Origin of the sequence: Shimia haliotis (assembly GCF_900114415.1) — a bacterium.
Lineage (GTDB): Bacteria > Pseudomonadota > Alphaproteobacteria > Rhodobacterales > Rhodobacteraceae > Shimia > Shimia haliotis.
Genome location: NZ_FOSZ01000001.1, coordinates 56,571 through 169,399 on the forward strand (window position 1 = coordinate 56,571; position 112,829 = coordinate 169,399).

Sequence of the window (112,829 nt, forward strand, 5' to 3'; positions counted from 1 at the left end):
GTCGCCCTGCATGGCGCAGACAAGAACCATAAGCCCTTGACCACATTGGCCAATCACCTCGCCATCAACTTTGACCGAGGCTTCGGACACCCGTTGCAAAAGCGCACGCATCAGCTTGCCTTGCGGATGCCCATCACACGCGCCCGCGCGCGCGGATCGCTGTCAAACAAGGCCGCCAACTGTTCGGTCATCGCGCCCGCGAGCTGTTCGACATCGGTGATCGTGACGGCGCGGTCATAATACCGCGTCACGTCGTGGCCGATGCCAATCGCTAGAAGCTCAACCTGCTTGCGTTTCTCCACCATGGCAATCACATCGCGCAGGTGCTTTTCCAGATAGTTCGCGGGGTTCACCGACAAGGTGCTGTCGTCCACTGGCGCACCGTCGGAAATCACCATCAGGATTTTGCGCTGCTCGGGCCGTGCCACCATCCGACGGTGGGCCCATTCCAGAGCCTCCCCATCGATGTTTTCCTTAAGCAGGCCCTCTTTCATCATCAGCCCAAGATTGGGGCGCACACGCCGCCAAGGTGCGTCGGCTTTCTTATAGATGATGTGGCGCAAATCATTCAGGCGGCCGGGCTGTTGCGGACGGCCTTCGTTCAGCCATTTCTCCCGCGCGAGGCCACCTTTCCACGCTTTGGTGGTGAAGCCGAGGATTTCGACCTTCACGTTGCAGCGCTCCAGCGTGCGGGCCAGAACGTCGGCGCAAATCGCAGCGATAGAAATCGGACGGCCCCGCATGGAGCCGGAGTTGTCGAGCAAGAGCGTCACAACCGTGTCGCGGAATTCGGTGTCTTTCTCGATCTTGAAAGACAACGGCGTGGTCGGGTTCGCCACAACCCGCGCCAGACGGCCCGCGTCCAGAATGCCCTCTTCAAGGTCAAATTCCCAGCTGCGGTTCTGCTGTGCTTGCAGGCGACGTTGCAGCTTGTTGGCCAGACGGCTCACCGCGCCTTTAAGCGGCTCAAGCTGCTGATCAAGATAGGCCCGCAGACGCTCCAGCTCCGCTGGTTCCGCCAGCTCTTCGGCGGCAATTTCTTCGTCGTGCTCGCCGTCATAGACCAGATAGTCTGGGTCGGCATCGGACACAGGCGGTGGGGGCGGGGGATCAAGCGGAGCCTCGCCGTCAGGCATCTCCGCCTCGTCCGACATCTCGTCTTCGGCCATGTCATCCATCGTGACTTGGGCCTCGGACATGTCCTGCTGTTCTTCCTGCGCGCTTTCGGGGCTGGCTTCTGCGTCTTCTTCGTCGCTGTCGTCCTGACCCTGGCTATCGGGGTCTTCCTGCTCTTCGGCGCTTTCGTCGCTGTCGTCTTCCTGATCGTCGATCTCGTCGGGATCATCGCCAAGCTGGTCGCCATAACCCAGATCGTCGATGATCTGACGGGCGAATTTTGCAAAGCTCTGCTGATCGCTCAGAAGCTCCTGAATGTCATCCAGATGTTCGCCGGCGTGTTGCTCGATATAGTCACGCCAGAGGTTCATCACATTGGCCGCAGAGCGCGGCAGGTCGCGGCCCGTCGCCAGATGGCGGATCAGGTATCCGGCGGCCACCGCAAGCGGTGCCTCTTCGGTTGAGGTCATCTCGCCATAGCCACGCCCGTTGGCTTCGTGGCTGATCTTGACTTCGATGTTGGAGGCGGTGCCAGGCATGTCGCGCGCGCCCATGGCTTCGCAGCGGGCGGTTTCCATCGCCTCATAAAGGTCGCGGGCAATGCCCTGTCCGGGGGCATAGCGCATGTGGGTGTTGATGTCGTGATATTTGCGCTGCATTGCCAGTGCATCGGCGGTACCACGGGCCAGCAGAACCTCATCGCGGCTCATGCGGCGGGTGACTTGTGGCAGACGCATCGCATCACCCGACACGCCCGAAGGATCGACCGTGTAGGTGATCGAAAGTTCGGGATCGTCCGCCATGACTTTGGTGGCCTCAGCCAGCGCCTTTTTGAACGGATCTGCGGGGTTGTCGGACTTCGTGCTCATGGCACGATTAATCACGGGAGAGCCCCGATGCGCAAGTCGTGATCCGCTGCGTCATGTGCGATTTGCAGCCCTTCAGGGCCGGCTGCTTGGTGTCGTAAGGGCGGGTAAAGCCGCTGTCCTTGAACGTTGGGTTTCCGGCAGGCTTGAAACGCGATTTGCCACGGCGTCGTGACCAAAACAGCTGTGGTCCGGATTGATCAGCTGAATTGGCGCGCATTTGCTGCATTTTGTCGGGTATTAAGCTAAAAGTTGCTGGCCTGGGTCTCTACCTGCAAAACACCCCAATAACGCGTTTCCAATTCGGAGCAGTGGCGTTATCGAGGTAAGGCGCGTCGGAATTAGTGGGCGCAGGGGTTGGAATTTTTGCTGTTTCGAAAGGAATGGACTGTGAGTGGATTGGATATTTTTGCCTGGATTGTGTTGATCGTGCTGATTGTCACGGCTCTGGTGATTTTTGTGACCCTGGCCATGTTGCCAGGAAAAATAGCAGCGGATAGGGGCCACCCGTATCAAGAGGCCATCAACGTGGCTGGGTGGCTCGGCGCGGTGCTGGGTGCCGTTTTTTGGCCGTTGGCGTTGATTTGGGCATTTACCCATGTCCCCGAAGAGGCCGAACTGTCTGAAACTGAAGAAGATCGGGAGGCCGCAATCCAATGATTGTTTTTCTCACGCTAATTTATGTCGCCGCTCTCTTCGTGCTGATCAAACTCAAGGTCCTGCCGAATTCGAAAGGCACCTGGCTATCGACCATTGTTTGGGTCGTGGTCCTGTTCATCTTCTTGTTTATCCCCATGCAATGGGGAGCGCCTTCGGGACCGGTGAGCATCAAGACGCGGGTCGTCCAGATCGTGCCAAATGTGAACGGGCAAGTGACGAAAGTGCATGCGGAGGCCAATGTCCCGCTCAAGCAAGGAGACTTGCTGTTTGAGATCGATGCCGAGCCTTTCGAGATCGCAGTAGAGCTGGCCGAGGCAAGCAAAGCGCGCGTGGAGGCGCAAGCCAAACAGGATATTGATAACCTCAAGGCAACAACGGCGCAGTTGGCTCAGGCGCAAGCCAAACAGGTGCTTGCACAAAGCCGGTTTGAAGACGACGCCAAGTTGGTCGATTCTGGCACAGTCTCTGAAAGCCGGTTGGAGCTGCGTCAGGCCGATCTTGACGCCGCCAACGGAGCCGTTGCAGCGGCGAGGGCGGCCGTGTCGAAAGCGGAAATCGAACTGGGTGCCGTGACCAATGACGGCAGAATCGCAAAGGTGGCTGAAGCCGAAGCGAAACTTGCTCAAGCCGAGTGGAATCTTGAGCAAACCAAAATCTATGCACCATCTGAGGGCTATGTGACCAACTTGGCCCTAGCGGCGGGGCAACGCGTCACAAGTTTGCCGTTTGCGCCTGCAATGGCGTTTGTAGATACTGGAGAGAAAGTCTTTCTCGCTCAGATTCATCAAATCTATAAACGCTATGTCGAGCCGGGCCAAACGGTCGAAATTGCGATGAAGACGGCCCCTGGCCAACTGTTTACTGGAACAGTTGAGCAGATGTTGCCGGTCTCATCACAAGGTCAGGCGGTAGGATCCGGTAACCTCGCACCCACACAAAACATTGTGGCTGAGCCGTTTTTGGTTCGCATCAAGCTTGATGATCCAACCCTGATGGACAAAATGGCGCCTGGCTCTGCAGGGGTTGTCGCAATCTACACCGACAGGGTCGGGGCAACCCATGTGATCCGCAAAGTTATGATCCGAATGACATCGATCATGAACTATTTGCGGATAGGGCTATAAGCGTCAGTAGCACGTCCTACAAAAAAAGGCCGCCCCACTGGGGCGGCCTTTTTCTTTAGAATAAGGTCGTTCAGCCAATCGCGGCGTTTGCAGCGCTTTCGGGGAGTTCTTCGTCAAAGCAACGCTGATAGAACTCGGCAACAGTCTGGCGTTCCAGCTCGTCACATTTATTCAGGAACGACAGACGGAAGGCGTAGCCCACATCGCGGAAAATCTCGGCGTTGGCGGCCCAGTTGATCACCGTCCGCGGGCTCATCACGGTGGACAGGTCGCCGTTCATAAACGCGGTGCGGGTCAGGTCTGCGACAGTCACCATCTGGTTCACGGTCTTGCGGCCTTCGGCAGAGTTGTAGTGCGGCGCTTTGGAAAGCACGATCGCGGCTTCGGCATCGTGGCTGAGATAGTTCAGTGTCGAGACCAGAGACCAGCGGTCCATCTGGGCTTGGTTGATCTGCTGCGTGCCGTGATACAGGCCGGTGGTATCACCAAGGCCTACGGTGTTGGCGGTCGCGAACAGACGGAAAAAGGGGTTCGGCGTGATGACTTCGTTCTGATCCAGCAGGGTCAGTTTGCCGTCATGCTCCAGAACACGCTGGATCACGAACATCACGTCCGCGCGGCCCGCGTCGTATTCGTCAAACACAATCGCCGTTGGATTGCGCAGCGCCCAAGGCAGGATACCTTCGTGGAATTCTGTGACCTGTTTGCCGTCGCGCAGTTTGATCGCGTCTTTGCCGATCAGGTCGATACGGGAAATGTGGCTATCAAGGTTCACACGCACGGTTGGCCAGTTCAGGCGCGCGGCAACCTGTTCAATGTGGGTTGATTTACCGGTGCCGTGATAGCCCTGAATCATCACGCGGCGGTTGTAGCCAAAACCGGCAAGGATCGCCATCGTGGTTTCAGGATCAAACTTGTAGGTCGGGTCCACCTCGGGCACGCGGTCTGTCCGCTCGGCAAAGCCCTTGATCTTCATATCTGAATCGATGCCAAAGACGTCACGAACGTCAACATCTTCGGTGGGTTTTGCGTTTGCTTCAATCATGCCGTCGGCCATTTGCATCGTCCTTCTACAGGCCCGCGCGCTGGCAGGCCGAAATCCACCGGGCATTGGTGCAACAAACGCAGACCAACCGCAAGAGAAACCGCGCAAAGAAACGTTGGGTCTTTTGGACGCGGATTTCCAGCAAGACACACCTTGAATGATGGCGGTATTAAACTAGGCAAAACCCGATTGAGTCACGTTAAAGCGATAAAGGTTGATTTGAGCTATTAAAATCGACAAAATGGAGGGCACGGGAGGACAATATGGAAAATTTGAAGAGAATAGCACTTGGATTCGCGTGCGCATTTGGCGTTGCAGGGGGGGCAAATACTGCATCCGCTGCATCGTGCCTTGAGGTCGTGCTGACGGGGGTGCAGGGTGGCCCGCCAGTCTTTCAGGGACAAGCTGGCGCCGGCACGTTGGTAAAGTATGGCACCGAAGAAAACGGATGCTCCGAGGTTTTGTTGCAATTTGATGCGGGCCGAGGAACGACACAGCAGTTGTCCAAGATCGGTGTTCCTGTCGGGAAACTAAGCGCGGTGTTTTTCACTCACATACACTCGGATCACAGCGAAGGGCTCATGGACATGATGCAACTTCGTTGGCACTTCAACTCCGCCGGACCCAAAATCGATATGGTGTGTTCGGAGGACGTCACGGCCCCCAAAGGGCACACCATGAGTTGTCGCGAGTATGGGCAAAACCTCGGAGCAGCCCTGATCGCGTCAGGAGAAATGGCACAACGCCTGTCGGAAAACCCCAAACGCCTGCCAGGCGGACCGTCTGATCTGATCAACACGATGACGTTCTTAGGTAAAGATTCGGCGCAAACGGTCTGGGAATCCGGGGATGTCAAAGTTTCTGCCATTCAGTCTCGTCATGTGGCTGGCCATGCGTCCTACCGCGTGGACACTCCGGCTGGCAGCGTGGTAATTGGCGGAGATGCGGGCAATGACACACCAGCCCCACCGCGAGAAACATCAACTTCCGCACAGGTCGAAGCCTTGTCAAACGGTGCCGATATTGTGGTGCATTCGGTCATTCATCCGATCATGGGGCCCGACGGAGACTCTGGATTTCCGCCGCCGATCTACTATCGCCAGTCGACCGCAACCGATCTGGGCGCGTTGTCCAAGCGGGCAGGGGTGAAGCACTTGATGCTCACGCACCACATTCCGCCATTGGGCGCGCCAAAGCAGGGTCCGTATCCAGTGAAAAAAGGCGGACTCTCTGCGGATGACTACATCGAAGCCGTGCGTGCAAGCGGCTATGAGGGCGATGTCGTCATTGGGCCTGACCTGACCAAACTCAGGCTCGTTGCGCAGTAATCTGCGACATGCAAAGGCCGCATGCTTCCGTGAGACTTGCAGCAATTCTCACGCAGGCGTGCGGCTCTTTGATTTGAGAACATAGGGCCTTAGCGGCATATTCCTCTAAAAGGAGTTTGCAATGAATCGTAGACATGTCCTTCTGGGGATCACCGCACTGGCGTCACTGCCTAAATCCGTTCTGGCCGCGAGTTTTGAGGTCACACGCTCTGATGCAGAGTGGCGGGCAATGCTGACTGATTTGCAGTATAAAGTGATGCGCAAGGAAGGCACCGAACGGGCAGGGTCTTCGCCGCTCGACAAAAACTATGAGAAAGGCGTCTATCACTGCCGCGGCTGTGATCTGAAGCTTTATAGTTCAAAACACAAATACGACAGCGGCACGGGATGGCCGAGCTTTTACAAGTCGCTCAACAACGCAATCGGCACCAAAGATGACCGCAAGCTGTTGCGGGTGCGGACCGAATGTCATTGCCGCCGCTGTGGCAGCCATTTGGGGCACATTTTTGATGATGGCCCCAAGCCGACAGGTAAACGGCATTGCCTGAATGGTGTGTCGCTGGTGTTTAAGCCGGCCTAGGCGGCGGCCTGCGACGTGCTGCGTTCGATGAACCTGTAACCAAGGCCATAGAGCGTTTCGATGGCGTCAAAGTTCGGATCAACCCGACGCAACTTCATGCGCAACCGTTTGATCTGGCTGTCGATGCAGCGGTCTGTAACACCCAGATCGGTGCCATAGGCCGTTTCCAGTATTTTGGCGCGTTCCAGCACCATGCCCGGTCGTTTGGCCAAAGCCCATAGCACGTTAAACTCGGTTGCGGTCAGCTCAAGCAGACGGCCGTGCCACGTGACTTCATGGCTTTCTTTGTCCATGACCAACGGGCCTTTCACCAGCTTGGAGACACCCTCATGAGCAGGCGTCGCGATGCGCCCACGCCGCAACAATGCGCGCACGCGCTCCAGCATCACCCGCGGGGCGTAAGGTTTTCTCACATAGTCGTCGGCCCCCATGTGCAGGCCAAAAGCCTCCTCTGCATCCGATCGTGCATCGCTAAGCAGCATGACCGGAAGGTCAAACCGCGACCGGATTCGGCGCAGGAGATCCATGCCATCTATGCCGCGCGGGCGCGTGTTCATGATCAACAGCGCGGTTTTCGGATCGCCAATGTCACGCATCGCCAGTGCGCCGCCGACATAGGGCAAAATGCGATGTCCGTCGCTTTCAAGCAGCCGTGTTAGGTCGTTCAGTGTGGGACGGTTGTCGTCCAGAATTATGATCTGAGCCATCAGTACCCCCGCATGCGCTGTGGTGGTACGTGTCCAATCGTGGCCTGTGCAAAGACCTCGGATCTGCTGCGATCATAAAAACTCTCGATGTGGGGCGTGTCGCCATTGTGGCGCATAAAAAACGTCCCGATCCGTTGCAGTGGCGTCAAAAGCCATGCGGGCACGTGTGTGTTGGCAGTATGAATTGTGTGCGACGATGCCGCGTTGGAAATGGTACTCATGGCGAACCCTCCGCGTTCAAATAGGCGCCAAATGGCGGCGCCGGTCCGTGGCGGGGATAGGCAAAATGTTTGCGCTCTCCCACCACTGCGGATTTAAGGCTGGCTTGGAGTTTGTCCTTTGGTGTTCAGGACAGAGTTTTGGGCAATCGTGCCAAAGTTATCGGCTGGCCATGGTTTTGGCGCAATTGACGGGATCAGGTCATGCGTCGCTTTTCGCCGGGGGAGTGGCCGGTCCAGCGTTTGAACGCAGCGGCAAAGCTGCTGACATCGGAATAGCCCAGCAAAAAGGCAATTTCTGCCTGCGTCATGGCACCATCTTTGAGATAGCGTTCCGCAAGCGCCTGGCGGAGGTTGGACAGAACCTTTTGATAGGTGGTGTCCAATTCGCCAAGCCGCCGCGCAAGGGTGCGGCTGCTCATGCCAAGATCACGGGCCACGGTTTCGATATTGGCCTGACCGGTGGATAGGCGATCGGCGATTTTCCCTTCGACCTGTACACGAATATCTGTCCGCGAATTTGGCGTCTGCGCGAGCACCAGGTCGCAATGCCGTCGCAGGATGTGGTAAAGAGCCGTGTCCGACGTGGTCAGCGGAGTGTCCAGGTCACTCAGGTGAAAGTCGATTTCGTTGTCGTGCGCGTCAAACGTAACGGGGCAGCCGAAGGTTTTGGCAAATGCCTCTTTGTTTTTTGCGCGATGATGCGCGAACGACAATCGCACAGGCGTAAATTGTCGCGGCATGATGAAGCGCAGACCCGACAACAGTTGCGCGACTTGGGCTTCAACAAAAAAGGAACAATCGACTGTGGCGGGAACTATGTTGCTCCAGCGGTAAAACCCCTTGGAACGCAGCTCACTCAGATCCACCTCAATCGCTTCGGAGATGGTTCTTTGATAACGTTGCATGTTTTCCAGCATATCAAGCAGAGTGGGCGAGGTACGGCCCAAGTAGCCAATCAATCCCAGTCGCTTGAGGCGACGTTCTTGTGCCCATTTGAGGTGTACCAGATCATCGCCAGTCAGTGCCACGCCGCGGTTGAAAATTTCGGCCGTCGCCACAAACGGCGCCATCGCTTCTGGTGGTGTGATTTGTTCCAGAGTGATGCCGGTGCCGCCCAACACCTGCTGCTCTGTGAAACCCAGAGAAATCAGGTGTTGTGAAAAGTCGCGCGTGATCGCCGCGAGGTGAAGAAATTGCTGTTCGCTCATGACCGTAGTTCACCGCAATTTCCCGCGGTTTTCAAGGCTTTCGCTCCGGTTGGGCGTCAGTTTGCTGGCGGTGGGGTTTATGTCTTGGCCAAAGCACGCTCAATCGCCCTCGTGATGGCGTCGCGTGTGTCCGCATCCACCCCTTCCAGATCGACAACCAACATGTCGCCGTCTTTGTGGTTGGAAATCGCCGCACGGGTTTTGGGGTTCCGAACCACCCGATACGGGGTGATTTCCCGCGAAATCCCTTTGAACCTTTGCGGGGCCAAGGGCTCTGCCTCGACAAGATCGCGGGCGTGGGCATAGGTCTCATAACTCATCACAATGCCGCCGGGTTCGGCGATGCTTTCAAGGCGGGCAGCCAGATTGGCCTCGGCGCCGATGATGGTGTAATCCATACGCGTTTCCGATCCGAAATTGCCAACGTTGCAATATCCCGTGTTCAGCCCCATGCGGGCACGGAACGGATGTTCAAATCCATTCTGCCGCCAAACGTCTTCCAACTCGTCAAGCCGATCTTGCATCGCCAGCGCCATACGCACGCAGGCCCGCGCATCTTCGGTCGGGCCATGGGACGAGGGGTCGCCAAAAAACGCCACGATCGCATCGCCGATGAACTTGTCGATAGTCGCGCCGTGTTCTTTGGCAATGCGGCTCATCTCTGAGAAGTACTCGTTCAGCAGCTTGGTGAGTTCTTCGGGTTGCATGCGCTCTGTGGTGGCGGTGAAATCTTTGATGTCCGAAAAGAACACGGTGAGCTTTTTGCGTTCCGTTGAAATCGCCACATCGCGCTCCCCTTCAAAGATCGAGCGGTAAACCTGGGGCTCCAGATACTTGGAAATCTTGAGAGACACGTCCGCGAGGAAGGAATTGTTTTCCGCAAGCTCCGCGTTGGCCGCACGGAACTGCCGCGCCAGCCGCAACTGGTGCCACGCAAACGTCAGCCCAAAGGCGCCCGCCACCAGAAGGTAGCCGAGAAGAAACTTGAACGAGGAGAGGTTGAGAGACAGGGGCTGTTGAACGTTCACCACCTGCAAGCCGCGCACATCACCGACTTCCCAGTCGGTTTTGGGACTATCGGGATGGGCATTGTGACATGCGACACAGGCCTCCTGCATGCGTACGGGGGTGGCAAGGATCAGGCGGTGGTCAAGCAAGTCTCCGCTGTCCTGCATGATACGTGTGCGTGTGTTTTGCGGGTCGCGAAACATGTCCAGCGCGGATTGTTCAAAATCGCTGATGTCATCGGTGGGCCTGCCGCGAAATGGATGATCGGAAACAAACCTGTATTCAACGCCGCGTAATGCTTTGGAAAAACGGTCACTTAGTTCAATGGCCACGGTTGCAGGAATCGGATAGGCGCCGTTGATCTCGTGATAATCGTGGCGGGCTTGCGGGCGGCCCTCGGCATTTTGCACCCGTGCAACGACATTGCTGGCATAATAGTCGCGCACATTGTCCATCAAACTGTTCAGGCTGGTCGCCTGACGGTGCAGGTTGTGGTGGGACAGGCTGTTGAGATCAAGCCAGACCGCAACCGGCAGCATCAGGACGCCAAGCGCCACCACCGCAAAAAGAAGCCGCGGGCGGTTGGTCAGGTGGTCACTTAGGCGTTCAATCATTCATCCATCCCCATGGTCGCCCATTGTGTCACGCTCGGCGGCTCTTCGCACAGGATTTTTCAGGGTTTGCAAAGAAAAGAGCCGCGCCTTTGTGGCGCGGCCCTGTTCAGATTGCCCTGTGCAACCAATCACTTGAAGTTGCGGCTGTCCTTGATTTGGTCCCAGGCCCAGACAACTTCCTGAAGCTGGTCTTCCTGGCTGCGGTCTCCGCCGTTCATATCCGGATGCAGCACTTTGATGAGTTTTTTGTACGCCTTGCGGACCTCGGCCTTGGTCCAGCCATCCTTGGCTTCCAGAATTTCGATCGCGCGGCGCTCTGTGGGCGGCAGGCGTTTGGATGCGCCGCCGTTTTTGCCGGGGTTTTGCGTGGCATTGCCCCCCAGAACCTGATGCGGATCTTCGATGCCAAGCCGCGCCCATGCGCGGGCCTCGGGATCGGTGAATTTTTTGGTCTCGCGCTCCCAGACCTTATCCTTGGAGTTCTGTGCGTTCAGTTCGGCTTCGGTTTTGCCGTCAAAGAAGCTCCACTTGAGGTTATATTCACGCACGTGGTCCTTGCAGAACCATTTGAACTCGTCCAGCACATCCGGCGCGCGTGGAGCGCGGTACTTGCCAGCCTCCTGACATCCCTCATGTTCACACACGCGGGTCGAGGTTTCGGACGCGCCCGACATGCCACGCCGACCGCGTGGATTTTTCTTTTTTGCCGATTTCACCGACATATCGAAACCAAAGGGATCTGATTTGGTCATCTGTGCACCTTTTCGACTCGGAGCAGAGATTTTAGCGAAACGGACAGAAGATTGAAGGGGCAGATCGCAAAAATCGGGGAGAATTTCGAGATCACACGAGAAATTCACTCAGCGGGATTTCCAGCGAAATTCTTGCGTGAATTGCCAGACATTTGCGCAAGAATCCGTCTTTTCAACACCGATCAGCTTGGTTCGGAGGTGTCTGTGCGTTTTTTGCCGGCTTCGGAGATGTCGGTGACATCGGCGTGATCTTTGCCGTCGCCCTCTGCACTCAGAGAAACTACAGCGCGATCAGGGGTGATTTCATCAACTTCGGACGTCAGGGGCGGTTCGTTACTTGCAGCCGCCGCGGCTCCGGCGGCGGGGGCCGGCAGCTCCGCGGCCTTTGGGTGCTCAAGCTCTTTGGGCTGAAAAGCGCTGGCATCATCCGCGCGGGGACGACGGAACACCATGACTGACCGATATTTGGTTGCCGTTGACGTCAATCCGCTGCGTTCCTCGCTCGGCAGGGTTTCGGTGCGCAAAAATTCCCACCGGTCCGCAGCAAGCGTGTTCATTTTGGCTTCCAGAGCGTTGGCAAACCGCCCGTCGGCACCTTTGATGCCGCGTGCCTTCTGGCCTTTGGTCGGGGCGGGAACAACTTTGTACTCGTAGATCATTGTCTCAATCACTTTAACTCTGGTGCCTTATGTGGCACCGGACATGTGTACCCTTTTGAGCTTGCGTGCCTCAAGCCTTTTTCGGGATACCCATCACGCGGCCAACCCGATCGGGTTTGGGCAGAACCGAATGCGCTTTGTGCAAGGCAGAGACATTGTCGTAGATGTCATTTGGCATTGGCGCCACACGAGGGCCACTTTGGTCGATGTGCAATCCGATGCCTTCGCCGGTGGCGGACAGCCAACCGTCCTCGTGCCAAAGTTCCTGATAGAAATGCAGGCGTTTCTCGTCGAAATCCAGCAGGTGAAAGGTTGCACGCACTTTGTCGCCCAGATGCAGCTCGCGCAGGTAGCAAAGGTGGAACTCGGCCGAAAAGGTCGTGTTGCCGGTACGCTCGCGGTAGTCGGGGCCAAATCCCATCTCCAGCCAAATCTGATCGACCCCGCGGTCAAACAGAACGTTGTAAAACGCCATGTTCAGGTGGCCGTTGTAATCCAGCCATTGTTTGTCGATGTCCATCCATGTGGATGTGAACGGGGCGTCAAGGTTCATGCGGGCCTCCACTTTTCTTTGTCAGGTCCGGTTATGGCTGCGGGAACAGATTGGAGCAATCCGGAAGTGAGACGGTGACGCGGCGGCTTTTTGGGGGGCGAAATGAAAACGTCGGCGCCATTTCTGGCACCGACGCAATACCTACGTTTTACCGACGTGATACCGACAGGGAAAATTAGCCCTGAAGCTTCTTGGCGACCAGTTCGTTCACCGCCTTCGGGTTGGCCTTGCCACCCGTGGCTTTCATCACCTGACCGACAAACCAGCCCGCCAGTTTCGGGTTGATCTGTGCCTTTTCAACCTGTGCAGGGTTGGCCGCGATGATCTCGTCCAGAGCGGCCTCAATGGCGCCGGTGTCCGTGACCTGTTTCATGCCGCGCTCTTCGACGATCTTCGCCGGATCACCGCCCTCAGTATAGACGATCTCAAACAGGTCTTTGGCGATCTTGCCTGAGATGGCGTCACTCGCGATCAGGTCCAAAATACCGCCCAGTTGGGTGGGCGAAATCGGGCTTTCGGTGATGTCGTGCTCTTCTTTTTTCAGACGGCCAAACAGCTCGTTGATGACCCAGTTCGCGGCCAGTTTGCCATTGCGCCCATCTGCGACAGCCTCAAAGTAGTCCGCGTTTTCTTTCTCGGCGGTCAGAACCGATGCGTCATATTCTGACAGGCCGAAGTCGCTGATAAAGCGGTTCTTTTTCTGGTCGGGCAGTTCCGGCAAGTTCTTGGCAATGTCATCCACCCAGCCCTGTTCGATCTCCAGCGGCAGCAGGTCGGGGTCAGGGAAATAGCGGTAGTCGTGCGCTTCTTCCTTGGAGCGCATCGAGCGGGTCTCGTTGCGGTCCGGATCATAAAGGCGGGTTTCCTGATCCACAGTGCCGCCAGCCTCGACGATTTTGATTTGGCGCTCGGCTTCCACCATGATCGCCATCTGGATAAAGCGCATGGAGTTCATGTTCTTGATCTCGCAGCGGGTGCCAAGATGCGAGAAGTCTTGTGTTTCCATATACTTCTCGTATTGACCCGGACGGCAGATCGACACGTTCACGTCAGCCCGCAGGTTGCCGTTCTGCATGTTGCCGTCGCATGTGCCGAGATAGCGCAGGATCTGGCGCAGTTTCAGAACATAGGCCGCTGCCTCTTCAGGGCCGCGAATGTCGGGGCGGCTGACGATTTCCATCAGCGCCACACCAGTCCGGTTCAGGTCTACAAACGACAGGTTCGGGTCCATGTCGTGTACCGATTTGCCGGCGTCTTGCTCAAGGTGGATACGCTCCACACGCACGTTGCGCGCAACACCCGGTTCCATGTCCACAAGGATTTCGCCTTCGCCTACGATGGGTTCATAAAGCTGGCTGATTTGATAGCCCTGCGGCAGGTCAGGATAGAAATAGTTCTTGCGGTCAAATGCCGATTTCAGATGGATTTCCGCGTTCAGGCCAAGTCCGGTGCGGACAGCCTGTTCAACGCAGAACTCATTGATAACAGGCAGCATTCCAGGCATGGCGCTGTCAACAAATGCCACGTTGGAGTTGGGTTCGTTGCCAAATTTTGTGGAGGCACCCGAAAACAGTTTCGCATTGGAAGAAACCTGTGCGTGTACCTCCATCCCGATGACCAGTTCCCAGTCATGTTTGGCGCCCGCGACGATTTTGGGCTTGGGGGTCTCATATGTCAGGTCGAGCATCGCTCAGGCTCCTTGAATCTATGGCTGGACTGCGTTCTAGGCCAGCCAAGGATCGGGAGCAAGAGGGCAGGTGGTTTCCAGCCTGCTTAGGGGTTGATCTGGGTGATACCGTCAGGCGTGAAATAAACGGTTTGCCCGTTTTGCAGGCCCGACATAAACGGCATGGCCACTGCTTGCAGAGCGATGTCCCGCCCCTTCGCCGCAAGGCGCTCACGCGAAATGATACGCGATGTGTTTTCAAAGCCGATTTCGGCATGCCCCCAAATCAGCGGGTGAATCTCGCGCAAATAATCATGCACTACCATGTCAAAACCGTCGCGAAGGGCCGGCGGCAGGTCCGGTCGGAAGCCGTTTTCGCTGTATTGTTCGCGTGCAGACTGCCAACTGCGGAACAGATGCGCCGCCATCAGATTGGCCGAGTGTTGGTCTCCACAGCGGCTTAGGGCATCGTCGACGCCGTCGAGAAAGTATTCGATTTCAACCATTTCGAGGCCGCGCGGGTCCACCAACAGCGCATCAAACCACACCCATGCATAGGCACCTGCGCCCCAAAGGTCATAGGTGCGCGCGGCGATGCGACGGGCCTGAAGGTCAAGCTGTTCGAAATCTCCGTACCAACGTGGCAGCAGATAGTTTCCAAGCGCCCGCATGTGCCGCGGGTTGGCCGGATCAAGGGCAATCAACGCCTCAAACTCGGTGCAGAGCTTTTCGGTCGGGTTTTGCATGCCCGGCAGCAACGCACAGCGCGCGGCGGACAGGGCAGGAGAATGGTGTTTGGTCGGGCAGAAGCGGCTTAGAATGGATTCTGCGCGTTCAAAATGGGCCTGAAAAGCCTCGCGATTGAGTTCACGCACGTCCTCCTTGGCCGCGGCCCCGCGCCATGCCCAGCCAATGTCGATGTGCATATGGGCCACGATCAGAGCCAGCGGGTAGCTGTCGGGATAGTCTTCGAGCATATATTCCAAGGCTTCGATGCCGGCAAAGAAGTCCGCACCCCGCGCCGGATGACCGTGCAACAAAGCGTGCTCTGCCGCGCGCACAACATCGGCCCGCGCGCCAAACAACATCAATTCCGCCAACGGGGTTCCAGCGGATGTGGTGGTGCGGTTCTGATCATAAGTGCGGATCTGATCCTCGAGATCTTCCCACCGCTCCTGACGGGCCAGAAACAGACCACGGTCACGTGTCTGATCGCTTTCCAGCTGATCCGGTGTGTCGGTGTTCACAGGGATTTGCAAACGGTGCAGCAAGTCCTTGACGGAGTGCCCTTCTTCTTCGTGCTGGTCAGAGTCGGAGACCGCATGACTGCCGTAAAATGTCTGCGACAGTTTCTTCAACGCGGGCTCAGCCGCAGAAGACACATCGGTCTTATCCAACGAGAAGAATTTCATTTTTGACTGCTCCTATCCTTGCGAACAAGATGCAGGTCCACTTAGGCCAAAGTTGGGCACCAAGTTGAAATCATACGGTCAGGCGGTCCTGACTCTGCCCGAATTGCTGCGCGTCACATGACGCGGAAATGATGCCGTTCTACGGGGATGTCATAGGCCTCCAAAGTGGCCTGCAATCGGTCCGGAGATGGCAAAACATCGTTTGGAATGCGCACCTTAGAGCCATCGACCATCGTCAGCGTCGCCCGCACCGAGATGTCCAGACGCGTGTCAAAACGCGCCGACCGGATTTGATCCGTGCGCATTTCTGCCTCTTGCGTTGCACTTTTCCACCGCAGCACACCCTCGGCGAGCGAAAAAGTCGATACGGGATTGAGCAGCACGTCGATCAGCGCGGGTACCGCGAAAATGCCGAGAATGGCGAGAATCCAAGTCGTGGTGCCAATGGCTTTGAGACCACCGAGGATCACAACTGCAATCGCCAGCGCCATAAAGGTACGGGGATTGCGGCCGTGATGGGTAAAGGTCAGTGGATCCGGCATCAGGCCCCCCGAATGCGCGAGATCATTTCGGCGGTGTCGCGGCTCAGGTTGGGTTGGGCCGCGATGCGCTCCAGCTGGGTCGCGATCTTTGCCTGACGATCCGCGTCATAGCGTTTCCAGGTCTGGAAGGCGCTGCACATGCGGGCGGTGGTTTGCGGGTTCACGGGATCCAGTTTGATCAGCCACTCCGCCAAAAGCGTGTAAGCTGCGCCGCTTTCGTGGTGAAAGCCGGCGTGATGCGCGGCCAGCATACCCATCACAGCGCGGAAGCGGTTGGGGTTCTTCCAGTCAAAGTCGATGTGGTTGGTCAGGCGCGCTGTGGTGTCGGCCAAGGTTTCGGGCTTGGCGTGCATCACCTGAAGCGAGAACCACTTGTCGATCACCAGCCTGTCGTCACGCCATTGGTCATAGAAAGCCTGCAAAGCGTCATCGCCTGCATCGGCGTCCAGAAGCGCGCTCAGGGACGCGAGTTGCAGGGTCATATTGTCGGCCTTGGCGTATTGCTTGGCCGCGGTTGCGCCTCCGTCCAGCTTTGTGATCAGGCCCAAGGCAGAGTTGGCCAGCGCCCGTTTGCCTGCAGCCACCGCATCCGGCGAGAAGGGGCCGTCGACCTGATTGGCGGCATAGAGATCAGGCAGGATGTCGGCAAATGCGTCGGCTTTGGCCTGTCGCATGGCCTCGCTTGCGGTATGGATGGTGGCGGGATCGGGGGTGTCGCCATCTTGATGAAGCACACCCGCCAGTTCCGATTGCGTCGGTTGTGCCAACATCAGAGCCCGATAGGCCGGATCGAGGCTGTCATCCCGAAGAAGCGCTTTGAGGCCGTCCAGATAGTCGGCATTGGGCGCCGCCCCTGTGCGGATCGCGCTTAACAGGCTGTCACGCGCCAGCATGCGGCCCGCTTCCCAGCGGTTGAAGGCATCGGTGTCATGCGCCAACAGAAAGGCGCGTCGCGCATTGTCGATGTCTTGTGTGAGTGTCACCGGAGCAGAGAAGCCGCGCAGCACAGAAGGAATCGGGCGTGTGGCGTGGCCGTTGAAAGAGATGCTTTGTTCGGCTTGGGTCAATTCGACAATCTGTGTGGGCAGCACTTCGTCACCATTGTCGTTCAGCAAGCCCACAGCAACAGGGATCACTTGCGGCAGTTTTTCATCCTGTCCGGGTGTTGGCGCGCTGGATTGGCTGAAGTGCAGGGTAAAGGTGTCGTCCTTATACTCTTCGCGCACACTCACGGTCGGCGTGCCGGACTGTGAATACCACAGCTTGAACTGGCTTAGATCGCGCCCCGTGCTGTCCTCAAATACGGTGATCCAGTCCTCGATCGTGCAGGCTTGCCCGTCGTGGCGATCAAAATAGAGATCAAGCGCCTTGGCATAAGCCTCATCACCAACCAGCGTCTTGAGCATGCCGATGACCTCGGCGCCCTTTTCATAAACGGTGGCAGTGTAGAAGTTGTTGATCTCCTGAAAGCTCTCGGGCCGGACCGGATGGCTCAACGGGCCTTGATCTTCGGGGAATTGGCGCGCGCGCAGGGCAATCACGTCATCAATGCGTTTCACCGGCTCGGAGCGCATGTCGGCGGTGAACTGGGCGTCGCGGAAAACCGTCAGGCCTTCCTTGAGGCAGAGTTGGAACCAGTCGCGGCAGGTGATGCGGTTGCCGGTCCAATTGTGGAAATATTCATGCGCGATGATGGCTTCGATGCGCTCAAAGTTGCCATCGGTCGACGTTTCAGGGCTCGCGAGAACGCAGGAACTGTTGAAAATATTCAGCCCTTTGTTTTCCATCGCGCCCATGTTGAAATCATCCACAGCGACAATGTTGAACTCGTCCAGATCGTATTCACGGCCATAGACGTCTTCGTCCCATTTCATCGACTTCTTCAGGGCCTCCATACCGAAGGCGCATTTGTGCTCATCGCCGGGGCGCACATAGATTGCCAGATCGACCTCACGGCCCGACATGGTGGTGAACTTGTCCTCATGCGCGACCAGATCACCGGCGACCAAAGCGAAAAGATAGGCCGGCTTGGGCCACGGATCCTGATAGATCGAGACATTGGGGGCAGGGGACTGCGTGTTATCCTGAGCGTAGTAAAGCCCGTTGCCATTAGAAAGCATGACCGGCGTGTGGTCCGCGTCGCTTTCAATGCGCACGGTGAATTGCGCCATCACGTCGGGGCGGTCCGGATACCATGTGATCTTGCGAAATCCTTCGGCCTCACACTGGGTGCAGTACATGCCGTTTGACATATAGAGCCCCTCCAGCGCGGTGTTGGCCTCGGGGTTGATCTCGACCTCGGCCTCCCAGTTGAACGGTGCGTGTGGCACGTCGACCTCGATGCCGCCGTCGACTTCGGTGATCACGGCGTCGTGTCCGTCGACCTTGGCCGAGATATGCGTGAGCCCTTCACCGTGCAGCATGAAAGGGCGGCTCGGGACGTCATAGTCAGGCCGGACCCGGATACGGGAAATCACGCGTGTCGCCGTTGGGTGCAGCCGAAAGGTCAGGTGCACATCATCAATGATCCAGCCAAAAGGTGCGTAGTCCTTGAGATAGATCGTTTTGGGGGCTGCGTTGGTCATCACTGGCTCCGTGAATTGGGTTTGGGCAAGATGTATCTTATCCGGCCCCGCCCGCAAGAGGATGTCTTGGATTGTCTGGTTGCTCAAGAAAACGACGAGGCTGTTTTCGTGTTTTTCAAGAAATTGTTTTTGGTAAAGAAAAAAGACCAGTTTTGTTGCCTATCGGAAACTCATGTTCTAATTGGAAAGGTAGGTGAGAAAAATTAGGGAGCGGCGCGATGGTGGAGCGTATCGAAAAACAAGGGTTGCAGGTTGCGACGGAGCTTGTTGCCTTTGTGGAGGAACGCGCATTGCCCGGCACCGGCATCAGCGCCGACACTTTTTGGCAGGGCCTGAGCACACTGGCGCATGAGTTCGGACCACGCAACCGCGCGCTGCTGGACAAGCGCGAAAGCATCCAGCAACAAGTGGACGCGTGGCACCTTGCTCAAAAAGGTCAGGTCCATGATCCGGCGGCCTACAAGGCGTTTTTGGAAGAGATCGGGTATCTCGTTCCGGAAGGTCCGGATTTTTCGGTGGAAACCGCGAATGTTGATCCAGAAATCGCTGCTATCCCCGGCCCGCAGTTGGTGGTGCCAATCACCAATGCGCGTTTTGCTTTGAATGCAGCCAATGCCCGGTGGGGCAACCTTTATGATGCGCTTTATGGTACGGATGTGCTGGGCGATTTGCCCACTGGCAGTGGTTATGACGAGGCGCGCGGAGCGCGAGTGATCGACTGGGCCAAAGGCTTTCTGGACAAGGCTGCGCCGCTTGATGGGGCTAAATGGGCCGATGTCACGTCGATCGCTGTCGGAGAGAAACTCGCACTGGCCACGGCGGACGGCGAAGTGTCTCTGATAGATCCGAGCAAATACCTCGGTCACATGACACAGGGCGACTGGACCGGTGTTCTTCTGGAAAACAACCACCTGAAGATTGAAGTTCTTATGAACCGCGGCGTTGGGCCGGGTGTGACAGATCCTGCGGGCATTGCGGCTGTGAATCTTGAAAGCGCCATGTCGACCATCATGGATTGCGAGGATTCCGTGGCCTGTGTGGATGCGGAAGACAAAGTTGTGGCCTATGGCAACTGGCTTGGCCTGATGAAACGCGATCTGGCGGAAGAGGTTACGAAGGGCGGAAAAAGCTTCACTCGTAAGCTGCATGACGACGCAACCTATACCGCGCCGGATGGCAGCACCTTCACAGTGAAATGCCGCGCTCTGATGCTGGTGCGCAATGTCGGCCACCTGATGACCAATCCTGCGGTTCTGGATCGGGACGGCAACGAGATTGGTGAAGGTCTGATGGATGCGCTGGTCACGGTGATGATCGCGATGCACGACCTGCAATCTGAGGGCGGCAATTCGGAACATGGCTCGGTCTATGTTGTGAAGCCGAAAATGCACGGACCCGAAGAGGTTGCTTTCTCCGATGAGATCTTTGCCAAGGTTGAGGATATCCTCGGCCTTCCGCGCAACACGGTAAAGATGGGCATTATGGATGAGGAACGCCGCACCTCGGTGAACCTCAAAGAATGCATTCGCGCCGCCAAGGGGCGTGTGGCCTTCATCAACACGGGCTTCCTTGACCGTACAGGTGATGAAATCCACACCTCGATGGAAGCGGGCGCCTTCCTGCGTAAAGGTGAAATGAAAACAACACCTTGGATTTTGTCCTACGAAGATCGCAACGTTGACATCGGACTGGCCTGTGGCCTTCAGGGCAAGGCGCAGATCGGTAAGGGCATGTGGGCCATGCCCGATCTGATGGGTGCGATGCTCGAGCAGAAAATTGGTCATCCAAAGTCTGGCGCGAACTGCGCTTGGGTGCCGTCGCCAACCGCCGCAACACTGCACGCGACGCACTACCACGAAGTTGATGTTCTGGCGCGTCAGGAAGAGATCAAGGCTGGCGGGGCCCGTGGAACGCTGGACGACTTGCTCACGGTGCCGGTGATGGACGGGCAGAACCTGTCTGATGAAGAAATTGCTGCTGAGGTGGAAAACAACGCGCAAGGCATTCTGGGCTATGTGGTGCGCTGGATTGATCAGGGTGTTGGATGCTCCAAGGTGCCGGACATCAATGATGTGGGCCTGATGGAAGACCGCGCGACCTGCCGGATCTCGTCGCAAGGATTGGCGAATTGGCTGCATCATGGCGTTGTCAGCGAGGCGCAAGTGATGGCTGCAATGCAGAAAATGGCGGCCGTGGTAGACCGTCAGAACGCTGGTGACGCGAGCTATCGCCCGATGGCGCCTGACTTCTCCGGCGTGGCATTCCAAGCGGCCTGTGATCTGGTCTTTAAGGGACGGGTGCAGCCGTCGGGTTACACCGAACCAGTGCTGCATGCGCGGCGACTGGAGCTGAAAGCACAGGGTTGATTTGAAGGGGCGGTGGAACACACTGCCCCTTTCTATTCGTCGGGAGAAAGAGATGACTATTTCACTGCGCAAGGCGCGCACGATTATCCGCAAGGCCCTGGAAAAAGGCCGGGAAATGGAGCTTAAGCCGCTGTCCGTCGTGGTGCTGGATGCCGGTGGTCATGTGCAGGCGTTTGAGCGTGAAGACGGCGCCGCACCAGGGCGGTTTGCAATTGCCCATGGCAAGGCCTATGGCAGCGTGATGCTGGGCATGGCCGGCACAGCGCAGATGGCGCGTGCAGAACAGCAGGCCTATTTCATGGCAGCCGTGAACGGGGCTTATGGCGGGGCGGTGATCCCTGTGCCTGGGGGCGTTCTGTTGCGCGGCAAAAAGGGCGAGGTCATTGGCGCTGTCGGCGTGACTGGCGACACGTCTGACAATGATGCAATCGCCGCAATGGCGGGCATTGAGGCGGCGGGTCTGACCGGCGAAATCTGACGTCGCGGGCAAGGGGTTTCGTTTGGCTCAGGTGCCGCCTATGGTGGGCGGCACAGCAAATCACGAGGCTTTTCATGGCGCGCCCTGTCGTCGGTATCATCGGCAACCAATATCTGATCAACGACCAATATCCTGCGCATGCGGGCGGAGAAATGAACTCTGAGGCGGTGGCCAGCGTGTCGGAATGTATGCCGTTGCTGATCCCCGCAGACCCCAGATTTGTTTCAATTGACGAATTGATGGAGACCTGTGACGGCTTTCTTCTGACCGGTGGCCGACCCAACGTACACCCAGAGGAATACGGCGAAGCGGCAACCGAGGCGCATGGCGCATTTGACCGTGCGCGAGATGCAATCGTTTTGCCTTTGGTTCGGGCCTGTGTGGAAAATGGTCAGCCGTTTTTTGGAATTTGCAGGGGATTTCAGGAGGTTAACGTTGCCATGGGTGGCAGCCTTTACCCCGAAATTCGTGACCTTCCGGGACGGGACAACCACCGTATGCCGCCCGATGGTACACTGGAAGAGAAGTTTGCCCTGCGCCACACCGTGCGCTTTGAAGAGAACGGAGTGTTCCACCGTTTGTTCGGAGCACAAGAGGTGATGACCAACACCCTGCATGGCCAAGGCATCAAGCGTGCTGGTCGCCGTGTTGTGATCGATGGCCATGCGCCGGATGGAACGCCCGAGGCGATCTATATCGACGGCGCGCCGGGGTTCACGTTGTCTGTACAATGGCATCCGGAGTGGGACGCGGCGAACGATCCGGTGAGCCGTCCGCTTTTCGAATCCTTCGGACAGGCGGTGCATGCCTGGGCCGAAGGAAAACGGCCTGTGTCGGTGCTCAAATCCGCATAAAAATCACGGTCTGTTTTGTGTCGGTATGACGTCGGTACGCAAAACAGCATCTTCGAACAGGTAAAGCGATGGCAGGCCGTGTTGGCCGGGAAAAAGGCTTTTGTTTTAAAAGCCCCTCTCAGGTAAAACTATCCCGCCCGGTCTTGGATTTGCACGACATCGCCAGTATCGCCGCGCGCTTTTCCATCTTCCAGTGCTTCAACTGTGACGACGCCTGGTTTCTGGTTTTTGGTCCAAATCGTGGAGGCTGCCACCCGTTCACGGTTAATCCGATCCGCATATTTTTGCGCCACCTGATAGGTGTCGTTCATCAGGCCCTCGGCCAATGTGGTCGGGTGAAGGCCAAGCTTGAGGAAGCTGGCATTTGATACACGCAGATCATTTTCCGCGGCCTCTTTGCGTGGGTTGTCCACCATGGCCACCTTCGCACCGGTTAGACGCGCCACCAACTCCGCGAGTTCACGTACACGGTGCGTCTCGGTCATTTGGTTGCGGATGACAGGGCGGTCCCCTTTCGCCGGCGGGTTGGAGATGGCCAATTCGACGCAACGCACAGTATCGCTGATATGGATGAAAGCACGGGTTTGACCGCCAGTGCCGTGTACCGTGAGGGGGTAGCCAATGGCAGCTTGCATCAGGAAGCGGTTGAGCACGGTGCCATAGTCACCGTCGTAGGCAAAACGGTTGATCAGCCGCTCGTCGCGGCGGGTCTGGTCGGTTTGAGTGCCCCAGACAATGCCTTGATGAAGGTCGGTGATGCGGATGTCGTCGTTCTTTGCGTAGAACTGGAACATCAGCTGATCCATGGTTTTTGTCATGTGATAGATGCTGCCCGGATTGGATGGATACAGAATCTCGCGGTTGTGGATGACGTTTTCTTCGCCCCGCACCATGATCTGCTGGTAGCCCTCCGGAATCTCCAAGCCCGCGCCGTCATAGCCGTATACGCCCATGGTACCGAGGTGAACGACGTGCGCGTCGAGATCCAGCAGCACCAAAGCTGCGAGAAGATTGTGGGTCGCGTTGATGTTGTTGTCGACAGTGTATCGTTTGGGGCAGGCGCCCCGCATGGAATAGGGGGCAGAGCGTTGCTCTCCAAAATGTACAACTGCGTCAGGTTTCAATTCACCAAGCAAAATGGCCAGATCATCGAACTCTTGCGCCACGTCCAGTTCGACGAACTTGATGGATTTGCCGCTGACTTCTTTCCACGCCTCGATACGCTCTTGCGTAGATTTGATGGGTGTCAGACTTACCACGCCCAGGCGATTGTCGATTTTTCGGCGTGAAAGGTTGTCGACGATTGTCACGTCGTAGCCCTTTTCGCTGAGATAAAGAGAGGTCGGCCAACCGCAAAAACCATCTCCGCCAATTACCATAACTTTTTTCACGCGCGTTCTCCTTATGCCAGCACGAAGCGCTGGGTTTTCGTTCCTGCCTCCCTTGGGAAAGGGTGAGTGATACAGGCAACTTCATGTCGGTAGTGCAATTCAGGGCAAAGTGTGTGGTGAGTAATTTGGCTCTGAGCGCACTGTGTTGTGAAAGTAGACTATTGGCGCGGCGGGGGCGCGTAAAGAAAATTGAGAGATCGGTTTTGATGGCGTTGTCGGGTTCATTCAAGCGCAACACGCCAGTTGGTGTGGTGGCGGTCGCGAAGTGTTTTGTGCCCTCATCATGAATTGCGATGAGGGCACGGGCACGGGCTACATCTCGCCGCCTGCGACCTGCAAAGTCTGACCGCGTACAGAGTCCGCGAGGTCGGAACAGAGATACAGCGCTGTGTTGGCAACCTCCTCGGGCTTGATCAGGCGGCCGTGCGGGTTCACACCCACCATCATGTGGCGTGCTTCTTCTTCGGAACAGCCGGTACGCGCCATGATGCTTTCAATGTTCTGATCAATGATCGCGGTTTCCACGTAGGCAGGGCAGATCGAATTGAAGGTGATCGGCTTGAGCGCATAATCCGCGGCCAGAGATTTGATCATGCCGTTGACCGCGTGTTTTGAGGTCGAATAGGCCGGTGCGCCCTTCAGGCCGCGCAAACCGGCGATGGAGGAAATCACCATGACGCGCCCCCAATCGGTCTGGTTCATCGACTTCAGGCTTTCGCGGATGGTAAGGAATACGCCGTCGATATTGATCGACATCATCTTGCGCCAGAATGCCATGTCGGTTTTGTGCAGGGCACGACCCTCGGCAATCCCTGCGTTGGCGACGCAAATCTGGATTGGGCCACGCGCGGCCACTGCAGCGGCGACACCGTCAACCATCGACTCTTCGTCTGCCACATCCATGGCAAGCGGGTGGATGTTGTCTGTGGCGGCGTCTTGAAGCACCTCAAGACGGCGGCCTGTGATGGTGACGTTTGCGCCTTCGGCCGCGAGGGCCTGAGCGATGGCGAGGCCGATGCCGGTGCCGCCGCCAGTGACCAATGCGTGTTTGCCTTGCAATGACATGATGTTCTCCCTTGTCTCGTTGTTGGCAGGATGGGCGGCTTGGCGGGCGCAGGCAAGCGGACACAGGCCAAACGCCGCGCCGTCACTTTGAGGGACATTTTGGGGGCTTGCAGGCGGATCATTGCGTGAAAGGTGTCCCGTTTGGCGCAAAAGTGCAGGCTTTCTGTCCTTTTTGCTTGTTGGGGCATTTTGTGCCGTTGCGTCACGGCAAAACATCGCTAAACCGAATGGAACGCCGCACGGCGGACCAGGTGCACGAAGCGCCGCAAGCCAGTAGAGGAGCCTGTGCATGACCGAGACCCGGAGTCGGTGGTTTGACCTACCGCCAGTCTGGCTTGTTGTCGCACTGGTGTTGGCATGGGTCCAAGCGCGGTATTTTTCGATGGGATTGAGCTTTGGCCCTGTGTGGGCAGATCTTCTTGGCGGGCTGTTGGTCGGCGGAGGGATTCTGCTGATGGCGCTGGCGATCTATGAGATGCGCCGGCAGAAAACCACCATTCATCCTCATCATGACAGTGCGCGACTGGTGCAATCGGGCATCTTTAGCCGCACGCGCAATCCGATCTATCTGGGCGATGTGATGGTGCTTGCAGGGCTGATCCTTTACTGGGACGCGGTCCTCGCACTGCCGCTTGTACCTTTGTTTCTATGGCTTCTGGAACGGCGTTTTGTCATTCCGGAAGAAAATCGTCTTCGTCGTATCTTTCGCATGGATTTCGCAAAGTACTGCGAAAAAGTCAGGCGGTGGATGTGATGCCGTTGCGTCGCAGAAATACGGGAGGGCCTCTGTTTGCTTGTGCAGCATCACAGGTGGCGTTAAAACTTTCTGCAAGTGCAGCATTGTCTGCGTGAAATATTATTGCTCCACGACCAAAGGGGGATAAGAAAGGTGAAAATCGGAACACCCAAAGAGGTGTTTGACGGGGAAAACCGGGTCGCGATGACTCCGGACTCTGCCAAACAGCTCATGAAACTGGGCTACGAGTGCGCGATCGAAGCGGGCGCTGGTGCCAATGCAGGTTTCACGGATGCGTCTTATGAAGATGCAGGCGTTGAGGTCATCAAGACCGCGGCGGGCCTCTGGAAGGCTTGCGATATCGTGGCCAAGGTGCGCCAGCCGGATGCGACAGAGCTGAAACGCCTGACCAGTGACAAGACGCTGATCTCTTTCTTCAACCCAGCGGGCAACGAAGAAGGCATGGAAGCCGCCAAAGCCAAAGGGGCGAACGTGATCGCCATGGAAATGGTGCCGCGTATCTCGCGGGCGCAGAAAATGGACGCTCTGTCCTCGATGGCGAACATTGCGGGGTATCGCGCAGTTATTGAGGCGGGCAACAACTTTGGTCGCTTCTTCACCGGTCAGGTGACTGCGGCGGGTAAGGTTCCCCCAGCGAAAGTTCTGGTTGTGGGCGCCGGCGTTGCCGGTCTGGCCGCGATTGGCACCTCGACCTCGCTGGGCGCGATCACGCTGGCGTTTGACGTGCGTCCCGAAGTGGCCGAACAGGTTGAATCGATGGGCGCCGAGTTCGTCTATCTCGACTTTGAGGAAGAGCAGCAGGATGGCGCGGCCACCGGCGGCTATGCCTCTGTTCAGTCTGAAGAATTCCGCAACGCGCAGCTGGCGAAGTTCCGCGAACTGGCGCCCGAAGTGGACATCGTGATCACCACCGCGTTGATCCCGAACCGCGAAGCGCCGGAACTCTGGACCGAAGACATGGTTGCCATGATGAAGCCGGGTTCCGTGATCGTCGATCTGGCGGCGGAAAAGGGCGGCAACTGTAAGCTGACCGTGATGGACGAGAAGATCGTGACCGAGAATGGCGTGACCATTGTTGGCTATACCGACTTCCCGAGCCGTATGGCCGCTCAGGCTTCGACCCTTTATGCGACCAACATCCGTCACATGATGACCGACCTGACGCCCGAGAAAGACGGTCAGGTCAATCACGACATGGAAGATGACGTGATCCGCGGCGCGACCGTGACGTTTGAAGGTGACATCACCTTCCCGCCACCCCCGCCGAAAGTGCAGGCGATTGCGGCCAAACCGAAAGAGGTTGTTCCGGAACTGACACCGGAAGAAAAGCGCGCAGCCGAAGTGGCAGCGTTCAAAGCGCAGACCAAACAGCAGGTGATGCTGCTCGGTGGCGGTGGTGCCTTGATCCTTCTGCTGGGTCTGGTGGCGCCGGCCAGCTTCATGCAGCACTTTATCGTGTTCGTGCTGGCCTGCTTTGTCGGCTTCCAGGTGATCTGGGGCGTTGCGCACTCGCTGCACACCCCGCTGATGGCTGTGACCAACGCGATTTCGTCGATCATCATTCTGGGCGCCCTGATGCAGATCGGGTCCGGGTCGTTCCTTGTGATCCTGCTTGCCGCTGCTTCGGTCTTTATGGCCGGGATCAATATCTTCGGCGGCTTCCTCGTGACACGGCGCATGCTCGCCATGTTCCAGAAATCCTAAGGAGGTTGAGCAATGGAATTTGGTTTTACGACCGCCGCTTACGTTGTTGCGGCAGTGCTCTTCATCCTCTCGTTGGGTGGTCTGAGCAATCAGGAAAGCGCGAAACGCGCAGTGTGGTACGGGATCACCGGCATGGCGCTGGCGGTTTTTGCCACGCTCATCGGCCCGGGTTCTGGCCTGTGGTGGCTGTCCGTTCCGCTGATCGCGGCGGGTGGCTGGATCGGCTATCAACTGGCGTCCAAGGTCGAAATGACCCAGATGCCGGAACTGGTGGCCGGCATGCACGCGCTGGTTGGTCTGGCGGCTGTTTTTGTTGGCTTCAACGCACATTTCGAGATCGGCAACGCGGCAGCGGCCAACGCGTCTGGCATGGATGCGGTGAAAGACCTCGGTGCATTCGGTCAACTGATCGCCAAGAAATCCGCGGTTGAGATCAGCATCTTGTTCGTCGAGTTGTCGCTTGGCGTCTGGATTGGTGCTGTGACCTTCACCGGCTCTGTGATCGCTTACGGCAAGCTCTCGGGCAAAGTGTCCTCCAACGCGGAAAAGCTGCCTGGTGGTCACCTGCTGAACGCGGGCGCGGCGGCTTTGTCTCTGCTTTGCCTGATCTGGTATCTGAACACCGGTGGCATTCTACCTCTGCTGATCCTGACTCTGGCGGCACTATTTATCGGGTATCACCTGATCATGGGCATCGGTGGTGCGGACATGCCGGTGGTTGTCTCGATGCTGAACTCCTACTCCGGTTGGGCAGCAGCGGCGATTGGCTTCTCGCTCGGCAACGACCTTCTGATCGTTGTGGGTGCGCTGGTGGGCTCGTCTGGTGCGATCCTCAGCTACATCATGTGTAAGGCGATGAACCGCTCGTTTGTCTCTGTGATCCTCGGCGGCTTTGGTGGGACCACGGGTCCTGCGATGGAAGTCGAAGGCGAACAGGTTGCCATCGAAGCAGACGGCGTTGCCGCCGCTCTGGACGATGCCGACAGCGTAGTGATCATCCCGGGCTACGGCATGGCCGTGGCTCAGGCTCAGCAGAACGTTGCGGAACTGACCCGTCGTCTGCGCGCCAAGGGCAAGAATGTGCGTTTCGCAATCCATCCGGTTGCGGGCCGTCTGCCCGGTCACATGAACGTGCTGCTGGCGGAAGCCAAAGTGCCTTATGACATCGTGCTGGAAATGGACGAGATCAATGACGACTTCCCGGAAACGGATGTGGCCATCGTGATCGGCTCCAACGACATCGTGAACCCTGCAGCGCAGGAAGACCCCAACAGCCCCATCGCCGGCATGCCGGTTTTGGAATGCTGGAAGGCGAAGCAGGTGTTTGTTTCCAAGCGTGGCCAAGGTACCGGTTATTCCGGCATCGAGAACCCGCTGTTCTTCAAAGAGAACACGCGCATGTTCTATGGTGATGCGAAAGCCAGCCTTGATAAGCTGCTGACCATGATCGACTGATCCGAGGTCACATGAAACATTGAGAGGCGCTCCTTCGGGGGCGCCTTTTTTGGTCTCCAATTTCCTCGGGGTCAGGGGCAGCGCCCCGGGTCTTGTGGCCTGGAGGGCTTGTTTCAAAAAGGAAAATCGGCTGATGTATACCGCGGTATTCAGCTAAGTCATTGAAAACTATAAATTCTTTACAGGTTTCCCTAGGGTCGCTATCTTGCCGTGAAACCGGAGATTTTAGATGCCGCCTATTGATGACCATCCTTTACGCTACAAACTGGCCAATGAATTGCATGCGCGCCCCTTTCCAACGCTGACGGCACCGGCGACAGCGGTGTTTCTGGCATTGCGCACATCCATTGATGTGATCGGCGGGGCGAGAGATGCTGAAATGGCGCATCTGCATGACCTGCTGGACCGGTTTGGCGCGCATCACCCGCAGCCCGGCGCGACGCATTTTTCCTGTGCCATCGGGCGTCATCGCCTCAAGTGGGAGATGCACGCGGAGTTTGTGACCTTCACCGTGTTCATCGACCGGCTCAGTGTGCGGCCATTTGATCCGGCGGACTTTGAGGTCTTCCCCGAAGACTGGCTTGCGCGCGCTCCGGGCAAGCGCATCACATCGGCATTGATCCGCATCGACGCGATGCCGCTGGCCGAGCAGGCCCATGAGGAACTGTCGAATTGGTTTGTGCCGGAGAGCATTGCGGTGAGCAACGTGTTGGACAAATCCTGTCTGGTGGCCACGGATTTCCGCATAGACGCGGCAGGGCATCAGCGCATGGCTTTGTTTGTGAACGAAGGCACCGGACAGCGCCGGATCGGGCGCGTTGTGCAAAGGCTGTGTGAGATTGAAACCTACAAGTCGATGTCGATGCTGGGTTATTTCCGCGTGAAGGCGATCGCGCCTCAGTTGGGGCAACTGGAGGCGGAAGTGGCCGACTTGATGGGGCATCTGCGCAGCAGCGACGAAAACCCGGATCAGACACTTGGCCGTTTGTTGGACCTGTCCGGCGATCTGGAGAAGCTGATTGCCGACACCTCGTTCCGATTTGGTGCCACAGAGGCCTATGAAGCGATTGTGCATCAGCGCATCACTGTGCTGCGCGAGGAGCGGTTCATGGGGCGGCAGACCATGGGAGAGTTCATGTCGCGCCGATACGATCCTGCGATGCGGACGGTGGCCTCGACCAAGTCGCGGATGCAGTCATTGGCGGATCGCGCCGGGCGGGCAGGGCAGTTATTGCGCACCAAGGTTGAGGTCTCGCGCTCGGCGCAGAACCAAGCTTTGCTGGAGAGCATGGACCGGCGTGCGGATTTGGCGCTTCGTTTGCAGGAGACAGTCGAGGGGCTGTCTGTGGTGGCGATCAGCTACTATGCGGTTTCTCTGCTGGGCTATCTTGTCTATCCGCTGGCAGGGCCTTTGGGCGTGTCCAAGGGCGTGCTGACCGCGGCGGTGACGGTGCCTGTGGTGCTGGCGGTCTGGTGGATGGTGCGACGGATCAAGGCGCGGATATAAGGCGCGACGCCAGGGGCAGGGGCAAAGAAAAAGGCCGGAGCAATCTGCTCCGGCCTTTTCTGTGTGATCTCGCTTTGCCTTAGCGTCCGCGGATGCGCGGGTCGAGCGCGTCGCGCAGGCCGTCGCCAAGGTAGTTCACCGACAGAACCGTCAGCGAGATCGCCAGACCGGGCCAGAACACGCGTTCCGGATAGTCTTGCAGATACTGCACCGCATCGTTCAGCAGGCGGCCCCAAGTCGGGAAGTCCGGCGGGAAGCCGAGCCCGAGGAAGGACAGCGCGCTTTCGGTGATGATCGCATTGGCGATCCCCAAGGTTGCCGACACCATAATCGGGCTCAGCACGTTGGGCAGGATGTGGCGTGTGATCATGTTTTTGTTGGACGTCCCGATAGAGCGGGCAGCCAGAACAAATTCACGTTCCTTGATCGCCAGAACATCGCCGCGCACGATCCGTGCGGTGGGCATCCACGAGGTGATGCCGATAGCAACCACGATCAGGATAAAAATCCCACGCTCAGGGCCAACAGCTGCGGACAGCGGTTCGCGGAAGAGCATCATCATCACCAGCAGAAGCGGCAGGATCGGCAGGGCCAGAAACAGGTCGGTCAGACGCATCAGCGGGCCGTCCAGTTTCTTGAAGTAGCCCGCGGTGATCCCGACAAGGCTGCCAAGACCCAGCGCCAGCGCCATGGCTGTCAGGCCGACGGCGATGGAGGTCTGCCCCCCCGCCATCATACGCGCCAGAAGGTCACGACCAAGCTGGTCGGTGCCAAAGGGATGCGCCAGGCTTGGCCCCTGATTGCGGGAGCGGATGTCAATGAAGGTCGCGTCATAGGGCCAGAGCCACGGGCCGATGAAGACCCCGAGCACGATCACGATGAAGACGATACCACCAATCAAAGCCCCTTTGTGGGCCTTGAACTGGTGCCACACGTCGTACCATTGGCTGTGCGGCGGGGTGGTGGGTTCCGTGTTGGACATATCAGTCATAGCGGATCCTCGGATCAAGAATACCGTAGAGCACGTCTGCGATAAGGTTGAAGAACACGATCAGGATGGCGAACATGAAGGTCAGCGTCTGCACGGTGGGCAGGTCGTTGGCCTGAATGGCGCCGATCAATTGACCGCCGATGCCGTTCACCGAGAACACTTGCTCGGTGATGATTGCGCCGCCGAAGACCGCTGGGAGACCCAGAGCGATCACGGTCACAACCGGGATCATCGAGTTGCGCAGTACGTGCACCAGCACCACCACGCGCTCGCTCAGGCCTTTGGCACGCGCGGTGCGCACATAGTCCTGATTGAGGTTGTCCAGCATCGAGGCGCGCATGTAGCGGCTGATCTGGGCAGTGGTCTGCATGGCAAGCACCATCACGGGCATGATCATCTGGCGCAGCTGATAGACAAAGCTGTCCCAATCCGTCACCTGATGCGTCGTGTCATAGATGAACGGGAACCAGCCAAGCTGAACCGAGAAGATCACGATCACCAGCGGACCGGTGAAGAACGGCGGGATCGAGTAGCCGATCATAGTGATGAACGTACCGGCCTGATCGAACATCGAATACTGCTTGTAGGCAGAATAGATGCCGATGGGCAGCGCGATCAGGATGCCCACGATGTAGGAGAAACCCACAACCCAGAGAGTCTGCGGCAGGCGCTCGACAACCACGTCCATGACGGGGCCGCGGTGCTGCCATGAGATCACGCGCAGCTTGTCTTCGGAATAGGTGGTGCCGAACATGTGGTCAAACATCACCTGCGGCTCGATCCAGAAGAACTGAACCAGCCATTTCCAATATCGCACGTGCATTGGCTCCCCAAGGCCAAGAGCTTCGCGCATTTTTTCTTTGACTTCGGGTGGCACGGTCAGGGGGACCTGCGCCATGGGATCGCCCGGTGCCAGTTCAAGCAGCAGGAAGATCACGAGTGAGATGAATAAGAGCGTCGGGATCGCAAGGATCAACCGGCGAATTGTAAAGGTCAGCATGAGTGGCGCCTTTGTTTATGCGTCTGTTGTTTTTGAGCCATGAGCGCAGCGACCTGCCTGCGCGGGGCCGAAAGAAAGGGGCGGACCCGAAAGTCCGCCCCCCAAAGTGCGATTACTTCATGCGGTACCAGTCAGCAACGTTCCACAGCTCGGAGTCCCAAACGTTCAGGACCACGCCGCCAAGAGAGTTGGCGTGTGCGGAGACGCGACCACGGTGCACCAGCGGCACGATGGTGTAGCTGTCTTTGGTCAGCATGTTGTTCATCTGCTTGGCGATCTCGCCGCGCTTCTCGATGTCACCGGTGCGTGCCAGTTCGTCGATCAGAGCGTCATATGCGGGATCACAGAAGCGGTTGATGTTCTCACCCTGCCACTGGCTGTCAGGCTTCGGCTCGTTGCCGCAGCGATAGGCCGCCAGATACTGCTGAGGGTCGGTGCCGTTGAAGGTGTTGGCATACATCTCAACGTCAGCATAGAACTTCTGGAAGGTGTCGGGCGAACCGGGGTCACCACCGAAGAACACGGACGCAGACAGGTTGCGCAGCTCGGTTTCAACACCGATCTCGCTCCACCACTGTTTGATCAGGGCCTGGAAGTCCTGACGCACGGCGTTTGTGGATGTCTGGTAAAGGATCGACAGTTTCACGCCGTCTTTGGCGCGGATGCCGTCGCCGCCTTTAACCCAGCCGGCTTCGTCCAGCAGAGCGTTGGCGCCAGCGATGTCCTGAGTGGCACAGTAGTCGTTGCCAGCAGCATAGTTCGCGGGAACCGGAACCAGATCACAGGTCACTTTACCTGCTTTGCCGTAGCCGATCTCAACCAGCAGTTCGCGGTCGATCGCCATGGACAGCGCTTTACGCACGTTCATGTCGGACAGGAACGGGTGAGGGGCTGCAACGGTGGAGCGAACACCTTCTTCCAGCGAGGAAGACGGGTCGGTCAGGTTCATTTCCAGACGCTCAACCAGCGGGCCGAAGCCTGCGATGGCTTTGCCTTTGCCGCCTTCTTCCATCTTGGCAATCACATCGGGTGCCAGCTGGAGGTTCCAAGCGTAGTCGAATTCGCCGGTTTCCAGAACCGCGCGGCCTGCGCCGGTTGCGTCGCCGCCACCTTTGAAGGTCACAGTCGCGAAGGCCGGTTTTGCCGGATCACGGTAGTTCGGGTTGGCTTCGTACTGGATCACGTCGTTAGTGCGGAAGTCGGTCACAACGAACGGGCCGGTGCCGATCGGGCCAAAGTTCTCAGCGGTACACTCAGGAGCTTTCGCGCCCATGCAGTTTTCGAACTGAGCTTTCTGGATGATCGGGGACTGACCACCTACGAACGGGCCGTAGGGGTTCGGCTTCGCGTCGGCGAAGGTCACTTTTACGGTCAGGTCGTCCAGCGCTTCAACGCTTTCAACGCCGTCAAAGAAAGACAGCTGCGCGCAACCGCCTTCGGGGTGCATGCAGTATTCCGCGGTGAATTTCACGTCTGCGGAGGTCAAAGCGGAGCCGTCAGACCAAACGAGGCCCTCTTTCAGCTTCCAGGTGATCGACTTCAGGTCTTCGGACACGCCACCGTTTGCAACCGTCGGGATATCTTCGGCCAGGAACGCAACCATTTTGCCGGTCTCGTCATAACGGGCCAGCGGCTCAACGGTCAGAGATGCCGATTCGACGTCCTTGGTGCCTGACGACAGGTACGGGTTCAGGATCGACGGCGCCTGCCAATAGATGATGTTTACGTGGCCGTCCGAGCCGCGCTCCGCCATGGCCGCGGGGGCCATTGCGAATGCTGCTGCAGCGCCAAGCATCAAAGTTTTAACTTTCATGTCTCACTCCATGTTGCGCGCGGTTGCCCGCGCATTTTAGGCAAATTTGAATTGCCTAGTTTTTGTTTGTCAGGAAAGGCCGTGCTCCGAATCGCTCGGCAGCAACGCTGAATGTTTGTTCATATCCCCTCTCGACTGGCAGCATCTCAGACCAGTGAGGTGGAAAATGCAAGGGCTCGTTTCGGAACTATCTTGGGGTCAGGTGGCAAAATGTTGTGCCGAGTTTGGCGGAAAGGCGGGTGTTTGACGTTTGCAATCCTTGGCAGTAGCGTCGCGTCAAACGACAAAAAACAAAAAACTGGGGAGTTCTGGGGATGCTGGACAACGCCATCGCCTCGATCGAAAACCTTCGGGTCGAGTTCCAAACCAAAGACGGACCTGTGGTTGGCGTGGAGGATGTTTCCTTCAAGGTCAATCCGGGGGAAACTGTTTGTATCGTTGGGGAATCTGGCTCGGGCAAATCCGTTTCCAGCCTCTCGTTGATGCGTCTGGTGGAGTTCGGTGGCGGTTCGATCGCCGGCGGCAAACTTCTTTTTGATCGCAAGGAAGGCGGCCAAGCGGATCTGCGGACAACCGATCAGAACCTGATGCGCACGATTCGTGGCAACGAGATCGGAATGATCTTTCAGGAGCCGATGACAGCGCTCAATCCGGTGTTCACTGTTGGCCGGCAGCTGACCGAAGGTTTGCGGTTGCACAAAAAACTGTCAAAGGCAGACGCTGAGGCGCGGGCAGTGGAATTGCTGCGCGAGGTGCGCATTCCGGAACCCGAGCGGCGTTTGAAACAATACCCTCACGAGCTTTCGGGTGGGATGCGCCAGAGGGTTGTGATCGCAATGGCAATGGCCTGCGAGCCGCGCCTTTTGATCGCGGACGAACCTACAACTGCGCTTGATGTCACCATTCAGGCCGAAATTCTGGCCTTGATGGATCGTCTGAAGCGGGAAACCGGCACGGCGGTTATGTTCATTACACATGACATGGCCGTGGTTGCGCAAATGGCAGACCGTGTGGTTGTCATGTTCCGCGGCAACAAAGTGGAAGAGGGCACTGTCGAAGAAATCTTCGAGAACCCGCAGCACGACTACACCAAAGCACTGCTGGCAGCGGTTCCCAAGCTTGGCGAGATGAAAGGCACCGATGTGCCGTCACCGATGAAGCTTTTCAATGATAACACTCACAGCACCGACCCCATTCCCGGCACCAACGAGCCGATCCTGACGGTGAAAAAACTGGTGACGCGCTTTCCGGTCAAGGGCGGCCTGATGCGCAAAACCGTGGCCAATGTGCACGCGGTCGAAGACATTTCCTTTACGGTGAACAAAGGCCAGACCCTTAGTTTGGTCGGCGAGTCGGGCTGTGGCAAATCCACCGCCGGTCGGTCTTTGCTGCGCCTTGTCGAACCAACGTCGGGCCATGTGGAATTCGACGGGTCGGACATCATGTCCCTGAACCCCAAAGAGATGCACAAGGCGCGTCAGGACATGCAGATGATCTTTCAGGATCCCTTTGCATCGCTGAACCCGCAGATGCAGTTGATGGATCAGGTCAGCGAACCGATGCGCAACTATGGCACCCATGCCGGCAGCGAGTTACAGGATCGAGTGGCGATGTTGTTTGACCGGGTGGAACTGCCGCGCAGCTTTATGCGCCGTTACCCGCACGAGCTTTCGGGCGGTCAGCGTCAGCGGATCGCGATTGCCCGCGCGCTCGCACTGAACCCGAAACTGATCGTGTCGGACGAGGCCGTATCGGCGCTGGACGTGTCGGTGCAGGCGCAGGTTTTGAACCTGATGATGGAACTTCAGGCCGAGTTGGGGATTTCCTATGTCTTCATCAGTCACGACATGGCCGTGGTCGAGCGCGTCAGCCATTATGTGGGCGTGATGTATCTGGGACGCATTGTGGAAATCGGTCCGCGTCGTGCGGTGTTTGAAAACCCGCAACACCCCTATACGCAGGCTCTGATGAAGGCCGTACCGATTGCCGACCCGCGTCAGCGCAAGTCGGAAAAGGACCTGAACTTCAAACCGATCCCGTCGCCGATTCACCCCGTCGGGTATGACGCGGCTCCGTCGGAATACCGAGAAGTCGGGCCTGAGCATCATGTTCTGACCACAGATTCGGGATACTAAACCCATGACAGAGCGCCTCAGCCCTCGCGCGATTTTGGACAAGCTGGTGTCGTTTCCCACAGTGAGCCACGACACCAACCTGCCACTGATTGACTGGGTTGAGGGCTATCTCTCAAGCCATGGAATCGAGAGTTTCCGGCATCCGCATGAAACTGACCCCGCCAAGGCAGCGCTTTTTGCCCATGCGGGCCCCAAGGTGGAGGGCGCCGTTGTGTTGTCCGGTCACACGGATGTTGTGCCGGTTGAGGGTCAGCCTTGGTCCACGGATCCATATGAGGTCGTGGAAAAAGACGGCAAGCTTTATGGGCGCGGCACCTGCGACATGAAAGGATTTGACGCTCTGGCGATTTGGGCCTTGGTCGAGGGCCACTATGGGGATCTGAAGCGGCCTTTGCAGATTGCGCTGAGCTATGACGAGGAAATCGGCTGTACCGGCGCGGCGCCACTGATTGAGAGTATGGACAAGGTTTTGCCCAAGGGCAGCGCCACCATTGTTGGCGAGCCGTCGATGATGGGCGCTGTGACTGGCCACAAGGGCGGGCAGGGGTTTGACGTGCATGTGCGCGGCTTTGAAGTGCATTCTTCGCTGATGCATACCGGTGTGAACGCGATCATGTATGGTGCAAAGCTCATTGAGTGGGCCAATGAGATGAACGCCGAAAATCAGGCCAAAACGCCCAGCGACATTGCGGGAACCTTTGAGCCGCCTTGGACCACAGTCCATGTGGGCATGATTGAGGGTGGCACCGCACACAATATCACCGCACTGGATTGCCGGTTTGGGCTCGATTTCCGCATTGTACCCGATGAAACCCGCGAGGCGTGGAGCGCACGGTTCAAGGCCAAGGTGGCAGAGGTCGAGGCGGAAATGCAGGCGGTTGTGCCGGAAAGCCATATCGCGCTGAACGAGCAGTTCTATGTGCCTGGACTGCTGCCGGAAGATGCAGGTGAGGCAGAGGCCTTGGTGCGTCGCCTGACCGGCGACAACGCGCCGCGTGTCGTGAGCTATGGCACGGAGGGCGGGCACTTTCAGGGTGGCGGCTATTCCACTGTGATCTGTGGTCCGGGTGACATTGCTCAGGCCCATCAGCCCGATGAATTCCTCACCGTGGCACAGTTTGAGGCCGGCACACAGTTCATGCGGGATTTGCTGGCGGAGCTGGCGGGATGAACGCCTTTCCTTTGGGGATGGATCAGCCGGTAGAACACGGCGGAACGCTTCCCGAAGACGCGGATGTGGTCATTGTCGGCGGCGGCATTATCGGGGTCATGACCGCCTATTTCCTAGCTAAAAAAGGTCTGAGGCCTGTGGTTCTGGAAAAGGGCCGCGTGGCCGCAGAGCAGAGTTCGCGCAATTGGGGGTGGATCCGCCAACAAGGGCGCGATTTGGCCGAGTTGCCGATCATGCTCGAGGCCAACCGGATCTGGAAAACTCTGGCTGCAGAGGGGGGCGAAGACCTCGGGTTAAAGACGGTTGGCGTTTGCTACCTTGCTGAAAATGAACGGGATTTATCCGAATACGAAGGTTGGCTGAGGGACGCCAAACCCTATGGAGTTGACAGTCGGATGTTGTCTTCGGGCGAAGTGGCCGAGGCGCTTCCCTCAATCACGCGCAGCTTTGGTGGCGCGCTGATCACACCTTCGGACATGAAAGCCGAACCGTGGATTGCAGTGCCGGCGCTGGCGCGGGCGGCGGTGCGGGCCGGAGCAGTGATCATAGAGAATTGCGCGGTGCGCGGGTTGGACATCGCGGCGGGGCGCGTGGCGGGTGTCGTGACCGAAAAGGGACAGGTCAAAGCCCCCGAAGTGGTGGTCGCAGGCGGTGCTTGGTCGTCGTTGTTTTTGCGACGTCATGGTGTGTCTATCCCGCAGCTGTCGGTGCAGGCCCTTGTCATGGCAACGCAACCTGCCCCTGATCTGGATGTGCCGGCGACGGCTATGTCTGGGTTGGCGTGGCGGCGGCGGTCTGATGGCGGGTTCACCATCGCGCCGGGCGGTTGGCATCGGCTGCACATCGGGCCGGACGCGTTTCGCGCCTTGCCCAAGTTTATCCCGCAGTTGCGTGCGGATTGGGCGGGCACTCATTTTTCGCCTGCTGGCCCTAGTGGGTTTCCCGATGCGTGGTCAACCAAACGCGCGTGGCAGATGGATGCCGAAAGCCCGTTTGAGCGTATGCGGGTTCTCAACCCCAAACCCCACATGCCGCCCCTGCAAAAGGCGCTGGATACCTTTGGTGATCTTTTTCCGGCGCTTGGCCGTCCCAAGATGAAACAGGCGTGGGCGGGTATGATCGATACAATGCCGGACATCGTGCCTGTGGTGGACCGTGCCGCCGCCATTCCGGGTCTGAGCATTTGCACCGGCATGTGCGGGCATGGCTTTGGCATCGGGCCGGCCTTTGGTCGCGTAATGGCGGATTTGGTCACGGGGGGTGACGTGGGGCATGACCTGAGCCGGTTCCGGCTGGAAAGATTTTCGGACGGCTCCAAAATTGAGCTTGGCCCGATCATCTGAGCGCCAACCGCATAGCAGGGTTTTGGTTAATTTGTGAACGACCACCCCTTGCATCGAGGTGAATGATCATTCAGTCTGGCGACAAAATGAACTGATGGAGATGAGTCATGCCGATCAAAAACCGTTTGGGCGAGATGCATTCCGAAATCACCGGATGGCGGCGGCATTTGCACCAGCATCCCGAGCTGATGTTTGATGTGCATGAAACCGCAGCCTTTGTAGAGGCGCGCCTCAAGGATTTTGGTGTGGATGAAATCACGCCAGGCATCGGCCGCACCGGCGTTGTCGCCGTGATCAAGGGCAAGACCGACACGCAGGGCCGTGTCATCGGCTTGCGCGCAGATATGGATGCTTTGCCAATCCATGAGGCGACCGGACTGGAATATGCCTCGACCGTGGATGGCAAAATGCACGCTTGCGGTCATGACGGGCATACCTCGATCCTGTTGGGTGCGGCGCAATATCTGGCAGAGACCCGCAATTTTGACGGCACGGCGGTGCTGATTTTCCAGCCGGCCGAAGAAGGTGGCGGCGGCGGACGCGAGATGTGCCGTGACGGGATGATGGACCGGTGGGGGGTGCAAGAGGTGTACGGCCTGCACAATGCACCTGGCATTCCGGTGGGCCATTTTGCCATTCGCTCGGGCGCTTTGCTGGCGTCCTCTGATGAGTTCGAAATCAAGGTGACGGGCAAGGGCGGTCATGCGGCGGCGCCGCATGATGCCGTGGACACAACACTGGTCGCGAGCCAGATTGTTGTGTCTTTGCAGTCTATTGTCGCGCGCACGGTGGACCCGATCCATCGGGTTGTGGTGACGGTTGGTACCTTTGAAACCGACAGCGTGGCGTCAAACGTCATTGCCCATACTGCGACGCTCAAAGGCACTGTACGCACGCTTGATCCTGCCAATCGTGCGCTTGCGGAAGAGCGCATTCGCGCCATCGCGGAACACACTGCGCTGGCCTATGGCGCGACCGCCGAAGTGATCTGGGAAGAGGGGTATCCGGCGACGATCAACCACGAGGCTGAGACCGGCCATGCGATTGCGGCGGCACAAGCCGTGGTCGGTGAGGCGGCGGTGGATGCCAATGTTGATCCGATCCTGCCGGCTGAGGATTTTGCCTATATGCTGGAGGAGCGTCCGGGGGCCTATATCTTCCTTGGCAATGGCGACACCTTTCAGTGCCACCATCCGCAATACCGTTTCGACGATGAGGCGATCCCGGTGGGATGCAGCTGGTTTGTGGAACTGGTCGAGCGGCGCATGCCTGCGCAGGCGTAAGGGGGAAACGACATGCCGGTTAAGAACAGATTTGCAGAGTTGCACAGCGAGATCACCGCGTGGCGGCGTGACATTCACGCTCATCCCGAGGTTTTGTATGACACCCATCGCACCAGCGCTTTGGTGGCTGAAAAGCTGCGCGAATTTGGCTGTGATGAGGTGGTCACAGGTATCGGACGCACGGGCGTTGTCGGGATCATCAAAGGCAAGAGCGACACCAAAGGCAATGTAGTCGGACTGCGCGCCGACATGGACGCGTTGCCAATGGCCGAACAGACCGGCCTAGACTATGCGAGCCGGAACGAAGGCGCGATGCATGCTTGCGGGCATGACGGGCACACGGCGATGCTGCTGGGCGCCGCGAAGTACCTGAGCGAGACGCGAAATTTCGACGGCTCTGTGGCGCTGATCTTTCAGCCGGCCGAAGAAGGCGGCAATGGTGCGCTGGCGATGGTCGAAGACGGCATGATGGACCGCTTCAACATCAAGGAAGTTTACGGCATGCACAACGAGCCGGGCCTGCCAGTTGGGGAGTTTTCCCTGCGCAGCGGGCCTTTATTGGCGGCGGTGGATTTCTTCACCATCGAGATCGAGGGCAAAGGCGGTCACGCCGCGATGCCACAGCAAACCGTTGATCCGACCATCATCGGCACCAACATTCACGCGGCGCTACAGTCGATTGTCAGCCGTAATGTTGACCCCGTAGACCGAGCGGTACTGTCTGTCACCAGCTTTCAGACCGGATCGGATGTGTTCAACGTGATCCCGCACACCGCGACGCTCAAAGGCACCGTGCGCACGTTTAACCCCGAAACACAGGACATGGTCGAGGCGCGCATGAGCGAAGTGGCCGCTGGCATCGCCGCGACTTATGGCGGCACAGCCAAGGTGATTTATGACCGCATCACGCCTGCCACCATCAATGCCGATGAGCAGGCGATGTTTGCCGAGGAGGTCGCCACGGCGATTTCCGGCGGCTGCAACGAAGCGCCGCTTGTGATGGGCGGCGAGGACTTTTCCTATATGTTGCAGGCCCGTCCCGGGGCTTTCATCATGGTGGGCAACGGCGACAGCGCCGCTTTGCACCATCCGGAGTATAATTTTAACGACGATGCTATTCCCTTCGGGAGCAGCTTTCTGTCAGAAGTGATCGAGCGCCGTATGCCGGCGGCCTGAGCCAACACGAAGCGAGGAAAAACCATGCCCACCAAGAACCGTTTTGCAGAACTGCACGATGAAATCACCGCCTGGCGGCGTGACATTCACGAAAACCCCGAAATCCTGTTTGAAACCCACCGCACCTCGGCGCTGGTGGCGGAAAAACTCAAGGACTTTGGCTGTGACGAGATCGTCACCGGCATTGGCCGGACCGGTGTTGTTGGCGTGATCAAAGGCAAATCTACCGCCTCAGGCAAGGTCATCGGCCTGCGTGCTGACATGGACGCGCTGCCGATCCTTGAGGCAACTGGGGTTGAGTATGCCTCCAAAACACCTGGCGCGATGCACGCCTGTGGGCACGACGGCCACACAGCGATGCTTTTGGGCGCGGCAAAGTATCTGTCGGAAACCCGCAACTTTGACGGCACGGTTGTTGTGATCTTCCAACCCGCCGAAGAAGGCGGCGGCGGCGGCAAAGAAATGTGTGATGACGGCATGATGGAGCGCTGGGGCATTCAGGAAGTCTATGGCATGCACAACTGGCCCGGACAGCCGGTCGGCAACTTTGCGATCCGCTCGGGCGCGTTCTTTGCCGCGACCGATCAGTTTGACATCCACTTTGACGGCAAGGGAGGCCATGCGGCGAAACCGCAGGAGACCGTGGACACCACGGTGATGGCAGCCCAAGCCGTGACCGCACTTCAGACCATCGCCAGCCGCAATGCCGATCCCGTGGATCGTGTGGTGGTTTCCGTGACGTCGTTTGAGACGTCCTCCAACGCCTATAACGTGATCCCGCAGTCGGTGCAGATCAAAGGCACCGTGCGCACCATGTCCGCAGAAATGCGGGATCTGGCCGAAGAGCGCATCAAGGCGATCTGCGCCGGTATGGCCGCGACTTATGGCGGTACGGTTGAGGTGAAATACCACCGTGGCTACCCGGTCATGGTCAACACAGAGACCCAAACCGAGTTTGCCGCCGATGTGGCGAAATCGATCTCAGGTCAGTGTGACGAGGCGCCGCTTGTAATGGGGGGCGAGGACTTCGCCTATATGCTCGAAGAGCGCCCCGGTGCCTATATTCTCGTCGGCAACGGGGTCGAGGGCGCATCGGTGCACCACCCTGAGTACAACTTCAACGATGACGCCATTCCGGCGGGTTGTAGCTGGTGGGCAGAGATTGCCGAGAAGCGGATGCCTGCGGCGTAACGCATCCCAAAGGTTCAGAAAAACAAACCCCGCGTCGAGAGGCGCGGGGTTTATTGATTGTCGAAAAGGCCTTTGGATCAACCGCCCGTATGGCTCATGTGGCGGGTCATCTGCCCGGCCACTTCCTGACGGGAGTAATCGAAATCGTGGCCTTTGGGCTTGAGCGCAATCGCATCGCGGATGGCATTTTCCAGCGGGACGTCGCTTTCGCTGCCACGTAGCGGCGCGCGCAGGTCGGACATACCTTCCTGACCCAGACAGGTATAGATTTCGCCGGTGCAGGTGATGCGCACGCGATTGCAGCTTTCGCAGAAGTTATGCGTCAGCGGCGTGATAAATCCGATTTTCTGACCGGTTTCCTCAAGGCGTACGTAACGGGCTGGGCCGCCGGTGCTTTCTGCAAGGTCGCTCAGTGTGTAGCGTTCTGCCAAACGGGCGCGCAGATCATCCAGTGACCAATATTGATCAAGGCGATCCTCGTTGCCCAGATCGCCCATCGGCATGACTTCGATCCAAGTCATATCCATGTCACGCGCAGCGCAGAATTCGGCCAAGGTGAAGAGTTCATCCTCGTTAAACCCTTTGAGCGCAACAGCGTTCAGTTTGATCTTCAACCCAACCTCAAGCGCCTTTTCGATACCGCGCATAACCTGTGGCAGGCGGCCCCAGCGTGTGATGTCGGCGAACTTCTGTTCGTCAATGGTATCAAGCGAAATGTTCACGCGCCGCACGCCGCAATCGTAGAGCTCTTGCGCAAAGCGCTCCAGCTGACTGCCATTGGTGGTCAGCGTCAGTTCCTTGAGGGCACCGCTGTCCAAATGGCGCTTCATCGACCGGAAAAATGTCATGATGTCGCGTCGCACCAAAGGCTCCCCGCCGGTGATGCGCAGTTTCTGAACGCCAAGGCGCACAAAGGTCGAACACATGCGGTCGAGTTCTTCGAGCGTCAGAAGTTCCTTTTTAGGCAGGAACGTCATGTTTTCGGACATGCAATAGACGCAGCGGAAATCGCAACGGTCGGTCACGGAGACGCGCAGATAGGAAATGGCGCGCTGAAACGGGTCGATCAAAGGAGTTGTCATGCGGGTTAGGCTAGTCCTGATTAAAGGGCAGAGCAAGTGCGCCTAAGGTTGTAGTTTTTCACAAGCTTGTGCATGATCCAGATCATGAAAAAAGCTCTTTGTCTCCTTTCGATAGCGGCTCTGGCCGGGTGCGATTTGCCTCAGCTGGACGGTATGATTTCCAAACCCGACACTGGTGCGTCTTCGGGACCGGTGGTCGAGGCACCTGAAGAGGTCAGTGAAGAAACCCTGGCGGATATCTCTGAGACCGATCGTCCGGTGGCCGCGGCGGGGTCTCTGGGGACAACGGTGGTCTCTTTGGGAGATGCGGCCGAACCGGGCTCCTGGCTCAAGACGCCTCTGGTCGCGACGACACGACCGGGCAAAGTCTGGTACAAAGGGCGCTGGGCGGCGGTGACGCTGATCCCGATCGCCGGAGAAAGCGGGGCAGGCAGCCGCATGTCGCTTCAGGCGATGCAATTGCTGAGCTTGCCGCTGACCGAATTGACCGAGGTCGAAGTGACCGCGGAATAAGCGGTTACTTCAGGTATTTACGCGCTTCTTTGACGGCAAACGGCTTCATCCCATCGGCATGAGCGCCAAGGAATGTGTGTACGCGCGGGGCGTCATGTTTTGAAAGATCCCGGAGCCACCAGCCGATCGCTTTTTGAATGAACCAGTCGTGGTCCGGCACATAGGTCGCAGCCCAACCCAGAACGCGGTCCCGAATCTCCAGATCGAGGGGCTTGGGGAAATTCTGTTTGGTCCATGGCAAGGTGATCACCAAGGCCGCGCGGCGGGTCCACATGTGCTCTGAAGTGGTCCAAGCTTCGACATCGTCGATGCGCGACGGATCCGCAGTCAGGCGCTTTTGTCCCGCCATACAGGCGTGATCCGCGATCGCCCAACTGTCAAACTCGGGCAGCCAGCTTTGTATGAGCTTCCACACTGCGTCATCAGGGCGAATACGGGCCTGCGTCAGAAGCTTGGATGCCGCCAGACGGGCCTCAAAAATGTCGGTGTTCCACAGGTCGCGGGAGAGGGCAACGCGCTGATCAACCGTCAGGGTCTGTCGCCAGCCTTTGGTCAGGTCGTTGATGTCAGGGTTGGAAATTCCCAGAACCTTGCGGCTTTGCTTGTGGTATTTTGCCATGCCCTCGGCACGGCCTTCCTCCACAAGCGCTTCTAGTGCGATGAGCGCGTCTTCAAGGGTCATTCGACCGTGACCGATTTGGCGAGGTTGCGCGGTTGGTCAACGTCAGTGCCCTTGGCAATGGCCGTGTGATAGGCGAGCAATTGCGCCGGCACTGCATAAAGGATAGGGCTGAGCACAGGATCCACCGAAGGCATCTGAAGGGTCAGCCACGTGCCGTCGCCCCCTTCGTCAAGACCAGCGCGGTCAGACACCAAAAGCACCTTGCCTGCGCGTGCCATGACCTCCTGCATGTTGGAGACGGTCTTGTCAAAAAGGCTGTCGCGCGGTGCTAGAACCACGACGGGAACGTGCTTGTCGATCAGGGCAATCGGGCCGTGCTTGAGTTCGCCTGACGCATAAGCTTCTGCGTGTATATAGCTGATTTCTTTGAGTTTGAGGGCGCCTTCAAGTGCGAGAGGATACATCACCCCACGGCCAAGAAAAAGAATGTCGCGGGCCTCAGCAAGCTTGCGGGCGGCGGCAGCCATTTGCGGCTCACCGTCTAGCGCAATATTCACCAAGCCGGGCAAGGCGGAGAGGTTTTTCAGAAGCTCGGCAAAACGCGCGTCATCCAGTGTGCCGCGTTGTTTGGCGGCTTCCAGTGCCAGCAAAAGAAGCACGGTCAGCTGGCAGGTGAAGGCCTTGGTCGAAGCCACTCCGATTTCGGTTCCTGCCAGAATCGGAAATGCGATGTCGCTTTCGCGGGCAATCGAGCTTTCGGGCACGTTCACCACAGACAGGATTTTGTCGGCCTTGCCCTCGCAATAACGCAAGGCCGCCAGCGTGTCGGCGGTTTCGCCGGATTGGCTGACAAAAAGGGCGACGGTGCCTTCGGTGACGGGGGGCTCGCGATAGCGGAACTCGGAGGCCACATCGACTTCGACCGGCATATTGGCGAGTTGTTCAAACCAGTATTTTGCTGTCAGGCAGGCGTAGAAGGCAGTGCCGCAGGCCACCATGGTCAGGCGGTTGATCTTGGTGAAATCCAGCGCGTCACCTGGCAATGAAATGGCCGTTCCATCGCTTGACAGATAGTTGCGGATGGCTTCTCCCAAAACAGTGGGTTGTTCGGCAATTTCTTTTGCCATGAAGTGTTTGTGCCCACCTTTGTCGACGCGGGTCTGGTCGATTTCGATCTTTTTGATACCGCGATTGGCAAGTTGTCCGTTGGCGTCGCGGATCACAAGACTGGTGCGCGTCAGCACCGCGCTGTCGCCTTCCTCCAGATAGGTGATGCGGTCCGTAAGCGGTGCAAGCGCGATGGCGTCAGAGCCGACAAACATTTCGCCGTCCCCGTGACCGATGGCCAGCGGAGATCCCTTGCGGGCGGCAACGATCAGGTCGTCTTCGCCCTCAAACAAGAAGGCCAGGGCAAAGGCGCCTTCTAGGCGTGAGAGGGTTTTCAGCGCGGCGTCCGCGGGCGCGAGGCCTTCTTGCACATAGCGCTGTGTCATCAGAGCGACGGTTTCGGTGTCGGTCTCGGTGACAAAGTCGATGCCGGTGGCGGCCAGTTCCTCGCGCAGTTCGCGGAAGTTTTCGATGATGCCGTTGTGCACAACGGCCACCGGACCCGCGCGGTGGGGGTGAGCATTCACGACGTTGGGCGCGCCGTGGGTGGCCCAGCGGGTGTGGCCAATGCCGGATTTGCCTGCGAGCGGTTCATGAACCAAAAGGTCCGACAGGTTCACCAGTTTCCCAACAGCGCGCCGCCGACCCAACGCACCGCTGTTGACTGTGGCTATTCCGGCGCTGTCATAGCCGCGATATTCCAGCCGCTTGAGCGCTTCAACGAGGAGTGGAGCCGCCTCATGATTACCTAGAACCCCTACAATACCGCACATTATTGGCTCTCCTGATCCCGTTTTTGTTTCTTTTTCTTTAAAATTTCGAACAATTTTACCGCCAGTCCAGGTTTGGTCGTCTGCTCAGCCCGTGCCAAGGCCAGAGCCGTGTCCGGAACGTCCTTTGTGATGACTGAGCCAGAGCCGGTCATCGCCTGATTGCCGATTTTGACCGGTGCCACCAACATGGTGTTGGAGCCGATAAACGCACCGTCGCCAATTTCTGTGCGGTGCTTCATCACGCCGTCATAGTTGCAGGTGATGGTGCCTGCACCGATGTTGGTGCCTTTGCCAACGGTGGCGTCACCGACATAACTCAGGTGATTGACTTTGGTGCCCTCGCCAACTTCGGCATTTTTGATCTCCACAAAGTTGCCGACATGGGTGTTTTCGGCAAGCTCTGCTCCGGGGCGCAGGCGGGCATAGGGGCCAACAGTTGCGCCGCGCGATACGTGGCATCCTTCAAGATGCGAAAAGGCGCGAATGCGGGTGCCGGATTCAATGGTGACTTCAGGGCCGAAATAGACGTTTGGCTCGATCGTGGTGTCGCGTCCGATGATGGTGTCAAAGGACAGCATCACGGTTTCCGGCTGTTGCAGGGTGACGCCCAAATCCATCAGGTCGGCACGGGCGCGATCCTGAAAAATGGCTTCGGCCTGCGCCAGATGCGCGCGCGAATTAACGCCCAGCGTTTCGGCTTCGTCACAGGTGACAGCGGTCACTGGCAGGCCGCGATCACGGGCAATGCCGACGATGTCGGTGAGATAGATTTCGCCCTGCGCATTGTCGGAATTCAAGGCGTCAATCAGGTCAAACAATTGTGTACTCTTCGCTAGCATTACACCAGAATTACAGAAGGTTATGTCACGTTCTTCATCCGTTGCATCCGCAAATTCGACGATCCGTTCAAGGCTGGACTCTTGCATCACCAAGCGCCCGTATTTTCCCGGATCCGCAGCTTCAAACCCAAGAACCACAACCGCGTTGTCTTTGCGGGCGACGATCATTTTTTCCAACGTGTCGGCGCGGACAAACGGTGTGTCGCCAAAAAGCACAATGACGTCGCCGTCAAAATCAGAGAGTGCGTCGCGCGCCATATTGGTGGCATGACCGGTGCCGTTCTGTTCCTCTTGCAACACAACCTTGGCATCGGGGTCAAAATCCAGAGCGGCCGCTTTGACGGCGTCAAAGCCGTGGCCGGCCACAACAACGGTGTGCGCGGGCGACAGGGCGGCTCCGGCTTGCATTGTGTGCACCAACATTGGGGCGTTTGCGATCTGGTGGAGAACTTTCGGCAAGTCTGAGTTCATCCGTGTGCCTTTGCCCGCGGCCAGGATGACAAGTGCAATGCTCATTATGTTTTCTCTTTGAATTCAGGTGCGCCCGTTTTATCGCAGTGCCCAATGGGTGCAAGGCCGCGGGCCATCAAAACTGATTGCGCCCTGTAACAGATTTGCGCAAAAAGACGCGCACCAAAGAGGCGGGCAGAAAAATGCGGACGGTGGTTTTTGATCTGGATGGAACACTGGCGGACACCAGTGGTGATCTCATCGCGGCGGCAAATTATTGTTTTTGTGACATGGGGTTCGGTGACGTCCTTGATGTGCAGGCCGACGCCGGCGTGGCCTTGCGGGGTGGACGCCGGATGTTGACCGAAGGCCTGACCAGAATGGGGCGGTTTGACGAGGCCACTGTTGATCGCTTTTATCCGGTTCTTCTTGAGGCCTATAGGGCGAACATTGCCGAACACACGTTTTTCTTCCCCGGAGCGCTTGAGGCGGTCGACGCTTTGAGGGCACAGGGCTATGGCGTCGGCATCTGCACCAACAAGCCGGAAGCACTGGCCGAGCAGTTAATGCAAGCCTTGGGCGCGCGCGAGGCGTTCGGCGCCCTTGTCGGGGCAGACACGCTGCCGGTGCGCAAGCCGGATCCCGAACCCCTGCGCGAAACAGCGCGGCGATTGGGGGGCGATCCCGCGCAAACCATCCTGATCGGGGACAGCGACACAGATCGCAACACCGCCAAGGCCGCCGGTGTGCCGTCGGTATTGGTCACCTTTGGTCCCTCCGGCGAAGATATGGCCGCGTTGGAGCCTGAGGCCTTGCTTGAGGATTATGCGGTCCTGCCGATGGTTGTAGAGGCGCTGATCGGACGCAACAGTTGATCTGAGAGCGCTGAAAACGGCAACGCCGCGAGATTGGCAAGCGTATCTTCGATCTCGCAGGCCGCCACATGACCAATCACAGGATCCGCAAGTGCATGGAACTTTCCGCGCAGATCGGCCTCGGTCGGAGGCGCTGTGTGGTCCCATTTGGGCTCGTGCCAATCGCTTTGAAACCTCTCTTTCGCCGTTTGCACGCACACACGTGCGAGGCGTTTTTGTGGAAAGGCCGCGTTGGCCTGATCGTGCTCTGTCATTCTGATTTTGGCCGACAGGGACTGAATATCCGCGTCCTTCGTGGCGTCATCAGAGATGGCCTCTGGCGTGACATCCCCGCGCATCAGCGCAACCGCAACAGGGAAGGCCGTCGAATATTGCGCCTCTTCGGTATTGGACGGCGCAAGCATAGCCAAGCGCACACTCTCGTGGAATGTTTCGATGTGAATGGCGGTGATGTCGGCGGCGGAAAAGCCGTGTTTTGACTGAAGTGCAAGGGCGGCTTCAATCGGGGCCTGTGCCCAGCGACAAACGGGGTAGGGCTTGTAATATTGCTCCATCACATACCACCGTTGCCCAAGATCTGCCCAAAAGGCAGGGGCATTCTCGACGGTGATGGCGGGGGCGCCACTAAAATGCGCGCGCGCCAGCTTGCACGCCGACACTCCGGTCATCGCGCCCCAACCTGCGCCGTCCTTCAGCATGGTCGGATGATCGATGCAGCGCATCATCTGGCTGCGAGGCGCGTGGTATTCGGCAATGCCAAGCGCGTGACGGGTGGTCTCGGCGTCCAGTTCAAGCAGGCGCGCACAGGCCGCTGCCGCTGTGACCGCGCCCCAACTGCCGCTGGTGTGATAGTCGGGCACCGTCGCGTGCTGGGCCACCGAGATGCGGGCTCCGAATTCGTATCCCATTGCGATGGCTTCCAAAAAGGCCCGCCCCGAGCTTTTGACCTCATGCGCGACGGCCAAAGCGGCGGGAAACAGCGGCGCGCCAATGTGGCCTTTTGCGGGATTAAATCCGTCGTGGCCGTCCAGCGCGTCAATTGTCATGCCTGCCGCAAGGGCGGCGCCACTTGCCGAGGCACCGCGTCCGTCAAGGAACATCGGCACAGTGCCGGCAAATTCCTCTTGGGCGTGGGCGCGGATGATGCGGGAGAGGCGTGTGCCAAGTCCACCCGCGCCGACGCCAATCAGATCAAGCAGGCTGAGTTCCACCTGTTTTTGGGCGTCATTTGGCAGGTCGTCCCATGAAAACGCGTGCACAAAAGCAATTGGATCCATTGTTTCGGTCCTTCCATGTCACTGTATTCAGCATAGCTGGAGGCGCGGCACAAAAAGGGCCGAAGCCGACCTTTTGCGTCGTATTTTGTGCAGCAACCAGCTGCCGATTGCAGGGCGGAGGGGCTTGGCGTAATGCTTGGGCATGACCACGAACGCAGAGGGCGCGATGAGCGAGAGCATGAGCCAAGAGGTTTTTTCGGGCAACTTCACCCAACAGGAGCCGATTCCGGAGGACGCGATTGCAGCGGCCGTCGCGGTGATGCAGTCGGGGCGGTTGCATCGTTACAATGTCGCGCTTGAAGAATTGGGTGAGGCGGCGTTGCTAGAGCAGGAGTTCGCCGCCATCACAGGGGCCAAGTTCTGTTTGGCGGTGGCTTCAGGCGGCTATGCCATGGGCTGCGCGTTGCGGGCTTTGGGGGTGAAGCCCGGCGATAAGGTGCTGACCAATGCGTTCACGCTGGCGCCGGTGCCGGGGGCGATTGCCTCGGTGGGGGCCGTGCCGGTCTTTGTCGGCGTGACCGAGGGGCTGGTGATTGATCTGGATGATCTCGCCGCCAAGGCGGATCAGGCAGATGTGCTGATGCTGTCCCACATGCGCGGGCACATCGCGGATATGGACGCGCTGATGGCGATCTGTGACGCGCAGAACATCAAAGTGATCGAAGATTGCGCGCATACCATGGGCGGCGGTTGGCGCGGTGTGGCCTCGGGCCGGCATGGCGTTATGGCTTGTTACTCGACGCAGACGTACAAACATGTGAATTCGGGCGAGGGCGGGTTTCTGATTTCCGATGACGAGGAGGCGATGGCGCGGGCGATCATTCTGTCGGGATCTTACATGCTCTATGAACGTCACGCTGCGGCACCTGCGCCCGAGGTTTTTGAGCGGGTGAAGTACCACACGCCCAATGTTTCCGGCCGCATGGACAATTTGCGGGCGGCAATCCTGCGGCCGCAATTGCGCAAGCTGGATCAACAGGTTGCGGCGTGGAATGCGCGTCATGATGTGGTGCTGCAAGGCCTGCGCGGCACACCGGGGTTGCAGGTGGTGGAGCGACCTGACGGCGAGGAGTATGTCGGCAGTTCGATCCAGTTCCTGTTGCTCGATTGGAGTGAGGCGAAGATCAACGAGGTGCTGCGGCGGTGCGGCGCGCGCGGTGTCGAACTCAAGTGGTTTGGCGGGGCGGAGCCGGTGGCTTTCACCTCGCGGTACGACAGCTGGCGCTATGCGCCGAGCGAGGCGATGCCAAAAACCGACCGCATTCTCAAAGGTATCGTGGACATGCGTATTCCGCTGACGTTTTCGATTGAAGATTGCGAGATGCTGGCGCGGATTGTTAAGTCGGAGGTCAGCGCGGTCTATCAGGCCGAGTGATCAGCGGTTGGCGTCAAAAAACGCGCCGATCTTGGTCAGAACCAGGCCGCGCAACTCGTCGCCTTCCATCAGCACCTCATGCTGACCGCCTTGCACCATCTCAAGCGTGCCGATGTCCCAGCGGCCCATGCGGTCGTGGATGGCGACTTGCGTCACGATTTGCTCATCGGTGCCCAAGAAAGTCAGGCAGGGTAGGTCGGGGCTGGGTTGTGCGGCAAGATTTTGGCACTCCACTGTCGCTTCGCTCAGCCAGTGCAGCGCTGGTCCGCCAAGCGACAGGTCTGGATAGGTTTCAACCTGCTTGCGCATGTAGGCATACATGTCCGCGTCATTGGTCAGGGTGTTGCCGTCAAAGTCCTGCTGCAACACATAGGTGAGTTCGCCGGTTGTGGGCGCAATCGCGTCGGAAAACCCAAAGATCTTGGCCAGTCGCGTTGTCACCCAAGCCACGGGTTTCATCACTGGGGCTATCTTGATGCCCCACATCGGGCCGGTGAAGACCACACCGTTAACCGGCAGTCCTTCCATCGCCGCGCGCAGGCCGATGCAGCCACCCATAGAGTGCGCCACCAGAAACCAAGGTTTCGGCAGGGCCAGCTCTTCAGCTGCGGCAAGAAAGGCCGCGATGTCTTTCTGATAGTCAGGGAAAGCGCCAACATATCCGGCAGCGCGGTTGTCGATCAGGCGATCCGCCAGACCCTGACCTCGCCAGTCAATGCCGAAGGTGCCGTAGCCCAAAGCGGCAAAGTCATCCGCGGCACGGCCGTATTTTTCAACATATTCGGTACGGCCGGGGAACAAAAGAACTGTCCCCCGACTGCTTTCACAAGCCCAATGGGCCGCGCGTATCCGCACGTCATCTGATGTGGTCAGCCAATAGGCATCGGCCTTTGGCCCTTCGGCCACATCGTGGTGAAACGGTGCGGATACCAGCGCCATTAGCTCAACACGGAGCCCAGCTTCATCGCGGCGCCCATGTCGCCGTCAATTGCCAGCTTGCCGCCCATGAAGGCTGCGGTCGGGTTCAGTTCACCATCAAGGATCGCCTGAAAGGTTTCCACGTCCGCGGTCATTGTCACATCAGCTTCGTCGTCGCTTGCGCGCACGCCGTCTGCGTCGATGATGATTGCGCCTTCGCCTTCGATTGCGAATTTTGCGGAGCCGTCAAATGCGTCGCCGCCCAGTTTTTCGGTCAGGGCTGCAACTGCGGTGTTGATAATGTCGCTCATCAGTTTGATCCTTCAACTTGTTGTGCGCATCTTGGGATTCGCCGATACGCAGGGTATACTCGTTTACGTTATGGTCAACTTCACATCTCATCTCAAACATGCCGTTGCGGCATTTGTTTTGACACTCTGTCTTTCCCTACCTCAGTCCGGGGCGGCGCAAGACTCCGAGACCGTGCCGCAAGACCTTGCAGGCATGATGCAACAACTGCGTGACGCCGAAGCGGACGCAGCGGGCTCAATTGCAGATCGCATCCGGCGGGAGTGGGATAAATCCGGATCTGCCAGTGCGGATTTTCTGCTGCGGCGGGGCGAAGACGCGCTTGAGAGCGGCGAGTATGAGCAGGCGATTGACCATCTGACCGCCCTCACAGACCATGCTCCGGATTTCGCCGCCGGTTGGGCGCTTCGGGCTCGGACCTTTTTTGAAATGGATCAATATGGCCGTGCGATTGGCGATCTGGAACATGTAATCGCCCTCAATCCTCAGCATTTTGATGCGCTGATGGGGCTCGCGATCATGCTGGACGAGATGCAGCGGCCAGAGGATGCCTATGAGGCCTACATGCAGGTCAAGGCTATACATCCGCATCAGGCGGGCCTAAGTGAAGCGCTAGAAAGACTCGAGCGTGAGGTTTTGGGTCGCGAGATCTGACGACCTGAAACGGGCTTTCATTCATGGCCGCACATCGGCAAATTACAGCAGTGCTTGGCCCCACGAACACGGGCAAAACGCATTACGCCATCGAGCGTATGCTGGCGTATCGCACGGGCGTCATCGGCCTGCCGCTGCGCCTTTTGGCGCGTGAGGTTTATGACCGGATCGTTGCGGTGCGCGGACCGTCGGTTGTGGCGCTGGTCACAGGCGAAGAGCGCATCGTGCCGCCCCGCACACAATACTGGGTCAGCACGGTAGAGGCGATGCCCGAAGGGCTGGGGCCGGATTTTGTGGCGATTGACGAGATCCAGCTGTGTGCCGATCCCGAACGTGGCCATGTGTTCACCGACCGCTTGCTTCGGATGCGGGGCACGCATGAGACCCTGTTTCTGGGCAGCGACACCATGCGTGGCACCATTGCTGAACTGGTGCCCGAGGCGCAGTTCATGCGCCGCGAGCGTATGTCGACGTTGTCTTATTCCGGTTCGCGCAAGATCAGCCGCATGCAGCCGCGCTCAGCCATTGTCGGGTTTTCGGTGGACAATGTGTATGCCATTGCCGAACTGATCCGCCGCCAAAAGGGTGGGGCGGCTGTGGTGATGGGCGCGCTGTCTCCGCGCACGCGCAACGCACAGGTCGAGATGTATCAAAACGGCGACGTGGATTTTCTTGTCGCCACGGACGCGATCGGTATGGGACTCAACCTCGACATTGACCATGTCGCCTTTTCCTCGACGACGAAATTTGACGGCCGCCGCATGCGCGCTCTTGCGCCCAACGAGTTGGCGCAGATTGCAGGCCGCGCCGGTCGGGGCATGAGCCACGGCACCTTTGGCGTGACTGGTGAGGCGCCGGAATTGCCCGATGGTATCGCCGAGGCGATCATGGAGCACCGGTTTACGCCGGTAAGAAAACTCAATTGGCGCAACGCGCATCTGGAATTCGGCTCGGTTGAGGCGTTGATCCGTTCGCTCGAAGAAAGCCCTGATGACGAGTTGCTGGTGAAGGCGCGCGAGGCCGATGATCTCGGCGCGCTGAAACTGGTGTCGCGTGAAGCCGAAGTCATGGCGCGTGCCAGCGACGGGCCGTCGGTGAAACTCTTGTGGGATGTGTGTCGGATTCCGGATTTTCGGGGAATCAGTCACGCGGAACATGCCTCGCTTGTTGAGCAGATTTTCGGCTATTTGCATCAAGGCGGCGCTGTGCCGGATGATTGGTTGGCCAGACAGGTCAAACGCATTGACCGAACCGACGGCGACATCGACGCTTTGTCCAAGAGATTGGCATTTATCCGCACATGGACATATGTCGCACAACGGAAAGGCTGGGTTTCGGACGAAAACCATTGGCGTGACGAGACTCGCGCTGTAGAAGATCGCCTGTCGGATGCGCTACACGAGCGCCTGACTCAAAGATTTGTGGACCGGCGCACCTCTGTGTTGTTGCGCCGGCTCAAACAGAAGGAGGCCCTTTTGGCCGATGTGAATGACAAGGGTGAAGTGACCGTCGAAGGAGAATTCGTCGGTCGCCTCGAAGGGTTCCGTTTTATTGCGGACAAAGAAGCCAGCGGGCAGGAAGCCAAGACGCTGAAGGCCGCGAGCCTGCAAGCGCTTGCGCCGCAATTCCACTTGCGCGCGGATCGTTTTTATAACGCACCGGACACAGAGATCGATTTCACCGAACAAGGTGGTCTGATGTGGGGCGAACATGCTGTCGGCAAATTGGTGGCCGGCGCTGACCCGCTGAAACCCGGTGTCGAGGTGTTCGTGGATGACGAGGCCGGGGCGGATGTAGCCCAAAAGGTCGAACGTCGCCTGCAGCACTTTATGGATCGCAAGATCGCCGCTCTGTTTGAACCGCTGCTAAACCTTGGCAGCGACGAAGAGCTGAACGGTCTGGCGCGGGGCTTTGCCTTCCGCATGGTTGAAAACCTTGGCATCATTCCCCGTGGCGAGGTGGCCACCGAGGTCAAGGAGCTGGATCAGGACGCCCGCGGCACGCTGCGCAAGCACGGCATCCGCTTTGGTCAGTTCACAATCTTTATGCCTTTGCTGCTGAAACCTGCGCCGACGCGTCTGCGTCTGGTGCTTTGGTCGCTCGCACAAGGCTTGCAGGACTTTCCCGAGTCACCGCCCCCGGGCTTGGTGACTGTGCCCGCGGGTCAGGGCGCACCGCGTGGTTATCACGCGATGGCTGGTTATCGTGCAGCAGGTGAACGGGCGATCCGCATCGATATGCTGGAACGTCTGGCCGATATGCTGCGTGCTGAGGACAGCCGTGGCGGTTTTGAAGCCAAGGCCGACATGCTGTCGATCACCGGCATGACGCTGGAACAGTTCGCTGACCTGATGCAGGGCCTTGGTTATAAAGCCGAAAAAGGGGAGCGGGCGAAGGTGAAAGCAGAAGTCGCGGCGAAACCTGAGGCGGAAGCACCTGCGGCAGAGGCCGAGGCAGCACCTGTTGAGAACGCACCTGCTGAGGCTCCGGCAGAAGAGGTTGCCGAGGCAGCAGTTGAGGCTGCACCGGAAGCAGAGGCCACCGAGGCACCTGCAGAAGCCGCGGAGCCGGAAGTCGAAACTTTCTACACCTTCACCTGGGCGGGCAACCGTCAGGGCGGCAACCGCAACCAACGCCGCGGTGGCGGTCAGGGCGGGCAGCGCCGCAATGATCGTGACAACGCGCAAGGCGGTCCGCGTGGCAAAGGTGGCAAACCCAAAGGCAAAGGCGGCCCGCGCCGCGATGGCGGTGCCAAGAAATTCGAGGCCCGTCCGCCGAAAAAGGAAAAGGCCATCGACCCCGACAACCCCTTCGCCGCAGCGCTGATGGGGCTGAAAAACAAGGAGTGAGGGCGTGAGCGCCCCCACGACCACGCCGACCAAGATGCGCGTGGACAAATGGCTTTGGCAGGCGCGGTTCTTCAAGACCCGCAGCCTGTCGGCCAAAGTTGTGACCGGCGGCCACATGCGGGTGAACGGCACAAAAATCTCCAAAGCGAGCCACAGCGTCGCGGAGGGCGACGTTTTGACTTTTCCGCAGGCCCGTCACATCCGCGTGATCAAGATCGTTGCGATGGGCGAACGGCGCGGTCCGGCGCCTGAGGCGCAAACGTTATACGAGGATTTGACCCCGAAAGAGGACCCTGTTCCACGTGGACCGGGTGCAGACGGAAAAGGTCGCCCGACGAAACGGGACCGCCGCAATCTCGATCTTATGCGCATGTCGCGACTTGAAGATTGACGCGGGCTGTTCTAGTCAGTCACGTGATCCGAATTTTGATGAGCTAACCCATGACATATGTCGTCACCGAGAACTGTGTTGCCTGCAAATACACCGACTGCGTCGAAGTCTGCCCAGTGGACTGCTTCTATGAAGGTGAAAACTTTCTGGTGATCCACCCCGATGAATGTATCGATTGTGGCGTGTGCGAACCGGAATGTCCGGCAGACGCGATCCGCCCCGATACCGAGCCGGACATGGAGAAATGGGTCGAGTTCAACCGCAAGTATTCCGAGGTCTGGCCCGTTATCATCACCAAGAAAGACCCGCTGCCCGAGGCAGAAGAGCGTGATGGCGAAGAAGGCAAGATGGAGAAATACTTCTCCGAAGCACCGGGCGAGGGCGGCTGACCAGCCGATTCGCCCGCCATATCGCGGCTTTCCGGCACGAAATTGCTGATAAGCTGTTGAGTAGACGGGACAAAAACACCCCTTAGGCCGGTAGCGCTTTTAAGGGGGCGGTTTTTGTGTTACACTGTGTTGATATACCGATAACTGCCTGCAGCCATCCCTGTGCATCATATGCCAAGGGTGGTTTTTTACGCCAGAGCCACAGCGAACGGGAAGCATCCGTTTCCCGCGCGTGTGTTTTTGTCTGGTTTCATGGGGGCTCAGCCAAGGAAGATTTGCATGAGCAAAGCCAAGAAGAACGAATTCAGCCCGAATGACTACGTTGTCTATCCGGCGCATGGTGTTGGTCAGATCATCAACATCGAAGAGCAAGAAGTTGCAGGCATGCAGCTGGAGCTTTTCGTGATTTCCTTTGAAAAGGATAAGATGACGCTGCGAGTGCCAACCAACAAGGCGACCGAGATCGGCATGCGTGGGTTGAGCTCGCCTGACGTCGTGAGCCAGGCGCTCAAGACGCTGAAGGGCAAGGCCAAGGTCAAACGTGCGATGTGGTCGCGTCGTGCGCAGGAATACGAACAGAAAATCAATTCCGGTGATCTGATCGCGATTGCAGAAGTTGTGCGCGACTTGCACCGCACCGACGATCAGCGCGAACAGAGCTACTCCGAGCGTCAGCTTTATGAAGCCGCGCTGGAGCGACTGACCCGCGAAGTGGCTGCTGTGGCCGGTGGCGACGAAGTCGCTGCGGCGAAACAGGTCGACGACGTGTTGGTGTCTCGCGCCGCCGCTGCTGCATAAGCAACTGGCGATACTGCGTTGAAAAGGCCGCTCCTTTCGGGCGGTCTTTTTCTTTGTGCAGGCTTTTGTTGCCTTGCAGCGTCGGCTTTTGTTTAGTGGAGGTCGGAGGCGATGGATGGACACACTTAAGGCGAAGGTAACGGATTTATACACGGGCCATGACCGCGGCCCGATCCTGTTCCGCTATGCGTTGATCGTTTTTGATTTCGTGACCATTCTGTTTTTCATTTTCACGGTGCACATAGACCACGGTCCTTGGTTGAACCTCATCAGTAGGGCGACCGGAGTGGTGATTTTACTGGATCTTCTGGCGCGACTTTGGGTGTCGGACGAGCGCCGGTTTTTGCTCACGCGACTGTATACGCTCGCCGATATTATTGTGATTGCAACCTTGTTTCTGGATCCTCTCCTGACGGGGAGCCTGGCGTTCCTGCGTGTGTTGCGCGGCTTGCGGCTTATTCACTCGTATCATCTGCTGTATGATCTGCGTCACGACAGCCGCTGGTTTCGCCAGCACGAAGACGCAGTGATTGCCTGCATCAACCTCTTTGTTTTTGTCGCCATCACCTCATCAACCACGCTGGTTTACTTCATTGATGAAACCCAGACGACCACACCTTATGTCGATGCGCTGTATTTTACTGTGGCGACACTGACCACGACGGGCTTTGGCGACATCACGTTGACATCGCCGATGGGCAAGATCTTCTCGGTGTTTGTCATGGTGGTCGGCGTGGCCCTGTTTGTCCGCTTGGCACAGGCGATCTTTATGCCGCAGAAAGTTGTGGCGGATTGTCATGCATGCGGACTCACGCGCCACGATCCGGACGCGGTGCATTGCAAACATTGCGGTGAAATCATGCGGATCGAAACAAAAGGTGCCTAGACGCTCAACGCGATCGCAGCGATCAGCATCACGATCTCACTGACCTGTTGTGTGGCCCCCAGTATGTCACCGGTCTGCCCGCCAATTTTGACCCGCGCTGTGGCGGCGCACAATCCGGCACAAACAAAGCCCAAAGCCGCCAGCGGCAGCGCGACCCAGTTGACCATCAGAAAAGCTATTGCTGTTGCAATCATCAGTCCCGCCAGCGCGGTTCTTCGCGGCACCGTGCCCTGAGCGCGGGACAACCCGTCGGCGCGGGCATGGGGCAGGGCGGTCATGACCAAAGGCATAGCCGCGCGCGACAGCATTGCCACAGCGATCAACGGCCAGAATGCGCCCGAGGTTTCAAGGATCGCAGCAACGGCCAGCCAACGTAGTGCCAAAGACAGGCAAAGCGCGATCACGCCATAGGCACCAATGCGGCTGTCTTTCATGATTTCCAACCGGCGGGCCTTGTCCCAACCGCCCCACAGGCCGTCGGCGGTGTCTGCCAGCCCGTCCTCGTGCATTGCGCCGCTCATGATCACCATCGCCGCCACAAACACCACTGCGGCCATTGCCGGCGGGATGCCGATCCACAAAAGCCCATAGGTCGGCAGGGCGGCCAAACCTCCGAGCGCGGCACCTGCCACCGAATAGGCCCAGGCCGCGCGGGCGCTGCGGTTGAATTGTGCCTTCACCGGCAGACGCGTCAGCAGCGCCAGCGCTGTGGCCGGATCGTTGGGATGGATCAAAAGGGTGTCGGAACCGGACGCGCCCATGTCTCTTTCCTGTCTTGTGGAGGGCTGGCATTCAGGTAAACAGCCCATAAGCCAGAAATACAACAGGAGCTTGATGGATGTCCGTAGATTTTAAAACTTTGACAGAGTTTCATGCGCTGTTGGAAGCCGCTCCTGCGATGGATCAAAAGGCGCAGGGCGAGGCCGAAGATCGCAACGGTCAACTGACCAAGCCTCCCGGCGCCTTGGGGCGTCTGGAAGATCTGGCAATCTGGTACGCCGGATGGCGTGGCAACGGGCGACCGACCATTGAGGCGCCTCAGGTCATTGTTTTTGCTGGCAACCACGGCGTGACGGCACAGGGTGTGTCGGCCTTTCCGGCGGAAGTAACCGAGCAGATGGTGCTGAACTTTCAGCATGGCGGCGCTGCGATCAATCAATTGGCCAAGGCGGCAGGTGCGACGCTGGATGTGGTGGCGCTGGATCTTGCCACACCAACCGCGGACTTCACCCAAGAAGCGGCCATGAGCGAAGACGAAGTGGTCGCGGCGCTGGCGACAGGCTGGAACGCCGTGAGCGCGCAAAGCGACCTTTTGGTTGTGGGCGAAATGGGCATCGGCAACACCACAAGTGCGGCGGCGATTGCCAACACGCTTTATGGCGGTGACGCCGCCGATTGGGTTGGGCGCGGCACCGGCGTGGACGACGCGGGTCTTGTGAACAAGGCGCGGGTCGTAGCCGAAGGTGTGGCCCTGCACGGTGCGCCAAAGGGTCTTGAGGCGCTGCGCACTTTGGGCGGGCGCGAATTGGCCGCGATGGCAGGCGCCATTGCCCGTGCCCGCGGCCTGCGCATTCCGGTGATCATGGATGGTTTCATCTGCACTGCCGCAGCGGCCACGCTGGACAGCGAAGTGGCCGGCGCATTGGACCATGTGGTGTCAGGTCACGTCAGCGCCGAGGCGGCCCATGGTGCGGTTCTCTCACAACTGGGCAAAGAGCCGATGCTGAGCCTTGGCATGCGGTTGGGCGAAGGCTCGGGCGCAGCCGTGGCGATCAACATCCTGAAATCGGCTGTGGCGTGTCATTCCGGCATGGCAACTTTTGCAGAAGCAGGCGTGTCTGACGGCTGATTGCCATTTTAAGATGTGACTTTTTGCAAAGGCAGGCCAAGTCAGGCCTGCCTGTCGTCGTCCTCGCCATCCAGTTGGTTCATCAACATGGTTTCCAACTCTTCTTCCAGTTCCCGCGCCCGCTGCATGTACTCAGGGTTGTTGGCTGAGGACACGCCCTCTTTCCAGAGCTGGGCCAATTCCTGAACCGCGTCTCGGTCATGATGGAAAAACGTCTGTTCTGCCTGAGCGGCCTCATACTCGCTGAGACCGATGTTTTCCAACACATAGCGCCCCGCGCGCAGGCTGCTGTCAAACATTTCGCGCACGATGTCATCGGCGCCCGCCTTGTACATGCGGAACACCTGCGTGCGGTCATGCACACGCGCCACGATATGCAGGTCAGGGCGTTCGCGCCGTGCATATGTCACCAGCTTGATGGCGGCTTCGGGGTCATCCATTGCCACCACCAGAACACTTGCTTTGCTGATCCCCGCGGCATGCAGCATTTCAGGGCGGGTTGGATCGCCGAAAAAGCCCTTCACCCCAAAACGGCGCATGGTTTCGATGGTCTTCATGTTGTGATCCAGAACCACGGTGTTGAAGCCGGCTGAGCGCACCAGTCGATTCACGATCTGACCAAATCGCCCGATGCCCGCGATGATCACAGGGCCGCTTTCGTCAATCTCGTCGGGTGTGTTTTTGCGGGCTTCGCCTTGTTCGCCGAACCGTTTGGAAATTTGGTCATAGATGATGAACAAAGAGGGGGTAATCAGCATCGACAAAGCCACAACCAGCAAGAGTTCCTCGCCAATCCATGGGGGTAGAACATTCTGCGTTGTGGCTGAGGTAATCAGCACAAACCCAAATTCACCGGCCTGCGCGAGGGACAGCGTAAAGAGCCATTGACTGCGCCCGCGGAGCCCAAAGGCGTGACCGATTACGAACAGGATCGTTGCCTTAAGCGCGATCAGGCCGAGCGTGATGCTTAGGATGCGCAGCGGGTCGTCGAGGAACACGCCAAAATTGATTTGCGCGCCAACGATGATGAAAAACAGCCCCAACAGCAGGCCCTTGAACGGGGCAATGTCGCTTTCCAGTTCATGACGGAATTCTGAATTGGCCAGAAGAACACCGGCGAGGAAGGTGCCAAGAGCCGGAGAAAGCCCGACAAGTGTCATCGAAAAGGCAATGCCCACCACGATCAACAGGGCAAGCGCCGTGTACATTTCCGGTAGCCGTGCCGCATGAATGAAGCGAAAGACAGGCCGCGTCAGATAGCGCCCGCCAAAGATGATGGCCGCAACCATCGCCAGTGTCACAAGAGCCGCGCCCCAACCGGGCAGCCCTTCGATCAACGACATCGACTCGTGTGCATGGTCGTCGTTGATCTGGATCGCACCGTCCGCCGAAAAGACTGCCAGCGTTGGATCGGCAAACAGCGGCAGAATGATCAACATCGGGATCACGGCGATGTCCTGCGTCAGCAACACCGCAAAGGCGCTGCGCCCGCCCTGTGTGCGCATCAGGCCTTTTTCCGTGAGGGTTTGCAAAACAATGGCGGTGGAGGAGAGGGCAAACACCATGCCACAGGCAACCGCCACATTCACAGAATAGCCAAACGACATCACAAGCACGAGCACCGCCAGCCCCGTGATGCCGATTTGCAATCCGCCAAGGCCAATCAATTTGTCCTTCATCGCCCAGAGCGCGCGCGGGTCCATTTCCAACCCGATGAGAAATAGCATCATCACAACGCCAAATTCGGCATAGTGCAGTAACTCGTCCGCCTCGTTTGTGCCAACCAGTCCGAGTACCGGACCGATCAGAATGCCGGCCGCCAGATAACCGAGCACCGAGCCAAGCCCAAGTCGGGCGGAAATCGGTACTGCAATAACTGCGGTAAGCAGGAAGATACTGGCCGTATAAAGTGCATGTTCCATAAGTGTTCCGATGGCTCTAGGTCGGCAGGGGCGCGTCGCGTTTCAGTTGATCCATAACGATCTGACTTTGCACGCGGCTGACTGTGGGATGGGGCAAAAGCACTTCGTGAATCAAGCGATTAAGCGCGCTCAGATCGTCACAATAGGCACGCAACAGATAATCCGCGTCACCTGTGAGCGTCCAGGCGCTGACGATTTCGGGGCGTGTGTCGATCAGGGTGGCAAAGCCTTTGGATTGTTCAGGGCCGTGGGTGCTCAGGTGGACCTGAACAAAGGCTTGCACCGACAGGCCAAGGCGCGTGGGGTTCAGGCGCGCGATATAACTCTCGATATAGCCTTCAGCCTCAAGGCGCTGACGCCGCCGTCCGGCCTGACTGGCGGACAGGTTAAGCAGCTCGCCAAGTTCCTGAGCAGTCAGGTGCGCGTTTTTCTGAAGCGCCGACAAAAGACGCAGATCGGTTTCATCAAGCATGTGCGGCAACTTCGCGTGAAATTGTGAAATTTCGTTAAAGATACGCGCTTTTTTTCGGAATTGCACGTCAGTTCGCGGAAAAGCCGCGCCTTCTTGCGCGTATTATTGCCGAAGCGAACACCAGATACCAAAAGGAGACGCCCTCATGGGTCCATTCCCCCACGACGCCCCCCGCGCTGAAATTTCCGACTATAACCCCGCTGGCACGGACGGGTTCGAATTTGTGGAATTTGCCCATCCTGAACCGCAGGAGCTGCGCGATCTCTTCACCAAAATGGGCTATACCCATGTCGCCAACCACAAGACCAAGGCGATCGAGCTTTGGCAACAAGGCGACGTGACCTACATTCTCAACAGTGAGCCTGGCAGTTTTGCCGCACGGTTTGTCGAAGAGCACGGCCCTTGTGCCCCGTCGATGGGCTGGCGCGTGGTGGATGCGCAAAAAGCCTATGAACATGCGGTGTCGCAGGGGGCCGAGGCCTATGATGCGGATGACAAGACGTTGGCGTGGCCCGCGATCAAAGGTATTGGCGGGTCGCTGATCTACTTTACCGACCAATATTACGACACCTCGCCGTTTAATGAAGAATTCGACTGGATCGTGACCTCCAAACCCGAGGGTGTGGGATTCTTCTATCTCGATCACCTGACCCACAACGTGTTCAAAGGCAACATGGACAAGTGGTTCAAGTTTTACGGCGATTTGTTTAACTTCCGCGAAATCCGCTTCTTTGACATCGAAGGCAAATTCACCGGTCTGTTTTCCCGCGCGCTGACCTCGCCTTGCGGCAAGATCCGGATCCCGCTGAACGAAGATCGCGGCGAAACCGGTCAGATTGTTGCCTATCTGAAGAAATACAACGGCGAAGGCATTCAGCACATCGCTGTCGGCTCTGACGACATCTATGCCGCCACTGACGCGATTGCCGACAAGGGCATCAAGTTCATGCCCGGCCCGCCGGATGCGTATTACGATCTGTCCAAAACCCGCGTTGTAGGCCATGACGAGCCGCTGGATCGGATGAAGAAACACGGCATCCTGATTGACGGCGAAGGCGTTGTCGACGGTGGCGAGACCAAGATCCTGTTGCAGATTTTCTCCAAAACCGTGATCGGCCCGATCTTCTTTGAGTTCATCCAGCGCAAAGGCGACGATGGCTTTGGTGAAGGCAACTTCAAGGCCCTGTTTGAGAGCATCGAACAAGAGCAGATCAACAACGGCGAAATCCAAGCCGCTGAATAAGCACGACCAATAATAACAAGCGTCCGGTCCAACGGAGCGAGGGGGAAGCGCCGTCCGCAAGAGCGGGCGGCGCTTTTTGCAAGGTGCAATGCAATTTGGTCAAAACGCCTACGGCCTTGGTAAACGGGCCATGCAAATAGCGTGATCAATTAGCCTTTTGGCATTTTCAGGGTGATGTTCTTGCCCGACTTCACATAGCGCAATTCGCTTTCACCAATCGCGGCAACCTTACCACCGTCGATCCTGTCACCCACCTGAACCTTTTTATAACGCCCGTTTGACAAGCGGATCAGAGCGCGGCGGTTGGATGAGGTGCCATAGACGCCGATCAGGTTGATTTTCTTGAGGTTAATTGCGTTTTGGATCGTGGCCTGTCGTGCCACAGAGGCGGTTGTCGGAATGCTCGGGGTGATGGTCGCGGCAGCAGGAGTGGCGGCGACCTCGGTCACACTTGGCGTCGCACGCTGCGCCAGTTGTGCGATGTTGGATGGCTTGACCCGCGGACGCGGCGAGCTGGCCACAGCCAGTGCCGTCGGGGTCGTGTCGGCTTCTTCTGCCTCTTTGGCGCTCGCGGGGCGCAGTTTGGGGCGCTTCAACGCCAATTCGCTGCGCGTCAGACCACCCAATGTTGCCCGCTCGTTTGTTTCAATCAGATCGGCAGGCCGCAGACGCGGGCGGCGGTTTGCAAGGCGCTCGTCGCGCTCTTGCAGGGCCTGCGCCACGTTGATGCGTTTGGGATAGTTGGGCGGTTCAACCTGTGGTCGGCCGGCAAACACAAGAATGCCTTCCGGCGTCAGGGCTCCCTCCGGGGTCGCGATCACCAATCCGCGCTCGTCAAAAGCAAACTGCGTGCCTTGTGCCGGAGGGTTGATCTGGCTCGCGGGGGAGGCGTCGGTCAGCAAGCCCGTATCAGCAGGCAGCGCGATTGCATCCAAGGCGCCAAGATCGTGATCGATGGAGGGAACATAAATGTCCTCCGAGGATTCGCTTTGGACATCCAGCGGAGACAGCGGCGCTTTTTGCCAGATACCGGTCACGGCATACCGTGCTTCTGCTTCATCATCACTCAGCGAGCGCGGGTCTTCGGCATCCAGCAATGCTTCGATTTCGGCGCTGTCGGTGATGGTGTCCGCACTCACGGGTGGCAGAGCTTCGGTGTTCAGGTTGTCGGGATCAATGGTGGCTGTATCAACTTCGGCCGCTGCACCGAGATCTTCCAGAGCGGGCAGGGCTTGCGGGGCGAGAACCACTTCTTCGCTTTGCGTCGCATCCCCGGATTGTGCGACGTCGTCGGCTTGGGTCACGGCTTCGGTCTGTGGTTGCGGCGTCACAGGCTGGGCGGCCTGTGGCTCAATCACAACCACGTCGTCTTGGCGCTCGCCAAACAAGCCGGCCACACCGTCCTCGACAAAAAATGTTGCCCAAAGCGCGACAAGCGCCAAAAACAGCAGTAAAAGCGTGGTCAGGATCAGCCCGAGATGACGGGGTTTGCCTCGCACCTCTTCCTGACGCGATCCAAAAACCGTCAGCCGCTCTTTTTCCTGATCTTTGACTTTGCGCCGCGCAGTGCGCTCGGCCGACATGGCATCGGGCAGTTCCGCAACCAGCGTGTCCGCACCACTCTCGACAGTGGCGTCTGCCGCATCGGGGTCGGTTTGGACCGGTGCTTTAAGGTTTGGCTCTGCTTTTGTGGCCTTTGGCTTGCGGCGGCTGAAAAAAGAGCTGGACGGTGGCGTATCTGCGGTGGGGGCGGTGTCCGCGGCCTCGCCGTCTGCCGCGAGGCTGGACACAACGCGGGAAGGATCAAATCGCAGCGGCGCGTCAAGGGTAGGCGAAGCCTCAACTCCCTTGGCAGCATCGCGCGACACGCCACCCAATTCGGGCGCTGCGGTCAAATCGGAGGGTTGCCTGCGGCTGGCAAAGGCGACCGGCGCGCTCTCGGATGGCGGCGCTTCAGATGTGTCAGGGGTACTTTCTGCTGCGTCGACCGTCAGGGGCATAGACACGTCGGCACTGTCTGTTGTCTGAGGCGCAAGCGACTCACCCTCAATCTCAGGGACCGGCTCTGGTGCGGGCGGCAATGGGCCGGAGCCAACCACCACAATCGCCGTGCCGTCAAACGCGCCGGCCGCCCCTTGACCCTGAGAGGTCGGACCAAAATCAGGGGCCGCAGCAAAATCGGCACTCTCCGGCATTGCGGTGAACCGCACCGGATTAAAGGCATATTCGGCGGCAAACGCCTCAGCCTCGGCAAGCGTTTCTTTGGCAACGGCGGCAATTTGTGTCTCCGCGCCCTGCGTGCAGGTATCAAAGACAAGCTGGTCAGCCGAGTAGGGCGTTTCCTCTTCTAAGATCCGGGCCACTTCGCCTTCGGCCTTCGCGCCAAGCTTGCGCCCGAGTTTCAGGGAAAGGAATTTGATCTGATCGTTGGGCAACACCAGCAGGGTGCCAAATCCGTCACCTGCCTGATTGGCGGCCATGTCGCGCAATTTGGCCAAATCACCGGCAAGGTCGGGACTATCCAGCCCCACTTCGCCCAGCAGGTGCCAGCCGCTGTCAACGCGGGTCAGAAGGCCAATGCCCTCGAAGGAGAGTGTCAAAGCAAGTGTCGGCGACATGTCCCAAACCTAACATCCGGACAGGGCATCGTCCCCCAACCGGCAGAGTTGTAGAATTTATAGCAAGTTCTTGCCGACATGGAAGAAAAAGCCGAAAGGACTTTTCCGCAGACCAAATTATCCACCATGCTCGGCACCAACTACGATCAAAAAGGGAGATCGATATGCGAGTGATGGCCATTTTTGTCATGATTTGGACCTGTCTGGGCGGAGGCGCGGCATTGGCTGAGGCGCGCACAATCACTGTTGTGGGGCAAGGTCAGGTACAGGAAGCGCCCGATCAGGCAGTGATTGTTGTGGGGGCCTCCCAGCAGGCGGACACCGCCGAACAGGCGCTGTCGCAGGCCAATCATGCAGTTGCGGCGATGATCAAGGTGCTCGAAGCCTCCGGCATCGACGGACGGGACATGCAGACCAGCGGCTTGGGATTGCGTCCGGTCTATGATCACAACCGCAAAGACAATCAGCGCCCGCTTCTGGTTGGGTTTACAGCCGCTAACCGCCTGACGGTGAAGGTGCGCGACATAGGTTCCGTTGGGGCTGTTCTAAGCGATCTGGTTGCAGCGGGGGCGAACGACATCAGCAATGTGAGCTTTGGCTTGCGAGATCCCGAGCGCGCACAGGATGCGGCGCGACGGGATGCCGTGGCGGATGCGCGGGCCAAGGCGACGCTCTATGCCGAGGCCGCAGGCGTGTCGCTGGGCAAGGTGGTGTCTATCTCGGAGGCGGGGGCCACGATGCCCCGTCCGGAAATGATGCGAACCGCGATGGCCAGTATGGACGCGGTGCCCATCGCCGCTGGTGAATTGACTGTGAGCGCGCAGGTTCAAATGGTGCTGGAGCTAACCGACTGATCCAGTCGGTGAAGAGAAAAAGAAAACGCGCAGCGAAACAGGTCGCTGCGCGTTTTTTATTGATTTTGCGAAGGCTTAGCTGTGCGCGGCCTTAAGAGCGCGGTCCAAATCCGCGATCAGGTCGGCACTGTTTTCAATACCGATGGAAATCCGCACCACGTTCGGACCCGCGCCTGCGGCTTCCTGCTGCTCGGGTGTCAGCTGGCGGTGCGTGGTCGATGCCGAGTGGATCACAAGGCTACGCGCATCCCCAAGGTTCGCGACGTGGCTGAAGATTTCCAGACTGTCCACGAACTTGACGCAGGCGTCATAGCCGCCCTTCAGTGCCACTGTGAACAGACCGCCTGCGCCTTTCGGGCATACTGTCGCAACGCGCGATTTGTAGGGCGAGCTGTCCAGACCGGCATAGGTCACGTAGTCCACATTGTCGTGCCCTTCGAGCCATTTCGAAATGGTCTCGGCGTTCTCCACATGGCGCTCCATGCGCAGGGATAGGGTCTCGATTCCCATCAGCGTGTAATGCGCCGCCTGCGGGTTCATGGTCATGCCAAGGTCGCGCAGACCAATCGCAATGCCATGGAAAGTAAAGGCCAGCGGGCCAAATGTCTCGTGGAACTTGAGACCGTGATAGGCAGGCTCAGGCGCCGACAGGGACGGGAATTTGTCGGAGGCGGACCAGTCAAATTTGCCGCTGTCCACCACACAGCCGCCGGTCACGGTGCCGTTGCCGGTCAGGTATTTGGTGGTGGAATGCACGACGAGCGACGCGCCAAGGCTGATCGGGTTACACAGGTAAGGCGTGGCCGAAGTATTGTCGACAATCAGCGGAACGCCGGCTTTGTCGGCGATCGCCGCGATTGCCGGAATATCGGTGATATAGCCGCCCGGGTTGGCGATGGATTCGCAGAACACCGCGCGGGTGTTTTCGTCAATTGCCGCCGCAACCGCTGCTTCGTCGTCAAAGTCTACAAAGGTCGCGGACCAGCCGAAGCGTTTGATGGTTTGGCTGAACTGGGTGATCGTGCCGCCATAAAGCCGCGAGGACGCGACCACATTCATGCCCGGCTGCATCAGCGGGAACAGTGCCATGATCTGCGCCGCGTGCCCCGACGAGCAGCAGACTGCACCAACACCGCCCTCAAGCGTCGCGATACGTTCCTGCAAAACCGCAACCGTCGGGTTGGTCAGGCGGGAGTAGATGTAGCCTACTTCTTGCAGGTTAAAGAGCGCCGCCGCGTGTTCGGCATCGCGAAACACGTAAGCTGTGGACTGGTAAATTGGCGTCTGCCGCGCGCCGGTCGCCGGATCAGGGCGCGCACCGGCGTGAATTTGCAGCGTGTCAAAACCGTAGCTGGGGCCGTCGGTCATTGGAAAATCCTCCCGTAAATTGGTCGGAGACAAGTGTTAGGCGCACAGAGCGCAGGGCGCAACGCTGCATATGCAAAACGGACAGGTTTCCCGTGATTTCGCCCAACCGCAAACCATCTGTCCGGATTTTTGGCGTGCTTTGGTGGTGTTGATCTTGCTGCCTTGATGGCTGGCGGGCCGTGACAGCGCCTCACAGCGCTGTGTTGAGCAGACAGACGGGCAGGTGCGGTCTAGCGCAACCAGTACCCGTTACGTTTCAACGTGTTGCGGATGACCTGTTCGCGGCGTGGCAGGTTGTTTTGGTCAAACAACGCCCGTGCTTTGTGACCGCGCCCCTGATAGATCATGCGTTTGAACGGGTCGTATTGTTTCAGCACCTTTTTGATCTTGTTGGGCGCTGCCACCGCCTCAAGGGTCTCCACCGCCAGATCGCTTTCGCGTGCATAAAGCAGGGGCATCAGGCGGTAATGCGTGGTCACGGACCCGTCCAGATAGCCCAGAGGCAGGGCATCACGCCCGCCGCCCAATTCGTGAATGACCAGCGGCAACGTCACCTGATCCAGCCACGGATTCAGGGATTGGCACGCCAGCGCCTCAGGTGGTTCGCTGCGGATGTCGACGGCATATTTCTGGAACCGCGCGCCGAATTCATGCGGGCAGCGATAATAGAAAAAGCCCGCATTGAAATAGAGATAGCGCCGCCAGTATTCGTCCGGCTGGCTCAGATCCAATGAGCTCTCAAAGTCGATGTTGAACTTGCCATAAAGCGACTTCCAGATGCCCGTATATTGCGGACCATACAGGGGCGGCTCTGGCCATGTGCCTTCGACTCGCAGGCTGGCGGCAGGGCGATCGAAATCAAACGGAACGTCGCTGATCTCGCCCGTGACCAAAGTGTCCGTGTCAAAGAACACAAACGGTTCGCCCTTAGGCAAGGCGCGCAGCAACTCGATTTTATTGCCATAGGCATAGGCCTCGCCAAAAAACCGGCTGTCAAACGGCAGAATTTCCGCATCCATCTGTTTGAGCAGTTGCACAACCTCGGGGTTGTTCATGCGCGGATCTTTGGACCATAGCGGGCCAGGCTGGGGTTCGGCGATGAACAGGCGGCCTTTGAAATTTGGTGAATTTGCACGCAAAGAGGCGGCAAAAAGGGCCGCCTCATATTGAAGCCGGCCAGCCTGACCAACCACAACGATGTTAAATGCCGCGTTTTTCTGCGCTTTGCTTGCCATATCGCCTGCTGCCCTGCACGATGTTTGTCGAGACTATAGGCCGCCGGAGTCCCGGACAAAAGGCGGCAAACACGTAATTTTTTGGAAATGGAGATTTCGAGATGAGATTGAAGGCTGCATTGACCATAGCGGTGGCGTTCGCGGCAACGGCCGCCTTTGCCGACGACCACCGTGTCGCCGAGGATCAGACGCCGACGGGCAAATTCCTGACCGCAGGCGAAGTGCGTCCCATTCTGGATGCGACCAAAAACGGATGGATCGGTGTGCGCGAATTTGACGGGCGCGATCTGGTGTATTTCACCCATCTCGTCAGCTGGCGGTGCGGTCTTTATGAAGTGCATTATTCCATCAATGGCGGGGAACGGACGCAATTCCCGATCCCCGAGTGCCCGCCCGACATCGCCAATGCGATGGCCATTCCCGAAGGGACTGATGTCTACATCAGTCTCGAACTCGGGTCCGTCAAAACCGTCAAAGTGGACTTGCTCTATGATGATCTGGGGACCGACACCGTGACCTTTGATCGCGATGCGGTGAAGCTGCCTTAACTGTCCTGTTGCACCGTGGCCGTGATCCCCGCGGTGCAAAACGTGATCAACTCGTCAAATCGGTCCGCCAAGGACTCGCGCTCGTCCCCAAGAGCCTGCATGCGCCATTCCGTGGTCAAAAGCGCGATCAAGGCGGACACGGAATAGACAAAGCTCGCCGCGATCGCGCGCGGCGGGGTCTCGGGGTAAAGCCGCGCGATTTCTTCGACAAACAGTTGTGCGGTCGGGTCAAAACACACCGCCGCCAGATCGCGCCATCGGGTGTCTGCCGACACCATTGCCACGAGCCTCGCATAGGCGAACCAGCCCGCCCCGCCGGTTTCGGCCTTTTCCAAATAGGGGCCGAAGTGGCATTCCATAATCGCGCTGACCGACAAAGGCCCGCGAAACCGGCGCGCTTCCAGAGCATCAACGCGGGCCTGCGAAAGTTCGTCAGCCCGCCGCGCAACGACCCGCCAGAAAAGTTCTTCTTTTGAGCCCCCGTGATGCGTCACCAACGCCACCTGAACGCCCGCCTCCTGCGCTATCTCTCGCATAGAGGCAGCGTCGAATCCATGCCGCGCAAAAACCTGTTCTGCGGCGTTCAAAATCTTGGAACGAGTCGCCAGTGCACGGGCGGAAGGGGCTCTTTGCCGTTGTTTTTCTTGTAAAAAATCCTGCTGCATGAATTTATCTTGCCTTATTTTGTACGAATGTTCAATCTAAAACGGGGAAGAGGAGACCAGCACGTGACATCACACAACGGGAAATATGCCCTCATCGGCGCAGGGCCGATGGGGTTGGCTGCGGCGAAAGTCATGGCCGAACAGGGCGTCGATTTTCAGGGCTTTGAATTGCACAGCGACGTCGGGGGGCTTTGGGACATCGAGGCTCCGCGCTCGACCATGTATGAAAGCGCGCATCTGATCTCGTCCAAAACAATGACGGAATTTGCCGACTTCCCTATGAAGGACACCGTGGCGGAATATCCGTCCCATCGTGAAATGGCGCGCTACTTCCGCGATTTTGCCGACCACTTCGGCCTGCGACAGCGGTATATCTTTGGCGCGGAAGTCACCGACGTGGTGCCGGTGGGCGCAAATGGAGAGGGTTGGCGCCTGCGTTGGCGCGATGCGGACGGCCAGCATGAGGACGTATTTGCAGGTGTCATGATCGCCAACGGCACTTTGTCCGAACCCAACATGCCCAGCTTTCCCGGCACCTATGACGGAGAACTGATCCACGCCAGCCAATACCGCCACCCCGAACAGTTCGCGGGCAAACGGGTGTTGGTTGTCGGGGCCGGAAATTCCGGCTGTGACATCGCGGTGGATGCGGTGCACCACGGCAAAAGCTGCGATCTGTCGATGCGGCGCGGCTACTATTTTGTGCCGAAATATGTGTTTGGCAAACCCGCCGACACCATGGGCGGCGCGATCAAGCTACCGATGTGGCTCAAGCGTCCGATCGACAGCCTGATCCTGCGCTGGTTTGTCGGTGATCCGCAAAAATACGGCTTTCCCAAGCCAGACTATAAGCTCTATGAAAGTCACCCCGTGGTGAACTCTCTGGTGCTCTACCACGCAGGCCACGGCGACCTGTCAATTCGCGCTGACATCGCCAACATAGACGGCAAGACCGTCACCTTCGCGGACGGTCAGAGTGCTGACTATGACATGATCCTCGCGGCGACCGGCTACAAGCTGCACTATCCGTTTATCGCCAAAGAAGAGCTTAATTGGCAGGGCAGCGCCCCGCATCTTTACCTCAACGCCATGCATCCGGTGCGCGACGACATTTTTGTGTTGGGAATGATCGAAGCGACCGGCCTTGGCTGGCAGGGGCGGCATGAGCAGGCTGAGATGGTGGTGCGCTACGTTAAGGATCTGCGGCAAGGCGGGGCTGTGGCGGCCAAGTTGAAGGCGGAAAAAGCCAAGGGATTTGAACGCGCCACTGGCGGGATGCAATATCTCGATCTCGCGCGCATGGCCTACTATGTCGACAAGGCCACCTATCGCGGCGCTGTTACCAACTGGATCAAACAACTGGGCGGGGAGCGCGCGCAATGAGCACACCTGCATATGCTGGTCTGGACGAGGTCGTCCTGAACTTTTCACCTGGCAGCCTGACGCTGCTGAATGGCATTCTCGCCGTGGTGATGTTTTCCATCGCCATCGATCTGACGCCCGCGGATTTTAAACGCCTCGCCAAAGGGCCAAAGCCGGTGATCACCGGCCTCGTGTCACAGTTCCTTGTGTTGCCGGTTTTGACCTTTCTTCTGGTGCTTTTGGTGCAGCCGCGCCCTTCCATCGCGCTGGGCCTGATCCTTGTGGCGGCCTGTCCGGGGGGCAATATCTCAAACTTCATCACCCATCGCGCGGGCGGAAACGCGGCCCTGTCTGTCAGCATGACAGCCTTTGCCACGGTTGGCGCGATCCTTCTGACGCCGCTCAATATCGCGTTTTACGGCAACCTTTACGCACCAACGCGAGAGATCCTGCAAGCCACGCAGATTGATCCGGTATCGGTCGCCATAACGGTGGGTTTCATGCTTGTTCTGCCCTTGATGCTTGGCATCACGCTCAATGTCCTGCGACCGCAGTTGACGGCGAAACTGCGCAAGCCGCTGCAATATCTGTCGATGGCAATCTTTCTGGCCTTTATCGTGGTCGCTTTGGCCTCTAACTGGGACTATTTCAAAGGCTTTGCAGGCGCCGTTGCGCTTTTGGTGGTCGTCCACAACGCCCTCGCGCTGAGTGGCGGTTTTGCCACCGCCACGTTGGCAAAACTCAGCCCCTATGACCGACGCGCGATCACCATTGAAACCGGTATCCAGAACTCCGGCCTTGGTTTGATCCTGATTTTCGGGTTCTTCAATGGGCTGGGCGGTATGGCGGTGGTCGCGGCCTTTTGGGGCATCTGGCATGCCATTTCCGGCATCGCACTTGCGGCGGTGATGAACCGGACCGAGGCTGCGCGATGAGCAGGGTTCTGATCACTGGAGCCGCCGGTATGGTGGGGCGTGCGCTGTTGGAGGAACTGGCAGCAACGGACCACGAAGTCATCGCGAGCGACCTCTCTGAGCCGCCGCTTCCGGCCAACGCGCGCTTTGCCGGTATGGATGTCACCTCAAGCGATCCCGAAAGGATCATTGCGGCGACTAAGCCGGATGTGATCATTCATCTCGCCTCAATCGTGACCCCTCCCAAAGGCAGCGGCCGCGAATTTGCCTATGCGGTGGATGTGGACGGCACGCAAAAGGTGATCGACGCAGCCATCGCGGCGGGCACGCGGCGTTTGGTGGTCACGTCATCCGGCGCGGCCTATGGCTATCACGCGGACAATCCTGTGCCACTGCGCGAGACCGATGCCGTGCGTGGCAACGAAGAATTTCCCTATGCCCACCACAAACGTCTGGTGGAGGAGATGCTGGCAACCACCCGTGCCAGTCACCCTGAGCTTGAACAGGTGGTGCTGCGTGTCGGCACTGTCTTGGGACAGGGGACGGACAACCAGATCACCGCGCTGTTTCACAAACCCCGCCTACTGGCCATTTACGGCAGCGACAGCCCGTTTGTCTTTATCTGGACCCAGGACCTCGCCCGCATTCTTGCCCATGCAGTAGCCGAGGCTCCTGCAGGTATTTTCAACGTCGCGGGGAACGGCGCCATGAGCATTGACGATCTCGCGCGCGCCCTTGGCAAGCCGGTGTTGCGCCTGCCCGCCGTGCTGCTGAAAGCGGCGCTCGCCATTGCCAAACCCCTTGGCGCAAGCCGTTACGGGCCAGAGCAGGTCGGGTTCCTGCAATACCGTCCGGTTCTGGACAACGCGGCCCTGAAAACCACCTTTGGCTACACGCCGCAAAAGACGAGCCGCGAAGTGTTTGACTATTGGAAAGAAAGCGTGGGCCTATGAAAACAGCAGTGATTTCCGGCGGTGCTGGAGGCTTGGGGCAAGCTCTGAGCACCGCGCTACAGGCTGAAGGCTGGCGCTGCGTGCTTCTTGACCTGAACACCGACAGCCTTGAGCGTAGCGCCACACAACACCCGATTTCCTGTGATCTCACCGACGAGGTACAGTTTGCGGCAGCGGTTGAGGAAACTCTGAGCACCTCCGACAGCATCGATTTGGTGATCTACAATGCAGGTATCACCCAGATCGGTGCGTTTGCCGAGACGCCTGATCAAACGCACCGCAAGGTGTTTGAGGTCAACTACTTTGCCGCCGTTGCCATGGCGCGGGCCTTTCTGGAACCGTTGCGCAAGGCACAGGGCACGCATCTGGCCATCAGTTCCGTCGCCGGATTTGCGCCGCTTTATCAACGGGCGGCCTATGCCGCGTCCAAACATGCGCTAGAAGGGTTTTTTGGCTCGCTGCGGTCAGAAGAGGCCCTTCACGGCGTGCGCACTCTGATCGCTGCGCCCTCGTTTGTGGCCACAAACATCGGCAATGACGAGCGCCAAACGGACGGTATTGCTCGGCCCGGATCGGCCTCGGACGGGATTGACTATATGACGCCCGAAGACGCGTCTCAGATCATCCTAAAGGGGGTCGCACGCGGCACCCCGTTGATCCCTGTGGGGCGTGTGGCGCGGCTGTCGTGGTGGATAAACCGTGCCAACCCCCGCCTGTTTCAACGCTTGATGGAGCGCAACATAAAAGGTCTTTAGGCGGCTCTGGACTTACAGTCATGTCCGGAGAACCGTTGCACGCGATTGCGCCCGCTGCGTTTGGCGGCATATAGCGCATCGTCTGCGTTGCTCAGCAACTCGCCCACCGAAGTTGTGGGCGACTTGGCCTGTGCCACGCCAAAGCTGCAACTCACCCGCAGGATGGTGCCCGTCTTGAGCGCAATATGCATGGCCGCGATCTCCGCACGCAAGCGCTCGGCGATCCGGGCGGCTTCCTCTTCTGACGTGTCGGGCAGGATGATGGCGAATTCCTCACCGCCATAGCGACACAGTTTGTCATGCCGCCGCATCTGTGCCTCTTTCAGGGTCTCCCCAAGACACCTGAGCACCACGTCGCCGACGGGATGGCCGTGGGTGTCGTTCACCTGCTTGAAGTGATCAATGTCAAACAGCACCACGGACACCGCAGTGTGCGTGGCCGCCATTTTTTCCCAAGCGAGTGCGAATTCGTGATCAAACGCCTGACGGTTCAACAATCCGGTCAAGTGATCGATCCGTGCAGAGTTGACCGCCGCGCGGTGCATACGCTGCAATGTGGCGCGCTCGGCCATCAAACTGTCTGCGCGCCGCTGGGATTGCGCAAATCGCTGGCCGATCAGGAACGTGTAACAGACCATTGTTCCGACAAATGCGTACTCCACCAGCAAAAGCTCATATGCCAGAACGATCACCGAGAAGATGTCATGAACCGCACCGATCACCAGAATGCTCAGAGCAAAGCAGACGAACGACGCGCCTTTTTCCCGATTGATGATCGCCCGTGCAATGCCCCAGAAAGACGCGCCACAGACAAAAAGCGAGTGGAGCTGATAGACGGGCAGGGCCGCGCTCATCACGTCCGGCGGTGCGGCCACGATAAAGACCCCCAATCCGGCCACCAATGTCATCACAAATCGCATGATCCATTGCGGGTAAAAGCTCGGCAGCAGAGCTTTGTTCAGCCCCATCAGCATGGAAGAGGCGACAACGATATTGAGCATTTCCAATCGCATTCGCAGAATGAACCATTCCGCCCCAAACCAAAGCTCAACTTTGTCCCATAGGATGAGGGCACGCATTGCAACCAGCAGACAGCCAACCGCAAGGTAGAGTGGCGCCTTGTCAGTGCGGTTGATCGAAAACAGCAACAGGTTCTGTGCCATCGTGAACATAATGATGCCCACGGCTATGCCGAGGATCAGCTCGTGCCCGATCCGCTCCGCCATCTTGACGTCGGTGGGGGTGATTTCCGGTTTATGGCGAATGCCGTTCCACGAATTGATACCGCTCCATCCGAACACATCTTTCCGGACCTGAATCACCAGCAATCCCTTGCCTTGACCGTGAAATTCATGGGCTTGGTTGCGAATTGCCGCCAATGGCGGCCCCTGCACATGGCCCTCTTCAGCCACCAGGTGCCAGGCCTCGGGTTGATCAAGCGGCACCCAATAAATCCGGTAAGCTTCCAGCACCGCGCTCAACGCCAGCACCATAGATGCGTCCGTTTCCGGCATTTCTACCGGCGCCACATAGGTTGCAACCCCATGCAAAAAGGGATTGTTCGGGGATTTTGGCAAAAAGTCCTGCCAGCGTGCGGGCACCGGTGCCCGCACGATGTCGTCTGTCACAAACGCGCGGTGCGCCTCTGTCGGTGATAGAAGCGCCCCCCAGACAAACCCCCATTCTCCCTTCAGCGATACAGTGTGCGGCGCGGCCTCGGAGGCTTTAAAAAAAGCCACGCCGTCCTCAGCTGTGGCTGCGCCAGCGCCCATCACACAAATCACAGCAACGGCCAGATGGCACAGGTGCAAAAAACGGATCAGCACAAAGAGGCTCCGGAAAGAAGTGGTCTTGGCAACGTTTAGTGCCGAAGTCTTAATGCACACTGAAATCGGGTGCAGATATCTAAAATGAAAGGATTTTTTGGCTGCGCTGGTGTCAGAACCTGAGCGAGGGCGGCGAACAGTCACTGCGCCACGTTTGGGTGGGGTATTGAGTCCGGCACCACATCGCTGCAACCGATCGCGGCCTGTCACCGCGGCGGGGTCCGCTGCGCGTTTGCGTTGATCTGAAGAAGAGAAAGTGGTGGGCGACCTTGGAATCGAACCAAGCGTGCGTCTCCGCGAGGGAGTTACAGTCCCCTGCCACACCTTGCGGCCTGTCGCCCACTTTCTTCGGCCTTGCGACCGTGGTGTGAGGGGCTGATTACTGTGATGCGTGAGGGGCGTCAACAAGAAAATCTCTTGCACATGGCGCGCGGGCGGCGCATTGATGCCCCCTCATCATTTTAAGGGGTTTCGGCCATGAAAAAACCCAAGTGGGTGGTCAAAAAAGAGCAGGACAAACGCAAGTCGGCGGCAGAAACTGTCTGGCTTTTTGGTCTGCACGCTGTTCGCGATGCTTTGACGAATCCCAACCGCGAAAAACTGCGCCTGATTGTGACCCGAAATGCGGCCGACAAACTGGCAGATGCGATTGCCGAAGCGGGAATCGATCCGGAAATGGCAGATCCGCGCAAATTTCCTGCGCCGCTTGATCCGCAGTCGGTTCACCAAGGGGCCGCGCTTGAGGTCAAGCCGCTGGAATGGGGGCGTCTTGCAGACCGTGCGATTGCCGACGATGACCGCCCGCAGCGTTTACTTTTGCTTGATCGCGTGACCGATCCCCACAACGTAGGTGCGATCCTCCGCTCGGCCGAGGTCTTTGGTGCGCTGGCCGTGATTGGCACCCGTCATCACTCCGCCCCCGAGACCGGTGCGTTGGCAAAAACCGCGAGCGGGGCCTTGGAACGCCAGCCATATTTGCGCCTGCGCAACTTGGCGGACGCCATCACCGAATTGCAGAATATGGGCTATATTGTGCTGGGCATGGATGGCGAAGCCACAGAGACAATTGAAACCGTCCTTGAGGGGCGCAAGGATCAACCTGTCGCCTTGGTGCTTGGTGCCGAAGGGCCGGGATTGCGCGAAAAAACCAAAGAAACGGTGGATCAACTGGTGAAAATCGAATTTGCCGGTGCCTTTGGCTCGCTCAACGTGTCCAACGCGGCGGCGGTGGCACTTTATGCCTCCCTTCCGCGCTGACAAATTCGGGCGGGCCTCTCGTAATTTGGCAAAGCTGACATAGGTTCTGGGAAACCATCACGGAGGACACCTTGCCTGCGGCACCCAAAATTGCGACCTGTTGTTATTGTGGCACCCGTGCCGCGCTTGTGTTGAAAGGGGAAACACGCCACGAGTTGGCCTGTTCCTCCTGCGGTGCGCCGCTGCACAATCTGAAATCGCTTCCGATGCAAAAACAACGGGTTGAGCGGGAAGTCGCCTATGCTCCGAGGCCCGCAAAATCCAAAGCCCGTCGCGACAAGTCCTACGAAAAACCCCGCAAGAAGCTGAAAAAGAAGAAGAAATTTGCGAAGAAGTTTTTCGAAGAGGCCTTCGATATCATCGAAGATATTTTTGACTAGGCCTTGGTGATCACAGCTCCTTGATCACCTCTTTAATCCGTCGCCGTCCAGCCTACGTAACATAGTGAGAAACGCAGACGTGGAACCCTGTGTTTCGCTTCACTGTCCCTCGTTCCGAACTTGCGCCCAAACATCGTTTGGGCGCTTCTTTTTTGCGCCAACACAGGATAGCGTCGGCGCATGACCTATTCCGACGATTTCCTTCGATCCATCCTGAAGCGCTCCAAGGTGGTGGCCGTAGTCGGGGTGTCTATGAATCCGGTGCGCCCGAGTTACTACGTGGCGCGCTATCTGTCGTTGAAAGGCTATCGTGTTATTCCGGTCAATCCGGGCCACGCCGGCAAAATGCTTTTCGGGGAAACGGTTGTGTCGGATCTGTCGGAGATCGATGCACCCGTTGATATGGTTGATATTTTTCGCCGCTCTGAGGCGGTTCCGCCGATCGTTGACGCCGCTCTTGAACACTTGCCACAGCTCAAAACCGTCTGGATGCAGATTGGCGTCGAGAACGCCGAAGCCGCCGCAGCGGCTCAGGCCAAAGGCGTGGATGTGATCCAGAACCGGTGCCCCAAGATCGAATACCAGCGCCTGTACGGTGAGCTTCGCATGGGTGGGTTTGCCACCGGTGTAATTTCCTCGAAACTTTAAGCGGCATCCAAATCTGCGCGCGGGGCGATCAGGCGGCTGAGAACGTCGCACAGTTCTGCCTTGCGGAAGGGTTTCCCCAAACAGGCGGTCATTCCAGCGGCAATGTAGCGCGCGGTCTGTTCCGGCAGGATATTTGCCGAAAGAGCCACAATCGGTGTCGCGGCGTTTGGTCCGTCGTCTTCCTTGATGGCTTTGCAGGCTTCAATACCGTCCATGCCTGGCATCTGGATGTCCATCAGAATCAAATCGAATTTGGTGTCCTGGCACACACCCACAGCGGCCAGCCCGTTGTCGACGATCACTGGCTCCACCCCAAAAGATTGCAGAAACCGTCGGGTGATGATCTGATTTGTGCGATTGTCTTCCGCCAGAAGGATCTGCGCCCCGTTTAGTTGACAGACCGTCGTTGGGGATTGGTTGGTCTCGTGCGCCGCCTCATAGGCGCGGGCCGGTGGCGTGGCCTTCACTATGGGCACGGTGAACCAGAACGTGCTGCCCTTTCCAGGGCTGCTGATCACACCGATCTTGCCACCATGCAATTCCACCAATTCCTTTGAAATGGCCAAGCCAAGACCGGTTCCGCCGTATTTGCGGTTGGTTGATGTGCTGGCCTGTTCAAACTTGCGGAACACCCGCAACTGGGCGGCCTCGGTCAACCCGATACCCTGGTCGGTCACGCTCACCCGAAGATCCGTGTCTTGTCGGCGCATGTGGACAGTAATTGTGCCCTGTCCGGAAAACTTGATAGCATTGCTCACCAGATTGCTCACAACCTGTTGCATCCGTGCGGGATCAGCGGAAATCCAATCAGGCAGGTCACTGTCCTGCTGATACTCCAGTTTCAGCCGCTGCATTTCCGCTCCGGCCATCTGGGCCCGCACCGCAGGCAAGGCCAAATCCGCAGGCGTACAGGCCACTCGTTCAAATGTGACCCCGCGTGCCGCGATTTTGGAATAGTCCAACACGTCATTGATCAGGCGCAATAACGTCGTGCCTGAGGTCTGCCCCATGTGCACCAATTCCAGTTGTTCCGCGCTCAGGTCGGTCTCTTCCAGCAATTGAAGAACACCGGACAGCCCGTTCATCGGGGTTCTGATTTCGTGGCTCATATTGGCTAGAAACTCGGACTTCGCGTGGTTGGCATCCTGTGCCTCACGCCTGAGGTCAACCAAGTTGGATTCCGCCCGTTTCAACTCTTTGTCAAACAGGGCCAATCCCCAGATAAAGGCACAGATCACAATCGACAGCACCGTGGCGCTCTCGTAGGGCAACTTGCCGATATAGGCAAAGAAAAGCAGATTGGCCATCGTCAGCAGGGTGACGATCCAGGCGGGGCGGGGGCCCAACACAAGAATTGCGATCACCGGCGGTCCGATCAGAAAGGCTTCGCGCAGCCAAAGCCGGTTCTGCTCAAAATACATCACCATATTTGAGTGCGCAGACAGCAGCACCATCAGAACTAATGCGGTTGCGGTTGTGCTTCCTGTGCGGTGCAGCACTGAGGGCACAAAAAAATAGCTCAGCGAAAAAACCATGCTGGCGATCGCCACAGAAGGCGGCAGTCCCGAGTCGATGAGAGACTGGTGCACATTGTGCAACATCGCGTTTAACCCGACCACAAAAGAAAAGCCGCATACCAAACGATTGCGCGCTCCGAGAAAGGTCGAAACCGAGTCCCGCTCGGGCCAATAATACGTTTTTGCAAAACGTCTGAAACTGGTGAGAATCATGATCAGGATGTCGACAGGATCTGCCGGTCTTTGGCGTGAGAGTCCGCCCTTATTGCCTGATAACCAGTTAATACCGTGTGAAAAGAAATCACTCTGCGCGGCTGAGAAGCACCTGACTTCGCGGCTTCCACCGATACCGCGTATCCTCGGCCACAGGCGCCCAGAAAAGATGCCCGCCGTACCGCCAAGGATCAAGCACGATGCCGCTCTGCATCGGCGCGCCCCGCTCGCTGAGGATCACGGTGCTGTGCTCAATGCGCAGATTGTCGGAGTTGGCAATCGCACGGTGCAGGCTCAGTGTCTGCAAATTCTCACCCCGCAATCGCGCCTCAAGATCATCCGCCCAATGCCAGCATAGCCCGCGCGGGCGCAGGCCCTGATTGACCTTTGTGTTGTGAATGAGTGGCGGGTCGGTGACTTGGTATTCGGAGCGGAGCTGCAAGGAATAGTCGTAAGAGATTTGCGCGACCTTTGCCGCCTCATGGGCGTCGACAAAATCACCCAACGCAATAATTTCGCGCTCCAATCCTTTGATATCAGGCACCTTTGCGTCTTCCGGCACGCCGCAAGCCACCAGAAAAACCATCGCCAGTAGATTGAAAATCCGCCGCATCAACGCCGCCCTGAAACCCGCTTCTGCCCGACTATAGGTGCTGCGGACGACGGGTCAAACCCTCAGCCGCGCGATGCCTTCTCTGCAATACCGCTCAGCCCCTGACGCCGCGCCAGTTCCGCCAGCACATCGTCAAGCGCCACATCGCTTGCCTCAAGCATCACCAGCAGATGATAAAGCACATCCGCCGCCTCATAGGTCAGCTTTTCGCGATCGCCTTTAACGGCTTCGATCACCGCTTCGATTGCTTCTTCGCCAAATTTCTCGGCACATTTCTCAGGCCCCTTGGCCAACAGCTTCGCTGTCCAGCTGCTCTCGGGATCAGCCTTTGCGCGCTCGGCAATTGTTGCCGCCAATTCGTTCAAAACACTCATGTCAGCCTCATCGGAATGCCCGCGTCGTGCATGTGCTGTTTGGCTTCTTGCACAGTGAACTCGCCAAAGTGGAAAATCGATGCTGCCAGCACCGCACTCGCGCCGCCCTTGGTCACGCCTTCGACCAAATGATCCAATGTGCCCACGCCGCCCGAGGCAATCACTGGTACATTCACCGCATCGCTGATCGCGCGTGTCAAAGGTAGGTTGAACCCCGCCTTTGTGCCGTCACGATCCATTGACGTCAGAAGGATTTCCCCTGCGCCTTTCGCGACCACCAGCTTGGCGAATTCCACTGCATCAATCGGCTTGCCATCTTTGTCCAGCGCCTCTTTGCGGCCACCGTGAGTAAAGATGCCCCATTTGTTCGGCACACCGTTTTCGTCATGTCCGATGGTTTTGGCGTCAATCGCGCAGACAATGCACTGACTGCCAAATTGCGCTGCAGCTTCGGCAATCACATCAGGGTTCGCCACAGCAGCCGAGTTGAAACTCACCTTGTCCGCCCCCGCCAGCAACAGCTTGCGCACATCTGCCACGGAGCGCACGCCGCCACCTACGGTCAGTGGAACAAAACACTGCTCTGCGGTGCGTTGCACCATGTCGATCATCACGCCGCGATTGTCATGGGTTGCATGGATGTCGAGAAAACAGATTTCGTCAGCGCCTGCGGCGTCATAGGCCCGCGCCGCCTCGACCGGATCGCCCGCATCGCGCAGGCCGACAAAATTCACACCTTTCACAACGCGCCCGTCGGCCACGTCAAGGCAAGGGATCACTCGGGTTTTCAGCATCTTGGTCCGCCCTTCATAGTCGCCAGCGGTTCTAGGACTTATGCCGCCATTTGACCAGTGCTAGCGACACGCCGCAGCGCATCCCGCGCAATGGCGATATGAAACGGCATAATCATCGCCAGATAGGCGCGGCCCAAAAGGTTGTGCCGATGTACCCAAGTTGCCAGCAGAATATCGTCGCCATCGCGCATCACCGACACGCGAAAATCCAGATGTTTGTCGTCAAAACCGGCAATGATTTCGCGCTCGGTCTCGCTTTCAATCGGAAACATGCCGATCTTTTCTTGTCCCGCAAAATCCGCGGGCAGGGCTCCGGTCAGCCCGAAGGGCAGCACAACCACGTTGCGTAGGCCCACCAAAGCCTGCGCCCAGCCCGGAAAGTTGGTGATTGTGTTTGCAGCAGCGCGGAGCGGCATATCGCTGCGCACGCGGAAGCAGTCGATGAAATCGCCAGCGTGAAACCGGTCGTGCAAGGCGCTAAATGGCGGGAGAGGGGAGGTCGTCACGGTCATGCTTCGGTCCTTGTCCTGTTCGCAGGTCCAAGGTGGAGGCAACTGCCCACCCAATCAATCCGACGAGGTGTCACAGAGCAGCAGGGTATCAGTCGTCCTGAGGCTTCGGGCGTTTGGCCAAAACAATGATGCCGACTATGGCACAGACAAACGCCACCGGCAGCGTCACCACCAGCAAAGCCACAGCAGAGTAGGTTTTCATCAAAATGGGCGCGCGGTCCACACCGTCGACCACACAGCCGTCCTGACTAAGCGCCAACCCAAAGTCGCAGCCCCATTTTGCGGCCGCCCATTCCGACCAGAGGTAAGATGCGAGCGGCGCAAGACACGCCAGAACAATCACCAGCAAAACCAGCAGGGTTATGCGGCGCGCCCAGATCATGCTTTCATCACCGCCAGCGCCTCGGCCAGATCAATCGCGCCATCATAAAGCGCGCGACCCGAGATCGCCCCGTTCAGGTCCGCCCCGCAGGCCTTCAGCGCCCTCAGATCGTCCAGCGAACTCACGCCGCCCGAGGCAATCACAGGGATCGACACCGCATTTGCAAGCGCCGCTGTGGCCTCCACATTCGGGCCTTTCATCGCGCCATCGCGCATGATGTCGGTGTAAATGATCGCTGCCACGCCCGCGTCCTCAAAGGACTTCGCCAGATCCGTGACCATCACGTCGGTCTCTTCCGCCCAGCCTTTGGTCGCCACCTTGCCGCCTCTCGCATCAATGCCCACAGCGACCTTGCCAGGGAATTCGCGGGCCGCCTCGCGCACCAGGTCAGGGTTCTCTACAGCCACAGTGCCAAGGATCACGCGGGCCAGCCCCTTGTCGATCCAACGCGCAATCGTGTCCATGTCGCGGATGCCGCCACCAAGCTGCGCGGGCACTTTGGTCTGTTTCAGGATCTCTTCTACGGGGGCGGCATTCACCGGCTCACCGGCAAAGGCGCCATTCAGATCAACCAGATGCAACCACTCACAGCCTGCCTTCACAAATTCCAGCGCCTGCGCGGCCGGGTTTTCGTTAAACACGGTCTCCTGCTGCATGTCCCCGTGAACAAGGCGCACGGCATTTCCGTCTTTCAGGTCGATGGCAGGATAAAGGATCATGGGAACGTCCAGTCGTTGATAATTGGCTTGCTGGCGATGTGACACGCTCTCGAACGAATTGCAACTTTCCGCCAAGTCAGGGTTGATCGAAAGTGGCCCCTGTCTCACTCTGGCCCGCAAATATGGGAGGAAATATCATGAAAAAGCTTATTCTCGCGGCAGTGATGACCGTGGCCACCGCCGGTATCGCGTCCGCTGATCCGATCCTCGGCATGTGGAAAACCGAGGTGGACGACGGCTCGTATGCCCACATCGACATGAAACCCTGTGGCGCGAAAATCTGCGGCACGATTGCCAAGACCTTCAACGGCGACGGCGAATACCAAAGCCCCAACATCGGCAAAAAGCTGGTGATTGACATGGAAGCCAAAGGCGACGGCGCTTATGCCGGCGAAGTCTGGCGTCCGTCTAACGACAAAATCTACATCGGCAAGATGCAACTCAACGGCAACAAAATCAAACTCAAGGGCTGCGTTGCTGGCGGTTTGCTGTGTTCGTCGCAAAATTGGACACGCCTCTGATCTAAGGGCCGTATCCCGAAAGCAAAGGGCTCCCCGCGGGGAGCCCTTTTTTGTTTACACCGCGCCGCTGTATTCGCCGCGTGCCGGATAATTGTTGGCGATTGCGAAATCGAGCGCACCGACCAGTTCGGAGAAATGCGGGCGCATGAATGGCATGGTCTGCACCGAGCCGAAATAGAGCGACTGATCAGGGGATACGAGGAACACGCCCGGCTCCGAGAACAGCGCAGGCTCCTCGATGCCAATCGACGTTTTGCCGCGCGAGGTTGAGATATACAGCCCCCAATCCCGTGCCGCGTCCAGAGACAGGTCATAGGCCACACGCAGGCCATTCACCGGCGCCACTTTCTCCAACATTGCCGCGGCGCGGTCCTCGGGGTCCGAACTCACTGCAACCACGCTCACACCGCGTTCGGCAAAGGCCGGTGCCTGCTTGTCCAGCTCCTTAAGATAGGTCGCGCAGATCGGGCAGTGCAGGCCGCGGTAAAAACACACAAGGGTGCCACGCTCAGAGCCTTCTGCTGACAAATCAAATTGGCCGCCACCAACGAGGGGCAGGGCGAGACCAGGGGTTTTCTGGCGGGGCATCAACATGTCTATTCTCCATTGCGACATTTCCTTGTCTGTGCTTGTTGCAGGTGTTTTGCTATGATAATTCCGAATTATCTGACCAAAACGACGGAATCTGGCTATGGACCGCCTGACAACCCTGATTGAAAAGTTCCATCTCACCGTGACCCCCGCGCCGGAGGGAGAGGCCAATCTGATTGCGATCTGCAACGGCGACAGCGAGCCACACGAAGTACGGTTTTTTACGCGCGGGGTATCTGATTGGGCGGATCAGGAGCGGCTGATGTTTGCCGCCCGCGTGGACTGGTCGGGGCCATCCAATCCGTTGATGGCTGCCATGCCGGACCGCATTGATCTCGATCTGACCGATCAGGCCGACACGCGCACACTGGTGCAGTTGATGTATGCCGAAGTCAAAGGCCGTCGTTGCGGTGCGCAATCGGTGATTTCCCGACTGGGAGAGGCGCTGATGGTGCGCCTGTTACGAGAACAGATGCGCGAAGGTAGCACAGAGGTTGGCTTGCTTGCGGGCCTTGCTGACCCGCGCCTCTCGCGCGCGGTTGTTGCGATTCATGACCACCCCGGAAAACTCTGGACCGCGGCGGATCTCGCCGGGCAGGCGGGTTTGTCCTTGTCGCGTTTCACCGAGCTTTTTGCGGAAACGGTCGGCGAAACCCCGATGGGGTATTTGCGACGCTGGCGCCTTATTCTGGCTCATCAGGATGTGCGTCGTGGCGATCGCATTGATGCGGTGGCACGGCGCTATGCCTATGCCTCACCTGAGGCCTTCACCCGCGCATTCCGCAAAGCCTACGGCGTCGCGCCCACAGTCTTGCGTGCGGCCTGACCCTTGTTTCCGGTCCCTCAGAGAGGCCAAATCAACGGGATCACCGCCGACGCCAGAAGCCCGATGGACAGGTTGAGCGGAATGCCAGCTTTCATAAAGTCGGTGAATTTGTATCCGCCAGGACCAAACACCAGCATATTGGTCTGATACCCGATGGGCGTGGCAAAACTGGCAGAGGCGGCAATCATCACGGCAATCACCAGCGGTCTGGGATCAACGCCAATCGCTGTCGCCAGCCCCACGGCAATGGGGGTGACAACCACGGCCACAGCGTTGTTTGACACCAGTTCCGTCAGCACCGAGGTCAACAAATAGATCGCCCAAACCATCAGGAATGGTGGCATCTGCCCGACAAAAGGTGCCAAGGCTTCAACTACAAGCGACACAGCGCCCGAAGCCTGCAAGGCCGCGCCTATCGCTAGCATCGAGAAAATCAGGGCCAACAACCGCCCGTCCACAAAGGAAAACGCTTCATCCGCGTCGATACAGCGGGTCAGTAACACAACTGCGACCGCCAGAATCGACAACAGGAAAATCGGTGCCACGCCAAGGCCGGCCAACACCACAATCGCCGCCATCGCCCCCAAAGCGATCGGCGCGTGTCCGCGGCGGTATTCGCGTTCCGATGGCTGGGACACATCGACCATATCCATCTCGGCGGCCAGACGTTGAATGTCTTCCGGCGCACCTTCCAACAACAGCGTGTCACCAACGCGGACCACCAGTTGATCAAGCTGCTGGCCGATGTTCTGGTTGCGACGGTGAACCGCAAGTGGATAGACCCCGAACCGACGCCGCAAACGCAGCGCCCCAAGACGCCGCCCCACCATTTTGCAGCCCGGAGTGATCAGCACTTCAACTGTGGTGGTTTCCACCGCGCCCACCTGATCCAGCCGTTTCAGAGATTTATTGCGTTGCAGGCTGAGAAGCTCGGTCATTTTTGTGCGCAGAACCACACGGTCCCCGACCTGCAACTCCACGCCTTGCAGATTGCGCCGCAGCGACGTGTCGCCGCGGATCACGTCGATCAGGCGCACACCTTCGCGCTTGAAAAGCTGAACCCCCGTGACTTCCCGCCCGATCAGGTTGGATTCCGCTGGGATCACGGCCTCGGTAAAGAACTTCATCTGGCTGCGGTTGGAACCTGACAAAAGGTCGGCCATGCTGGCGCGTTCCGGCAACAGCTTGTCGCCAAAGAGATAGAGATAGAGCATTCCCCAAGCCACCACGATCAAACCCAGCGGCGTGACTTCGAAAATCGTGAACGGCTCCAGACCTTCAGCGCGCGCAACCCCGTCCACCAACAGGTTGGTCGACGTCCCGATCAATGTCAGCGTGCCGCCCATGATCGCCGCATAACTCAGCGGGATCAGCAGTTTGGAGGCGGAAGTGTTCAGCGTCCGCGCCAATTGCGTGAACACAGGGATCATCACCACCACAACCGGTGTGTTGGACACAAAGGCTGAGGCCACAATCACGAAAACCAGAAGCATGGCAATCGCCAGTTTGGGATTTGTGCGTGCCTGTTTGTCAGCCATATGGGTAAAGGTGCTGAGCGCGCCCGTGCGCACCAAGGCGCCCATCACGATGAACATCGCTCCAATGGTCCACGGCGCAGGGTTGGACAGAACCGCAAGCGCTGCGTCATAGGGCAAGACGCCAGACAACAACAGGAACGCCACCCCGCCGATGGCCACAACCTCGGTCGGATAGCTCTCACGCAGGAATAGGGCAAACATCACCGCAACAGTGGTCAGGGCCAGCACGGCCTCGGTTGTCTGCGAAAAGTCAAAAAGCTGCATGAGCGCTCCAAAGTCACATCCGGCCCAGATGTAACATGGCCCCTCGGTCGGGCAAGCGAATTAACAGGGGTCTTAGCGTCAATCTTCGCGCGGTTGCACAAGAAACATGCCCATAAGGATCAAACCCAAGGCCGCCCAGACCCACAGCGAATAACGCTCACCAAGCAGAAGCATCGACCAGAGTACGCCCGTGCCTGTCACCAAATAGCTCACCTGCGCCGCAAAGACCGACCCTGCGCGGCTCACCAGCCAGACATAGGCGGTATAGACAATCACATGGATCACCGACGACAAAAGCAAGGCATATTCCGGCGCGTTCCATTCGGTGCGCGGATCAATGAACTGGCCTGAACCAACCGCAAGCGGCAGAGCCACAATCGCCCCCACCACAGAGGCCCCGTAAAGAACATGCCCCGGCCCAAGCCCGTGCATGCCCCATTTGCTGACGATATTGCCCTCAAAGGCATAACACAGCGGCGCGATCACCGCGATTGGCAGCCAGACAACCATCGCCGGATCCGGCAAAGCTTCAGGCTCCGCCAACAGGAACACGCCGCCAAGTCCCAGAACCAACCCGCCAAGCCGCAGCCAGCTGAACCGGTCCACGCCAAGGAGGAGAGCGACAGGAAACGCAAACATCGCCACCAGTGAAATCACCAGCGACATAACACCGGCCGGCAATTCTGCAGCTGCCCGATACGAGAAACTGTTGGGCAGCACGGTGCCAAGGGCCGCGATCAGCAGGAAAAACCACAAAAGACGCGGGGGCAGGGCGATGGACTTGCCCATCGCAAGCCGGGCCACAAACATAAATGCGGCCCCCAGCGCCAGCTGCCAGAAAATCAGGCCGAGAGGCTCATACCCTTCCGACACCACAATTTTGGTCAGTGGCTGTGTGATCCCCCATCCGGCCCCGATTGCCAGCAGGATGCCAAACCACCGCCATTGCATCATTTCAAAGAGGCCCCGCCTGACTCAGACGGCCACCTTGGCGCACCATCTCGATACGGGTGGCCTGACCGGTGCTGTCATCGGTCTCGACATAGACACCGGATAGCGTTGCTTCTTCCAGCGCCGGTGTGAAGCGGGCCTTGGGCATGCCGGTCACGAACCGCCGCATGGGTTCGGTTTTTTCCATGCCAATCACAGAGTTATAGTCGCCACACATGCCAGCATCAGCCTGAAATGCGGTGCCCTTGGGCAGAATCTGCGTGTCCGCCGTCGGAACATGCGTGTGGGTGCCGACAACAAGGCTGGCCCGCCCGTCGCAGAAATGGCCCATGCCCATTTTCTCCGATGTGGCTTCGCAATGCATGTCGACAATGGCCGCCTGTACCAGGCCGCCGCGCGGATGCGTGCGCAATACCTGATCCACGGCGGAAAACGGGTCGCCATAAGGCTGTTTCATAAACACCTGGCCCAGAGCCTGTGTCACCAGCACCTTGCGTCCGCCGCGCGCTTCAAAAACGCGGAACCCTTTGCCCGGCACATCTCCCTTGGAGTAATTCAGCGGGCGCAACACCCGCGGCTCGCTCTGGATGAACTGCATCATGTCCTTCTGGTCAAACGCATGATCGCCCAGCGTGATGCAATCCGCACCGGCCTCAAGGATCACTTTTGCATGGGCGCCCGAAAGCCCCATGCCATTGGACGCGTTCTCGCCGTTCACCACGACAAAATCCAGCTTCCAGTCCTCGCGCAGCTTTGGCAACCGCTCGGCAATCGCCTTACGGCCCGCGCGGCCCATTACATCACCAAGAAAGAGTATTTTCATACCGCAATGGCCTATCCCCCTTCGAGCGCTAGCTCAAGCACAGATGGCGGGATTGAGTGTTTTTGGCGGGATGAAGTCGCGGGCGACAATGGACGGGCAACGCACTTCTGGCGGCAAAGGCGTTGTCCAAGGGCATGTTCCGGCGCAAAGTAGCTTTGTCCCTATTTCCATGACCAAGCTTTTTAGGAGCCTCAGATGAAGCAAATTGTTCCCCTCGCCATGGCCGCAGCCCTTGCCGCATGCTCAGCCGAAGACAGCAAAGACGATATGGTTGGCATGGCCAATCCAGCATCAGTCTATTGTGTCGAGAAGGGTGGCACGTCCAAGATTGTCAAAGCGGCTGACGGCAGCGAATCCGGCCTTTGCGTTTTGCCTAATGGGTCTGAGGTGGACGAGTGGAGGTATTTCCGTGAAAACAATCCGGAGTAAGACAGCCTTTGCCCCATGTTTTTGTGACCCGCCGGTCAAGACTGTTGCAGGCCTTCTTCTTTGGCGTATCGTAGAAAGGATATTTTTAAACAGGTGCCTTGATGAAACCACTCTTCGCGACTGCCCTTTTTGCCGGAACCCTGACCTTGTCAGCATGTTCCACGTCCAACCCGTTTGAGCCGGCTTATGCCAATGATCCGGCCTTCTCGGGAAACTACGCTGCCGAATTCTGCACCAACCGCGGTCACAGTTATGAGGCCCGTCAGCAAGCAGACGGCAGCGTGACCGGTGTTTGTAAGTTCGGCAACGGCGGCGAAGAAGACGCCTTTGTCTATTTCCGTAAAAACGCCACTGGCGGGTCGCTCTAAAGCTCGATGATCCGGCTTTCGGTGATCATCATGTCGAGCGGCTGATCTGTTGGTTCAAGAGGCAACTCGTCTGCCTCTTGGGCATCAAAGGCAAAACCTATCGCCAGAGTTGCCCGTCGCGCCCGCAGCCGTTCCAGCGTGCGGTCATAAAACCCGCCGCCATAGCCAAGCCGCCCGCCTTTGGCATCAAACGCCACCAGCGGAACAATCACAATTTCCGGTTCAAAAAAGGCATCCGTAATCGGGACACGCGCCCCGAATGGCCCGTCCCGCAACGGGGCGTCGGGCTCCCATCGGGAAAATTCAAGCGGCATGGCTTCGCCTTGAATGACCGGCACACCGACAGGGCCGTGCGCAGCCGCCTCGGCCATCGCGGCGAGAGGGCTGATTTCGGTGCGGATCGGCATGTATCCGGCCAGCGCCACACCGCGATAGCCTGCCAGAACTTCTGACAAATGCGCAGATTGGCCCGGGGTTGCGGTGTCAAAGGCGGCTTTGCGACGCGCGAAAGCGGCCTTGCGTGCTTGGGTTTTGATCGCGGTCAGATCCATCACGGCGTCCTATAGAAGAATACTGGAGGCAAGGCCCAGAAAGGCAAAGAAACCAACGACATCTGTGATGGTTGTGACAAACGGACCGGACGCGAGCGCAGGGTCAATTCCGGCGCGATCCAGCGCCATTGGTATGACAATGCCCCCCAAGGCCGCCGCGATTTGGGTGAACACCATCGCAATGCCAATCACCAAGGCCAGCATCGGCACGCCAAACCAAGCACCGGCCACCAAGGCCATGATGAAGCCGAAGAACACGCCATTCAACGCGCCGACAGACAATTCCCGCCGCGCCACCCGCAGCGCGTTTTGCGAGGTCAGATCTTTGGTCGCGAGCGCACGCACCGTCACCGTCATGGTCTGCGTGCCGGCATTGCCGCCCATCGAGGCCACGATTGGCATCAAAACCGCCAGCGCCACCATCTGGTCAATGGTTTCAGCAAAGGCATCAATCACCAATGACGCCAGGATTGCTGTCAGCAAATTCACAAAGAGCCACGTCGCGCGGCCCTTGGCAGCTTCAAAAATGGTGTCCGATAGCGAGGTCTCCTCGCTCACACCGGCAAGGCGCAAAATGTCTTCTTCGTGTTCTTCATCCAGAACCGCCATGGCGTCATCAATGGTGATCATCCCGATCAAGCGCTCGTCCGCATCCACCACAGGGGCGGATATCAGGTGATACTGGTTGAATGCATAGGCGACATCTTCTTCGTCCTGAGTGACCGGAATGGTCTGGAATTCCTCTTCGACGATCGTGTGCAGCAGTACAGAACGCTTGGAGGACATCAAACGGCCAAGGGTGACATTGCCTACCGGTTTCATGCGCGGCGTGACCAAAATCACGTGGTAAAACTGTTCCGGCAACTCGGGGGCATTGCGCAAATGGTCAATGGCCTGCCCAACGTTCCAATCCTCAGGCACCCACACCGTTTCGCGCTGCATCAGGCGACCGGCTGTGTTCTCCGGAAAAGACAGCGCCTGTTCCACGGCGACCCTGTCGGCGTCATCCAGCTGATCTAGAATGGCTTCCTGCTGGGGTTCGTCCAGATCTTCGACCAGATCGACGATTTCATCGCTTTCCAGCTCGCGCACGGCCTCCGCCAGCACGTCCGGGCGCAGAATAGAGATGATCTCTTCGTGTAGAGCATCATCCAATTCCGACAGAATATCACCGTCAAATTCCCCGCCATACAGCTGCACAAGGCGGCGTCGGTCATTGGGGTTGATCTGTTCGATGATGTCCGCGATGTCGGCAGGGTGCAGCGGCTCCAGCAACTCGATCAGCGTTTCGCGATCCTGCGCTTCCAAGGCGTATATGATGCCCGAAACCAGTCTGCGATCCAGCCGATAGGCGTCTTCGTCTTCGGGGGTGTCCGGAGTGTGCTGATCGTCGAATTCTTTCATGACGCGCCTCCGGTCTGTCGGTGCCGGCCTGCCGTGGCCAACTTGTCGCGACAATAGGCCAATCGATTGATACAGTTCAACGTAAGACGACGATTTACACGTCAAAAAAGGCGCGATACGAGAGCGCGCTGCGTGATTGGGAGACCGTGATGACTGCCGCCAAACTATTGCTGGGCCAAACCCTCGCGTTTGACGCGAACCCCTTCGAGACCGAACCGGAGAAAGCGGCCCGTGTCGAGCGCCGCGGAGCGGTTCTGATTGACGGCGGAAAGATCATTGCCACCGGACCTTCCGACACAATGCGCGCCGCGCATCCGGAGGCCGAGGTTGTGGACTATGGCGACGCTGTGCTGTGTGCCGGTTTTGTCGACGCCCATGTGCATTATCCACAGACCGGCATTGTCGCGAGCTGGGGCAAGCGCCTGATTGACTGGCTCAACAGCTATACCTTCCCAGAAGAGATGCGCTTTGGCGACCGCGCATATGCGGACGAGATTGCTGGCACCTATTTGGATCTGACCGCACGCCATGGCACCACGACAATGGTCAGCTATTGCACCATTCATCCCGAAAGCGTCGACGCCATTTTCACCGCCGCTCAGTCACGCGGCCAACGCATCGTAGCTGGCAAAACCTGTATGGACCGCAACGCACCAGATGGTCTGCGCGACACGGCACAATCGGCCTATGACGACAGCAAGGCATTGATTGGCAAATGGCACGGGCAAGCTCGCCTGAGCTACGCCATCACCCCGCGCTTCTCTCCGACCTCTTCACCCGAGCAATTGCGCGCGCTGGGCGATCTTTGGGCCGAACATCCCGACTGTCTGATGCAAACACATCTGTCCGAGCAAACCGATGAAATCGAATGGGTGCTCGGCATGTTCCCCGAAGCGCGGGACTATCTGGACACCTACGAGGCCTTCGGGCTTCTGGGGGAAAAGGGGCTTTATGGTCACGCCATCCACCTCGAACCCCGCGAACGCGCCCGCCTGCACGAAGTCGGGGCAGGGCTCATTCATTGTCCCACCTCCAACACCTTCATCGGCTCTGGCCTGTTTGAAATGCAATCCCTGATGGATGAAGGCCAGCGCGTCGGTCTTGCCACGGATACGGGGGGCGGTTCGTCGTTCTCGATGCTGCGCACAATGGCGGCGGCTTACGAGGTCGCGCAACTGCGCCACACACCTCTGCACGCGGCACAATTGATGTGGCTCGCCACCCAAGGCTCGGCGCGGTCCCTGCATATGGAAGACAAAATCGGCAATCTGGCTGCAGGCATGGAGGCCGACATTGTCGTGCTTAATCTCGCATCAACGCCTGACATCGCGCAACGCTCGTCGCGGGCAGACGACATCTGGGAAGCGATCTTCCCGACCATCATGATGGGCGACGACCGCGCCGTGAAGGCCACGTGGATCAATGGGCAGCTTGTGAAGGGCTAATCAGGCTCGGAATCAAGCCGTAGGCGCCGGACTGGACCAATGGACCGGCGCGCAGGCCCGCAATTCTAAAACGCCTTGAACGTCAGCGTTGTCAGCGAGCGCTCAATCCCGTCGATATCAAGAAGGTTCTCGTTGATGTATTTTCCCACATCCGCATCTTCGGGAATGTAGAGTTTCATCATCAAATCATAATCGCCGGACGTGGAATACAGCTCCGAATGGATTTCCTTCAGCGCAATACCTTCGGCCACACGATAGGTGGTGCCGGGTTTGCAGCGGATCTGAATGAATACACATGTGGTCATCGGGCGGCCCTTCTCTGGCTCTGATTTCTCGCGCTTAAGCTGGCACAAATGCCACCCGATACACAATCCGAAATCCGCCCCCTTGGCCCCCGCGCAACCGGCTCCTATAAGAACCGTGAAAGACACCCAAAGGACGACCCCGATGCGCACAGCAAGCGTCACCCGCGCCACCGCGGAAACCGACATCACCGTCGAGATCAACCTCGACGGATCAGGCACCTACGACAATCAGACCGGCGTGGGCTTCTTTGACCACATGCTGGATCAACTGTCGCGCCACTCGCTGATCGACATGACTGTGCGCGCCAAGGGCGACTACCACATCGATGACCACCACACGGTAGAAGACGTGGGCATCGCGCTGGGTCAGGCCCTCACACAAGCGCTGGGCGACAAGCGCGGCATCCGCCGCTACGCCTCCTGCCACCTGCCGATGGACGACGCTCAGGTGCGCGCCGCGCTGGACCTGTCCGCACGGCCCTATCTGATCTGGAACGTCGAGATGCCGACCCAGAAGATCGGCACCTTTGACACCGAACTGGTGCGCGAATTCTTCCAGGGTTTCGCCACCCACGGCGGTATCACCTTGCACGTCGACCAAATCCACGGCTTCAACAGCCACCACATCGCCGAGGCCACTTTCAAGGCCGTCGCCCGCGCCCTGCGCGAGGCCGTCGAAGTGGACCCGCGCAAGGCCGACGCCGTGCCTTCGACCAAAGGCGCGCTTTAAGCTGGCTGCGCCGCGCCCATGACGGGACGGCGGCGCACCATCCATTCCGCGATCATCAGGTTAGGCACCCAACACAGCCACGCCACCAGCGGATAGCCTGTCTCTAGCCCAATCGTCATCGCCAGGATCGGCATCTCAAGCCGCAATGTGACAGCCGCCAGCGTCAAAGCCGCGCTGCGGATCATCCATGCCTTGTGCAAGGCGACCCGCTTGTTGCGAATGTGCCAGACCGCCAGCGCCGTGGATCCAACCCACGCCACCGCCAGCAGACCAAATCCCAATGAAGCAACAGGCCCCGCCTGCGTGCCGATCGCCATCAGCATTCCGCCAACTCCTGCCAAAAGAATGGCCACCGCATAAACACGGCCCAGCCACCGATGCAGGGCAGGGCGGTCGATCCGCAACCGCGTCCAAAACTGCAAAGGCACCAGCATCAATGCCACCGGCGCAAGTCCGACATGGGCAAAAAACGCCAGCCGACGTTCGATCGCGTGATAGGCGACAAACTCCATCGACGTCTCCACACCCGCCAAAAGAAACCGCAGCGCCCAAAGTCCGACAGCCATACAAAAAAACCAAAGAAAAAACGTGCGCACAGTCATTAGAGCCTTCATAGGGTAGTCCCTCGCGTAAAAATTGACAGTGTAAAGTTGCCATAACTTGACACTGTCAATTTGACACTGTCAAGCCAATGCCGCACAATTCTCATATGACTGTGAAATCACTTAAGAAATCCCACCACCACGGCGATCTGCGCAACGCGCTGATAAATGCGGGAATCGAAATTCTCGAAGAAGATGGGCTCGACGCGCTCACTTTGCGCAAATGCGCGGCACGGGCAGGGGTCAGCCACGCCGCCCCCGCGCATCACTTTGACGGATTGCCCGGTTTGAAAGGCGCCATTGCCAGCGAAGCCTTTGGGATTTTTTCGCGTCACATGCTGGAAGCAGCCCGCTCCGAAGGCGACAGCGCCAACGCACGCCTCAGGGGCATTTGCCGTGGCTATGTGCAGTTTGGCCTGAGCCACCGCGCCCTGCTCGACACCATTTTTGGCATCGACATGACCGAGTTGGAACGCGAGCCGATCGAGCATGACGACAGCTCCGCCTATCAAATTCTGCGCGATGCCTGCGCGCCGTTTGTGCCCGCTGGCACACAGCCCGAAGTGGTCGAATTTCAGGTCTGGTCGCTCATTCACGGCTATACCATGCTGTTTGTGCGCGGCCATTTTGGGTGCACCGCGCCCTCCGATGTTGCCGACGGGCCATTTGATCAGGTCATGGCGTTGCTGGATCGCATCGGCACCGCGCCAAAGCCTTGACCTCTGCGCTCCTCTGCGTCAGGTGAGAGGCAGACGATTTCAGGGACGACTTCTGCCATGCTGACAGCCATCATCGACTATGAATCCGGCAACCTGCACTCCGCCCAAAAGGCGTTCGAACGTATGGCGCGCGAAGTAGACGGCGGAGAGGTCGTGGTGACGTCTGATGCCGATGTCGTGGCCCGTGCCGACCGTCTTGTTCTGCCTGGTGACGGAGCATTTCCCGCTTGCGCCGCCGAACTGCGCGGCCACAAGGGCATCTACGACGCCATGGTCGAAGCGGTCGAACAAAAAGGCCGCCCCTTCCTTGGTATCTGCGTCGGCATGCAGCTGATGGCGACCACCGGTCATGAGTACGAAGAAACCTCAGGCCTGGGGTGGATTGCCGGTGACGTGCGCAAGATTGAACCTGCGGACAAGGCACTCAAGGTGCCGCATATGGGCTGGAACGATCTGGTGATTGACCACCCGCATGCGCTTCTGGACGGTATCGAAAGCGGTGACCACACCTATTTCGTACACAGCTATCAATTCCACGTTGCAACCCCTGCGGAGCGTCTGGCCCATGTCGATTATGGCGGTGACGTCACAGCCATTATCGGTCGCGACACAATGGTCGGTATGCAGTTCCACCCCGAGAAAAGTCAGGACATCGGTCTGCGCATGATCGGCAATTTCCTGAAGTGGGCGCCGTAAAATCCGCTGGGCTCAGGGTCGGATTGCCGGACCATCAACCGTTGCTTTTATGTTCTTCGCCAGAGCGATTCCCTCGTTTCTGCACCGTCGAAATACCGACGTGATACCGCCAACAAAAACGCCGCCCGATTGGGCGGCGTTCAATGTCTTAACTGGCTGAATTTATTTCCGCTTTTTGGGCGGCATCAGGTCCGTAATTGTGCCTTCAAACATCTCGGCCGCAAAGTTCACCGTTTCCGACAGGGTCGGGTGCGGGTGGATTGTATGGCCAAGATCTACCGCATCCGCGCCCATCTCGATGGCCAGCGCCACCTCGGCAATCAGATCACCCGCGTTGGGGCCAACAATGCCCGCGCCAATCACGCGCTCATGTTCGTCAAACACCAATTTTGTAAGGCCTTCGGAACGTCCGAGAGACAGCGACCGACCAGACGCCGCCCAAGGGAACACACCCTTGCCAACCTTCATACCTTCGGCCTTGGCTTGGGTCTCGGTCACGCCAACCCAAGCCACTTCGGGATCGGTATAGGCCACCGACGGGATCACGCGCGCATCAAAGTGGCGCTTGTGACCTGCTGCGACCTCTGCAGCGACCTTGCCCTCATGCACCGCCTTATGCGCCAGCATGGGCTGGCCCACCACGTCGCCAATGGCAAAAATGTGTGACACACCAGTGCGTTGCTGGCTATCGACCGCGATGAACCCATGTTCATCCACTGCCACGCCAGCGGCACCTGCGTTGACCTTGCCGCCATTGGGACGACGCCCGACAGCCACCAGAACTTTGTCAAAGGTGTCCACGACCTCGCCCTTGGGGCCTTCCATCGTGACCTCAAGCCCAGCGTCCGTTGCGTTAACGGCTGTGACCTTGGTTTTTGTCAGGATGGCCTCATACCGTCCTTCAATCCGTTTGTGCAGCGGTTTCACCACATCTTTGTCCGCACCGGGGATGATCTGATCCATGAATTCCACGATCGTGACCTTGGAACCCAACGCGTCATACACGGTCGCCATTTCCAGCCCAATGATGCCGCCGCCTAGCACCAAAAGGCGTTCCGGCACATCCTCAAGCTCCAGCGCGCCGGTGCTGTCGATCACCCGCGGGTCATCATGTGGAATGAATGGCAGGGTGACAGGCTCGGAACCGGCGGCGATCACACATTGATCAAAGCTGACCGTGGATTTCGCGCCGTCATTGTCGACCTCGATCATGTTCGGCCCGACCAAGCTGCCAAAGCCTTTCACAACCTGCACCTTGCGCGCTTTCGCGAGGCCGGAAAGGCCGCCAGTCAGTTGATTTACAACGCTTTCCTTCCAGTCGCGCAGCTTGGCCAGATCGACTTCAGGCTTCGCAAAACTGATGCCGTGATCGCCCATTTCCTCGGCCTCGGTGATCACTTTGGCGGAATGCAGCAGCGCCTTGGACGGGATACAGCCCACGTTCAGGCAGACACCACCCAGCGAGCTGTCCTTCTCGATCAGCACAACCTTTTTGCCAAGGTCCGCCGCCCGAAACGCCGCCGTATAGCCGCCCGGACCAGAGCCCAGAACCACGACTTCCGCATGCACATCGCCAGCGCCCGTTGCGGTGCCTGTTGCGGCCACTGCCTGCGGCGCAGCAGGCGCCTTGTGAGCCGCCGCTTTCGGAGCCGCGTCGGCCCCGTCTGCCTCCAGCACAAGGATCACGCTGCCTTCAGAAACATTGTCGCCCTCAGAGACTTTGATCTCCCTCACCACGCCTGCGGCGGGCGAAGGCACTTCCATCGTGGCCTTGTCGCTTTCGATCTCGATCAGCGGGTCTTCGGCTGCCACGGTGTCGCCAACCGACACCAGAACGGAGACAACGGGAACTTCGGAAAAGTCACCAATATCAGGAACTTGAACATCCATTGTCATCTCCTCACCACATCAACTTGCGCATGTCACCCAGCAGGGTTTTCAGCGTCACGGTAAACCGTGCGGCCAAAGCCCCGTCGATGGCGCGGTGGTCATAGCTGAGCGACAGCGGCTGCATCAAACGCGGCACGAATTCTTCGCCATTCCAGACCGGCGCCATCTTGGAGCGGGTCAGGCCGAGGATCGCCACCTCAGGTGCGTTCACGATCGGAGTGAAGGACGTGCCACCAATCCCGCCGAGGCTGGAAATGGTGAACGTCGCGCCCTGCATGTCAGGACCCTTCAGCTCACCCGCACGTGCCTTGCCGGACAGATCCATAAGGTCTTTGGAAATCTCGACAATGCCCTTGCGATCCGCATCCTTGATCACCGGCACCACCAACCCGTTGGGCGTATCTGCGGCGAAACCGATGTTGTAGTAATCTTTCTTGATCAGCTTGTCGCCATCGGGATGGATCGACGAGTTCACTTCCCAGTGTTGCTTCAACGCCGACACAGACGCCTTGATAACAAAGGACAAAAGCGTCACGCGATAGCCGTCTTCCTTGGCCATCGTGTCCATTTCCTTGCGGTATTTATCAAGGTCGGTGATGTCCGCTTCGTCGTTGTGGGTCACATGCGGAATGTTCAACCAGCTGCGGTGCAGGGCCGGACCCGAGAGCTTCTTGATGCGTGGCATTTCCACATCTTCGACAGGGCCGAACTTGGAGAAATCAACCGCCGGAATGGGCGGAATGCCCATGCCACCCGAAGCCGTGCCAACCACTGGCGCAGCGGCGGTCGAGGATTTCAGGAAGGCCGTGACATCTTCGCGCAGGATGCGGCCCTTGCGGCCCGATCCGTTGACCTTCGCCAGATCAACATCCAACTGACGAGCAAAGGCCCGCACGGACGGCGAAGCATGCGTCTTACCAAAACCTGCGTCTGTCACAGCCGCCGGAGCCGTCGCTGGTGCAACCGGTGCGCTCGGCGCTGACGGTGTAGGGGCGGCCGCGGGTGAGGAGGTCTCGACGACCTCCGAGACCGCGCCACCGTCTGCTTCCAACAGCAGGATCAGTGACCCTTCAGAGACCGCGTCGCCTTCGCCGACCTTGATTTCGACGATCTTGCCAGCCGCAGGCGACGGTACTTCCATCGTGGCCTTGTCGCTTTCGACCTCAATCAGCGGGTCTTCTTCGCTGACCACATCTCCGATGCTGACCAGAACGGAAACCACTGGCACATCAGAGAAATCGCCGATGTCGGGAACTTTAACTTCAATAGTCATTTGGAAATTCTCCTCTCTTCCCGATCACACCAGACGCGGGTTCGGCTTGGCGCCGTCGATGTCATATTTGGCCAATGCGGCCTCAAGGTCTTTCTTGCTCACAGCGCCCTCGCGATAGAGGTCTACCATGGCCGCCGCCGCGATGTGGTTGGCGTCCACCTCAAAGAATCGGCGCAGGTTCACACGGCTGTCAGAGCGCCCAAAGCCGTCCGTGCCCAGCACCGTGTAACGGTTCGGCACGCAAGTGCGGATCTGCTCGGCGTAGTTTTTCATGTAGTCGGTCGCGGCGATCACAGGACCTTTGGCCTTGCTCAACTGCTCGGCCACAAAGGAAACCTTCGGCGCTGCCAGCGGATTCAGGCGGTTGTGGCGTGCCACATCCTGACAATCCCGCGCCAGCTCGTTAAGGCTGGTCGCCGACCAGATTTCGCTGGTCACACCAAAGTCGGCCTCAAGCATTTCTGCCGCCTTGATCGCCTGCACCAGAATGGTGCCGGAACCCATCAGCGTCACATGCTTCTTGGACGGTTTCTTTACTTCTTTGAAACGATAAAGACCCTTGATGATTTCGTCCTCGACACCCATTGGCATGTCAGGATGCGCGTAGTTTTCGTTCATCAGCGTGAGGTAGAAGAACACATCCTCCTGATCCTCATACATCCGCTTCAGCCCATGCTGCACGATCACCGCCACTTCGTGCTGGAAGGTAGGGTCATAAGTGATGCAGTTCGGAATGGTGCTGGCAAGGATGTGGCTGTGGCCGTCCTCGTGTTGCAGTCCTTCGCCGTTCAACGTGGTGCGTCCCGCCGTGCCGCCCAGCATGAAGCCGCGCGCGCGGCTGTCGCCAGCAGCCCAAGCCAGATCACCGATCCGCTGGAAGCCAAACATCGAGTAGTAGATGAAGAAGGGGATCATCGGCACGCCGTGGTTGGAATAAGACGTCGCCGCCGCAATCCAATCCGCCATCGCACCGGCCTCGTTGATGCCTTCCTGAAGAACCTGACCGCTGGTCGATTCCTTGTAATACATCATCTGATCGGCGTCTTCGGGCGTGTACTTCTGCCCCTCGGGGTTATAAATCCCGACCGAGCGGAACAAGCCTTCCATACCAAAGGTGCGGCTTTCATCCGGCACAATCGGCACAACCTGTTTTCCGATCTGTTTGTCGCGCAACAGCGTGGTCAGGATGCGCACAAACGCCATCGTGGTGGAGATTTCGCGCTCGCCTGTGCCTTTGAGCTGCGCCGCGAATTTGTCGAGCGCCGGAATTTCCATCTTGGGCGATTGGCTTTCGCGCTTCGGGAATTCCCCACCCAAAGCCTTACGACGATCCGCCAGGTAGGCCTTTTGCGCGTTGTTGAGTTTGACAAAAGGCGCTTTGGGCAGATCTTCGTCGCTGACCGGAATTTCAAAGCGGTCGCGGAAGGCGCGCAGCTGATCCTCAGCCATTTTCTTTTGCTGGTGGGTGGTGTTCTGACCTTCGCCAGCGGACCCCATGCCGTAGCCTTTGACGGTCTTGACCAACAGGCAGGTCGGTTGCCCTTTGGTGTCAGAGGCCCGTTTGAACGCGGTATAGACCTTCTGTGGATCATGTCCGCCCCGACGCAAAGACCAGATCTGTTCATCGGTCCAGTCTTTCACCAAAGCGGCGGTCTCGGGATATTTGCCAAAGAAATGCTCGCGTATGTAGGCGCCGTCTTTGGATTTGAACGTCTGATAATCGCCATCAACGGTCTCGTCCATCAACTGACGCAGTTTGCCGGAGGTGTCTTTCTCCAGCAGCGCGTCCCAGCCTTTGCCCCACAAAAGCTTGATCACATTCCAGCCAGCGCCTCGAAAATCGCCTTCGAGTTCTTGGACAATTTTGTGGTTGCCGCGCACAGGGCCGTCAAGGCGTTGCAAGTTGCAGTTCACCACAAAGATCAGGTTGTCCAACCCTTCGCGTGCCGCAAGGTCAATCGCGCCACGGCTTTCGGGCTCGTCCATTTCGCCGTCGCCAAGGAAACACCAGACTTTGCGGTCAGCCATGTCGATCAGGCCACGGTTGTGCATGTATTTCATGAACCGCGCCTGATAGATCGCCATCAGGGGGCCGAGGCCCATGGAAACAGTCGGGAACTGCCAATAATCCGGCATCAACCAGGGGTGAGGGTAGGAGGAAAGACCGCCCCCCGACACTTCGGAGCGGAAATTCTCAAGCTGTTCTTCGGTCAAACGTCCTTCCATAAAGGACCGCGCATAGATGCCGGGAATGACGTGCCCCTGAAAGAACACAAGGTCGCCACCGTGGATCGCGGACTTGCTGCGCCAGAAATGGTTCAACCCTATATCATACATGACGGCGGAAGAGGCGAAGGAGGCGATATGGCCACCGTATTCGCTGCTTTCCTTGTTGCGGCGCACAACAGTGGCCATGGCGTTCCAGCGGTTGATGGTGCGAATGCGCCATTCCATGTCCAGATCACCGGGGAACTCTTCCTGATCATCCGTTGGAATGGTGTTTTGGTATGGTGTGGTCGCAGAGAAAGGCAGCGTCGCCCCCGCTGCGCGGGCCTGCTGCACGGCTTTGTCCAACAAATAATGGGCCCGATCGGGGCCGTCCCGTGCAATCACATCCTCAATGGCATCCTGCCATTCTTGGGATTCTACCGGGTCGATATCGGGAAACTCATTCGCCATACGGGCGTCTCCTCCACTGAAATCCAAGTTGGTGAAGCTTATAGTTTAATATTAAACTATTTGGATAGCCTCTGTCACGCATGGCTCCCATGCGCTCACGGAAAAGCTTACGTTAAGGTTAATTTTGGGGCGGTGTCTGGCGAGGTTGCGAGACGTTGCATGATTTTGCGTGACCGTGGCCTTCAATGAAAACCTGCGGTTTTGCAGAAAGCGCTTTCAGGAGATGTCTGCGGAACCTAAAGTCTGCCTAAGCGAACTATTCAATTACTGTTGAAAAAGGGGCGAAGGATGACCGGCTATCTCACCACGCATGTTTTGGACACGGCACGCGGCTGTCCTGCAGAAGGCATTAAGATTGCGCTTTACCGCGTTTCTGGAAATTCTCACCGCAAAATCGCCGAAGCTGCAACCAATGCGGACGGGCGCACAGATGCGCCAATCCTGCCGGAGGGAAAATTCAAAACCGGCACTTATGAGTTGATTTTCTTCTGTGGTGACTACCTTCGAAAAACGGGGCAGGCTGAAGGAGAAACGCTGTTTCTTGACGGCATTCCAATCCGTTTCGGTATGGATGAACGTGATCATTATCACGTGCCTCTCCTGCTGTCGCCTTTTGGATATTCGACCTACAGAGGCAGCTAATGGATTGTTTATAAGGTTGATTTTTTGAGATCAGCCTGAACCCGTGGCGTCATCCAATCAATAAAGAGACGCGTTTTGGGATCCTGATGGCGTCTGTGGGTATAAAGCAATGCCATTTGGATCGGCACCGGCGGAGACTCGGTGAGGACAGGTTGCAGGGCACCGGAGCTAAGGTGTTCGGCAATCTCAAAGACGGGCTTGAGGGTGATCCCCAGGCCCGCCAGCGCCCAGTCAGTAAGGACATCGCCGTCGTCGGATTCAAAGGGTCCTTTGACGGCAAACCTTTGCACTCCGTCCGGCATTTCCAGTGGCCACTGAAACTCCGGAGCGCCGGGATAGCGCAAGTTCAGACAGTCGTGAGTTCCGGCTGTGAGTTGCTGCGGAGATTCCGGCGCGCCCCGTTCCGCGAGATAGGACGGCGCCGCGCACAGAACGCGGGCGCAATCGGCAATTTTCTTGATCCGTAGGCTGCTGTCTTCCGGCACGCCTAGAAAAAAGGCCGCGTCGATGCCTTCCGCCGTAAGGTCAAGTTTGCGATCAGACAAGCGAAGGCGCAGATCGATAAGCGGATATTCTCTTTTGAATTCAGGGATTAATGGTGCGATGAGGCGGCGTCCGACGCCAAGCGGGGCGGCCACGTGCAACAACCCCCGGGGGCTTTGAGTGATGGAGTTGATTGCGGCCTCGGCTTCGTCAATCGCCTCAAGTATCTTGCAGGCCCCTTCATAAAAGATGTTGCCCTGCTCGGTGGGGTTAAGTTGCCGCGTGGTGCGGTGAAACAATCGAACGCTAAGGTAGTCTTCGAGTTGGGATATGCGCGACGAAGCCACCGCCGCAGAGATGCGTTGGTCGCGGGCTGCGGCGGACATGCTGCCGAGTTCGTAGACGCGGACAAAGGTGCGAATGTTGTCGAAGTAGGACATGATTGATCTTCAGGATATTTTTGAAGCTGTTCGGAGCTTTTGCCAATAGATAGGACGGCAGGGCTGTGCGAGAGTCAACTGAATGGCGGGCTCCCGGATTTGTTGTGGGGAACCGTGTGCAATCCGCTGGTGTGAATGCTATGCCGCTGATGCCCGCAAATTGGCAAAGCCTTAGGGCGAGTGCGCAATTTTTGTGTGACTTTTGTCGTGGAAAAATGGCCAGCGTTAGTTGAGGAACATCATGAAAAATATCATTATTTTTGATCTGGACGGTACGCTTGTCGACAGCGCGCCTGAAATTTTGGATGCGGTTAACCGGGTTTGGAGCGGTCGGGGATATGATCCGTTTGATTTGCCAACGTTGATTTCCTTTGTCGGCAAAGGCCTGCCGAATTTGATCCAATTGGCGATGAAAGCGCGTGAGGTTGAGGCATCCGAATATCAAGATCTACATGATGAGGTTCTCGGAATTTACAACGCGGCGGACGGGGCTTTAACCAAACCATATGATGGTGTTGAGGATATGCTGGAAACGCTTGTGGATCAGGGGTTTTTGCTGGGCATTTGCACAAACAAGCCGGAGGAAGCCGCTCGGCAGGTGTTGCGCGTCTTTGGCTGGGATTCGCTGTTTGAAAGCGTTGTGGGCGGTGACACATTTGCGGCGCGCAAGCCGGATCCTCAGCCGTTGAATGCAGTGTGGCAAGCGCTGGGGGCGGGTCCGATGCTGTATGTCGGGGACAGCGAAACAGACGCGGAAACCGCTGTCGCCGCGAAGGCGAAATTCGCATTGTTCACAGAGGGCTATCGCAAAAAACCTGTGCAAGCACTGGCACATGATTTTGTGTTTTCTGACTATGCGAGGTTCATGGGCATCGTTGATGAGGTCTTTGGCGACAGGGGATAATGCCTGTCGTCACGCAATCGTCGCTTGCTCCAAACGCCGTTTTGTCACTAGGCTGTCTCCAAATCGTGACAATTCGGGAGGTGTGTTCATGAAATCGTTTTTTGCCAAGGGGTTGGCGGTCGTTTCTCTCATGGTTGCGGGGGCGGTGAGTGCTGCGGAGATCGAGGTTTCACCGGCGAATCCACAACCTAAGGGTCTAAAGCAAGGCCTGAAGGTCTCTTATTACACCGGCGAACGGTCGGTGCGGGACATCAGCGCGGCCAAGCAACGGGCAAAGAAGGCCAAGCCTGGTAAGCCGCTTGCGGGATTGAACTATCCGGACAAAGGGCGCGGGGCCGAAGTGTTGACATCTGGTCTGGCAGAGCTCGTGGTCGCGGATATTTCTGGCTACATCAAATTTCCGGCGGCGGGCACTTATGACCTTGAATTCTTTAGCAATGATGGCTCCCAGTTCTGGATTGGCGGACAGTCAGTGGCGAAGTTGACAGGCATCACCCCCTGCGCCAGCGCGGGGCGTCCGAAGATCAAAGTCCCAAGCGCGGGCTGGTACGAATTCAAAGCGGTTTACTTTCAAAAAGAAGGCACGGCGTGCCTTGAATCGGAATGGAAATCCCCCGGTGGCAAGCGCCAGCTGATCCCGAACTCGGCATTTGGCTACAAATAGCGTTAACCACAATAGATGCACAGAAGGGGGCGATCGCCCCCTTTTTTGTGCGCAAATTGTAAACGTCGGTATTCTGTCGGTATCACGTCGGCAATCCGTCGGTGCCCTATTTCTGCGCGAGATACGGGATTTTGTGCAACGGACACCGCGTCAGCGAGTGGATCGCAGGAGGCCAGCTTGTGCGGCTGGGTCAAAACCGCTAGGGGGAGCGCAGCGAACACTCCTTACAGACGCAGGTATCCATATGAGACGCGCGGCGCTGGCCATGCTGGCTAAGAATATTTCTCCCCCCAATCTGTCGATCATGCAGGACGAAGGTCTGACCGTGGGGCGGATCAAAACCGAAGTTCTGTCGGGTCTGACCGTGGCTCTGGCCTTGGTGCCGGAGGCGGTGGCCTTTGCCTTTGTGGCGGGGGTGCATCCGCTCGTAGGGCTTTATGCCGCTTTCATGGTGGGTTTGATCACGGCGATCTTCGGCGGACGCCCCGGCATGATTTCCGGCGCGACCGGCGCGTTGGCGGTGGTGATGGTCGCCTTGGTGGCGCAACACGGGGTTGAATACCTGTTTGCCACGGTGGTGTTGATGGGCATTTTACAGGTCATTGCGGGCGTGATGCATTGGGGCAAGTTCATTCGCCTTGTTCCGCATCCGGTGATGCTGGGTTTTGTAAACGGTCTGGCGATTGTGATCTTTCTTGCGCAGATGAGCCAGTTCAAACAACCCGGAAGCATGGTCAGTGATGGCCACGGCATGACAGGCGGCGAATGGCTGGCTGGTCCGCAGATGTTGACCATGCTGGGTCTGGTTGGTTTGACGATGGGGGTCATTTATCTGATGCCCAAAGTCACCAAGGCGTTTCCAGCGCCTTTGGCGGGCATCGCGATCACGGCGATCGTGGTTATTGTTTTTGGTTTGGATGTGCCTCGTGTGGGCGATATGGCTTCAATCGAAGGCGGTTTGCCCGCGTTCCACATTCCGGCTGTGCCTTTGAACTATGAAACCTTCAGCATCATATTGCCCTATGCGGTCATTCTGGCGGCAATTGGTTTGATCGAAAGCCTTCTGACGCTCAACCTCGTCGGGGAGATGACCGGCAAACGCGGTGGTGCGTCGCAGGAATGTATCGCACAGGGGGCGGCCAACGTGGCGACCGGGTTCTTCGGCGGCATGGGCGGTTGTGCGATGATCGGTCAGTCGATGATCAACGTCAAATCAGGTGGCAGGACGCGGATTGCTGGTATTGCGGCGGCCTTGTTCCTGTTGGCGTTTATCTTGTGGGCGAGCAGTCTGATTGAGCAAATTCCGCTGGCTGCGCTGGTTGGTGTGATGTTCATGGTAGTGATTGGCACGTTTGCATGGAACAGCTTTAAAATCATGCGCAAGGTGCCTTTGATGGACGCCTTTGTGATTGTGCTGGTGACGGTTGTGACCGTGCTGGAAGACCTCGCGGTGGCTGTGGTTGTTGGTGTGATTGTCAGCGCGCTGGCCTATGCATGGCAGAACGCGCGGCGCATTCACGCGATCACCCGCGAAAGCGAAAGCGATCCGGGGGCGAAGGTCTATGAGATCGAGGGGCCGCTGTTTTTCGGGTCATCTGATGGTTTCACCGAGTTGTTTGAGATCGAGAACGATCCGGCACATGTGATCGTGGATTTTGCCCGCTCTCGCGTGGTGGATCAGTCGGCGTTGCAGGCCATCGAAGCGGTTGCGGCAAAGTATGAGGCCGCTGGCAAGCAGTTGGTGCTGCGCCATCTGAGCCGGGATTGTCATGAACTTCTAAGCCGCGCCGGAAACCTGATGGTGGATAGCGACGACGACCCCGAATACGAGATCGCGGTGGATTATTCCGTGCGCACAGGGGTGTTTGGCGGCGGACACTGAGCCGCGCCGCATTGGATTAAAAAGGGCTGGCCGTGAGGCTGGCCCTTTTTGTGGTTTTGCCACCGCACGCTCTCTATGCCTTGAACTCCTGACGCAATGGGCGCATCACTTTGGCAGTATCTCGGGACCACGTTGCATGACCTTTATCGCCATTTTGATCGGGCTTCTGCCTTCGTTTCTGCTGGTTGGCCTCGGCGGGTTGCTGCGTAATCGGCTGAGCACAAATGCTTGGCAGGGGCTGGACAAATTAAACTTTGAAATCCTGTTTCCAGCGCTGTTGTTTGTGGCTGCGTCCCAACGCGAAATTGAGGTGGGGGCGATTGTCACCATCGCTCCGATCGTCTGGGGGCTTTTGGCTGTCGGGCTTGGTGTGGGGTATCTGGCGCGTCGGCATGGGCCGGAACGGTTTCTGGATTTTGCCGGAGCATGGCAAACCGCTTGGCGGTTCAACACCGCGTTGGCGTTTATCGCCATAGCCACAACCGACAAGGCGGATGCGGGGGTGATGGCTGTCTGCATCGGGATGGCGGTGCCGATGGCGAATGTCTTTGCGGTGGCTGGTCTCTCGCGTGGAGGCAGTCTTGGCGTTTGGGGGACGGTCAAGAAGGTGGCGCTTAACCCGTTTTTGCTGGCGTCGCTCGGCGGTGTGCTGGTGGGGGTGAGCGGGATTGTGATCCCCGCGCCGGTTCTGGCACCGCTGGAAATGCTCGCGGCTGCTGCGATCCCGATCGCCTTGATATCTGTCGGAGCGACAATGAACTGGGGCGCCTTGGCGCGACTGGATCGGTTCAGTGCACATATTTGCGCAACCAAGCTCATGGTGATGCCGGCAGCGGCTTTGGGCCTGTCGTTGGGGCTCGGGTTGGCACCGTCGTTGGCGGTGGTTCTGGTGATCTGGGCGGCACTGCCCACAGCCAGTGCGGCGCATGTGCTGGCGGCAGGGTTTGGCGCGGATCGGGAGCTGGCGGCGACGCTGGTGGCGCAGACGACCTTGTTGGGTGCGATCAGCTTGCCGGTGTGGATCACCGTGGCAACTGTGCTGTTTTAGACTTGGGATAAGGCGTCCACATCCCCCGCCATGATTGCGGGAACGGCACGTTCGACTTTGTCCTTGGGCCAATCCCACCAAGCTATCGAAAGCAGACGGGCGACTGTGGCCGCGTCAAAGCGGGTTTTCACGACGCTGCCTGGATTGCCGGTGACGATGCCATAGGGGGGCACTTCGCCCCGCACGACCGCTCCGGCGCCGATAATGGCACCGTGTCCGATCCGCGCGCCGGGCAGGACAAGTGCGTTGTATCCAAACCAGACGTCATGGCCCACAATCGTGTCGCGGGTGTCAGGCTGAAAGCCGGATCGCGCGGTTTCGTCAAAGATCGGGAAGGGATAGCAGGACAGCCCGTCCGTCGCGTGGTTGGCGGAACTGGTGACAAAGCGCACGCCGTGGGCAATCTGGCAGAATTTGCCGATGCGCAATTTTTCTTTGCTGAACGGAAAGAGGTAGGGCGCGAGGGTTTGCGCCCAGTCTTTTGGCTCTTCAAAGGAAGACGCATAGGTGTAGTCGCCGACCTCGAACTTGGGGTTGTTCACCACTTGCGACAGAAACACAGTGCCTTTGAGCGGCTCGCCCTCGGGCATCAGGATCGGGTGGGCAACAGTCGGGTCGGGCAGGGGCATCAATCGTCCGGTCGGGCCAAAGTGAAGGTGTTGTCGACCACTGAATAGTCGCGGTAGCCCAGACGGGCCAGCGGGCGGAAGGTGGTGACATCAAAGATGCCGTCCACGATACAGTCGTCGCGCATGTGGATGCCGGTGACCTCGCCCATGATGATGAAGTTGTTTTCGCCAAGCTGTTCCACGATCTGGGTCATGCGGCATTCCATTGAGGCGGGCGCCCCGACAAGGCGCGGGCAGTCGATGGTGTCGCATTGCGCTGCTTCAAGGCCGGCACGGTCAAATTCGTCCACGTCTTTTTCAAAGGTGGTGGTGGAGGCATTCATGGCATCCCGCATCGCTTCTTCGACGATGTTGATGCAGAACACACCGGTTTCTCGGATGTTGGCGAGGCTGTCTTTGCCTTCGGATTGATCCGGTTTGGTGCCGGTGGAGGCAAACATCACCTGCGGTGGCGTGTAGGAGGTGCCATTGAAAAACGAATACGGCGCGAGGTTGCGCACGCCGTTTGCATCCTGTGTCGAGACCCACGCAATCGGGCGCGGTGTGATGAGTGCATTGAACGGATTGTGCGGCAGGCCGTGGCCTTCGGAGGGAATATAGAACATCGCGGGCTTCCTATTGGTTTGCGCCCAGACCTAGCGTCATGTTAGGGGCGAGGAAACAGCAAAAAGACTCCGAGAGGCGCGGGGGAGCGCAAGGAACGTGTTCAGGCTTGCACAGGAAACGGCGGACGACTGGTGGGAGGTCGAAGCGCTCTATGATCTCTGCTTTGCTCCGGGTCGGGAGGCCCTGAGCTCTTACCGCTTGCGTGATGGGGTGCCGCCGGTGGCGGAATTGTCGCTTGTGGCGCGGGACGAGCAGGACATCCTTGCCGGTGCAATCCGTTTTTGGCCCGTGAAAATAGGCGCTTGTCGGGCGTTGTTGTTGGGGCCTGTGGCAGTGCATCCGACCCATCAGGGCGAAGGTCTTGGCGGGTTGTTGATTGAGGAAAGTCTGGCCTGTGCGGTTCAGGAAAACTGGTTGCGGGTGATGCTGGTGGGGGATGCGCCCTATTACCGCCGTTTCGGGTTTGAAAGGCTCTCGGGGGTGGTGATGCCGCCGCCGACGAACCCCGACCGTGTTTTGGGGCGGGAATTGCTCGATGGGGCTTGGGACGGGGTGACCGGCGATGTCCGGTCAGTCGCTGACGGTTGATCTGTCGCCAAGCCTTCCTAGATTCACTCTATGACTGATTATGAAATCTTGCCGTCTGAACCGGTTGTCGTGCTGGATCTTGAAGCTGAACTGGATGGCCTGGCCAAACGCTATCAGGGTGCGTCCGGGATGGGAATCAAGGTGCTGGGCCTGTTGGGCTTGCCCGTGTCGGGCCTGATTTCCTCGCTGCCCAAAGAGGTGCAAAGCGGGTTGGGGTCGGGCACGGAGAAAGCTTTGGGGCAGGCGGTGAAGCTGGCCAACGGCTCGCGCGGGTTGCTGAAGGATCAGCCGGACTGGATCAATGCGTCCCTGACCGCGGCCCTTGGTGCCGCAGGCGGTGTCGGCGGCGTGACCTCGGCGTTGGCGGAGTTGCCGGTGACTGTGACCGTGCTTTTGCGCGCCATTCAGTCGGTGGCGGTCCAGCACGGGTTTGATCCCAATCATGACAGCGTGAAATTTGATTGCTTGCAGGTTCTGGCGGCAAACGGGCCCTTCACAGAGGACAAGGGCGCGGACCTATCAATGTTGGAGCAGCGGGCGGGGTTGGCTGTTGGTGGCGCCAAATGGGTCAGTGCGGTCTTGGTGCCAAAGCTTGCGCCAGTGCTGGGACAGAAGCTTGCGGCACAGGCCGTGCCGGTGATTGGGGCGGCGATGGGGGCAGCGACGAACTATGCCTTTACCAGTTACTATCAAGACATTGCCCACGTGCATTTCCGGCTGCGCAAGCTGGCGGTTGATCTTGATATACCGCCAGAAGAGTTGGTTGCGGGAATGATGGTCCGGCTGGAGGGCGCGCCTACTTAGGCTTGGTGCGCAGGAACCGCGCACCTTAAGAAGTTTTGGCGAACTGCGAAACGCAGTCCTGAGGTTATCCTTGATTGCGCAGGTAGGTCATAACTGCTGGTCGCACGGATTGTTCTCCGCTGATCCGCGCCTCGTCTATCACCGCTTTGATCTCGGCCAGATTGACCCGCCGCAACAAGCTTTTGACCGGCCCGATGGAGGCAGGGCGCATGGAAAGATGTCGCATGCCAATGGCCGCCAAACAGACCGCTTCAATCGGACGCCCAGCATCTTCGCCACAGAAGCTGAGCGGGGTGTCGGTGTCGACGCAGCGGTTCACGATGCCTTCGAGGAAGGTCAGGAAGCTGACGTTCAATGTGTCATAGCGGCGGCGCACACGTTCGTTTTCACGGTCGGCGGCAAAGAAGAACTGTTTCAGGTCGTTGCCCCCGATGGAGAGGAAGTCCACCTCTTCAAAGAAGCGCTTGGGCGCAAATCCGAGCGAAGGCGTTTCCAGCATCGCGCCAACCTCAAGGCTGGCGGGCAGGGGGTGGCCGAGGATGCGTTCGCGCTCCAGTGCTTTGTCCATTTCGGCGCGCGCGGCGCGATATTCGTCAAACTGGGCGACAAAAGGGAACATCACAGTCAAAGGGCGGCCATTCGCAGCGCGCAGCAGGGCCTGAAGCTGCATCCGCATTACGCCGGGCTTGTCCAAGGCGACGCGTACTGCGCGCCAACCAAGGGCGGGATTGGGTTCGTCCTGCGGGGCCATGTAGGGCAGAACTTTGTCCGACCCGATATCCAGCGTGCGGAACACCACGCGCATGTCGCCGGCGGCATCCATGACGCGGGAGTATAGATTTGCCAGCTCGGTCCGTTTCGGCATCTGGTTGCGGATCAGGAATTGCAGTTCTGTGCGGAAGAGCCCGACGCCCTCCGCGCCCGAGCTGTTAAGGCTTGGCAAATCTGCCATAAGGCCGGCGTTCATGTGCAAATGCACGGTTTCGCCGTCCAGAGACGTGGCTGGTTTTTCGCGTATGCTGGCGTAGCGTTCCTGAGCTTCAGCGGCCATCGCGATCTTGTCGCGAAAGGCCGTGACCACAGAGTCATCGGGCCGCAGGTGAACAAT

Annotated in this window: 108 protein-coding genes and 1 tRNA gene (2 of these 109 cut by a window edge); 52 read left to right on the forward strand and 57 right to left on the reverse strand. The window is 58.3% G+C overall.

What is annotated here, in order from left to right; translation table 11 throughout:
• Nucleotides 1-111 carry the 5' portion of a D-aminoacyl-tRNA deacylase gene (gene dtd / locus BM069_RS00280; protein WP_093318835.1) on the reverse strand. 327 nt of this gene lie to the left of the window's left edge, so 111 of the gene's 438 nt are visible here — the first part of the coding sequence; the start codon lies at nt 109-111; its stop codon lies beyond the left edge, outside the window.
• On the reverse strand, nt 111-1,985 hold the full coding sequence (gene cobT / locus BM069_RS00285; protein ID WP_093318837.1) for a cobaltochelatase subunit CobT: 1,875 nt from the start codon (nt 1,983-1,985) through the stop codon (nt 111-113). The genes dtd and cobT (BM069_RS00285) overlap by 1 nt, the downstream gene beginning before the upstream one ends.
• A 387-nt stretch (nt 1,986-2,372) precedes the next feature.
• On the opposite strand from cobT (BM069_RS00285), the gene BM069_RS00290 reads away from it, so the two are divergent.
• Nucleotides 2,373-2,642, forward strand: coding sequence for a DUF3302 domain-containing protein (locus tag BM069_RS00290; protein WP_093321134.1), 270 nt, complete (start codon nt 2,373-2,375; stop codon nt 2,640-2,642).
• Complete coding sequence (locus tag BM069_RS00295) at nt 2,639-3,766, forward strand: HlyD family secretion protein (protein ID WP_093318839.1); 1,128 nt, start codon at nt 2,639-2,641, stop codon at nt 3,764-3,766. The genes BM069_RS00290 and BM069_RS00295 overlap by 4 nt, the downstream gene beginning before the upstream one ends.
• Nucleotides 3,767-3,836: 70 nt before the next feature.
• Here BM069_RS00295 and cobS (BM069_RS00300) read toward each other — a convergent pair whose 3' ends face one another.
• Complete coding sequence (cobS, locus tag BM069_RS00300) at nt 3,837-4,823, reverse strand: cobaltochelatase subunit CobS (RefSeq protein ID WP_093318841.1); 987 nt, start codon at nt 4,821-4,823, stop codon at nt 3,837-3,839.
• Nucleotides 4,824-5,074: 251 nt separating this feature from the next.
• Here cobS (BM069_RS00300) and BM069_RS00305 point away from each other — a divergent pair, with 251 nt between their 5' ends.
• Nucleotides 5,075-6,139 carry an MBL fold metallo-hydrolase gene (locus tag BM069_RS00305; protein WP_139216107.1) on the forward strand — a complete coding sequence of 355 codons (1,065 nt, stop codon included), beginning with the start codon at nt 5,075-5,077 and terminating at the stop codon, nt 6,137-6,139.
• 121 nt (nt 6,140-6,260) lie between these two features.
• On the forward strand, nt 6,261-6,719 hold the full coding sequence (gene msrB, locus BM069_RS00310; protein WP_093318855.1) for a peptide-methionine (R)-S-oxide reductase MsrB: 459 nt from the start codon (nt 6,261-6,263) through the stop codon (nt 6,717-6,719).
• Here msrB and BM069_RS00315 read toward each other — a convergent pair.
• The 11 genes from BM069_RS00315 to pepN all read right to left on the reverse strand — a co-directional run bounded on the left by BM069_RS00315 (nt 6,716) and on the right by pepN (nt 18,646).
• A complete protein-coding gene (locus BM069_RS00315) occupies nt 6,716-7,426 on the reverse strand; it encodes a response regulator transcription factor (protein ID WP_093318857.1) in 711 nt (236 codons plus the stop codon). The genes msrB and BM069_RS00315 overlap by 4 nt on opposite strands.
• On the reverse strand, nt 7,426-7,647 hold the full coding sequence (locus BM069_RS19595; protein ID WP_139216108.1) for a hypothetical protein: 222 nt from the start codon (nt 7,645-7,647) through the stop codon (nt 7,426-7,428). Before BM069_RS19595 ends, BM069_RS00315 begins: the two co-directional genes overlap by 1 nt.
• Nucleotides 7,648-7,841: 194 nt before the next feature.
• Nucleotides 7,842-8,855, reverse strand: a complete 1,014-nt coding sequence (locus tag BM069_RS00320) for an AraC family transcriptional regulator (RefSeq protein ID WP_093318860.1) — start codon at nt 8,853-8,855, stop codon at nt 7,842-7,844.
• A gap of 77 nt (nt 8,856-8,932) precedes the next feature.
• Entirely contained in the window at nt 8,933-10,477 is a 1,545-nt protein-coding gene (locus BM069_RS00325; RefSeq protein WP_093318863.1) for an adenylate/guanylate cyclase domain-containing protein, read from the reverse strand.
• A 128-nt stretch (nt 10,478-10,605) separates the two neighbouring features.
• A complete protein-coding gene (locus BM069_RS00330; RefSeq protein WP_093318866.1) occupies nt 10,606-11,229 on the reverse strand; it encodes a J domain-containing protein in 624 nt (207 codons plus the stop codon).
• A gap of 182 nt (nt 11,230-11,411) precedes the next feature.
• Nucleotides 11,412-11,900 (reverse strand): DUF4177 domain-containing protein, encoded by a 489-nt coding sequence (locus BM069_RS00335; RefSeq protein WP_139216109.1) that lies wholly within the window; start codon nt 11,898-11,900, stop codon nt 11,412-11,414.
• Nucleotides 11,901-11,958: 58 nt separating this feature from the next.
• Nucleotides 11,959-12,441, reverse strand: a complete 483-nt coding sequence (locus BM069_RS00340) for a thioesterase family protein (RefSeq protein WP_093318871.1) — start codon at nt 12,439-12,441, stop codon at nt 11,959-11,961.
• A gap of 175 nt (nt 12,442-12,616) precedes the next feature.
• The gene (gene gatB, locus BM069_RS00345) at nt 12,617-14,128 is read right to left on the reverse strand and encodes an Asp-tRNA(Asn)/Glu-tRNA(Gln) amidotransferase subunit GatB (protein WP_093318874.1); all 1,512 of its coding nucleotides are present in this window, start codon (nt 14,126-14,128) and stop codon (nt 12,617-12,619) included.
• An 86-nt stretch (nt 14,129-14,214) separates the two neighbouring features.
• The gene (locus tag BM069_RS00350; RefSeq protein ID WP_093318876.1) at nt 14,215-15,519 is read right to left on the reverse strand and encodes a hypothetical protein; all 1,305 of its coding nucleotides are present in this window, start codon (nt 15,517-15,519) and stop codon (nt 14,215-14,217) included.
• 113 nt (nt 15,520-15,632) lie between these two features.
• Nucleotides 15,633-16,061: a hypothetical protein gene (locus BM069_RS00355; RefSeq protein ID WP_093318879.1), complete on the reverse strand. Its 429-nt coding sequence runs from the start codon at nt 16,059-16,061 to the stop codon at nt 15,633-15,635.
• On the reverse strand, nt 16,061-18,646 hold the full coding sequence (pepN, locus tag BM069_RS00360) for an aminopeptidase N (RefSeq protein WP_093318881.1): 2,586 nt from the start codon (nt 18,644-18,646) through the stop codon (nt 16,061-16,063). The genes BM069_RS00355 and pepN overlap by 1 nt, the downstream gene beginning before the upstream one ends.
• 218 nt (nt 18,647-18,864) lie before the next feature.
• Here pepN and BM069_RS00365 point away from each other — a divergent pair, with 218 nt between their 5' ends.
• From BM069_RS00365 to BM069_RS00375, 3 genes are all read left to right on the forward strand, one after another.
• Nucleotides 18,865-21,012 carry a malate synthase G gene (locus tag BM069_RS00365; protein ID WP_093318884.1) on the forward strand — a complete coding sequence of 716 codons (2,148 nt, stop codon included), beginning with the start codon at nt 18,865-18,867 and terminating at the stop codon, nt 21,010-21,012.
• A 52-nt stretch (nt 21,013-21,064) separates the two neighbouring features.
• The gene (locus BM069_RS00370) at nt 21,065-21,490 is read left to right on the forward strand and encodes a GlcG/HbpS family heme-binding protein (RefSeq protein WP_093318886.1); all 426 of its coding nucleotides are present in this window, start codon (nt 21,065-21,067) and stop codon (nt 21,488-21,490) included.
• A 74-nt stretch (nt 21,491-21,564) separates the two neighbouring features.
• A complete protein-coding gene (locus BM069_RS00375) occupies nt 21,565-22,344 on the forward strand; it encodes a gamma-glutamyl-gamma-aminobutyrate hydrolase family protein (RefSeq protein WP_093318888.1) in 780 nt (259 codons plus the stop codon).
• A gap of 128 nt (nt 22,345-22,472) precedes the next feature.
• Here the strand turns inward: BM069_RS00375 and BM069_RS00380 are convergent, their stop codons facing one another.
• Nucleotides 22,473-23,723 carry an NAD-dependent epimerase/dehydratase family protein gene (locus BM069_RS00380; RefSeq protein WP_093318891.1) on the reverse strand — a complete coding sequence of 417 codons (1,251 nt, stop codon included), beginning with the start codon at nt 23,721-23,723 and terminating at the stop codon, nt 22,473-22,475.
• Nucleotides 23,724-24,047: 324 nt separating this feature from the next.
• Nucleotides 24,048-24,800 (reverse strand): SDR family NAD(P)-dependent oxidoreductase, encoded by a 753-nt coding sequence (locus tag BM069_RS00385; RefSeq protein WP_093318893.1) that lies wholly within the window; start codon nt 24,798-24,800, stop codon nt 24,048-24,050.
• A 289-nt stretch (nt 24,801-25,089) separates the two neighbouring features.
• On the opposite strand from BM069_RS00385, the gene BM069_RS00390 reads away from it, so the two are divergent.
• The 4 genes from BM069_RS00390 to BM069_RS00405 all read left to right on the forward strand — a co-directional run bounded on the left by BM069_RS00390 (nt 25,090) and on the right by BM069_RS00405 (nt 30,223).
• A complete protein-coding gene (locus tag BM069_RS00390) occupies nt 25,090-25,554 on the forward strand; it encodes a methyltransferase family protein (RefSeq protein ID WP_093318896.1) in 465 nt (154 codons plus the stop codon).
• Between the two features lie 135 nt (nt 25,555-25,689).
• Nucleotides 25,690-27,261 carry a Re/Si-specific NAD(P)(+) transhydrogenase subunit alpha gene (locus BM069_RS00395; protein ID WP_093318898.1) on the forward strand — a complete coding sequence of 524 codons (1,572 nt, stop codon included), beginning with the start codon at nt 25,690-25,692 and terminating at the stop codon, nt 27,259-27,261.
• 12 nt (nt 27,262-27,273) lie between these two features.
• Nucleotides 27,274-28,716: an NAD(P)(+) transhydrogenase (Re/Si-specific) subunit beta gene (locus BM069_RS00400; RefSeq protein WP_093318901.1), complete on the forward strand. Its 1,443-nt coding sequence runs from the start codon at nt 27,274-27,276 to the stop codon at nt 28,714-28,716.
• A gap of 229 nt (nt 28,717-28,945) precedes the next feature.
• Nucleotides 28,946-30,223, forward strand: coding sequence for a DUF3422 family protein (locus BM069_RS00405; protein WP_093318903.1), 1,278 nt, complete (start codon nt 28,946-28,948; stop codon nt 30,221-30,223).
• Nucleotides 30,224-30,302: 79 nt separating this feature from the next.
• Here BM069_RS00405 and BM069_RS00410 read toward each other — a convergent pair whose 3' ends face one another.
• The 3 genes from BM069_RS00410 to BM069_RS00420 all read right to left on the reverse strand — a co-directional run bounded on the left by BM069_RS00410 (nt 30,303) and on the right by BM069_RS00420 (nt 34,027).
• Nucleotides 30,303-31,214 carry an ABC transporter permease gene (locus BM069_RS00410; RefSeq protein WP_093318906.1) on the reverse strand — a complete coding sequence of 304 codons (912 nt, stop codon included), beginning with the start codon at nt 31,212-31,214 and terminating at the stop codon, nt 30,303-30,305.
• Nucleotides 31,207-32,214 (reverse strand): ABC transporter permease, encoded by a 1,008-nt coding sequence (locus tag BM069_RS00415; protein WP_093318908.1) that lies wholly within the window; start codon nt 32,212-32,214, stop codon nt 31,207-31,209. Before BM069_RS00415 ends, BM069_RS00410 begins: the two co-directional genes overlap by 8 nt.
• Before the next feature lie 112 nt (nt 32,215-32,326).
• Nucleotides 32,327-34,027 carry a peptide ABC transporter substrate-binding protein gene (locus BM069_RS00420; RefSeq protein ID WP_093318910.1) on the reverse strand — a complete coding sequence of 567 codons (1,701 nt, stop codon included), beginning with the start codon at nt 34,025-34,027 and terminating at the stop codon, nt 32,327-32,329.
• A gap of 314 nt (nt 34,028-34,341) precedes the next feature.
• Between BM069_RS00420 and BM069_RS00425 the strand changes: the two genes are divergently transcribed.
• The 6 genes from BM069_RS00425 to BM069_RS00450 all read left to right on the forward strand — a co-directional run bounded on the left by BM069_RS00425 (nt 34,342) and on the right by BM069_RS00450 (nt 42,326).
• A complete protein-coding gene (locus BM069_RS00425; RefSeq protein WP_093318913.1) occupies nt 34,342-36,162 on the forward strand; it encodes an ABC transporter ATP-binding protein in 1,821 nt (606 codons plus the stop codon).
• Nucleotides 36,163-36,166: 4 nt separating this feature from the next.
• Nucleotides 36,167-37,333, forward strand: coding sequence for an acetylornithine deacetylase (argE, locus tag BM069_RS00430; protein WP_093318916.1), 1,167 nt, complete (start codon nt 36,167-36,169; stop codon nt 37,331-37,333).
• Nucleotides 37,330-38,676, forward strand: a complete 1,347-nt coding sequence (locus BM069_RS00435; protein ID WP_093318918.1) for an NAD(P)/FAD-dependent oxidoreductase — start codon at nt 37,330-37,332, stop codon at nt 38,674-38,676. The genes argE and BM069_RS00435 overlap by 4 nt, the downstream gene beginning before the upstream one ends.
• A gap of 107 nt (nt 38,677-38,783) precedes the next feature.
• The gene (locus BM069_RS00440) at nt 38,784-39,959 is read left to right on the forward strand and encodes a M20 aminoacylase family protein (RefSeq protein ID WP_093318921.1); all 1,176 of its coding nucleotides are present in this window, start codon (nt 38,784-38,786) and stop codon (nt 39,957-39,959) included.
• Between the two features lie 12 nt (nt 39,960-39,971).
• Nucleotides 39,972-41,135 (forward strand): M20 aminoacylase family protein, encoded by a 1,164-nt coding sequence (locus BM069_RS00445; protein ID WP_093318923.1) that lies wholly within the window; start codon nt 39,972-39,974, stop codon nt 41,133-41,135.
• Nucleotides 41,136-41,159: 24 nt separating this feature from the next.
• Complete coding sequence (locus BM069_RS00450; protein WP_093318926.1) at nt 41,160-42,326, forward strand: M20 aminoacylase family protein; 1,167 nt, start codon at nt 41,160-41,162, stop codon at nt 42,324-42,326.
• Nucleotides 42,327-42,403: 77 nt separating this feature from the next.
• Here the strand turns inward: BM069_RS00450 and moaA are convergent, their stop codons facing one another.
• The gene (gene moaA, locus BM069_RS00455) at nt 42,404-43,408 is read right to left on the reverse strand and encodes a GTP 3',8-cyclase MoaA (RefSeq protein ID WP_093318928.1); all 1,005 of its coding nucleotides are present in this window, start codon (nt 43,406-43,408) and stop codon (nt 42,404-42,406) included.
• 84 nt (nt 43,409-43,492) lie between these two features.
• Between moaA and BM069_RS00460 the strand changes: the two genes are divergently transcribed.
• Nucleotides 43,493-43,921 carry a hypothetical protein gene (locus BM069_RS00460; RefSeq protein WP_093321136.1) on the forward strand — a complete coding sequence of 143 codons (429 nt, stop codon included), beginning with the start codon at nt 43,493-43,495 and terminating at the stop codon, nt 43,919-43,921.
• 4 nt (nt 43,922-43,925) lie between these two features.
• Here the strand turns inward: BM069_RS00460 and BM069_RS00465 are convergent, their stop codons facing one another.
• Genes BM069_RS00465 through glmU form a run of 3 tightly spaced genes read right to left on the reverse strand, consistent with a single transcriptional unit; the run spans nt 43,926 to nt 47,778 of the window.
• Nucleotides 43,926-44,603 carry a DNA alkylation repair protein gene (locus BM069_RS00465; RefSeq protein ID WP_093318931.1) on the reverse strand — a complete coding sequence of 226 codons (678 nt, stop codon included), beginning with the start codon at nt 44,601-44,603 and terminating at the stop codon, nt 43,926-43,928.
• Entirely contained in the window at nt 44,600-46,423 is a 1,824-nt protein-coding gene (glmS, locus tag BM069_RS00470; protein WP_093318933.1) for a glutamine--fructose-6-phosphate transaminase (isomerizing), read from the reverse strand. The genes BM069_RS00465 and glmS overlap by 4 nt, the downstream gene beginning before the upstream one ends.
• Nucleotides 46,423-47,778, reverse strand: coding sequence for a bifunctional UDP-N-acetylglucosamine diphosphorylase/glucosamine-1-phosphate N-acetyltransferase GlmU (gene glmU, locus BM069_RS00475; RefSeq protein ID WP_093318936.1), 1,356 nt, complete (start codon nt 47,776-47,778; stop codon nt 46,423-46,425). Before glmU ends, glmS begins: the two co-directional genes overlap by 1 nt.
• A 137-nt stretch (nt 47,779-47,915) precedes the next feature.
• On the opposite strand from glmU, the gene BM069_RS00480 reads away from it, so the two are divergent.
• Complete coding sequence (locus BM069_RS00480) at nt 47,916-48,587, forward strand: HAD-IA family hydrolase (protein ID WP_093321139.1); 672 nt, start codon at nt 47,916-47,918, stop codon at nt 48,585-48,587.
• On the opposite strand, the gene BM069_RS00485 is transcribed toward BM069_RS00480, so the two are convergent.
• Complete coding sequence (locus BM069_RS00485) at nt 48,536-49,864, reverse strand: MmgE/PrpD family protein (RefSeq protein WP_093318937.1); 1,329 nt, start codon at nt 49,862-49,864, stop codon at nt 48,536-48,538. The genes BM069_RS00480 and BM069_RS00485 overlap by 52 nt on opposite strands.
• Nucleotides 49,865-50,006: 142 nt before the next feature.
• On the opposite strand from BM069_RS00485, the gene BM069_RS00490 reads away from it, so the two are divergent.
• Nucleotides 50,007-51,239, forward strand: coding sequence for a DegT/DnrJ/EryC1/StrS family aminotransferase (locus tag BM069_RS00490; RefSeq protein ID WP_244503486.1), 1,233 nt, complete (start codon nt 50,007-50,009; stop codon nt 51,237-51,239).
• Here the strand turns inward: BM069_RS00490 and BM069_RS00495 are convergent, their stop codons facing one another.
• Both BM069_RS00495 and BM069_RS00500 read right to left on the reverse strand, forming a co-directional pair.
• Complete coding sequence (locus tag BM069_RS00495) at nt 51,240-52,178, reverse strand: alpha/beta fold hydrolase (protein ID WP_093318940.1); 939 nt, start codon at nt 52,176-52,178, stop codon at nt 51,240-51,242.
• Nucleotides 52,178-52,468 carry an SCP2 sterol-binding domain-containing protein gene (locus BM069_RS00500; RefSeq protein ID WP_093318942.1) on the reverse strand — a complete coding sequence of 97 codons (291 nt, stop codon included), beginning with the start codon at nt 52,466-52,468 and terminating at the stop codon, nt 52,178-52,180. The genes BM069_RS00495 and BM069_RS00500 overlap by 1 nt, the downstream gene beginning before the upstream one ends.
• Before the next feature lie 193 nt (nt 52,469-52,661).
• On the opposite strand from BM069_RS00500, the gene BM069_RS00505 reads away from it, so the two are divergent.
• The 6 genes from BM069_RS00505 to BM069_RS00530 all read left to right on the forward strand — a co-directional run bounded on the left by BM069_RS00505 (nt 52,662) and on the right by BM069_RS00530 (nt 58,433).
• Nucleotides 52,662-53,120, forward strand: coding sequence for a tetratricopeptide repeat protein (locus BM069_RS00505; protein WP_093321144.1), 459 nt, complete (start codon nt 52,662-52,664; stop codon nt 53,118-53,120).
• A 23-nt stretch (nt 53,121-53,143) separates the two neighbouring features.
• Nucleotides 53,144-55,969, forward strand: coding sequence for a helicase-related protein (locus BM069_RS00510; protein WP_093318945.1), 2,826 nt, complete (start codon nt 53,144-53,146; stop codon nt 55,967-55,969).
• Between the two features lie 34 nt (nt 55,970-56,003).
• Complete coding sequence (locus BM069_RS00515; protein ID WP_093321146.1) at nt 56,004-56,360, forward strand: RNA-binding S4 domain-containing protein; 357 nt, start codon at nt 56,004-56,006, stop codon at nt 56,358-56,360.
• Between the two features lie 50 nt (nt 56,361-56,410).
• On the forward strand, nt 56,411-56,749 hold the full coding sequence (gene fdxA, locus BM069_RS00520; RefSeq protein ID WP_093318948.1) for a ferredoxin FdxA: 339 nt from the start codon (nt 56,411-56,413) through the stop codon (nt 56,747-56,749).
• Nucleotides 56,750-57,028: 279 nt separating this feature from the next.
• The gene (locus BM069_RS00525) at nt 57,029-57,547 is read left to right on the forward strand and encodes a CarD family transcriptional regulator (protein WP_093318951.1); all 519 of its coding nucleotides are present in this window, start codon (nt 57,029-57,031) and stop codon (nt 57,545-57,547) included.
• A 115-nt stretch (nt 57,548-57,662) separates the two neighbouring features.
• Nucleotides 57,663-58,433, forward strand: a complete 771-nt coding sequence (locus BM069_RS00530; RefSeq protein ID WP_093318954.1) for a potassium channel family protein — start codon at nt 57,663-57,665, stop codon at nt 58,431-58,433.
• Here the strand turns inward: BM069_RS00530 and cobS (BM069_RS00535) are convergent.
• On the reverse strand, nt 58,430-59,194 hold the full coding sequence (cobS, locus tag BM069_RS00535; protein ID WP_093318956.1) for an adenosylcobinamide-GDP ribazoletransferase: 765 nt from the start codon (nt 59,192-59,194) through the stop codon (nt 58,430-58,432). The genes BM069_RS00530 and cobS (BM069_RS00535) overlap by 4 nt on opposite strands.
• Nucleotides 59,195-59,271: 77 nt before the next feature.
• Here cobS (BM069_RS00535) and cobT (BM069_RS00540) point away from each other — a divergent pair, with 77 nt between their 5' ends.
• Nucleotides 59,272-60,282, forward strand: coding sequence for a nicotinate-nucleotide--dimethylbenzimidazole phosphoribosyltransferase (gene cobT / locus BM069_RS00540; protein WP_093318959.1), 1,011 nt, complete (start codon nt 59,272-59,274; stop codon nt 60,280-60,282).
• 41 nt (nt 60,283-60,323) lie between these two features.
• Here cobT (BM069_RS00540) and BM069_RS00545 read toward each other — a convergent pair whose 3' ends face one another.
• Nucleotides 60,324-62,204, reverse strand: a complete 1,881-nt coding sequence (locus BM069_RS00545) for a monovalent cation:proton antiporter-2 (CPA2) family protein (RefSeq protein ID WP_093318961.1) — start codon at nt 62,202-62,204, stop codon at nt 60,324-60,326.
• A 16-nt stretch (nt 62,205-62,220) separates the two neighbouring features.
• A complete protein-coding gene (locus BM069_RS00550; RefSeq protein ID WP_093321149.1) occupies nt 62,221-62,676 on the reverse strand; it encodes an Lrp/AsnC family transcriptional regulator in 456 nt (151 codons plus the stop codon).
• Between the two features lie 145 nt (nt 62,677-62,821).
• Here BM069_RS00550 and hppD point away from each other — a divergent pair, with 145 nt between their 5' ends.
• Complete coding sequence (gene hppD / locus BM069_RS00555; protein WP_093318963.1) at nt 62,822-63,919, forward strand: 4-hydroxyphenylpyruvate dioxygenase; 1,098 nt, start codon at nt 62,822-62,824, stop codon at nt 63,917-63,919.
• Between the two features lie 149 nt (nt 63,920-64,068).
• Here the strand turns inward: hppD and BM069_RS00560 are convergent, their stop codons facing one another.
• Complete coding sequence (locus BM069_RS00560) at nt 64,069-66,537, reverse strand: hypothetical protein (protein ID WP_093318965.1); 2,469 nt, start codon at nt 66,535-66,537, stop codon at nt 64,069-64,071.
• Between the two features lie 164 nt (nt 66,538-66,701).
• Here BM069_RS00560 and BM069_RS00565 point away from each other — a divergent pair, with 164 nt between their 5' ends.
• Nucleotides 66,702-67,391, forward strand: a complete 690-nt coding sequence (locus BM069_RS00565) for an SIMPL domain-containing protein (protein ID WP_093318968.1) — start codon at nt 66,702-66,704, stop codon at nt 67,389-67,391.
• A 75-nt stretch (nt 67,392-67,466) separates the two neighbouring features.
• Here the strand turns inward: BM069_RS00565 and BM069_RS00570 are convergent, their stop codons facing one another.
• Together BM069_RS00570 and BM069_RS00575 are read right to left on the reverse strand one after the other, a co-directional pair.
• The gene (locus BM069_RS00570; RefSeq protein ID WP_093318970.1) at nt 67,467-68,759 is read right to left on the reverse strand and encodes an O-acetylhomoserine aminocarboxypropyltransferase/cysteine synthase family protein; all 1,293 of its coding nucleotides are present in this window, start codon (nt 68,757-68,759) and stop codon (nt 67,467-67,469) included.
• Between the two features lie 230 nt (nt 68,760-68,989).
• On the reverse strand, nt 68,990-69,994 hold the full coding sequence (locus BM069_RS00575; RefSeq protein ID WP_093318973.1) for a hypothetical protein: 1,005 nt from the start codon (nt 69,992-69,994) through the stop codon (nt 68,990-68,992).
• Nucleotides 69,995-70,095: 101 nt separating this feature from the next.
• On the opposite strand from BM069_RS00575, the gene BM069_RS00580 reads away from it, so the two are divergent.
• Nucleotides 70,096-70,542, forward strand: a complete 447-nt coding sequence (locus tag BM069_RS00580) for a hypothetical protein (RefSeq protein ID WP_093318975.1) — start codon at nt 70,096-70,098, stop codon at nt 70,540-70,542.
• Here the strand turns inward: BM069_RS00580 and BM069_RS00585 are convergent.
• The gene (locus BM069_RS00585; protein WP_093318978.1) at nt 70,539-71,207 is read right to left on the reverse strand and encodes a TetR/AcrR family transcriptional regulator; all 669 of its coding nucleotides are present in this window, start codon (nt 71,205-71,207) and stop codon (nt 70,539-70,541) included. The two genes, BM069_RS00580 and BM069_RS00585, sit on opposite strands and share 4 nt — an antisense overlap.
• A 63-nt stretch (nt 71,208-71,270) precedes the next feature.
• Here BM069_RS00585 and BM069_RS00590 point away from each other — a divergent pair, with 63 nt between their 5' ends.
• From BM069_RS00590 to BM069_RS00605, 4 genes are read left to right on the forward strand one after another with little or no spacing between them, the layout of a single operon-like run.
• On the forward strand, nt 71,271-72,590 hold the full coding sequence (locus tag BM069_RS00590; protein WP_244503487.1) for a flavin-containing monooxygenase: 1,320 nt from the start codon (nt 71,271-71,273) through the stop codon (nt 72,588-72,590).
• Nucleotides 72,587-73,504, forward strand: coding sequence for a bile acid:sodium symporter family protein (locus BM069_RS00595; RefSeq protein ID WP_093318983.1), 918 nt, complete (start codon nt 72,587-72,589; stop codon nt 73,502-73,504). The genes BM069_RS00590 and BM069_RS00595 overlap by 4 nt, the downstream gene beginning before the upstream one ends.
• A complete protein-coding gene (locus tag BM069_RS00600; protein WP_093318985.1) occupies nt 73,501-74,436 on the forward strand; it encodes an SDR family oxidoreductase in 936 nt (311 codons plus the stop codon). Before BM069_RS00595 ends, BM069_RS00600 begins: the two co-directional genes overlap by 4 nt.
• Entirely contained in the window at nt 74,433-75,191 is a 759-nt protein-coding gene (locus tag BM069_RS00605) for an SDR family NAD(P)-dependent oxidoreductase (RefSeq protein ID WP_093318988.1), read from the forward strand. The genes BM069_RS00600 and BM069_RS00605 overlap by 4 nt, the downstream gene beginning before the upstream one ends.
• Here BM069_RS00605 and BM069_RS00610 read toward each other — a convergent pair.
• Nucleotides 75,188-77,017 carry a GGDEF domain-containing protein gene (locus tag BM069_RS00610; protein ID WP_093318989.1) on the reverse strand — a complete coding sequence of 610 codons (1,830 nt, stop codon included), beginning with the start codon at nt 77,015-77,017 and terminating at the stop codon, nt 75,188-75,190. The genes BM069_RS00605 and BM069_RS00610 overlap by 4 nt on opposite strands.
• A gap of 257 nt (nt 77,018-77,274) precedes the next feature.
• Nucleotides 77,275-77,358 (reverse strand) — tRNA-Tyr (locus tag BM069_RS19720).
• Nucleotides 77,359-77,494: 136 nt separating this feature from the next.
• Between BM069_RS19720 and rlmB the strand changes: the two genes are divergently transcribed.
• The 3 genes from rlmB (at nt 77,495) to BM069_RS00625 (ending at nt 79,302) form a co-directional block, all read left to right on the forward strand.
• The gene (rlmB, locus tag BM069_RS00615) at nt 77,495-78,274 is read left to right on the forward strand and encodes a 23S rRNA (guanosine(2251)-2'-O)-methyltransferase RlmB (protein ID WP_093318992.1); all 780 of its coding nucleotides are present in this window, start codon (nt 77,495-77,497) and stop codon (nt 78,272-78,274) included.
• A 71-nt stretch (nt 78,275-78,345) separates the two neighbouring features.
• Entirely contained in the window at nt 78,346-78,654 is a 309-nt protein-coding gene (locus tag BM069_RS00620; RefSeq protein WP_093318995.1) for a hypothetical protein, read from the forward strand.
• Between the two features lie 180 nt (nt 78,655-78,834).
• The gene (locus tag BM069_RS00625) at nt 78,835-79,302 is read left to right on the forward strand and encodes a CoA-binding protein (protein ID WP_093318997.1); all 468 of its coding nucleotides are present in this window, start codon (nt 78,835-78,837) and stop codon (nt 79,300-79,302) included.
• Here the strand turns inward: BM069_RS00625 and BM069_RS00630 are convergent.
• The 7 genes from BM069_RS00630 to hisA form a co-directional block, all read right to left on the reverse strand.
• A complete protein-coding gene (locus BM069_RS00630; RefSeq protein WP_170846635.1) occupies nt 79,299-80,903 on the reverse strand; it encodes an ATP-binding protein in 1,605 nt (534 codons plus the stop codon). The two genes, BM069_RS00625 and BM069_RS00630, sit on opposite strands and share 4 nt — an antisense overlap.
• A 217-nt stretch (nt 80,904-81,120) precedes the next feature.
• Nucleotides 81,121-81,645, reverse strand: coding sequence for a hypothetical protein (locus BM069_RS00635; RefSeq protein ID WP_093319002.1), 525 nt, complete (start codon nt 81,643-81,645; stop codon nt 81,121-81,123).
• 62 nt (nt 81,646-81,707) lie between these two features.
• Nucleotides 81,708-82,019 (reverse strand): phosphoribosyl-ATP diphosphatase, encoded by a 312-nt coding sequence (locus BM069_RS00640; protein WP_093319005.1) that lies wholly within the window; start codon nt 82,017-82,019, stop codon nt 81,708-81,710.
• Nucleotides 82,016-82,813 (reverse strand): imidazole glycerol phosphate synthase subunit HisF, encoded by a 798-nt coding sequence (gene hisF, locus BM069_RS00645; RefSeq protein ID WP_093319007.1) that lies wholly within the window; start codon nt 82,811-82,813, stop codon nt 82,016-82,018. The genes BM069_RS00640 and hisF overlap by 4 nt, the downstream gene beginning before the upstream one ends.
• A 38-nt stretch (nt 82,814-82,851) precedes the next feature.
• Entirely contained in the window at nt 82,852-83,325 is a 474-nt protein-coding gene (locus BM069_RS00650; RefSeq protein ID WP_093319010.1) for a DUF2867 domain-containing protein, read from the reverse strand.
• Nucleotides 83,326-83,413: 88 nt separating this feature from the next.
• Nucleotides 83,414-83,707, reverse strand: a complete 294-nt coding sequence (locus tag BM069_RS00655) for a hypothetical protein (protein WP_093319013.1) — start codon at nt 83,705-83,707, stop codon at nt 83,414-83,416.
• Nucleotides 83,704-84,426, reverse strand: coding sequence for a 1-(5-phosphoribosyl)-5-[(5-phosphoribosylamino)methylideneamino]imidazole-4-carboxamide isomerase (gene hisA / locus BM069_RS00660; RefSeq protein WP_093319015.1), 723 nt, complete (start codon nt 84,424-84,426; stop codon nt 83,704-83,706). Before hisA ends, BM069_RS00655 begins: the two co-directional genes overlap by 4 nt.
• 137 nt (nt 84,427-84,563) lie before the next feature.
• Between hisA and BM069_RS00665 the strand changes: the two genes are divergently transcribed.
• Nucleotides 84,564-84,947, forward strand: a complete 384-nt coding sequence (locus tag BM069_RS00665; protein ID WP_093319018.1) for a DUF2147 domain-containing protein — start codon at nt 84,564-84,566, stop codon at nt 84,945-84,947.
• A gap of 54 nt (nt 84,948-85,001) precedes the next feature.
• Here BM069_RS00665 and BM069_RS00670 read toward each other — a convergent pair whose 3' ends face one another.
• A complete protein-coding gene (locus tag BM069_RS00670) occupies nt 85,002-85,541 on the reverse strand; it encodes a peroxiredoxin-like family protein (RefSeq protein ID WP_093319020.1) in 540 nt (179 codons plus the stop codon).
• 97 nt (nt 85,542-85,638) lie between these two features.
• On the opposite strand from BM069_RS00670, the gene BM069_RS00675 reads away from it, so the two are divergent.
• Complete coding sequence (locus BM069_RS00675) at nt 85,639-86,364, forward strand: helix-turn-helix transcriptional regulator (protein ID WP_093319023.1); 726 nt, start codon at nt 85,639-85,641, stop codon at nt 86,362-86,364.
• Nucleotides 86,365-86,381: 17 nt separating this feature from the next.
• Here the strand turns inward: BM069_RS00675 and BM069_RS00680 are convergent, their stop codons facing one another.
• The 3 genes from BM069_RS00680 to BM069_RS00690 all read right to left on the reverse strand — a co-directional run bounded on the left by BM069_RS00680 (nt 86,382) and on the right by BM069_RS00690 (nt 89,940).
• A complete protein-coding gene (locus BM069_RS00680) occupies nt 86,382-88,166 on the reverse strand; it encodes an SLC13 family permease (protein WP_093319026.1) in 1,785 nt (594 codons plus the stop codon).
• A gap of 78 nt (nt 88,167-88,244) precedes the next feature.
• A complete protein-coding gene (locus tag BM069_RS00685; protein ID WP_093319028.1) occupies nt 88,245-89,120 on the reverse strand; it encodes a DMT family transporter in 876 nt (291 codons plus the stop codon).
• 1 nt (nt 89,121) lies between these two features.
• Nucleotides 89,122-89,940 carry a TIGR00282 family metallophosphoesterase gene (locus tag BM069_RS00690; RefSeq protein WP_093319031.1) on the reverse strand — a complete coding sequence of 273 codons (819 nt, stop codon included), beginning with the start codon at nt 89,938-89,940 and terminating at the stop codon, nt 89,122-89,124.
• 195 nt (nt 89,941-90,135) lie between these two features.
• On the opposite strand from BM069_RS00690, the gene BM069_RS00695 reads away from it, so the two are divergent.
• Both BM069_RS00695 and BM069_RS00700 read left to right on the forward strand, forming a co-directional pair.
• Nucleotides 90,136-90,369: a putative hemolysin gene (locus BM069_RS00695; protein WP_093319033.1), complete on the forward strand. Its 234-nt coding sequence runs from the start codon at nt 90,136-90,138 to the stop codon at nt 90,367-90,369.
• A gap of 101 nt (nt 90,370-90,470) precedes the next feature.
• Entirely contained in the window at nt 90,471-90,737 is a 267-nt protein-coding gene (locus BM069_RS00700; protein WP_093319036.1) for a DUF333 domain-containing protein, read from the forward strand.
• Here the strand turns inward: BM069_RS00700 and BM069_RS00705 are convergent.
• Together BM069_RS00705 and mgtE are read right to left on the reverse strand one after the other, a co-directional pair.
• On the reverse strand, nt 90,734-91,291 hold the full coding sequence (locus tag BM069_RS00705) for a 5-formyltetrahydrofolate cyclo-ligase (RefSeq protein ID WP_093319038.1): 558 nt from the start codon (nt 91,289-91,291) through the stop codon (nt 90,734-90,736). The genes BM069_RS00700 and BM069_RS00705 overlap by 4 nt on opposite strands.
• 6 nt (nt 91,292-91,297) lie before the next feature.
• A complete protein-coding gene (gene mgtE / locus BM069_RS00710) occupies nt 91,298-92,692 on the reverse strand; it encodes a magnesium transporter (protein WP_093319041.1) in 1,395 nt (464 codons plus the stop codon).
• Between the two features lie 149 nt (nt 92,693-92,841).
• Between mgtE and guaD the strand changes: the two genes are divergently transcribed.
• On the forward strand, nt 92,842-94,137 hold the full coding sequence (guaD, locus tag BM069_RS00715) for a guanine deaminase (RefSeq protein ID WP_093319043.1): 1,296 nt from the start codon (nt 92,842-92,844) through the stop codon (nt 94,135-94,137).
• Between the two features lie 65 nt (nt 94,138-94,202).
• Here the strand turns inward: guaD and BM069_RS00720 are convergent, their stop codons facing one another.
• Nucleotides 94,203-94,442 (reverse strand): Lrp/AsnC ligand binding domain-containing protein, encoded by a 240-nt coding sequence (locus BM069_RS00720; protein ID WP_093319046.1) that lies wholly within the window; start codon nt 94,440-94,442, stop codon nt 94,203-94,205.
• 142 nt (nt 94,443-94,584) lie between these two features.
• Here BM069_RS00720 and hisB point away from each other — a divergent pair, with 142 nt between their 5' ends.
• Nucleotides 94,585-95,172, forward strand: a complete 588-nt coding sequence (gene hisB / locus BM069_RS00725; protein ID WP_093319048.1) for an imidazoleglycerol-phosphate dehydratase HisB — start codon at nt 94,585-94,587, stop codon at nt 95,170-95,172.
• Here hisB and BM069_RS00730 read toward each other — a convergent pair.
• A complete protein-coding gene (locus BM069_RS00730; protein WP_244503488.1) occupies nt 95,169-95,738 on the reverse strand; it encodes a DUF2306 domain-containing protein in 570 nt (189 codons plus the stop codon). The genes hisB and BM069_RS00730 overlap by 4 nt on opposite strands.
• 143 nt (nt 95,739-95,881) lie before the next feature.
• On the opposite strand from BM069_RS00730, the gene BM069_RS00735 reads away from it, so the two are divergent.
• Both BM069_RS00735 and hisH read left to right on the forward strand, forming a co-directional pair.
• Complete coding sequence (locus BM069_RS00735; RefSeq protein WP_093319052.1) at nt 95,882-96,493, forward strand: TetR/AcrR family transcriptional regulator; 612 nt, start codon at nt 95,882-95,884, stop codon at nt 96,491-96,493.
• A 57-nt stretch (nt 96,494-96,550) separates the two neighbouring features.
• Nucleotides 96,551-97,189 (forward strand): imidazole glycerol phosphate synthase subunit HisH, encoded by a 639-nt coding sequence (gene hisH / locus BM069_RS00740; RefSeq protein ID WP_093319055.1) that lies wholly within the window; start codon nt 96,551-96,553, stop codon nt 97,187-97,189.
• A 162-nt stretch (nt 97,190-97,351) separates the two neighbouring features.
• Here hisH and lpdA read toward each other — a convergent pair whose 3' ends face one another.
• From lpdA to aceE, 3 genes are read right to left on the reverse strand one after another with little or no spacing between them, the layout of a single operon-like run.
• On the reverse strand, nt 97,352-99,079 hold the full coding sequence (lpdA, locus tag BM069_RS00745) for a dihydrolipoyl dehydrogenase (protein ID WP_093319057.1): 1,728 nt from the start codon (nt 99,077-99,079) through the stop codon (nt 97,352-97,354).
• Nucleotides 99,080-99,089: 10 nt separating this feature from the next.
• Entirely contained in the window at nt 99,090-100,352 is a 1,263-nt protein-coding gene (locus BM069_RS00750) for a dihydrolipoyllysine-residue acetyltransferase (RefSeq protein ID WP_093319060.1), read from the reverse strand.
• A gap of 24 nt (nt 100,353-100,376) precedes the next feature.
• Entirely contained in the window at nt 100,377-103,031 is a 2,655-nt protein-coding gene (gene aceE / locus BM069_RS00755) for a pyruvate dehydrogenase (acetyl-transferring), homodimeric type (protein WP_093319063.1), read from the reverse strand.
• A 288-nt stretch (nt 103,032-103,319) separates the two neighbouring features.
• On the opposite strand from aceE, the gene uraH reads away from it, so the two are divergent.
• Nucleotides 103,320-103,673 carry a hydroxyisourate hydrolase gene (gene uraH, locus BM069_RS00760; RefSeq protein WP_093319065.1) on the forward strand — a complete coding sequence of 118 codons (354 nt, stop codon included), beginning with the start codon at nt 103,320-103,322 and terminating at the stop codon, nt 103,671-103,673.
• 8 nt (nt 103,674-103,681) lie between these two features.
• Here the strand turns inward: uraH and BM069_RS00765 are convergent, their stop codons facing one another.
• Entirely contained in the window at nt 103,682-104,596 is a 915-nt protein-coding gene (locus tag BM069_RS00765) for a LysR family transcriptional regulator (protein WP_093319068.1), read from the reverse strand.
• Nucleotides 104,597-104,837: 241 nt separating this feature from the next.
• Between BM069_RS00765 and gph the strand changes: the two genes are divergently transcribed.
• From gph to BM069_RS00785, 4 genes are all read left to right on the forward strand, one after another.
• On the forward strand, nt 104,838-105,500 hold the full coding sequence (gene gph, locus BM069_RS00770) for a phosphoglycolate phosphatase (RefSeq protein WP_093319071.1): 663 nt from the start codon (nt 104,838-104,840) through the stop codon (nt 105,498-105,500).
• Nucleotides 105,501-105,588: 88 nt separating this feature from the next.
• Nucleotides 105,589-106,164: a PA14 domain-containing protein gene (locus BM069_RS00775; RefSeq protein ID WP_170846636.1), complete on the forward strand. Its 576-nt coding sequence runs from the start codon at nt 105,589-105,591 to the stop codon at nt 106,162-106,164.
• A 244-nt stretch (nt 106,165-106,408) separates the two neighbouring features.
• Nucleotides 106,409-108,046, forward strand: a complete 1,638-nt coding sequence (locus tag BM069_RS00780; protein ID WP_093319075.1) for a SulP family inorganic anion transporter — start codon at nt 106,409-106,411, stop codon at nt 108,044-108,046.
• A gap of 136 nt (nt 108,047-108,182) precedes the next feature.
• Entirely contained in the window at nt 108,183-109,094 is a 912-nt protein-coding gene (locus tag BM069_RS00785; RefSeq protein ID WP_170846637.1) for an AEC family transporter, read from the forward strand.
• On the opposite strand, the gene BM069_RS00790 is transcribed toward BM069_RS00785, so the two are convergent.
• Nucleotides 109,091-109,723: a CatB-related O-acetyltransferase gene (locus tag BM069_RS00790; RefSeq protein WP_093319078.1), complete on the reverse strand. Its 633-nt coding sequence runs from the start codon at nt 109,721-109,723 to the stop codon at nt 109,091-109,093. The two genes, BM069_RS00785 and BM069_RS00790, sit on opposite strands and share 4 nt — an antisense overlap.
• Nucleotides 109,723-110,328, reverse strand: a complete 606-nt coding sequence (locus BM069_RS00795) for a flavin reductase family protein (protein WP_093319080.1) — start codon at nt 110,326-110,328, stop codon at nt 109,723-109,725. Before BM069_RS00795 ends, BM069_RS00790 begins: the two co-directional genes overlap by 1 nt.
• Before the next feature lie 97 nt (nt 110,329-110,425).
• Here BM069_RS00795 and BM069_RS00800 point away from each other — a divergent pair, with 97 nt between their 5' ends.
• Both BM069_RS00800 and BM069_RS00805 read left to right on the forward strand, forming a co-directional pair.
• Nucleotides 110,426-110,917 carry a GNAT family N-acetyltransferase gene (locus tag BM069_RS00800; protein ID WP_093319083.1) on the forward strand — a complete coding sequence of 164 codons (492 nt, stop codon included), beginning with the start codon at nt 110,426-110,428 and terminating at the stop codon, nt 110,915-110,917.
• Between the two features lie 30 nt (nt 110,918-110,947).
• A complete protein-coding gene (locus tag BM069_RS00805) occupies nt 110,948-111,721 on the forward strand; it encodes an EcsC family protein (protein ID WP_093319086.1) in 774 nt (257 codons plus the stop codon).
• Between the two features lie 64 nt (nt 111,722-111,785).
• On the opposite strand, the gene ptsP is transcribed toward BM069_RS00805, so the two are convergent.
• Nucleotides 111,786-112,829, reverse strand: the 3' end of a protein-coding gene (gene ptsP / locus BM069_RS00810) for a phosphoenolpyruvate--protein phosphotransferase (RefSeq protein ID WP_093319089.1). It continues 1,200 nt past the right edge of the window; only the last 1,044 of its 2,244 coding nucleotides appear in the window; its start codon lies off the right edge, out of view — the gene reads right to left on this strand; its stop codon occupies nt 111,786-111,788.

Bases quoted from the DNA above. Each gene is read 5' to 3' on its own strand.
- BM069_RS00580 (WP_093318975.1), top strand. From the start codon at position 70,096: ATGAGATTGAAGGCTGCATTGACCATAGCGGTGGCGTTCGCGGCAACG.
- BM069_RS00595 (WP_093318983.1), top strand. From the start codon at position 72,587: ATGAGCACACCTGCATATGCTGGTCTGGACGAGGTCGTCCTGAACTTT.
- argE (WP_093318916.1), top strand. From the start codon at position 36,167: ATGACAGAGCGCCTCAGCCCTCGCGCGATTTTGGACAAGCTGGTGTCG.
- BM069_RS00685 (WP_093319028.1), bottom strand. From the start codon at position 89,120: ATGATGCAATGGCGGTGGTTTGGCATCCTGCTGGCAATCGGGGCCGGA.
- BM069_RS00785 (WP_170846637.1), top strand. From the start codon at position 108,183: ATGACCTTTATCGCCATTTTGATCGGGCTTCTGCCTTCGTTTCTGCTG.
- hppD (WP_093318963.1), top strand. From the start codon at position 62,822: ATGGGTCCATTCCCCCACGACGCCCCCCGCGCTGAAATTTCCGACTAT.
- BM069_RS00480 (WP_093321139.1), top strand. From the start codon at position 47,916: ATGCGGACGGTGGTTTTTGATCTGGATGGAACACTGGCGGACACCAGT.
- BM069_RS00670 (WP_093319020.1), bottom strand. From the start codon at position 85,541: ATGTTGATGCCCCGCCAGAAAACCCCTGGTCTCGCCCTGCCCCTCGTT.
- BM069_RS00355 (WP_093318879.1), bottom strand. From the start codon at position 16,061: ATGCCGGATCCACTGACCTTTACCCATCACGGCCGCAATCCCCGTACC.
- BM069_RS00420 (WP_093318910.1), bottom strand. From the start codon at position 34,027: ATGAAAGTTAAAACTTTGATGCTTGGCGCTGCAGCAGCATTCGCAATG.
- hisH (WP_093319055.1), top strand. From the start codon at position 96,551: ATGCTGACAGCCATCATCGACTATGAATCCGGCAACCTGCACTCCGCC.
- cobS (WP_093318841.1), bottom strand. From the start codon at position 4,823: ATGGCCGACGGCATGATTGAAGCAAACGCAAAACCCACCGAAGATGTT.
- BM069_RS00370 (WP_093318886.1), top strand. From the start codon at position 21,065: ATGACTATTTCACTGCGCAAGGCGCGCACGATTATCCGCAAGGCCCTG.
- BM069_RS00655 (WP_093319013.1), bottom strand. From the start codon at position 83,707: ATGATCTGGGCGCGCCGCATAACCCTGCTGGTTTTGCTGGTGATTGTT.
- fdxA (WP_093318948.1), top strand. From the start codon at position 56,411: ATGACATATGTCGTCACCGAGAACTGTGTTGCCTGCAAATACACCGAC.
- BM069_RS00700 (WP_093319036.1), top strand. From the start codon at position 90,471: ATGAAACCACTCTTCGCGACTGCCCTTTTTGCCGGAACCCTGACCTTG.
- BM069_RS00465 (WP_093318931.1), bottom strand. From the start codon at position 44,603: ATGACCCTTGAAGACGCGCTCATCGCACTAGAAGCGCTTGTGGAGGAA.
- BM069_RS00605 (WP_093318988.1), top strand. From the start codon at position 74,433: ATGAAAACAGCAGTGATTTCCGGCGGTGCTGGAGGCTTGGGGCAAGCT.
- BM069_RS00380 (WP_093318891.1), bottom strand. From the start codon at position 23,723: ATGGTAATTGGCGGAGATGGTTTTTGCGGTTGGCCGACCTCTCTTTAT.
- BM069_RS00600 (WP_093318985.1), top strand. From the start codon at position 73,501: ATGAGCAGGGTTCTGATCACTGGAGCCGCCGGTATGGTGGGGCGTGCG.
- BM069_RS00575 (WP_093318973.1), bottom strand. From the start codon at position 69,994: ATGGCAAGCAAAGCGCAGAAAAACGCGGCATTTAACATCGTTGTGGTT.
- uraH (WP_093319065.1), top strand. From the start codon at position 103,320: ATGACCGGCTATCTCACCACGCATGTTTTGGACACGGCACGCGGCTGT.
- BM069_RS00680 (WP_093319026.1), bottom strand. From the start codon at position 88,166: ATGCAGCTTTTTGACTTTTCGCAGACAACCGAGGCCGTGCTGGCCCTG.
- BM069_RS00545 (WP_093318961.1), bottom strand. From the start codon at position 62,204: ATGGAACATGCACTTTATACGGCCAGTATCTTCCTGCTTACCGCAGTT.
- BM069_RS00720 (WP_093319046.1), bottom strand. From the start codon at position 94,442: ATGACCACATGTGTATTCATTCAGATCCGCTGCAAACCCGGCACCACC.
- BM069_RS00735 (WP_093319052.1), top strand. From the start codon at position 95,882: ATGACTGTGAAATCACTTAAGAAATCCCACCACCACGGCGATCTGCGC.
- BM069_RS00625 (WP_093318997.1), top strand. From the start codon at position 78,835: ATGACCTATTCCGACGATTTCCTTCGATCCATCCTGAAGCGCTCCAAG.
- BM069_RS00490 (WP_244503486.1), top strand. From the start codon at position 50,007: ATGACCACGAACGCAGAGGGCGCGATGAGCGAGAGCATGAGCCAAGAG.
- BM069_RS00325 (WP_093318863.1), bottom strand. From the start codon at position 10,477: ATGATTGAACGCCTAAGTGACCACCTGACCAACCGCCCGCGGCTTCTT.
- cobS (WP_093318956.1), bottom strand. From the start codon at position 59,194: ATGGGCGCGTCCGGTTCCGACACCCTTTTGATCCATCCCAACGATCCG.
- BM069_RS00775 (WP_170846636.1), top strand. From the start codon at position 105,589: ATGAAATCGTTTTTTGCCAAGGGGTTGGCGGTCGTTTCTCTCATGGTT.
- BM069_RS00695 (WP_093319033.1), top strand. From the start codon at position 90,136: ATGAAGCAAATTGTTCCCCTCGCCATGGCCGCAGCCCTTGCCGCATGC.
- BM069_RS00780 (WP_093319075.1), top strand. From the start codon at position 106,409: ATGAGACGCGCGGCGCTGGCCATGCTGGCTAAGAATATTTCTCCCCCC.
- BM069_RS00525 (WP_093318951.1), top strand. From the start codon at position 57,029: ATGAGCAAAGCCAAGAAGAACGAATTCAGCCCGAATGACTACGTTGTC.
- gph (WP_093319071.1), top strand. From the start codon at position 104,838: ATGAAAAATATCATTATTTTTGATCTGGACGGTACGCTTGTCGACAGC.
- BM069_RS00565 (WP_093318968.1), top strand. From the start codon at position 66,702: ATGCGAGTGATGGCCATTTTTGTCATGATTTGGACCTGTCTGGGCGGA.
- BM069_RS00295 (WP_093318839.1), top strand. From the start codon at position 2,639: ATGATTGTTTTTCTCACGCTAATTTATGTCGCCGCTCTCTTCGTGCTG.
- BM069_RS00585 (WP_093318978.1), bottom strand. From the start codon at position 71,207: ATGCAGCAGGATTTTTTACAAGAAAAACAACGGCAAAGAGCCCCTTCC.
- BM069_RS00495 (WP_093318940.1), bottom strand. From the start codon at position 52,178: ATGGCGCTGGTATCCGCACCGTTTCACCACGATGTGGCCGAAGGGCCA.
- BM069_RS00765 (WP_093319068.1), bottom strand. From the start codon at position 104,596: ATGTCCTACTTCGACAACATTCGCACCTTTGTCCGCGTCTACGAACTC.
- BM069_RS00485 (WP_093318937.1), bottom strand. From the start codon at position 49,864: ATGGATCCAATTGCTTTTGTGCACGCGTTTTCATGGGACGACCTGCCA.
- BM069_RS00340 (WP_093318871.1), bottom strand. From the start codon at position 12,441: ATGAACCTTGACGCCCCGTTCACATCCACATGGATGGACATCGACAAA.
- BM069_RS00790 (WP_093319078.1), bottom strand. From the start codon at position 109,723: ATGCCCCTGCCCGACCCGACTGTTGCCCACCCGATCCTGATGCCCGAG.
- BM069_RS00630 (WP_170846635.1), bottom strand. From the start codon at position 80,903: ATGTTGCACAATGTGCACCAGTCTCTCATCGACTCGGGACTGCCGCCT.
- BM069_RS00330 (WP_093318866.1), bottom strand. From the start codon at position 11,229: ATGACCAAATCAGATCCCTTTGGTTTCGATATGTCGGTGAAATCGGCA.
- hisF (WP_093319007.1), bottom strand. From the start codon at position 82,813: ATGCTGAAAACCCGAGTGATCCCTTGCCTTGACGTGGCCGACGGGCGC.
- BM069_RS00675 (WP_093319023.1), top strand. From the start codon at position 85,639: ATGGACCGCCTGACAACCCTGATTGAAAAGTTCCATCTCACCGTGACC.
- BM069_RS00400 (WP_093318901.1), top strand. From the start codon at position 27,274: ATGGAATTTGGTTTTACGACCGCCGCTTACGTTGTTGCGGCAGTGCTC.
- BM069_RS00795 (WP_093319080.1), bottom strand. From the start codon at position 110,328: ATGTTCTATATTCCCTCCGAAGGCCACGGCCTGCCGCACAATCCGTTC.
- BM069_RS00515 (WP_093321146.1), top strand. From the start codon at position 56,004: ATGCGCGTGGACAAATGGCTTTGGCAGGCGCGGTTCTTCAAGACCCGC.
- gatB (WP_093318874.1), bottom strand. From the start codon at position 14,128: ATGCTCGACCTGACATATGAGACCCCCAAGCCCAAAATCGTCGCGGGC.
- aceE (WP_093319063.1), bottom strand. From the start codon at position 103,031: ATGGCGAATGAGTTTCCCGATATCGACCCGGTAGAATCCCAAGAATGG.
- BM069_RS00650 (WP_093319010.1), bottom strand. From the start codon at position 83,325: ATGACCGTGACGACCTCCCCTCTCCCGCCATTTAGCGCCTTGCACGAC.
- BM069_RS00415 (WP_093318908.1), bottom strand. From the start codon at position 32,214: ATGCTGACCTTTACAATTCGCCGGTTGATCCTTGCGATCCCGACGCTC.
- mgtE (WP_093319041.1), bottom strand. From the start codon at position 92,692: ATGAAAGAATTCGACGATCAGCACACTCCGGACACCCCCGAAGACGAA.
- BM069_RS00385 (WP_093318893.1), bottom strand. From the start codon at position 24,800: ATGTCATTGCAAGGCAAACACGCATTGGTCACTGGCGGCGGCACCGGC.
- guaD (WP_093319043.1), top strand. From the start codon at position 92,842: ATGACTGCCGCCAAACTATTGCTGGGCCAAACCCTCGCGTTTGACGCG.
- BM069_RS00635 (WP_093319002.1), bottom strand. From the start codon at position 81,645: ATGCGGCGGATTTTCAATCTACTGGCGATGGTTTTTCTGGTGGCTTGC.
- BM069_RS00450 (WP_093318926.1), top strand. From the start codon at position 41,160: ATGCCCACCAAGAACCGTTTTGCAGAACTGCACGATGAAATCACCGCC.
- BM069_RS00690 (WP_093319031.1), bottom strand. From the start codon at position 89,940: ATGAAAATACTCTTTCTTGGTGATGTAATGGGCCGCGCGGGCCGTAAG.
- BM069_RS00510 (WP_093318945.1), top strand. From the start codon at position 53,144: ATGGCCGCACATCGGCAAATTACAGCAGTGCTTGGCCCCACGAACACG.
- BM069_RS00425 (WP_093318913.1), top strand. From the start codon at position 34,342: ATGCTGGACAACGCCATCGCCTCGATCGAAAACCTTCGGGTCGAGTTC.
- moaA (WP_093318928.1), bottom strand. From the start codon at position 43,408: ATGACAACTCCTTTGATCGACCCGTTTCAGCGCGCCATTTCCTATCTG.
- BM069_RS00435 (WP_093318918.1), top strand. From the start codon at position 37,330: ATGAACGCCTTTCCTTTGGGGATGGATCAGCCGGTAGAACACGGCGGA.
- BM069_RS00560 (WP_093318965.1), bottom strand. From the start codon at position 66,537: ATGTCGCCGACACTTGCTTTGACACTCTCCTTCGAGGGCATTGGCCTT.
- BM069_RS00550 (WP_093321149.1), bottom strand. From the start codon at position 62,676: ATGCTTGATGAAACCGATCTGCGTCTTTTGTCGGCGCTTCAGAAAAAC.
- BM069_RS00365 (WP_093318884.1), top strand. From the start codon at position 18,865: ATGGTGGAGCGTATCGAAAAACAAGGGTTGCAGGTTGCGACGGAGCTT.
- hisA (WP_093319015.1), bottom strand. From the start codon at position 84,426: ATGATCCTTTATCCTGCCATCGACCTGAAAGACGGAAATGCCGTGCGC.
- BM069_RS00750 (WP_093319060.1), bottom strand. From the start codon at position 100,352: ATGACTATTGAAGTTAAAGTTCCCGACATCGGCGATTTCTCTGATGTG.
- lpdA (WP_093319057.1), bottom strand. From the start codon at position 99,079: ATGGATGTTCAAGTTCCTGATATTGGTGACTTTTCCGAAGTTCCCGTT.
- BM069_RS19595 (WP_139216108.1), bottom strand. From the start codon at position 7,647: ATGAGTACCATTTCCAACGCGGCATCGTCGCACACAATTCATACTGCC.
- BM069_RS00500 (WP_093318942.1), bottom strand. From the start codon at position 52,468: ATGAGCGACATTATCAACACCGCAGTTGCAGCCCTGACCGAAAAACTG.
- BM069_RS00320 (WP_093318860.1), bottom strand. From the start codon at position 8,855: ATGAGCGAACAGCAATTTCTTCACCTCGCGGCGATCACGCGCGACTTT.
- BM069_RS00640 (WP_093319005.1), bottom strand. From the start codon at position 82,019: ATGAGTGTTTTGAACGAATTGGCGGCAACAATTGCCGAGCGCGCAAAG.
- BM069_RS00350 (WP_093318876.1), bottom strand. From the start codon at position 15,519: ATGAAATTCTTCTCGTTGGATAAGACCGATGTGTCTTCTGCGGCTGAG.
- BM069_RS00530 (WP_093318954.1), top strand. From the start codon at position 57,663: ATGGACACACTTAAGGCGAAGGTAACGGATTTATACACGGGCCATGAC.
- BM069_RS00305 (WP_139216107.1), top strand. From the start codon at position 5,075: ATGGAAAATTTGAAGAGAATAGCACTTGGATTCGCGTGCGCATTTGGC.
- cobT (WP_093318959.1), top strand. From the start codon at position 59,272: ATGTCCGTAGATTTTAAAACTTTGACAGAGTTTCATGCGCTGTTGGAA.
- BM069_RS00460 (WP_093321136.1), top strand. From the start codon at position 43,493: ATGAAAAAAGCTCTTTGTCTCCTTTCGATAGCGGCTCTGGCCGGGTGC.
- BM069_RS00445 (WP_093318923.1), top strand. From the start codon at position 39,972: ATGCCGGTTAAGAACAGATTTGCAGAGTTGCACAGCGAGATCACCGCG.
- glmS (WP_093318933.1), bottom strand. From the start codon at position 46,423: ATGTGCGGTATTGTAGGGGTTCTAGGTAATCATGAGGCGGCTCCACTC.
- msrB (WP_093318855.1), top strand. From the start codon at position 6,261: ATGAATCGTAGACATGTCCTTCTGGGGATCACCGCACTGGCGTCACTG.
- BM069_RS00570 (WP_093318970.1), bottom strand. From the start codon at position 68,759: ATGACCGACGGCCCCAGCTACGGTTTTGACACGCTGCAAATTCACGCC.
- rlmB (WP_093318992.1), top strand. From the start codon at position 77,495: ATGAAAAAACCCAAGTGGGTGGTCAAAAAAGAGCAGGACAAACGCAAG.
- BM069_RS00805 (WP_093319086.1), top strand. From the start codon at position 110,948: ATGACTGATTATGAAATCTTGCCGTCTGAACCGGTTGTCGTGCTGGAT.
- BM069_RS00505 (WP_093321144.1), top strand. From the start codon at position 52,662: ATGATGCAACAACTGCGTGACGCCGAAGCGGACGCAGCGGGCTCAATT.
- hisB (WP_093319048.1), top strand. From the start codon at position 94,585: ATGCGCACAGCAAGCGTCACCCGCGCCACCGCGGAAACCGACATCACC.
- BM069_RS00390 (WP_093318896.1), top strand. From the start codon at position 25,090: ATGACCGAGACCCGGAGTCGGTGGTTTGACCTACCGCCAGTCTGGCTT.
- BM069_RS00405 (WP_093318903.1), top strand. From the start codon at position 28,946: ATGCCGCCTATTGATGACCATCCTTTACGCTACAAACTGGCCAATGAA.
- glmU (WP_093318936.1), bottom strand. From the start codon at position 47,778: ATGAGCATTGCACTTGTCATCCTGGCCGCGGGCAAAGGCACACGGATG.
- pepN (WP_093318881.1), bottom strand. From the start codon at position 18,646: ATGACCAACGCAGCCCCCAAAACGATCTATCTCAAGGACTACGCACCT.
- BM069_RS00410 (WP_093318906.1), bottom strand. From the start codon at position 31,214: ATGACTGATATGTCCAACACGGAACCCACCACCCCGCCGCACAGCCAA.
- BM069_RS00375 (WP_093318888.1), top strand. From the start codon at position 21,565: ATGGCGCGCCCTGTCGTCGGTATCATCGGCAACCAATATCTGATCAAC.
- BM069_RS00665 (WP_093319018.1), top strand. From the start codon at position 84,564: ATGAAAAAGCTTATTCTCGCGGCAGTGATGACCGTGGCCACCGCCGGT.
- cobT (WP_093318837.1), bottom strand. From the start codon at position 1,985: ATGAGCACGAAGTCCGACAACCCCGCAGATCCGTTCAAAAAGGCGCTG.
- BM069_RS00730 (WP_244503488.1), bottom strand. From the start codon at position 95,738: ATGGCTGTCGGACTTTGGGCGCTGCGGTTTCTTTTGGCGGGTGTGGAG.
- BM069_RS00440 (WP_093318921.1), top strand. From the start codon at position 38,784: ATGCCGATCAAAAACCGTTTGGGCGAGATGCATTCCGAAATCACCGGA.
- BM069_RS00315 (WP_093318857.1), bottom strand. From the start codon at position 7,426: ATGGCTCAGATCATAATTCTGGACGACAACCGTCCCACACTGAACGAC.